This window comes from Faecalibacter bovis (genome assembly GCF_017948305.1).
GTDB lineage: Bacteria > Bacteroidota > Bacteroidia > Flavobacteriales > Weeksellaceae > Empedobacter > Empedobacter bovis.
Genome location: NZ_CP072842.1, coordinates 1,251,100 through 1,366,442, shown reverse-complemented (window position 1 = coordinate 1,366,442; position 115,343 = coordinate 1,251,100). Strand labels below are relative to the sequence as shown.

Annotated in this window: 114 protein-coding genes, 12 tRNA genes and 3 rRNA genes (2 of these 129 only partly in view); 52 read left to right on the top strand and 77 right to left on the bottom strand. The window is 31.5% G+C overall.

The window, feature by feature from the left end; all coding sequences use genetic code 11:
* Together pnuC and J9309_RS06595 are read right to left on the bottom strand one after the other, a co-directional pair.
* Nucleotides 1-133, bottom strand: the 5' end (the start) of a protein-coding gene (pnuC, locus tag J9309_RS06600; RefSeq protein ID WP_230477791.1) for a nicotinamide riboside transporter PnuC. 539 nt of this gene lie to the left of the window's left edge; only the first 133 of its 672 coding nucleotides appear in the window; the start codon lies at nt 131-133; its stop codon lies beyond the left edge, outside the window.
* Nucleotides 126-755, bottom strand: a complete 630-nt coding sequence (locus J9309_RS06595; protein ID WP_230477790.1) for a 4'-phosphopantetheinyl transferase family protein — start codon at nt 753-755, stop codon at nt 126-128. Before J9309_RS06595 ends, pnuC begins: the two co-directional genes overlap by 8 nt.
* 63 nt (nt 756-818) lie before the next feature.
* Here J9309_RS06595 and ahcY point away from each other — a divergent pair, with 63 nt between their 5' ends.
* Nucleotides 819-2,132, top strand: coding sequence for an adenosylhomocysteinase (gene ahcY / locus J9309_RS06590; RefSeq protein ID WP_230477789.1), 1,314 nt, complete (start codon nt 819-821; stop codon nt 2,130-2,132).
* A 124-nt stretch (nt 2,133-2,256) separates the two neighbouring features.
* Here the strand turns inward: ahcY and J9309_RS06585 are convergent, their stop codons facing one another.
* From J9309_RS06585 to J9309_RS06535, 11 genes are all read right to left on the bottom strand, one after another.
* Nucleotides 2,257-2,847 (bottom strand): hypothetical protein, encoded by a 591-nt coding sequence (locus J9309_RS06585; protein ID WP_230477788.1) that lies wholly within the window; start codon nt 2,845-2,847, stop codon nt 2,257-2,259.
* Nucleotides 2,837-3,268 (bottom strand): RNA polymerase sigma factor, encoded by a 432-nt coding sequence (locus J9309_RS06580; protein ID WP_230477850.1) that lies wholly within the window; start codon nt 3,266-3,268, stop codon nt 2,837-2,839. Before J9309_RS06580 ends, J9309_RS06585 begins: the two co-directional genes overlap by 11 nt.
* 207 nt (nt 3,269-3,475) lie before the next feature.
* Nucleotides 3,476-3,883: an NUDIX hydrolase gene (locus J9309_RS06575; protein ID WP_230477787.1), complete on the bottom strand. Its 408-nt coding sequence runs from the start codon at nt 3,881-3,883 to the stop codon at nt 3,476-3,478.
* A 68-nt stretch (nt 3,884-3,951) separates the two neighbouring features.
* A tRNA-Asp gene (locus tag J9309_RS06570) sits at nt 3,952-4,028 on the bottom strand.
* A 57-nt stretch (nt 4,029-4,085) separates the two neighbouring features.
* Nucleotides 4,086-4,159, bottom strand: a tRNA-Asp gene (locus tag J9309_RS06565).
* Nucleotides 4,160-4,205: 46 nt separating this feature from the next.
* Nucleotides 4,206-4,282 (bottom strand) — tRNA-Asp (locus tag J9309_RS06560).
* 49 nt (nt 4,283-4,331) lie between these two features.
* Nucleotides 4,332-4,408: transfer RNA gene (locus tag J9309_RS06555), tRNA-Asp, on the bottom strand.
* 126 nt (nt 4,409-4,534) lie between these two features.
* Entirely contained in the window at nt 4,535-4,852 is a 318-nt protein-coding gene (gene trxA / locus J9309_RS06550) for a thioredoxin (protein ID WP_230477786.1), read from the bottom strand.
* Nucleotides 4,853-4,961: 109 nt separating this feature from the next.
* Complete coding sequence (gene dnaE, locus J9309_RS06545) at nt 4,962-9,362, bottom strand: DNA polymerase III subunit alpha (RefSeq protein WP_230477785.1); 4,401 nt, start codon at nt 9,360-9,362, stop codon at nt 4,962-4,964.
* A 110-nt stretch (nt 9,363-9,472) separates the two neighbouring features.
* Complete coding sequence (locus J9309_RS06540) at nt 9,473-9,829, bottom strand: MerR family transcriptional regulator (RefSeq protein ID WP_230477784.1); 357 nt, start codon at nt 9,827-9,829, stop codon at nt 9,473-9,475.
* A gap of 109 nt (nt 9,830-9,938) precedes the next feature.
* Nucleotides 9,939-10,889, bottom strand: a complete 951-nt coding sequence (locus J9309_RS06535) for a M23 family metallopeptidase (RefSeq protein ID WP_230477783.1) — start codon at nt 10,887-10,889, stop codon at nt 9,939-9,941.
* Between the two features lie 97 nt (nt 10,890-10,986).
* On the opposite strand from J9309_RS06535, the gene alaS reads away from it, so the two are divergent.
* The 4 genes from alaS to J9309_RS06515 all read left to right on the top strand — a co-directional run bounded on the left by alaS (nt 10,987) and on the right by J9309_RS06515 (nt 15,743).
* Nucleotides 10,987-13,596, top strand: a complete 2,610-nt coding sequence (gene alaS / locus J9309_RS06530; RefSeq protein ID WP_230477782.1) for an alanine--tRNA ligase — start codon at nt 10,987-10,989, stop codon at nt 13,594-13,596.
* 83 nt (nt 13,597-13,679) lie between these two features.
* Complete coding sequence (locus tag J9309_RS06525) at nt 13,680-14,579, top strand: DMT family transporter (RefSeq protein ID WP_230477781.1); 900 nt, start codon at nt 13,680-13,682, stop codon at nt 14,577-14,579.
* 183 nt (nt 14,580-14,762) lie between these two features.
* Nucleotides 14,763-15,179: a nucleoside-diphosphate kinase gene (locus J9309_RS06520; RefSeq protein ID WP_038330990.1), complete on the top strand. Its 417-nt coding sequence runs from the start codon at nt 14,763-14,765 to the stop codon at nt 15,177-15,179.
* A 102-nt stretch (nt 15,180-15,281) separates the two neighbouring features.
* Complete coding sequence (locus tag J9309_RS06515; protein WP_230477780.1) at nt 15,282-15,743, top strand: copper resistance protein NlpE; 462 nt, start codon at nt 15,282-15,284, stop codon at nt 15,741-15,743.
* A 49-nt stretch (nt 15,744-15,792) separates the two neighbouring features.
* Here the strand turns inward: J9309_RS06515 and J9309_RS06510 are convergent, their stop codons facing one another.
* The 6 genes from J9309_RS06510 to J9309_RS06485 all read right to left on the bottom strand — a co-directional run bounded on the left by J9309_RS06510 (nt 15,793) and on the right by J9309_RS06485 (nt 20,139).
* Nucleotides 15,793-16,533, bottom strand: a complete 741-nt coding sequence (locus tag J9309_RS06510; protein ID WP_230477779.1) for an acyl-[acyl-carrier-protein] thioesterase — start codon at nt 16,531-16,533, stop codon at nt 15,793-15,795.
* Between the two features lie 131 nt (nt 16,534-16,664).
* Nucleotides 16,665-17,159 carry a 6,7-dimethyl-8-ribityllumazine synthase gene (ribH, locus tag J9309_RS06505; RefSeq protein WP_230477778.1) on the bottom strand — a complete coding sequence of 165 codons (495 nt, stop codon included), beginning with the start codon at nt 17,157-17,159 and terminating at the stop codon, nt 16,665-16,667.
* A 104-nt stretch (nt 17,160-17,263) separates the two neighbouring features.
* On the bottom strand, nt 17,264-17,965 hold the full coding sequence (locus tag J9309_RS06500) for a tetratricopeptide repeat protein (protein ID WP_230477777.1): 702 nt from the start codon (nt 17,963-17,965) through the stop codon (nt 17,264-17,266).
* A 74-nt stretch (nt 17,966-18,039) separates the two neighbouring features.
* Nucleotides 18,040-18,612, bottom strand: a complete 573-nt coding sequence (locus tag J9309_RS06495) for a porin family protein (RefSeq protein ID WP_230477776.1) — start codon at nt 18,610-18,612, stop codon at nt 18,040-18,042.
* Nucleotides 18,613-18,625: 13 nt separating this feature from the next.
* Nucleotides 18,626-19,393, bottom strand: coding sequence for an ABC transporter ATP-binding protein (locus J9309_RS06490; RefSeq protein WP_230477775.1), 768 nt, complete (start codon nt 19,391-19,393; stop codon nt 18,626-18,628).
* On the bottom strand, nt 19,393-20,139 hold the full coding sequence (locus J9309_RS06485; RefSeq protein ID WP_230477774.1) for an MlaE family ABC transporter permease: 747 nt from the start codon (nt 20,137-20,139) through the stop codon (nt 19,393-19,395). The genes J9309_RS06490 and J9309_RS06485 overlap by 1 nt, the downstream gene beginning before the upstream one ends.
* 53 nt (nt 20,140-20,192) lie before the next feature.
* Between J9309_RS06485 and J9309_RS06480 the strand changes: the two genes are divergently transcribed.
* Nucleotides 20,193-20,783: a SprT-like domain-containing protein gene (locus J9309_RS06480; protein WP_230477773.1), complete on the top strand. Its 591-nt coding sequence runs from the start codon at nt 20,193-20,195 to the stop codon at nt 20,781-20,783.
* Nucleotides 20,784-20,788: 5 nt separating this feature from the next.
* Nucleotides 20,789-21,856 (top strand): mannose-1-phosphate guanylyltransferase, encoded by a 1,068-nt coding sequence (locus J9309_RS06475; protein ID WP_230477772.1) that lies wholly within the window; start codon nt 20,789-20,791, stop codon nt 21,854-21,856.
* Between the two features lie 49 nt (nt 21,857-21,905).
* On the opposite strand, the gene J9309_RS06470 is transcribed toward J9309_RS06475, so the two are convergent.
* Together J9309_RS06470 and J9309_RS06465 are read right to left on the bottom strand one after the other, a co-directional pair.
* Nucleotides 21,906-22,868: a coiled-coil domain-containing protein gene (locus J9309_RS06470; RefSeq protein WP_230477771.1), complete on the bottom strand. Its 963-nt coding sequence runs from the start codon at nt 22,866-22,868 to the stop codon at nt 21,906-21,908.
* Nucleotides 22,869-22,986: 118 nt separating this feature from the next.
* Nucleotides 22,987-23,397 carry a hypothetical protein gene (locus J9309_RS06465; protein WP_230477770.1) on the bottom strand — a complete coding sequence of 137 codons (411 nt, stop codon included), beginning with the start codon at nt 23,395-23,397 and terminating at the stop codon, nt 22,987-22,989.
* Between the two features lie 82 nt (nt 23,398-23,479).
* Between J9309_RS06465 and J9309_RS06460 the strand changes: the two genes are divergently transcribed.
* The 4 genes from J9309_RS06460 (at nt 23,480) to J9309_RS06445 (ending at nt 29,131) form a co-directional block, all read left to right on the top strand.
* Nucleotides 23,480-24,376: a glycerophosphodiester phosphodiesterase family protein gene (locus tag J9309_RS06460; RefSeq protein ID WP_230477769.1), complete on the top strand. Its 897-nt coding sequence runs from the start codon at nt 23,480-23,482 to the stop codon at nt 24,374-24,376.
* Nucleotides 24,376-25,980 carry a bacillithiol biosynthesis cysteine-adding enzyme BshC gene (gene bshC, locus J9309_RS06455; protein WP_230477768.1) on the top strand — a complete coding sequence of 535 codons (1,605 nt, stop codon included), beginning with the start codon at nt 24,376-24,378 and terminating at the stop codon, nt 25,978-25,980. Before J9309_RS06460 ends, bshC begins: the two co-directional genes overlap by 1 nt.
* 39 nt (nt 25,981-26,019) lie before the next feature.
* Nucleotides 26,020-27,888, top strand: a complete 1,869-nt coding sequence (locus J9309_RS06450; RefSeq protein ID WP_230477767.1) for a LysM peptidoglycan-binding domain-containing protein — start codon at nt 26,020-26,022, stop codon at nt 27,886-27,888.
* A gap of 79 nt (nt 27,889-27,967) precedes the next feature.
* Entirely contained in the window at nt 27,968-29,131 is a 1,164-nt protein-coding gene (locus tag J9309_RS06445) for a dicarboxylate/amino acid:cation symporter (RefSeq protein ID WP_230477766.1), read from the top strand.
* An 88-nt stretch (nt 29,132-29,219) separates the two neighbouring features.
* On the opposite strand, the gene J9309_RS06440 is transcribed toward J9309_RS06445, so the two are convergent.
* A complete protein-coding gene (locus tag J9309_RS06440; RefSeq protein ID WP_230477765.1) occupies nt 29,220-31,568 on the bottom strand; it encodes a TonB dependent receptor in 2,349 nt (782 codons plus the stop codon).
* 263 nt (nt 31,569-31,831) lie between these two features.
* On the opposite strand from J9309_RS06440, the gene J9309_RS06435 reads away from it, so the two are divergent.
* The 5 genes from J9309_RS06435 (at nt 31,832) to J9309_RS06415 (ending at nt 34,827) form a co-directional block, all read left to right on the top strand.
* Nucleotides 31,832-32,596, top strand: a complete 765-nt coding sequence (locus J9309_RS06435; RefSeq protein ID WP_230477764.1) for a Rossmann-like and DUF2520 domain-containing protein — start codon at nt 31,832-31,834, stop codon at nt 32,594-32,596.
* Nucleotides 32,596-33,126, top strand: a complete 531-nt coding sequence (locus J9309_RS06430) for a KdsC family phosphatase (protein WP_230477763.1) — start codon at nt 32,596-32,598, stop codon at nt 33,124-33,126. The genes J9309_RS06435 and J9309_RS06430 overlap by 1 nt, the downstream gene beginning before the upstream one ends.
* Complete coding sequence (locus tag J9309_RS06425; protein WP_230477762.1) at nt 33,126-33,710, top strand: Maf family nucleotide pyrophosphatase; 585 nt, start codon at nt 33,126-33,128, stop codon at nt 33,708-33,710. The genes J9309_RS06430 and J9309_RS06425 overlap by 1 nt, the downstream gene beginning before the upstream one ends.
* 99 nt (nt 33,711-33,809) lie before the next feature.
* Nucleotides 33,810-34,376 (top strand): nicotinate (nicotinamide) nucleotide adenylyltransferase, encoded by a 567-nt coding sequence (gene nadD, locus J9309_RS06420; RefSeq protein ID WP_230477761.1) that lies wholly within the window; start codon nt 33,810-33,812, stop codon nt 34,374-34,376.
* 7 nt (nt 34,377-34,383) lie between these two features.
* The gene (locus J9309_RS06415; RefSeq protein ID WP_230477760.1) at nt 34,384-34,827 is read left to right on the top strand and encodes a GNAT family N-acetyltransferase; all 444 of its coding nucleotides are present in this window, start codon (nt 34,384-34,386) and stop codon (nt 34,825-34,827) included.
* Between the two features lie 36 nt (nt 34,828-34,863).
* Here J9309_RS06415 and J9309_RS06410 read toward each other — a convergent pair whose 3' ends face one another.
* The 4 genes from J9309_RS06410 to pth form a co-directional block, all read right to left on the bottom strand.
* Nucleotides 34,864-35,406, bottom strand: coding sequence for a hypothetical protein (locus tag J9309_RS06410; RefSeq protein WP_230477759.1), 543 nt, complete (start codon nt 35,404-35,406; stop codon nt 34,864-34,866).
* A 65-nt stretch (nt 35,407-35,471) separates the two neighbouring features.
* Nucleotides 35,472-35,702, bottom strand: coding sequence for a DUF3820 family protein (locus J9309_RS06405; RefSeq protein WP_230477758.1), 231 nt, complete (start codon nt 35,700-35,702; stop codon nt 35,472-35,474).
* Nucleotides 35,702-36,115: a rhodanese-like domain-containing protein gene (locus J9309_RS06400; protein WP_230477757.1), complete on the bottom strand. Its 414-nt coding sequence runs from the start codon at nt 36,113-36,115 to the stop codon at nt 35,702-35,704. Before J9309_RS06400 ends, J9309_RS06405 begins: the two co-directional genes overlap by 1 nt.
* A complete protein-coding gene (gene pth, locus J9309_RS06395) occupies nt 36,105-36,671 on the bottom strand; it encodes an aminoacyl-tRNA hydrolase (RefSeq protein ID WP_230477756.1) in 567 nt (188 codons plus the stop codon). Before pth ends, J9309_RS06400 begins: the two co-directional genes overlap by 11 nt.
* A 107-nt stretch (nt 36,672-36,778) precedes the next feature.
* Between pth and J9309_RS06390 the strand changes: the two genes are divergently transcribed.
* From J9309_RS06390 to J9309_RS06375, 4 genes are all read left to right on the top strand, one after another.
* The gene (locus J9309_RS06390) at nt 36,779-37,294 is read left to right on the top strand and encodes a TlpA family protein disulfide reductase (RefSeq protein ID WP_230477754.1); all 516 of its coding nucleotides are present in this window, start codon (nt 36,779-36,781) and stop codon (nt 37,292-37,294) included.
* 203 nt (nt 37,295-37,497) lie between these two features.
* Nucleotides 37,498-38,478 (top strand): glutathione synthase, encoded by a 981-nt coding sequence (gene gshB, locus J9309_RS06385; RefSeq protein ID WP_230477752.1) that lies wholly within the window; start codon nt 37,498-37,500, stop codon nt 38,476-38,478.
* On the top strand, nt 38,475-40,478 hold the full coding sequence (locus tag J9309_RS06380; protein ID WP_230477751.1) for a flavohemoglobin expression-modulating QEGLA motif protein: 2,004 nt from the start codon (nt 38,475-38,477) through the stop codon (nt 40,476-40,478). Before gshB ends, J9309_RS06380 begins: the two co-directional genes overlap by 4 nt.
* 84 nt (nt 40,479-40,562) lie before the next feature.
* Complete coding sequence (locus tag J9309_RS06375) at nt 40,563-40,811, top strand: hypothetical protein (RefSeq protein ID WP_230477749.1); 249 nt, start codon at nt 40,563-40,565, stop codon at nt 40,809-40,811.
* Here the strand turns inward: J9309_RS06375 and J9309_RS06370 are convergent.
* The 3 genes from J9309_RS06370 to J9309_RS06360 are packed head-to-tail and all read right to left on the bottom strand — an operon-like array spanning nt 40,806 to nt 43,122.
* Nucleotides 40,806-41,411 (bottom strand): aminotransferase class IV, encoded by a 606-nt coding sequence (locus J9309_RS06370; RefSeq protein ID WP_230477747.1) that lies wholly within the window; start codon nt 41,409-41,411, stop codon nt 40,806-40,808. The genes J9309_RS06375 and J9309_RS06370 overlap by 6 nt on opposite strands.
* On the bottom strand, nt 41,395-42,354 hold the full coding sequence (locus J9309_RS06365; RefSeq protein WP_230477745.1) for an aminodeoxychorismate synthase component I: 960 nt from the start codon (nt 42,352-42,354) through the stop codon (nt 41,395-41,397). Before J9309_RS06365 ends, J9309_RS06370 begins: the two co-directional genes overlap by 17 nt.
* 12 nt (nt 42,355-42,366) lie before the next feature.
* Nucleotides 42,367-43,122: a DUF2189 domain-containing protein gene (locus J9309_RS06360; protein ID WP_230477739.1), complete on the bottom strand. Its 756-nt coding sequence runs from the start codon at nt 43,120-43,122 to the stop codon at nt 42,367-42,369.
* Between the two features lie 77 nt (nt 43,123-43,199).
* Here J9309_RS06360 and J9309_RS06355 point away from each other — a divergent pair, with 77 nt between their 5' ends.
* The gene (locus tag J9309_RS06355) at nt 43,200-43,772 is read left to right on the top strand and encodes a nitroreductase family protein (RefSeq protein WP_230477737.1); all 573 of its coding nucleotides are present in this window, start codon (nt 43,200-43,202) and stop codon (nt 43,770-43,772) included.
* A gap of 67 nt (nt 43,773-43,839) precedes the next feature.
* Here the strand turns inward: J9309_RS06355 and J9309_RS06350 are convergent, their stop codons facing one another.
* Nucleotides 43,840-44,301: a DinB family protein gene (locus J9309_RS06350; RefSeq protein WP_230477735.1), complete on the bottom strand. Its 462-nt coding sequence runs from the start codon at nt 44,299-44,301 to the stop codon at nt 43,840-43,842.
* Nucleotides 44,302-44,437: 136 nt separating this feature from the next.
* Here J9309_RS06350 and J9309_RS06345 point away from each other — a divergent pair, with 136 nt between their 5' ends.
* The 3 genes from J9309_RS06345 (at nt 44,438) to J9309_RS06335 (ending at nt 46,732) form a co-directional block, all read left to right on the top strand.
* The gene (locus tag J9309_RS06345; RefSeq protein ID WP_230477733.1) at nt 44,438-45,541 is read left to right on the top strand and encodes an Mrp/NBP35 family ATP-binding protein; all 1,104 of its coding nucleotides are present in this window, start codon (nt 44,438-44,440) and stop codon (nt 45,539-45,541) included.
* 3 nt (nt 45,542-45,544) lie between these two features.
* Nucleotides 45,545-45,847, top strand: a complete 303-nt coding sequence (locus tag J9309_RS06340) for a NifU family protein (RefSeq protein ID WP_230477731.1) — start codon at nt 45,545-45,547, stop codon at nt 45,845-45,847.
* Nucleotides 45,848-45,967: 120 nt separating this feature from the next.
* Nucleotides 45,968-46,732 (top strand): DUF3108 domain-containing protein, encoded by a 765-nt coding sequence (locus J9309_RS06335; protein ID WP_230477726.1) that lies wholly within the window; start codon nt 45,968-45,970, stop codon nt 46,730-46,732.
* A gap of 38 nt (nt 46,733-46,770) precedes the next feature.
* On the opposite strand, the gene aat is transcribed toward J9309_RS06335, so the two are convergent.
* Both aat and J9309_RS06325 read right to left on the bottom strand, forming a co-directional pair.
* Nucleotides 46,771-47,409, bottom strand: coding sequence for a leucyl/phenylalanyl-tRNA--protein transferase (aat, locus tag J9309_RS06330; protein WP_230477723.1), 639 nt, complete (start codon nt 47,407-47,409; stop codon nt 46,771-46,773).
* A gap of 70 nt (nt 47,410-47,479) precedes the next feature.
* Complete coding sequence (locus tag J9309_RS06325) at nt 47,480-47,854, bottom strand: DUF3127 domain-containing protein (RefSeq protein WP_230477716.1); 375 nt, start codon at nt 47,852-47,854, stop codon at nt 47,480-47,482.
* 119 nt (nt 47,855-47,973) lie between these two features.
* Here J9309_RS06325 and J9309_RS06320 point away from each other — a divergent pair.
* Nucleotides 47,974-48,055 (top strand) — tRNA-Leu (locus tag J9309_RS06320).
* Nucleotides 48,056-48,143: 88 nt separating this feature from the next.
* Here the strand turns inward: J9309_RS06320 and J9309_RS06315 are convergent.
* A complete protein-coding gene (locus J9309_RS06315; RefSeq protein WP_230477714.1) occupies nt 48,144-48,662 on the bottom strand; it encodes a TMEM175 family protein in 519 nt (172 codons plus the stop codon).
* Nucleotides 48,663-49,100: 438 nt separating this feature from the next.
* Here J9309_RS06315 and J9309_RS06310 point away from each other — a divergent pair, with 438 nt between their 5' ends.
* Complete coding sequence (locus J9309_RS06310; protein ID WP_230477708.1) at nt 49,101-49,700, top strand: SOS response-associated peptidase; 600 nt, start codon at nt 49,101-49,103, stop codon at nt 49,698-49,700.
* Nucleotides 49,701-49,916: 216 nt separating this feature from the next.
* Here J9309_RS06310 and J9309_RS06305 read toward each other — a convergent pair whose 3' ends face one another.
* The 14 genes from J9309_RS06305 to nadA all read right to left on the bottom strand — a co-directional run bounded on the left by J9309_RS06305 (nt 49,917) and on the right by nadA (nt 64,210).
* A complete protein-coding gene (locus J9309_RS06305) occupies nt 49,917-51,032 on the bottom strand; it encodes a GNAT family N-acetyltransferase (protein WP_230477706.1) in 1,116 nt (371 codons plus the stop codon).
* Between the two features lie 46 nt (nt 51,033-51,078).
* Nucleotides 51,079-51,570 (bottom strand): DUF4833 domain-containing protein, encoded by a 492-nt coding sequence (locus J9309_RS06300; protein ID WP_230477705.1) that lies wholly within the window; start codon nt 51,568-51,570, stop codon nt 51,079-51,081.
* Nucleotides 51,571-51,600: 30 nt separating this feature from the next.
* The gene (locus J9309_RS06295) at nt 51,601-52,242 is read right to left on the bottom strand and encodes a VTT domain-containing protein (RefSeq protein ID WP_230477703.1); all 642 of its coding nucleotides are present in this window, start codon (nt 52,240-52,242) and stop codon (nt 51,601-51,603) included.
* A gap of 50 nt (nt 52,243-52,292) precedes the next feature.
* Nucleotides 52,293-52,952 (bottom strand): DedA family protein, encoded by a 660-nt coding sequence (locus tag J9309_RS06290; protein ID WP_230477701.1) that lies wholly within the window; start codon nt 52,950-52,952, stop codon nt 52,293-52,295.
* Between the two features lie 8 nt (nt 52,953-52,960).
* Entirely contained in the window at nt 52,961-53,326 is a 366-nt protein-coding gene (locus J9309_RS06285) for a YraN family protein (RefSeq protein ID WP_230477699.1), read from the bottom strand.
* An 18-nt stretch (nt 53,327-53,344) separates the two neighbouring features.
* Nucleotides 53,345-53,980 (bottom strand): uracil phosphoribosyltransferase, encoded by a 636-nt coding sequence (gene upp, locus J9309_RS06280; protein WP_230477697.1) that lies wholly within the window; start codon nt 53,978-53,980, stop codon nt 53,345-53,347.
* A 4-nt stretch (nt 53,981-53,984) separates the two neighbouring features.
* Nucleotides 53,985-54,923 carry a S66 peptidase family protein gene (locus J9309_RS06275; protein WP_230477696.1) on the bottom strand — a complete coding sequence of 313 codons (939 nt, stop codon included), beginning with the start codon at nt 54,921-54,923 and terminating at the stop codon, nt 53,985-53,987.
* A gap of 254 nt (nt 54,924-55,177) precedes the next feature.
* Nucleotides 55,178-57,601: a TonB-dependent receptor gene (locus J9309_RS06270; RefSeq protein ID WP_230477695.1), complete on the bottom strand. Its 2,424-nt coding sequence runs from the start codon at nt 57,599-57,601 to the stop codon at nt 55,178-55,180.
* Nucleotides 57,602-58,212: 611 nt separating this feature from the next.
* Nucleotides 58,213-59,061: an energy transducer TonB gene (locus tag J9309_RS06265; protein ID WP_230477694.1), complete on the bottom strand. Its 849-nt coding sequence runs from the start codon at nt 59,059-59,061 to the stop codon at nt 58,213-58,215.
* A 1-nt stretch (nt 59,062) separates the two neighbouring features.
* Nucleotides 59,063-59,848 carry a hypothetical protein gene (locus J9309_RS06260; RefSeq protein ID WP_230477693.1) on the bottom strand — a complete coding sequence of 262 codons (786 nt, stop codon included), beginning with the start codon at nt 59,846-59,848 and terminating at the stop codon, nt 59,063-59,065.
* Nucleotides 59,849-59,913: 65 nt separating this feature from the next.
* Nucleotides 59,914-60,774: a carboxylating nicotinate-nucleotide diphosphorylase gene (gene nadC / locus J9309_RS06255; RefSeq protein WP_230477692.1), complete on the bottom strand. Its 861-nt coding sequence runs from the start codon at nt 60,772-60,774 to the stop codon at nt 59,914-59,916.
* A gap of 1 nt (nt 60,775) precedes the next feature.
* Nucleotides 60,776-61,642, bottom strand: coding sequence for a hypothetical protein (locus tag J9309_RS06250; protein WP_230477691.1), 867 nt, complete (start codon nt 61,640-61,642; stop codon nt 60,776-60,778).
* 1 nt (nt 61,643) lies between these two features.
* Complete coding sequence (gene nadB, locus J9309_RS06245) at nt 61,644-63,206, bottom strand: L-aspartate oxidase (RefSeq protein ID WP_230477690.1); 1,563 nt, start codon at nt 63,204-63,206, stop codon at nt 61,644-61,646.
* Complete coding sequence (gene nadA / locus J9309_RS06240) at nt 63,206-64,210, bottom strand: quinolinate synthase NadA (RefSeq protein ID WP_230477689.1); 1,005 nt, start codon at nt 64,208-64,210, stop codon at nt 63,206-63,208. The genes nadB and nadA overlap by 1 nt, the downstream gene beginning before the upstream one ends.
* A 181-nt stretch (nt 64,211-64,391) precedes the next feature.
* Here nadA and J9309_RS06235 point away from each other — a divergent pair, with 181 nt between their 5' ends.
* A complete protein-coding gene (locus J9309_RS06235; protein WP_230477688.1) occupies nt 64,392-65,747 on the top strand; it encodes an orotate phosphoribosyltransferase in 1,356 nt (451 codons plus the stop codon).
* A 63-nt stretch (nt 65,748-65,810) separates the two neighbouring features.
* On the opposite strand, the gene J9309_RS06230 is transcribed toward J9309_RS06235, so the two are convergent.
* Together J9309_RS06230 and trmB are read right to left on the bottom strand one after the other, a co-directional pair.
* Nucleotides 65,811-67,271 carry a M20/M25/M40 family metallo-hydrolase gene (locus J9309_RS06230; RefSeq protein WP_230477687.1) on the bottom strand — a complete coding sequence of 487 codons (1,461 nt, stop codon included), beginning with the start codon at nt 67,269-67,271 and terminating at the stop codon, nt 65,811-65,813.
* 112 nt (nt 67,272-67,383) lie between these two features.
* Nucleotides 67,384-68,061, bottom strand: a complete 678-nt coding sequence (gene trmB, locus J9309_RS06225; protein ID WP_230477686.1) for a tRNA (guanosine(46)-N7)-methyltransferase TrmB — start codon at nt 68,059-68,061, stop codon at nt 67,384-67,386.
* A 147-nt stretch (nt 68,062-68,208) separates the two neighbouring features.
* On the opposite strand from trmB, the gene J9309_RS06220 reads away from it, so the two are divergent.
* Together J9309_RS06220 and J9309_RS06215 are read left to right on the top strand one after the other, a co-directional pair.
* Complete coding sequence (locus tag J9309_RS06220) at nt 68,209-68,631, top strand: hypothetical protein (protein WP_230477685.1); 423 nt, start codon at nt 68,209-68,211, stop codon at nt 68,629-68,631.
* Between the two features lie 181 nt (nt 68,632-68,812).
* Nucleotides 68,813-69,289, top strand: a complete 477-nt coding sequence (locus tag J9309_RS06215; protein WP_230477684.1) for a DUF6702 family protein — start codon at nt 68,813-68,815, stop codon at nt 69,287-69,289.
* 43 nt (nt 69,290-69,332) lie between these two features.
* On the opposite strand, the gene J9309_RS06210 is transcribed toward J9309_RS06215, so the two are convergent.
* Both J9309_RS06210 and J9309_RS06205 read right to left on the bottom strand, forming a co-directional pair.
* Complete coding sequence (locus J9309_RS06210; RefSeq protein WP_230477683.1) at nt 69,333-70,589, bottom strand: D-alanyl-D-alanine carboxypeptidase/D-alanyl-D-alanine-endopeptidase; 1,257 nt, start codon at nt 70,587-70,589, stop codon at nt 69,333-69,335.
* Nucleotides 70,589-71,488 (bottom strand): mechanosensitive ion channel family protein, encoded by a 900-nt coding sequence (locus tag J9309_RS06205; RefSeq protein WP_230477682.1) that lies wholly within the window; start codon nt 71,486-71,488, stop codon nt 70,589-70,591. The genes J9309_RS06210 and J9309_RS06205 overlap by 1 nt, the downstream gene beginning before the upstream one ends.
* A gap of 158 nt (nt 71,489-71,646) precedes the next feature.
* Between J9309_RS06205 and J9309_RS06200 the strand changes: the two genes are divergently transcribed.
* The 10 genes from J9309_RS06200 to J9309_RS06155 all read left to right on the top strand — a co-directional run bounded on the left by J9309_RS06200 (nt 71,647) and on the right by J9309_RS06155 (nt 80,641).
* The gene (locus tag J9309_RS06200) at nt 71,647-72,909 is read left to right on the top strand and encodes an OmpA family protein (RefSeq protein ID WP_230477681.1); all 1,263 of its coding nucleotides are present in this window, start codon (nt 71,647-71,649) and stop codon (nt 72,907-72,909) included.
* A gap of 134 nt (nt 72,910-73,043) precedes the next feature.
* A complete protein-coding gene (gene tgt / locus J9309_RS06195; protein ID WP_230477680.1) occupies nt 73,044-74,174 on the top strand; it encodes a tRNA guanosine(34) transglycosylase Tgt in 1,131 nt (376 codons plus the stop codon).
* Nucleotide 74,175: 1 nt separating this feature from the next.
* Nucleotides 74,176-75,270 carry an LptF/LptG family permease gene (locus J9309_RS06190; RefSeq protein ID WP_262897287.1) on the top strand — a complete coding sequence of 365 codons (1,095 nt, stop codon included), beginning with the start codon at nt 74,176-74,178 and terminating at the stop codon, nt 75,268-75,270.
* Nucleotides 75,271-75,488: 218 nt separating this feature from the next.
* Entirely contained in the window at nt 75,489-77,411 is a 1,923-nt protein-coding gene (thrS, locus tag J9309_RS06185; protein ID WP_230477678.1) for a threonine--tRNA ligase, read from the top strand.
* 59 nt (nt 77,412-77,470) lie between these two features.
* Complete coding sequence (gene infC, locus J9309_RS06180; protein ID WP_230477849.1) at nt 77,471-77,980, top strand: translation initiation factor IF-3; 510 nt, start codon at nt 77,471-77,473, stop codon at nt 77,978-77,980.
* A 57-nt stretch (nt 77,981-78,037) separates the two neighbouring features.
* Nucleotides 78,038-78,235, top strand: a complete 198-nt coding sequence (rpmI, locus tag J9309_RS06175; protein WP_230477677.1) for a 50S ribosomal protein L35 — start codon at nt 78,038-78,040, stop codon at nt 78,233-78,235.
* A 108-nt stretch (nt 78,236-78,343) separates the two neighbouring features.
* Entirely contained in the window at nt 78,344-78,688 is a 345-nt protein-coding gene (rplT, locus tag J9309_RS06170) for a 50S ribosomal protein L20 (protein ID WP_230477676.1), read from the top strand.
* 90 nt (nt 78,689-78,778) lie between these two features.
* Entirely contained in the window at nt 78,779-79,444 is a 666-nt protein-coding gene (locus tag J9309_RS06165; RefSeq protein ID WP_230477675.1) for a phosphatase PAP2 family protein, read from the top strand.
* Nucleotides 79,431-80,213 (top strand): nitrilase-related carbon-nitrogen hydrolase, encoded by a 783-nt coding sequence (locus tag J9309_RS06160; RefSeq protein ID WP_230477674.1) that lies wholly within the window; start codon nt 79,431-79,433, stop codon nt 80,211-80,213. The genes J9309_RS06165 and J9309_RS06160 overlap by 14 nt, the downstream gene beginning before the upstream one ends.
* A gap of 20 nt (nt 80,214-80,233) precedes the next feature.
* Nucleotides 80,234-80,641 (top strand): hypothetical protein, encoded by a 408-nt coding sequence (locus J9309_RS06155; protein ID WP_230477673.1) that lies wholly within the window; start codon nt 80,234-80,236, stop codon nt 80,639-80,641.
* A 38-nt stretch (nt 80,642-80,679) separates the two neighbouring features.
* On the opposite strand, the gene J9309_RS06150 is transcribed toward J9309_RS06155, so the two are convergent.
* The 10 genes from J9309_RS06150 to J9309_RS06105 form a co-directional block, all read right to left on the bottom strand.
* Nucleotides 80,680-82,293, bottom strand: a complete 1,614-nt coding sequence (locus tag J9309_RS06150; RefSeq protein ID WP_230477672.1) for an NAD(P)-binding protein — start codon at nt 82,291-82,293, stop codon at nt 80,680-80,682.
* The gene (locus J9309_RS06145) at nt 82,271-83,797 is read right to left on the bottom strand and encodes a polyamine aminopropyltransferase (protein ID WP_230477671.1); all 1,527 of its coding nucleotides are present in this window, start codon (nt 83,795-83,797) and stop codon (nt 82,271-82,273) included. Before J9309_RS06145 ends, J9309_RS06150 begins: the two co-directional genes overlap by 23 nt.
* On the bottom strand, nt 83,790-84,008 hold the full coding sequence (locus J9309_RS06140) for a DUF350 domain-containing protein (RefSeq protein WP_230477670.1): 219 nt from the start codon (nt 84,006-84,008) through the stop codon (nt 83,790-83,792). The genes J9309_RS06145 and J9309_RS06140 overlap by 8 nt, the downstream gene beginning before the upstream one ends.
* Before the next feature lie 12 nt (nt 84,009-84,020).
* A complete protein-coding gene (locus tag J9309_RS06135) occupies nt 84,021-85,430 on the bottom strand; it encodes a hypothetical protein (RefSeq protein WP_230477669.1) in 1,410 nt (469 codons plus the stop codon).
* A gap of 3 nt (nt 85,431-85,433) precedes the next feature.
* Nucleotides 85,434-85,793, bottom strand: coding sequence for an S-adenosylmethionine decarboxylase family protein (locus tag J9309_RS06130; RefSeq protein WP_230477668.1), 360 nt, complete (start codon nt 85,791-85,793; stop codon nt 85,434-85,436).
* A gap of 279 nt (nt 85,794-86,072) precedes the next feature.
* Nucleotides 86,073-86,180, bottom strand: a 5S ribosomal RNA gene (gene rrf, locus J9309_RS06125).
* Nucleotides 86,181-86,335: 155 nt separating this feature from the next.
* Nucleotides 86,336-89,115, bottom strand: a 23S ribosomal RNA gene (locus J9309_RS06120).
* Nucleotides 89,116-89,354: 239 nt separating this feature from the next.
* Nucleotides 89,355-89,431, bottom strand: a tRNA-Ala gene (locus J9309_RS06115).
* A gap of 16 nt (nt 89,432-89,447) precedes the next feature.
* Nucleotides 89,448-89,521, bottom strand: a tRNA-Ile gene (locus J9309_RS06110).
* Nucleotides 89,522-89,645: 124 nt separating this feature from the next.
* A 16S ribosomal RNA gene (locus tag J9309_RS06105) occupies nt 89,646-91,163 on the bottom strand.
* Together the 16S, 23S and 5S rRNA genes with 2 tRNA genes alongside form the textbook arrangement of a ribosomal RNA operon.
* Nucleotides 91,164-91,902: 739 nt before the next feature.
* On the opposite strand from J9309_RS06105, the gene J9309_RS06100 reads away from it, so the two are divergent.
* On the top strand, nt 91,903-92,826 hold the full coding sequence (locus tag J9309_RS06100; protein WP_230477667.1) for a glutaminase: 924 nt from the start codon (nt 91,903-91,905) through the stop codon (nt 92,824-92,826).
* Here the strand turns inward: J9309_RS06100 and cmk are convergent.
* Both cmk and porQ read right to left on the bottom strand, forming a co-directional pair.
* Nucleotides 92,816-93,502: a (d)CMP kinase gene (gene cmk / locus J9309_RS06095; RefSeq protein ID WP_230477666.1), complete on the bottom strand. Its 687-nt coding sequence runs from the start codon at nt 93,500-93,502 to the stop codon at nt 92,816-92,818. The genes J9309_RS06100 and cmk overlap by 11 nt on opposite strands.
* 53 nt (nt 93,503-93,555) lie before the next feature.
* Nucleotides 93,556-94,581, bottom strand: a complete 1,026-nt coding sequence (gene porQ, locus J9309_RS06090) for a type IX secretion system protein PorQ (RefSeq protein ID WP_230477665.1) — start codon at nt 94,579-94,581, stop codon at nt 93,556-93,558.
* A gap of 119 nt (nt 94,582-94,700) precedes the next feature.
* Between porQ and J9309_RS06085 the strand changes: the two genes are divergently transcribed.
* Entirely contained in the window at nt 94,701-96,977 is a 2,277-nt protein-coding gene (locus J9309_RS06085; RefSeq protein ID WP_230477664.1) for a DUF2339 domain-containing protein, read from the top strand.
* Nucleotides 96,978-96,997: 20 nt separating this feature from the next.
* Here J9309_RS06085 and J9309_RS06080 read toward each other — a convergent pair whose 3' ends face one another.
* Nucleotides 96,998-98,302: a mechanosensitive ion channel family protein gene (locus J9309_RS06080; protein ID WP_230477663.1), complete on the bottom strand. Its 1,305-nt coding sequence runs from the start codon at nt 98,300-98,302 to the stop codon at nt 96,998-97,000.
* Nucleotides 98,303-98,448: 146 nt separating this feature from the next.
* On the opposite strand from J9309_RS06080, the gene zupT reads away from it, so the two are divergent.
* The gene (zupT, locus tag J9309_RS06075; protein WP_230477662.1) at nt 98,449-99,249 is read left to right on the top strand and encodes a zinc transporter ZupT; all 801 of its coding nucleotides are present in this window, start codon (nt 98,449-98,451) and stop codon (nt 99,247-99,249) included.
* A 94-nt stretch (nt 99,250-99,343) separates the two neighbouring features.
* Here zupT and J9309_RS06070 read toward each other — a convergent pair.
* Both J9309_RS06070 and J9309_RS06065 read right to left on the bottom strand, forming a co-directional pair.
* Nucleotides 99,344-99,423: transfer RNA gene (locus tag J9309_RS06070), tRNA-Leu, on the bottom strand.
* 53 nt (nt 99,424-99,476) lie between these two features.
* Nucleotides 99,477-100,259, bottom strand: coding sequence for an MBL fold metallo-hydrolase (locus J9309_RS06065; RefSeq protein ID WP_230477661.1), 783 nt, complete (start codon nt 100,257-100,259; stop codon nt 99,477-99,479).
* A 39-nt stretch (nt 100,260-100,298) separates the two neighbouring features.
* Here J9309_RS06065 and J9309_RS06060 point away from each other — a divergent pair, with 39 nt between their 5' ends.
* Together J9309_RS06060 and J9309_RS06055 are read left to right on the top strand one after the other, a co-directional pair.
* Entirely contained in the window at nt 100,299-101,741 is a 1,443-nt protein-coding gene (locus tag J9309_RS06060) for a TonB-dependent receptor (RefSeq protein WP_230477660.1), read from the top strand.
* 1 nt (nt 101,742) lies between these two features.
* Nucleotides 101,743-102,000: a hypothetical protein gene (locus J9309_RS06055; protein ID WP_230477659.1), complete on the top strand. Its 258-nt coding sequence runs from the start codon at nt 101,743-101,745 to the stop codon at nt 101,998-102,000.
* 64 nt (nt 102,001-102,064) lie between these two features.
* Here J9309_RS06055 and recA read toward each other — a convergent pair whose 3' ends face one another.
* Entirely contained in the window at nt 102,065-103,114 is a 1,050-nt protein-coding gene (gene recA / locus J9309_RS06050; protein WP_230477658.1) for a recombinase RecA, read from the bottom strand.
* A 20-nt stretch (nt 103,115-103,134) separates the two neighbouring features.
* Nucleotides 103,135-103,584: a thioredoxin-dependent thiol peroxidase gene (bcp, locus tag J9309_RS06045; RefSeq protein ID WP_230477657.1), complete on the bottom strand. Its 450-nt coding sequence runs from the start codon at nt 103,582-103,584 to the stop codon at nt 103,135-103,137.
* 178 nt (nt 103,585-103,762) lie between these two features.
* Here bcp and J9309_RS06040 point away from each other — a divergent pair, with 178 nt between their 5' ends.
* From J9309_RS06040 to J9309_RS06030, 3 genes are read left to right on the top strand one after another with little or no spacing between them, the layout of a single operon-like run.
* Nucleotides 103,763-104,458, top strand: coding sequence for a DUF4919 domain-containing protein (locus J9309_RS06040; RefSeq protein ID WP_230477656.1), 696 nt, complete (start codon nt 103,763-103,765; stop codon nt 104,456-104,458).
* A 59-nt stretch (nt 104,459-104,517) separates the two neighbouring features.
* Entirely contained in the window at nt 104,518-105,153 is a 636-nt protein-coding gene (gene nth / locus J9309_RS06035; protein WP_230477848.1) for an endonuclease III, read from the top strand.
* Nucleotides 105,140-105,985 carry an alpha/beta hydrolase family protein gene (locus J9309_RS06030; protein ID WP_230477655.1) on the top strand — a complete coding sequence of 282 codons (846 nt, stop codon included), beginning with the start codon at nt 105,140-105,142 and terminating at the stop codon, nt 105,983-105,985. Before nth ends, J9309_RS06030 begins: the two co-directional genes overlap by 14 nt.
* A gap of 34 nt (nt 105,986-106,019) precedes the next feature.
* Here J9309_RS06030 and J9309_RS06025 read toward each other — a convergent pair whose 3' ends face one another.
* Complete coding sequence (locus J9309_RS06025) at nt 106,020-108,155, bottom strand: TonB-dependent receptor (RefSeq protein WP_230477654.1); 2,136 nt, start codon at nt 108,153-108,155, stop codon at nt 106,020-106,022.
* Between the two features lie 251 nt (nt 108,156-108,406).
* Between J9309_RS06025 and J9309_RS06020 the strand changes: the two genes are divergently transcribed.
* Nucleotides 108,407-108,721 (top strand): GNAT family N-acetyltransferase, encoded by a 315-nt coding sequence (locus J9309_RS06020; RefSeq protein ID WP_230477653.1) that lies wholly within the window; start codon nt 108,407-108,409, stop codon nt 108,719-108,721.
* A gap of 40 nt (nt 108,722-108,761) precedes the next feature.
* Here J9309_RS06020 and J9309_RS06015 read toward each other — a convergent pair whose 3' ends face one another.
* Entirely contained in the window at nt 108,762-109,664 is a 903-nt protein-coding gene (locus tag J9309_RS06015) for an endonuclease/exonuclease/phosphatase family protein (RefSeq protein ID WP_230477652.1), read from the bottom strand.
* Between the two features lie 99 nt (nt 109,665-109,763).
* Between J9309_RS06015 and J9309_RS06010 the strand changes: the two genes are divergently transcribed.
* From J9309_RS06010 to J9309_RS06000, 3 genes are read left to right on the top strand one after another with little or no spacing between them, the layout of a single operon-like run.
* Nucleotides 109,764-110,894 carry a 5-(carboxyamino)imidazole ribonucleotide synthase gene (locus J9309_RS06010; protein WP_230477651.1) on the top strand — a complete coding sequence of 377 codons (1,131 nt, stop codon included), beginning with the start codon at nt 109,764-109,766 and terminating at the stop codon, nt 110,892-110,894.
* 6 nt (nt 110,895-110,900) lie between these two features.
* Entirely contained in the window at nt 110,901-111,404 is a 504-nt protein-coding gene (gene purE, locus J9309_RS06005) for a 5-(carboxyamino)imidazole ribonucleotide mutase (protein WP_230477650.1), read from the top strand.
* A complete protein-coding gene (locus J9309_RS06000) occupies nt 111,394-111,714 on the top strand; it encodes a hypothetical protein (RefSeq protein WP_230477649.1) in 321 nt (106 codons plus the stop codon). Before purE ends, J9309_RS06000 begins: the two co-directional genes overlap by 11 nt.
* 148 nt (nt 111,715-111,862) lie before the next feature.
* Here J9309_RS06000 and J9309_RS05995 read toward each other — a convergent pair.
* The 5 genes from J9309_RS05995 to J9309_RS05975 all read right to left on the bottom strand — a co-directional run bounded on the left by J9309_RS05995 (nt 111,863) and on the right by J9309_RS05975 (nt 112,922).
* Nucleotides 111,863-111,934 (bottom strand) — tRNA-Glu (locus J9309_RS05995).
* Nucleotides 111,935-112,038: 104 nt separating this feature from the next.
* Nucleotides 112,039-112,110: transfer RNA gene (locus J9309_RS05990), tRNA-Glu, on the bottom strand.
* Between the two features lie 302 nt (nt 112,111-112,412).
* Nucleotides 112,413-112,484 (bottom strand) — tRNA-Glu (locus J9309_RS05985).
* Between the two features lie 13 nt (nt 112,485-112,497).
* Entirely contained in the window at nt 112,498-112,752 is a 255-nt protein-coding gene (gene rpsT / locus J9309_RS05980) for a 30S ribosomal protein S20 (protein WP_121934037.1), read from the bottom strand.
* Between the two features lie 98 nt (nt 112,753-112,850).
* Nucleotides 112,851-112,922: transfer RNA gene (locus J9309_RS05975), tRNA-Glu, on the bottom strand.
* A 224-nt stretch (nt 112,923-113,146) separates the two neighbouring features.
* Between J9309_RS05975 and J9309_RS05970 the strand changes: the two genes are divergently transcribed.
* A complete protein-coding gene (locus tag J9309_RS05970) occupies nt 113,147-113,779 on the top strand; it encodes a C40 family peptidase (RefSeq protein ID WP_230477648.1) in 633 nt (210 codons plus the stop codon).
* A gap of 100 nt (nt 113,780-113,879) precedes the next feature.
* Here the strand turns inward: J9309_RS05970 and J9309_RS05965 are convergent, their stop codons facing one another.
* Nucleotides 113,880-114,581: a rhomboid family intramembrane serine protease gene (locus tag J9309_RS05965; protein ID WP_230477647.1), complete on the bottom strand. Its 702-nt coding sequence runs from the start codon at nt 114,579-114,581 to the stop codon at nt 113,880-113,882.
* Nucleotide 114,582: 1 nt separating this feature from the next.
* Nucleotides 114,583-115,343: the 3' end of a DNA gyrase/topoisomerase IV subunit A gene (locus J9309_RS05960; protein WP_230477646.1), read on the bottom strand. It continues 1,801 nt past the right edge of the window; 761 of the gene's 2,562 nt are visible here — the last part of the coding sequence; its start codon lies beyond the right edge, outside the window — the gene reads right to left on this strand; it ends in the stop codon at nt 114,583-114,585.

Sequence of the window (115,343 nt, the reverse complement as noted above, 5' to 3'; positions counted from 1 at the left end):
TACCTGTGGGATAAACCAAAATATTTCTGTTCTTGGAAAATATAACAGAAATAATTCCGAACAAAGTAGCAATTATTTCTAACGCAATTTGCGTAGCTGTGTAGCTTTCGTAAGGATTAATAAAATCATTCATAATCCAATACCCAGATTAAGTAATGATCCTCGATCATCTTATAAAAAGCAGTAAATTTTTGACTTTTCTTATCATCCGAAATCCAACAAACTATCGGACTATTTTCTTTTAATTCGAAGTTTTCAACACGATAATGATGTAAGAAATTCCATAAGTTACCACCATTCAGTTTATACAAACCTTCTTTAATTCCCCAAATAATGTGCAAATACTCGTTTTCATCAATTTTAGGCAACCATTCTTGTTCATCAATTCTAACAAATTTATTTTTGATATTAGAAATTTTATGTGGTCGTGATAACTCGATATCAATTCCTATAGGAAATTCGCTTACCCCAACAGAAACTTTTCCGTAAGAATGTGTGATAGAAATTTCTGCATCAGTAGGTAAATATGGTTTACCTTTTTCATCATAATTCACATCATAATCAACACCTAATTCTTTCAGGCAAGCTCGCAAACCAAGATACTCTCTCGCTTGTTTTGGGCGAAGCGTTTTGTACTTCTCCGATCTATACTCGTTTAGCTGTAAATACGCCAACAGTTCTTCATTGGTTTCATTCACTTCCCAAGTAATGATTTTAACAAGGTTTGGTTTATTGATATAATCGATAATTGGCATTTTTAAAATCGTAATTTAGTTTGTAACTTTGCTTACTTTAATTTATGATAAATATATCATTTGATGGATACAAATACGCAATACATTCCTTACAAAGTTAAAGATATTTCTTTAGCTGAATGGGGAAGAAAGGAAATTACGTTGGCCGAGGCTGAGATGCCTGGGTTAATGGCTATCCGTGAAGAGTACAAAGCGGCTCAACCATTGAAAGGTGCTCGCATTGCGGGTTGTTTACACATGACAATCCAAACTGCAGTATTAATCGAGACGTTGGTTGCCTTAGGAGCTGATGTTACATGGTCTTCATGTAATATTTTCTCTACACAAGATCATGCTGCTGCTGCAATTGCTGCTGCTGGGATTCCTGTGTATGCTTGGAAAGGGATGAACGAAGAGGAATTCGACTGGTGTATCGAACAAACATTATTTTTCGGAGAAGATCGCCAACCATTAAACATGATATTGGATGATGGTGGAGATTTAACGAATATGGTGATTGACCGTTACCCAGAGTTAGTTGCTGAGATCAAAGGATTATCAGAAGAAACAACAACTGGAGTTCACCGTCTTTATGAAAGAATGGAGAAAGGTACTTTACCAATGCCTGCAATTAACGTAAACGATTCAGTTACTAAATCGAAATTCGATAACAAGTACGGATGTCGTGAGTCTGCTGTTGATGCGATTCGTCGTGGAACAGATTTAATGATTGCTGGTAAGCGTGTAGTAGTTTGTGGTTTTGGTGATGTTGGTAAAGGAACTGCGGAATCTTTCCGTGGAGCTGGAGCGATCGTTACTGTAACTGAAATTGATCCAATTTGTGCTTTACAAGCTGCAATGGAAGGTTTCGAAGTAAAACGTTTAGATACAGTTATTGAAACTGCAGATATCGTTATTACTACTACAGGAAACTTTGGAATTGTACGTGAAGAACATTTCATGAGAATGAAAGACAAAACTGTAGTTTGTAACATTGGTCACTTCGATAATGAAATCGATATGGCTTGGTTAAACAAAGCTTACGGTAATACTAAAGAAGAAATTAAACCACAAGTTGATAAGTACAACATCAACGGTAAAGATATTATTATCTTAGCTGAAGGTCGTTTAGTAAACTTAGGAATTGCAACTGGTCACCCTTCTTTCGTAATGTCGAACTCTTTCTCTAATCAAACTTTAGCTCAAATTGAATTATGGACTAATTCTGATGCTTACGAAAATAAAGTTTATACTTTACCTAAGCATTTAGATGAAAAAGTTGCAGAATTACATTTAGCTAAATTAGGAGTTGAATTAGAAAAGTTATCTGCTGAGCAAGCTGCTTACATCGGTGTGCAAGTAGATGGTCCTTTCAAACCTGAGTATTATAGATATTAATAATTTTTAAATTAGATTTTATTTGAATTAAAAAAATCATACACTTAACTATAGCCCACGCCCTGAACAAGCGTGGGCATTTTTTTTACAAAAAAAAGCGCATCTTACGACACGCTTCTAATATTTATTCTTCTAATTGATTTAAGATTTCTTTTAAATCTTCTAAAGGTTTTTTATATAATTTTTTAATCCACCATTTCATCACCCAAATACAAAATATAATATATAATATTAATGATATTATGATAATTGTAAATAACACTATAGGGTCTTCTACATTTAAAAACATTTCTCTTTCTATAAATATACTTCCCATAAATAAGATGCATAAAATACACACCGTATAAGTATATAAAGTAAAAATATTAACGGAAGATTTGAAATTATAGTAAAACCAATTTATATTCCTTAAAGAATTATATTCTAAGCGATAAGATGATTTATAAAATTTTATTAAATAATATAAAGGAACAGTCATTATAGCGAAAATACACGCTATCATCCACCAAATGATTGTTGAATGTATTTCAAAATAAAACGGATATAATAATAATAAAGGAAAAGATGTTAACTGAAAAAAGAAATCTTTTTTCATTACTTTTCGCACCTTATCAATTGTAGTATTCGCTTCCTTTTTAATTTCTATATCTGGATTAATCTGAACTTCTTCTGAAGATTGATTATCCCATTGTTTTTTTAATTCATCAAAATTCATAGCCATAGGTTTTTATGATGTTTTGCAATTTATCTTTAGTTCTGTTTAATTTAACACGCGCATTACCTTCTGTAATACCCAAATTTTGTCCAATTTCTTTGTGGCTTTGGCCTTCTAAAAAAAGAAATATTAACGCTTTTTCTACTTTATTCAGTTCGTGTACAGCTTTGTAAAATAATTCTAACTGCTGCTCTTTTTCGTTCGAATCAACTTCATCAACTTTATCTACATTTTCTAAAAAAGTAAATCTTTCTGATTTTTTCTTTTCCTTTTTAAAGTAAGTCAAGGCAGTATTTAAAGAAACACGATACATCCAAGTCGAAAATTGACTATTTCCTTCAAAACGTTCATAGGATTTCCAAAGCTGCATCACAATTTCTTGAACCAAATCATTTTGGTCTTCCGAATTGTCCATATACATTCTGGAGACTTTGTACAAAATCCCTTTATGTTTATCAATTAGCTTTAAAAATTCTTGTTGAGTTTTCAATTAATAAAATTCAGTTACAAATGTTAATTTAAATAGTAAGTATTTATAAATTCAATACGTTACAAAAAAACATAAAAAAAGATTTCAGAATGTATCTGAAATCTTTTATATCAATGATTTAAAATTAATCATTCTATTTTAAAATTCTAATTTTATCCAAATTGGCAAACTAAATTCTTCTAACAAATGTGCTAATTGATAATTTTGGTAATCTTCTTTCGTTATCCAAGCCATTTCCTCAATTTCTGAAGCTATTTTAAGCGTTTCTAACGAATTTAAATGCACATGAAAGACATTCGCATGAACTTGGGTCTTTTCTTCATTTACAGCCGTTGTAGTATGTTTTCCTAATAATGTAACGTGATGCAAATCGATGTCAATATTAATTTCTTCTAAAAATTCCCGACGCAAAGTTTCTAAAGGCTCCTCACCTTCATCAATTTTACCTCCGACCATTTGAAAGTATTTCGAATTTTTCTTACGAACGGCTAACATTCTACCTTCAGAATCCGTAACTAATGCATTGGCTAAATAAATATGATTCATACTAGAAATTTAAAATGAGGACAAAAAAAAAGCTTCACAAATGTGAAGCTTTAAAAAGATATTATAGTTGGCGATCCGGACGGGACTCGAACCCGCGACCACTTGCGTGACAGGCAAGTATTCTAACCAACTGAACTACCGGATCAGTCTTTAATTTTATTTATAATTCTTGATCGTTCTAAAATAGAAAAAGAAATAGATGCGATCCGGACGGGACTCGAACCCGCGACCACTTGCGTGACAGGCAAGTATTCTAACCAACTGAACTACCGGATCTAAAATTATAAATTAATTATAATATATTTTAAGGCAATAAAAAAATTGGCGATCCGGACGGGACTCGAACCCGCGACCACTTGCGTGACAGGCAAGTATTCTAACCAACTGAACTACCGGATCAGTATTATTTAAAATATATTATTTTTTGTTAAAGAACTACACTCTTTGTTGGCGATCCGGACGGGACTCGAACCCGCGACCACTTGCGTGACAGGCAAGTATTCTAACCAACTGAACTACCGGATCAGTGTTGTATTGTTTTCGGATTGCAAAGTTAGGCGCTTTTTTGAAGTTTCCAAATGTTTTTGCAAAAAAAATCTCAGTTTTTTACAAACCGAGATTTTACTATTTTATTATCAGCAATTTAATAAATTATAAAATTGCATTTAATTTTTCAATTAATTGTTCTTTTGGTACAACTCCAACAACTTTATCCACTTGTTTTCCATCTTTGAAGAATAAAATTGTAGGGATATTACGAATTCCATATTCAGCAGCTATCTCTTGATTTGTATCTACGTCAACTTTTCCTACAACAGCTTTACCTTGGAATTCTGCTGCGATTTCTTCAACAATTGGTCCTACCATACGACAAGGTCCACACCAAACTGCCCAAAAATCTACCATTGCTGGTTTCCCCGACTCGATAATATCTGATGCAAATGAAGAGTCTGTTATTTCTAATGCCATAATTTCTATTTTTTAATAATTCATTATTTAAGCAAAATTAAACAAAATAATTATGCTATAAAATTCCTTTTATACTTTCTATCAATTTTGAGATAGAATATTAACATAATTAGTTCAATTTAAACTTGATATCTGTATTTATCTCTAATTCATTTAATAATTCTCGGCAGATATTAACTCGTATTTTCTGAGCTGGTAAATCTATCTGTTGTTGTTCTTTACTATCAATAATTTTTATTCTTAATGATTTCTCTCCTTGGTATTTATAGAATATTTCTGATAATTTTTCTAATGTAGAATCATTAAATATTTCAACATCAATATTTAATGTAATTCGGTCCACTTGTGTTTCGATAATATTAGTTAATAACTGCATTTTATTGATCTTAGTAAAAATTCTACTGCCTGTTACATTTCCTTCTTTGTCTTTGTATTCGCGTTTAGTAATACTCATTCTAAGATTTAAGAACATATTTTCTTGCATAAAATGTTTATACATCAAATAATCTTCACCAAAAAGTACAATATCATAAGAGTCAGAATAATCACTAAATGTAAAACTACCAAATTCATTTCCATTTTTAGCAATTCGATGTGCAATATTACTCATCATACCAACCATAGAAATATCTCGACCTACTAAATTGTCTTCATTTCCTTTTAAATCGGCAATAGTCATATTGGAAACTAAACGCATTTCATGTTTAAAATCGTCTAATGGATGCGCTGAAATATAAATTCCGACCACTTCTTTCTCTTTGGCAAGTGTCTGAATCATGTTCCATTTTTCACAATCTTGTAACATTGGTATTACATCTTCAACTTCGCCATCATCACCACCAAAAGCTCCAAATAATGAAGTTTGCGCAGAATTTTTCTGTTCTTGGTAATTTCCTCCGTATTTAATTAACTTTTCTAAATTAGTTGTACCATTATCGATAAAGAAATAACGTCCTCGATGAAATTCGAACGAGTCAAATCCACCTGCTAAAACTAAGTTTTCTATTGTTTTTTTGTTTACTGTTCGTAACTCAACGCGTTTTACAAAATCATAAATATCTTTAAAACGTCCATTTTCAGTCCTTTCCTTAATGATTGCTTGTACAGCTGCTTGTCCAACACCTTTTACACCTCCCATTCCGAAACGAACTTCTCCTTGCTCATTTACATTGAATTTTGTAATCGATTCATTAATATCTGGACCTAAAACTGATAATCCCATACGCTTACACTCTTCCATAAAGAATGTAACTTGTTTAATATCATTCATGTTATTTGAAAGCACCGCAGCCATATATTCGGCAGGATAATGAGCTTTTAAATAAGCTGTTTGGTAAGCAATCCAAGCATAACAAGTAGAATGCGATTTATTGAAGGCATAGGATGCAAAGGCTTCCCAATCGGTCCAAATTTTTTCTAAAACTTTTGGATCGTGTCCTTTTTCAGCTGCTTGATTAATGAATTTAGGTTTCATTTTATCAAGAACTGCTTTTTGTTTTTTACCCATCGCTTTACGAAGGACATCGGCATCACCTTTCGAGAAATCAGCTAATTTCTGAGAAAGTAACATTACTTGCTCCTGATAAACTGTAATTCCATAAGTTTCTGCTAAATATTCTTCACAAGCGTCTAAATCATATGTAATAGGTTCTTCCCCATTTTTACGACGAACGAATGACGGAATATATTCTAACGGACCTGGACGATAAAGTGCATTCATGGCAATTAAATCGGCAAAGACTGTCGGTTTAAGATCGCGCATGTACTTTTGCATCCCAGGCGATTCGTACTGGAAAACCCCAATGGTTTCTCCACGTTGGAAAAGTTCGTACGTTTTAACATCATCAATCGGAATTGTATCAGGATCGATTTCAATTCCATGACGCATTTTAACTAATTTGACAGTATCCTTGATTAATGTTAAAGTCTTAAGTCCTAAGAAGTCCATTTTTAATAATCCGGCACTTTCTGCAACCGAGTTATCAAATTGGGTAACGTATAAATCTGAATCTTTTGCTGTTGTTACAGGTACATAATTCGTAATATCATCTGGCGTGATAATCACTCCACAGGCGTGAATACCCGTGTTACGAACCGAACCTTCTAAAATTTTTGCTTGTTGAATAGTTTCAGCAATTAAATCTGAACCATCCGAAAGTCTTTTTAGTTCGTTAACCGCTTCCAGCTCTTCTGAACGCAATGAATCTTTTAAAGCATTGTCATCTAACTTGAAGATTTTTGCCAACTTCATATTCGGAATTAATTTCGCAACACGTTCCGATTCATACAATGGTAAATCCAATACACGAGCCGTATCTTTAATAGAAGATTTAGCTGCCATTGTACCATAAGTAATAATCTGCGCAACTTGGCTAGCTCCGTATTTATCAATCACATAATCCATTACTAAAGATCGACCTTCATCATCAAAGTCTATATCAATATCCGGCATGGATACACGATCTGGATTTAAGAAACGCTCAAAAAGTAAATCATATTCGATTGGATCTAAATTGGTAATCCATAAACAATAAGCAACAGCAGAACCTGCAGCAGAACCACGACCTGGCCCAACTGAAACGCCCATTCTTCTTGCTGCTGCGATAAAATCTTGTACAATTAAGAAATAACCCGGATAACCTGTTTTCTCGATTGTTGCTAACTCGAAATCTAATCGCTCTCGAATATCATCTGTAATTTCTGGATAACGCTTTTTAGCACCTTCGTAAGTTAAATGACGTAAATAAGCATTTTCACCTCTTTTACCTCCATCAATTTCATCTTCTGGAGATTGAAATTCTTCAGGAATGTCGAATTTTGGAAGTAATACATCACGATAAAGTGTGTACTCTTCTATCTTATCAACTACTTCCTGAATATTTATAATCGAATCTGGAACATCTTGAAACAGTTGTTTCATTTGCTCTTGAGACTTGAAATAGTATTCTTGATTTGGTAAACCAAAACGGAATCCACGACCACGACCAATTGGCGTTGCCTGTTTTTCGGCATCACGAACACATAATAAAATATCGTGCGCATTTGAGTCGTCTTGACTAATGTAATAGGTATTATTTGTCGCTATTAATTTAATCTCGTGCTTACGAGCAAGGGAAATTAAAGTTTGATTGACACGATTTTCATCCTCTTGGTTATGACGCATCATTTCGATGTAAAAATCATCACCAAACTGATCCTTCCACCAAATCAAAGCATCTTCTGCTTGACGCTCACCAAGATTTAAAATTTTATTTGGAACTTCACCTTGTAAATTTCCAGATAAAACAATTATATCTTCTTTATATTTTTCAATTAACTTTTTATCGATACGTGGAACATAGTAAAACCCTTCTGTATAAGCAATAGAAGCAAGTTTTACTAAATTTTGATATCCATTTTTATTTTTTGCTAAAAGTACTATTTGATAACCATTATCTTTCTGAGATTTGTTGGTATGATCTTCACACACAAAAAATTCAGATCCAATAATTGGTTTAATTATCTGTTCAGTTGCTTCTTTACCTTCGGCAATTAATTCTTCATTTTTAGCTTTCGCTTCTTTGTTATGATTTTGTACTGCCGCATTGAAATGAAAAGCAGCCATCATATTTCCATGATCCGTTATAGCAACCGCAGGCATTTTATCTTTTGCAGCAGCAGCAACCAATGCACCAACAGAAATTGTAGATTGAAGAATTGAAAATTGCGAATGATTATGTAAATGCGAAAATTTTGCTTGAGCAAATTTAGTTTTAACCTCATCCGAAATTATAGGTTCTTCTACTTTCGGATCATTTTTAGCTTTTAGCTTCGCAATTTCTTCCGAAGCCTTCTTCAGATTGGTGTGATTAAGACCAACCGGTTGAATATTCGTTGGATTGGCTTCCGCAAAACGTACAAAATAGTCGTCCTCTACTTGTAACTCTTTTTTTGTAAAGATTTCTTTACGAATTAATTCAAAAAAACAACGCGTAGTTGCTTCTACATCGGCAGTGGCATTATGGGCTTCACCAAACGGAACTCCGAATAAATATTGATGTAATTCTGTTAAAGTTGGTAATTTATAACGACCTCCACGACCACCTGGTAATTTTAATAATTCGGCAGTAACTTCGGTACAGGTATCTAAAACAGGCATTTCAGCTAAATTATTCGCATAATTCATACGATAAAATTCGGCCCCCATAATCTTGATATCAAATCCAAGATTTTGTCCTACAATAAATTTAGCTTTTCCTAAAGCTTCATAAAATAAATCTAAGACTTGTTTTAAGGGAACACCTTTTTCAGTTGCTAAATCGGTAGAAATTCCGTGGATACGTTCCGAATCATAAGGAATGTCAAAACCATCAGGTTTTACTAAATAATCCTGATGTTCTACTAAATTTCCCATTTCATCGTGTAATTGCCAAGCTATTTGTATACAGCGTGGCCAATTATCTACATCGGTAATTGGAGCATTCCAATCTTTAGGTAAACCTGTTGTTTCGGTATCGAATATTAAATACATGGACGATTTTAGCTTCTAAATAAAATAATTTTCAAAGTTACGAATTCTAAAAACAAGATTTTGTTATCAAAAGTTAAGAAGAAAAATTTTAGATATCAAAAAAGGACAAACTATTGTTGTTCGTCCTTTTCTGTTATTTCATCAAAACTCATTTTTAAATTTATGAGTTCTTGTTTGATATTTTCTAATCGAGTAACAACATCAATTTCTTCTAATTTTGATGGTTTCTTAGTTAAAGATTGTTTGGCGCCTTCTAAGGTGTGACCCTTTATTTTAACTAAATAATAAATCGTTTTAAAAGATTCGATGTCTTTTGGTGTGAATAATCGATTTCCTTTTTTATTCTTTTTAGGTTGAATTATTTCAAATTCTTTTTCCCAAAAACGAATTAAGGATGCATTTACGTTAAACGCTTTTGCAACCTCTCCTATAGAGTAATAAAGTTTGTCTGGTAATTCGATATTCATGTTAATCAAAAATAGCAAAAAATAATTTCAGACCAAACAATACCAAGTACTTATAATAAAAAAATGCAAATAACACTGTTATTCGCATTTCTAACTTATTTAAACTTCTTTAATCTAAAGAAAGTGTACTTTTTTTCGCATTTTGATATATCTTGATGAAATCATCTGGATCTACATCATCATAAAAATACATGATTGGATCTACTGGTTTTCCATCTTTATGAATTTCGTAATGTAAATGTGGACCTGTTGATAAACCTGTTGAACCTACATATCCTATTACATCTCCACGCTTAATTGATTTTCCATTTCTTGTTTTAATACGACTCATGTGAGCATATAAAGTCTCGAAACCATTTCCGTGTCGAATAACAACTACGTTACCGTAACCTGAATTAAATCCAGCCATTTTAACCGTACCGTCACCTGTTGCATAAATTGGAGTTCCTGTTGATGCAGCAAAATCTAATCCATTGTGCATTTTTTTTACTTTAAGAATCGGGTGAAAACGAGATCCATAACCAGAAGCAACTCTGTTTAAATATTTATCAGCAACTGGCTTAATCACTGGTAAAGAAGTTAAATGCTTATCTTTTCCGCCTGCTTTACGCAAAACCTCATCTAAAGATTTTTTTTCTTCTTCAATTTTAGAAAGTAAATTATCAATATCCTCTGCAGAATATTCGTTTATAATTTTATTAATTGAGTCAATATCTTCATCAACCTTTAAATCATAAATGGTACGATATATATTTCTGTCTTTTTCTTCTAATTCTGTCAATGCAACCTCAACTTCTTTAAACTTTTCGTTCAATTCGCTATTTTCTTTCTGCGCTTTTTGAAGTTCGGCAAGCAATTTGCTTTCATTATTTTTAAATTTATTCGCTGTAAGAGCAAATTCAGAATCATTAAAATTGTAACCAATCATTCCAGCACTTACAGTTGCAATACATAAAAAAGCAAAACCATAATAAAATGTTTTAGGGATATTTTTCAATCTTTTCAGTGACCAATCCTTTAAAACACTAGATGATTTATACTTATAGTTATTATTTTCCATTCTAACCAAACCTTTTTATATCTTTGTAAACGTTTGCAAAGTAAAGAATATTGTACAAGCAAACGTGTTAATCAAAATATAAAAATAATATAAATAAATGAAATCCAAAGATATAAGAAAAGAATTTCTTGGTTTTTTTGAAAAAAACGGGCATTTAATCGTTGATTCTGCTCCGATTGTACTTAAAGATGACCCAACTTTAATGTTCAATAATTCAGGAATGGCCCAATTTAAAGAATTCTTTTTAGGTAATGGAATTCCTAAGAATAATCGTATTGCCGATACTCAAAAATGTCTTCGTGTTTCTGGTAAGCATAACGATTTAGATGATGTAGGAAAAGACACTTACCACCACACGATGTTTGAGATGTTAGGGAACTGGTCATTCGGAGATTACTTTAAAGAAGAAGCAATCGCCTGGGCTTGGGAACTTTTAACAGGAGTGTATGGGATTTCTAAAGATCAGATCTATGTTACGGTTTTCGAAGGAGACAAAGAAGACGGTACTGAATTAGATACAGAAGCTTTAGAACTTTGGAAAAAACATATTGCAGAGGATCGTATCTTATACGGAAATAAGAAAGATAATTTCTGGGAGATGGGTGATATCGGACCATGTGGACCATGTTCTGAAATTCACGTTGATATTCGTCCAGAAGCTGATCGTTTAGCTGTTGATGGTAAAACATTAGTAAATATGGATCACCCACAAGTGATCGAAATTTGGAATTTAGTATTTATGCAATTCCAACGTAAAGCTGATGGTTCATTAGAACAATTACCTGCAAAACACATCGATACCGGAATGGGATTTGAGCGTTTAGCAATGGTTTTACAAGGAAAATCATCTAACTACGATACAGATGTTTTCCAACCAACAATCAAAAAATTAGAAGAAATTTCTGGAGTAACTTACGGAGCTGCAGAAAAAACAGATATTGCAATTCGTGTTGTAGTTGACCACTTACGTGCTGTAGCTTTTGCTATTGCTGACGGACAGTTACCTTCTAACACAGGTGCAGGATATGTAATTCGTCGTATTTTACGTCGTGCTATTTCTTATGGTTACCGTTTCTTAGGATTAAACGAGCCATTCATTTTCCAATTATACCCAATCTTAAAAGCTGAAATGGGAGATTTCTTCCCAGAATTAGTGAAACAAGAAACAATTGTTACAGGTGTAATTCGCGAAGAAGAAGCTTCATTCTTAAGAACAATAGAGCAAGGATTAAATCGTTTAAACCAAATCATCGAGCAATTAGGAGATTCTAAAGTTGTTCCTGGTGATGTAGTTTTCGAATTATATGATACTTACGGTTTCCCAGCCGATTTATCTCGTATCGTTGCAGAAGACCACGGATTCACAATTGATGAAGCTGGATTCGAATCTGAAATGGCAAAGCAAAAAGAACGATCTAAAAAAGCAACAGCTTTAGTGACTGATGACTGGGTTGTTTTAGACGGATCTGGAAATGAAACATCTATTGCTTACGATAACACAGAAGCTGAAGTAAAAGTGACGCGTTACCGTAAAGTAAAAAATAAAAAAGGAGAATTCTATCAATTAGTTTTCAACCAAACACCTTTCTACGCTGAGTCGGGAGGACAAATTGGTGACCAAGGTGTGATTGTTTCTCCAAACGAAACAATTGAAGTAGTTGACACTAAAAAAGAGAATAACTTAATTATTCACTTCGTTGAAACTTTACCAGAAAACATTGAAGGAACTTTCCAAGCCAAAGTAAATGTTACAAAACGTAATGCAACTACTAAAAATCACACAGCTACGCATTTAATGCACGAAGCTTTACGTGAAGTTTTAGGAACGCATGTGGAACAAAAAGGTTCTTACGTTGGTGATGATTACTTACGTTTCGACTTCTCTCACTTTGCAAAAATGACGGAAGAAGAAATCGCAATCGTTGAGCAAAAAGTAAACGAAAAAATCGTTGAAGCTTTACCATTAATCGAGAAAAGAGAAGCTTCTATGGACGAAGCTTTAGCTGAAGGTGCAATGGCTTTATTCGGTGAGAAATATGGAGATAAAGTTCGTGTGATTCGTTTTGGTTCTTCAGTTGAATTATGTGGTGGTACACATGTAAACAATACGGCTGATATTCGTTTATTCAAAATTTTATCTGAATCTTCTACTGCTGCTGGAATTCGTCGTATCGAAGCAATTACTGCTGATACTGCAATCAACGCTTTAAAAGATGCAGAACAAAACTACAACGACGTTTTAGTTGCCTTAAAAACGAAAAACGATGCAGTTAAAGCAGTTCAATCTTTATTAGATGAAAACGCAGCATTAAAGAAACAAGTAGAAAAATTCGTTGCGCAACAAGCTGCTGCTGAAAAAGCAACTTGGAAAGCAGCCGTAAAAGAAATTAACGGAATTAATTTCTTAGCGATTAAAACGAATTTAGATACCAATGCAGCAAAACAAAATGCTATTGATTTAACAAACGAAATTGAAAATGCATTCATCGTTGTTGGTACAAATGATGCAGTAAAACCATCGATCACTATTTCTATTGCTAAAAACTTAGTTGCAGATAAAGGATTACACGCTGGTAACATCGTAAAAGAAATTGCGAAGCACATCAACGGTGGAGGAGGTGGACAACCTTTCTTAGCTACTGCAGGTGGTAAAGAAGTTGCTGGATTAGATGCAGCTTTAGTACAAGCGGAAGATTTTGTAAAGTAAATTATACTTCATTATATTAAAAAAAGCGACTCGTTACCGAGTCGCTTTTTTATGTTACATTTATAGCATTAAAACAATATATTTTGAAAGACATTAAACTGCTTCTTGCTATACTAGTAGTTGCAATAGTCTGGGGAACTACATTTTTGGGAATCAGAATTGCAGTTGAAACAATACCTGGTTGGTTTGTAGCTGGTATTAGACAATCCATTGCAGCATTAATCATGTTATCTATATTACTGTACAAAAAAGAATTAAAGTGGTTTGGATGGAAAAATCTTTCTTACCAAATCATTTTTTCTACTTTAATGTTAATTGGTGCAAATGGATTAACTACCGTTGCAGAAGAGTCAATCTCAAGCAGTTTGGCTTCTTTAATTTCGGCCACAACACCTATTTTAGTATTTATCGGAAGTTTGCTTATCGGGCTAGAAAAATTTAATATTAAAGGTTTACTTGGAGTATTAATGTGTTTTAGTGGAATATTATTTATTTTCTGGGACGGGTTACATGAATTTTCAAACCCAGCATTTAGTAATGGTATTATTCTACTTTTTTGTGCTATTACAGGTTGGGCGTTAGGAACTTTGTTTACAAAAAAATTAAATCTTAAAACAAGTAATATTTCCTTAAACCTATTTTATCAATTTCTATTTGCCGGAATTGTTCAAATTGGATTAGCATTTATTTTTAGTGAAAATCATAATTTTTCGAACTGGAGTTTGAGAAGCATTTCTTCTATGATTTATTTAGCAATTTTCGGATCTGTTATTGCATTTTATTCATTCCATTATGCACTAACAAAAATTTCACCGATACAAATTTCTATACTTTCTTACATCAATACAATTATTGCAATTCTTTTGGGTTGGTTAATTTTAGATGAAGAAATTTCATTGAAATTTATAATTGCAGCGTTTTTAATAATTATTGGCGTTTTTATAACCAATTATAAACCTGAAATGTTCAAGAAAAGTAAATAAAGCTTTTAGATTTAAATAATATATTTTTTTATTTCTATTTGAACGAGTTTAAATATTGACTTGTTTAGATAATTTAATAGTATTTTATTTGAATTAGAAATTTTTAAATCTTTATAGATTGATTCATATGATTTTTTGTAATTTTGCACTCTCATAATAAGTATAAAATAATACATCAATAAAATGGCAAACATTACATTCACAATGATCAAGCCTGATGCTGTTGCAAAAGGACACATCGGAGATATCTTAAAAGATATTACAGACGCAGGTTTCAAAATTAAAGCTGCTAAAATGACTCAATTAGCGAAACAAGATGCTGAAGCATTTTACGCTATCCACGCTGAGCGTCCTTTCTTCAAGGATTTAGTTGAGTTCATGACTTCTGGACCAATCGTTGCTGCAGTTTTAGAAAAAGATAACGCTGTTGCTGATTTCCGTACTTTAATCGGTGCTACTAACCCAGCTGAGGCTGCTGAAGGTACTATCCGTGCTAAATACGCTGAATCTATCGATGCTAACGCTGTTCACGGTTCTGATTCTGACGAAAACGCTGCAATCGAAGCTGCATTCCACTTCGCTGCAAAAGAAATTTTCTAATTAAAAGAAATTAATTTCTATATATTAAATCCTTTCAACTAAGCTGAAAGGATTTTTTTATACTCTGTATTTTTGTACCTTTAGTTGATAAAATATAGAATCATGAAAAAAATATCTATTTCCTTTTTACTTACCGGAGCATTTATTTTTATTGCTTGTGGAAACGATAAAGAATCTGTACAATCTACAACAATAAACGATTCTATTATTGTTGATACAATTGCGGATCATCATAACGCTAAAAATTCTTTGGACTACGAAGGAACATATGAAGGAATTTTACCATGTATAAATTCTGATTGTAAAGAAATAGAATTGTCTTTGAAATTAATGCCAGATAATATGTTTGTTTATAGCACAAAACGTGTAGGAATTGATAATGAAGAATTGATGACTACAGGAACATATCATTTCGAAGAAGATGGAAATACAATTGTCTTGGAACAAATAGCTAATGTTCCTAATTCATTTTTTGTATCTGAAGGAAAAATTTATCAATTAGATAAAAATCAAAAGAAAATTGAAGGCACTGATGCCGAAAAATATATTTTATTAAAGAAATAATAATGCTCTAAAAAAAGCCTTCTGAGAACATCAGAAGGCTTTTTAATTTTTATTTCAATTCCAGTTCGCATGCAAAGCAAACTTTATCTTCATTTAAAACTTTAAAAAGTATTTTTTTATCTAAAACAGCTTTTTCTACCATTACTTTATCACCCAAACTAACTTCTTTAATGAAGTTTAAATTAAGAGCTTTAATTTGGTTTGATAAAACAATTTCCGGATCAATATAATTTAAACACCATTCTAAATATCTCGTATTATTTACATGATAAAGAATATCAATATCAGAAAACTGTACAACATATTCGTGCTTTTCTGTAGATACTGGCGATAAATCTATTAATTGATGCGACAATTCTGTTGCGTGTAAATCTTTAAAACGTTCAATATGGGAAGTATCTATTTTTAATAAATCAGGACGACGAGTTTCTGTATTAAAAATTGCCCACAAAGTAGAAACTCCAACCAATTTTTTACCTTCTCTTTCGATTGTAAAATTTCGTATTGATTTTGCTCCTTTTAATTCTTCAACCCAAGTGTTTACCTCAATTTTATTTAACCAACTTGGTAATTCATCAATTTCTATGCGCATACGACTTAGCACCCAAGAATGATTATATTCTTGTAAATCTTTAAATCCTACACCACCTAAATTAGCATGTTCTGAAGCCGTAATTTGAAATAGATTAGCCATCTCATTCAGCTTTAAAAAAGTATTAGGATAACACATAGGGAAATAAACATCCCACTCTTTATAATGCTTTGATTTGAAATTTGGTGAAATTGGCATAAGTAAATTTTTACAATTGATTGACAAATGTAAAAAGGCCAAATGAAATAAATAGCATAATAAGTTTTAAATATTTGTCAAAAAAAATCGGATAGATTCTTCTACCCGATTTAATATTATATCATTTAATATTATGCTAGTTTTGATTTGAAATCAGCCATCATTACAGCAGCAACTCCAGCTTCAATTCCTTTGTTTCCGTGTTTACCACCAGAACGATCGATTGATTGTTGCTCATTTTCATCAGTTAATACACAGAAAATAATCGGCATTTCATGTTGAATGTTTAAATCTTTAATTCCTTGTGTAACGCCTTCGCAAACATAATCAAAATGAGCTGTTTCTCCTCTAATTACACAACCAATAACAATAATACCATCTAAATCAGGTTTTGCTTTTGCCACTTTATCAGCACCGTAAATCAATTCGAAACTTCCTGGAACTTGGTATAATTCAACATCATTAGGATTTGCACCTAAATCAATTAAAGTTTCCTTTGCTCCATCACGCATATTAAAAGTGATATGATTGTTCCATTCTGATGTGATAATCGCGAATTTCTTTCCTGCTACGCTTGGTAATTCGGCTTTGTTGTATTGAGATAAATTTTTATTTTCTGTTGCCATTTTTTGCTTTTTGCTTGTCGTAAAATTACGAAATCCTAAAGGAAATAAAAAAATCGAACCCCGAAGGATTCGATTCTATTTTATAAATAAAGTTTTAGAAACGATTAGTTTCCTACAACATATTTTAATCTTTCTGCAAATTTCTCTGCATTTCCATTATTTGCACCTGGATATTTATCCGCAATTGTTTGGAAATATTTTAAAGCTTCTTCGTTTTTCCCAACACTCATTGCAATTTCTCCTGCTTTTGTGTAGTACATAATTTGCAAAGCTTCTACTTCAACTGCTTCAGCTGCTTTTACGAAATATGGTAAAGCCTCTTCAACTTTGTTTGATTGAGTTAAAGCATTTCCGATCATTCCGTATTTTTGAGCCATCATTACTTCATCATCTGTATCAAATTCTTCTAATAATTTGACAGCAGTAGCATGATCACCTAATTTATAGTAAGAACTTGCTGCTTTAAAGCGCGCCAAGTTTCCTGCTTCTGTATTACCAAATTCGTCAACAACTTGTTGTAATCCTTGGTATGCTCCAGCACTTCCTTTTAAAGCTTGTGCTACAGAATCTTGGTCAAATAAACGTTCAGCCTGAACCATATTATTTAAAGCTTCTTCACTCTTAGGCTCTACAATAAATTTTGTATAAGCGAAATATCCTAAAGCCGCAACAACTAATGCTACTAAAATACCAACGATAATTTTAGCGTTATCTTCAACAAAAGTTTCTACGTCGAAAGCTGTTTTATCTAATTTTTCTACAAATTGCTCAGTTGCAAATTCTTCTTTCTTATTATTTTTTGCCATTTTGTTTTATTACGAGGTTGCAAAAATACATTTTGACACAAATATATCCAATTAATTTATTCTGAAACTATTTGTTAGAATAAATATGTTACAGATAAATTAATATTTTGTGGTGTATTTTCTGTTTGATATTTAGTTGAACCTTGTACAAACTCAGAAGTTAATTTTCCAAAACCTTTTTGGTATCTTAAATCAAACATCAAATTTTTAATTTGTACTCCTCCACCAATGTGAAAACCTAATCCAAATTGATCTTGACTTGCGTTAACGAAATTACCTACATCTAATTTATCTTCGAAATAGTACGAAAAAGTTGGTCCAATTTGAGCATGCGCGATACCTAAAAATCTTTTACCAACTCCAACTGGAATATCCATACTTTTCTTTTTAACTTTTCCTTTGTTGTACTCATTAGATGTTTGCGTATAAAGCAATTCTGGTTGAACGTAAAAACCTGCAAAACGAGCTCTTAATACAGCACCAACTTGAAAACCTGTTGATCCTTCTGCCTTAGATACGCCATCCATACCTTCCCAAAATCCATCATTTGCATTGAAAACAACACCTGCTTTTGCTCCAAAGTCTATCCCTTGTGCTGAAACGAATGATGAAACTACAACTAAAGCTGTAAATAATATTTTTTTCATGTGTGTGATATTTTTATTTCTCTTTAAGTAATGCTTCTCTTAATTTTTTGAATAAGTTAGATGAGTAGACAAAATCAATTACAGCAGGATTATCTGCAACTAAAATCTCGTCTTTATTTCCTTCCCATTCTAAATATCCATTCTTTAGGAAAACAATATGATCTCCGATTTCCATAACCGAGTTCATATCGTGTGTATTAATAATAGTTGTTGTGTTTAATTCTTTCGTAATATCGTAGATTAACTGATCGATAACCAAAGCTGTTTTAGGATCTAAACCTGAATTGGGTTCATCAGCAAATAAATATTTTGGATTATTAACAATAGCACGAGCAATTGCTACACGTTTTTGCATACCACCAGAAATTTCAGACGGAAACTTTTTAAGTGCAGTTCGAGCAATTTCAACACGATCCAAAACTTCACGTGCACGTTTGTCAATTTCTGAAACTGACATATCGGAAAACATTTCCAAAGGAAATTTCACATTCTCCAAAATATTCATTGTATCATACAAAGCACTACCTTGGAAAACAACTCCAATTTCGCTACGTAAACGTTGTTTTTCTTTATAATCATACTCAACCATATTTTCACCTTCATAAAGGATTTGTCCCGATGTTGGTGTTAATAATCCGATTAAGTTTTTTAAGAAAACGGTCTTACCAGAACCTGATTGCCCGATTATTAAGTTTACATTTCCTTTTTCGAATGTTAAAGAAAATCCTTTTAAAACTTCAATCGCATCAAATGACTTACGTATTTCTTTTACCTCGATCATTAGCTTAAAATTGTTTGTGTTAATATTAAGTTGATCACGATAATTGTTACAGAAGTCCAAACAACTGCAGTTGTTGATGAACGACCAACTTCTAGCGAACCACCTTTTACATTATAACCATAATAGGCAGGAATTGTAGCAATAACAAAACCAAAAACCATTGTTTTTATAAATGTATAAACATAAAGTTTGGTTGCCATTTGCATTTGAAGACCTGTTATAAAATCAGCCTCAGACCACATTTTAGTACTTATCCCAATCAAATGACCTCCTAATAAACCAAATCCAATACTAATCATTACCAGAATTGGATTAAAAAATACACAGGCAATAACTTTTGGTAAAATAAGTAAGTTAGGCGAATTAATTCCCATTACATCCAGGGCATCAATTTGTTCTGTCACACGCATTGTTCCAATACTTGAAGCAATGTATGATCCTACTTTTCCTACTAAAATTAAAGACATAATTGTAGGTGCAAATTCTAGTACCAATACAACTTTTGTTGCATAACCAATGTATGAGTCTGGCACAGGAATATCAGCTCCTTGGAAATTTTGAGCCATCTGTAAAGCAACTACTGCTCCCATGAAGGTAGAAATAAAGGTCATGATCCCGATAGAGTTCATCCCTAAATCCCAAATTTCACGAACAGTTAATTTCCAAAAAACTTTTATTTTTTGGGGCTTACTAAACACTTTAGATAAAAGTAGGAAGTAAGCTCCTATTTGTTCAAATATTTTCATTACGACAAAATTAAGATTTTTATTGAAATAGCTTTTTATTTATCTTGCACAATGTGAATTTAGAACAATTACAACCCTATCTTCCTAAAAATGCTTTAGTTTTTATTGAAAATTGGATCAAACCATATCCTTTAACATTAAAAATAACAAGAAGTAGACAAACAAAATTAGGAGATTATAGAAAATTACAACCTCAGCAAAGGCATCAAATTACTATAAATGGTGATTTGAACCCTGATGCATTCTTTTTTGTTTTCACTCACGAAATTGCTCACATGATGGTTTATGCCCAATATAAGCATGGCCAAGTTGCACCACACGGAAGAGAATGGAAAACCATATTTGGTAATCTTTTAGTTGAATCAATTGAAATTTACCCTGAACAATTACGTATTTATATTTTAAAACATGCACGTTCGCCTAAAGCTTCAGTCGGAGCCGATTCAAATATTGCTAAATTTTTAATTAATGATTCTGAAGAACATCAAGACTATTTAGAAGATTTAGAAATAGGTACACATTTTAAATTAGGTCAAAAAATTTTCAGGAAAGGTGAAAAAAGAAAATTAAGGTATATTTGTTGTGATATCAAGACTAACAAAAATTATTTAATAAACGCTACTGCCTTAGTAGAAAAAATGTAACCATTATGCAATCAAATCATTATGCAGTAATCTTAGCCAGCGGAACTGGTGTAAGATTATGGCCAATGAGCACTGTAAAAAAACCTAAACAGTTTTTAGATTTGTTAGGAATTGGTAAAACAATGATCCAACTTACTTTCAATCGTTTAAAAAAAGTTGTACCTGAAGAAAATATTTTTGTTATTACGACAGAAAATTACACTTCATTAGTCAAAGAACAAATCCCTAATATTTCTGATCAAAATATCATTTATGAACCTCGTGTCATGAATACTTCTGCTTGTAATTTATTAGCAGCTATGCATATTCATGAAATAAATTCTAATGCTAAAATAATTGTTGCTCCGTCTGATCATTTAATTTATGATGCGGATGATTTTGTTAAAAGCGTAGAACTTGCATTTGAATATGCGGATACAGATCATTTAATCACTTTAGGTGTAGAGCCTAATAGACCTGATGTTAATTTAAGTTACATACAAATTCTGGAAGAAGGATTACCTATAAAAAAAGTAAAAACATTTGTAGACAAACCAGATGAGGAATTTGCGAAATCTTTTATAGAAAGTGGTGACTTTTTATGGAATACTGGAATTTTAATTTGGTCAACAAAAGCTATTATTGAAGCATTCCAAACTTTCCGTCCAGGAATGGTTGAAACTTTAACCACTTATTTCAATCAACCAGAAAGAAGTGTGAAATTATTGAAAACTATTTACGGAACATTAGATATGATTTCTATTAATAAATCAATTTTAGAGAAGGCTAAAAATGTTTATGTAATTCCTACGAATATCGGTTGGAATGATATGGGAACTTGGAAATCAATTAGTGATCATACGCCAGTTGATGAATTTGAAAATACGATTCAAAATAAAAATTTCATCACCTATAATACTGAAAATACATTTATTTATTCAACTCAAGATAAAGCAATTGTTGTAGACGGTTTAAAAGATTTTGTAGTGATTGATTCTAAAAATGGATTAATAATTTGTCCAAAATCAAACGTTAAAGAAATAAGAAGCTATGTAAGCGATGTTCGACTGAACAAAGGCGAAAAATATTGTTAATAAAAAAGGGTTCTCGAAAACGAGAACCCTTTTTTATTTATACTTTAAATTATTTTAATGAAATTTTATTCTGTGCGATTTTAAAACCATTTTGATAAATATCGATTTTATATTCACCTTTTGGGAAATTATAATCTTTCCAATCAAAATTAATTTTATTTCCATTCTTTGGATCAAACTTAAAAACAACCCTATCAGAATAGTCTACCGTTTTACCTGAGCGTAAAGGAATATTTCCTGAATTTGCACCTTCAAAACGTCCTAATTCACCGTCTGGTTTATAAATAGCAATAAACAATTCTTTATTTTCTTGTACTGCGTTTTGGTTAGGATCCACTTCAAAAGTTACACGCAATTTGTTAATACGACTCGCTTTTTCAGTTTCAATTTCTTTACCAGAACTTTTAACTCGAAGACCAGTTAATGTGTAATTAGAAATTGCTAATGTTGAATTTACATTCGCACGTTGAGCTTCTTTTTCTTTAGTTACAGTTGATAAGTCTTCTTCGATGGCTTTATTTTTTTCAACAACTAATTCGTTTTGATTTGTAAGCTCTTCGTTTTTAGATTGTAAACGTTTATTTTGTTGTGTAAGAACTTCAATTTGTTTTCTATATTCACCAAGTTCAGTTTTTAGTGAAGCTATTAAACGTTTTGCTTTACGAATATCTTCTTTTGAAATTTCTTCGTTGTTTAAAATGTTCTGAATTTGCTTTTGTTTTTCAAAAATCTGACGATCTTTTTCCTGCATGTCTGCATCTTTATTTACAATAGCAACTTTTGCAGTATCATATTCTGCTCTTGCGATACGTAATTCTTGTTTCAAAACTTCTCGCGAACGTTCCAAATCATCAATCGTATCAGCGCCTGATCCTAATTCTCTATCATGTCTCTTTTTTTCATACAAAATGTATCCAATAGTACCTAATAGAGCAATAGAAAGCAAAAGAATTATTATATTTTTAGAGAAGGTAGGTTTGGTTTCTAAATTAGTATATTCTTTAGTCTTCATACATGCATATAAACTTCAATCAAAATCTGCAAAATAACAAGCAAAAATTAATCCATAAAAATAAAAACTGTTCATTTTTTAATAAAAATGAACAGTTTTTACTTTTATTTGTTAAAAATTACGGATTATTTTTATTCACTTCAGTTTTTACATCCTGTTTTACCTCTTCAATTTTTTCTTCTACGTTGTCAACAGTTTGTTCAATTTTATCCTTAGTGGTATTTAATTTTTCTTGTACAATGTCTCTTGTTTCATGCATTCTTTTTTCTGCAATTTCTTTTACATCATTATAATCTTCTTTCACTTTAGCTCTGATGTCTTTCGTTGCTTCGTTCGAAACTTCTTTAATATCATTTGCAGCTACTTTTAAATTATCAAATGTTTTCTTTGCAAATTCTTTAGTATCTTCTGCTATAACAGAACCAGTAGCAGATAATTTTTCTGATACTAATTCAAAACGATCTGCTTCTCTATCAGTAACTACTTCTGCTCTTCTTAAAATTTTCTTTATTAAACTTCTTAATCCCATTTTACTTTTTGCTTAAGTTGATAATTTCACTTTAAATTTACACTTTAATAAAGGTATAACTAAAAATAACATCTTCAAAAATATGTTTTTAAATAAGTTAAAATTTAAACATTTCTACACTTTATCTTTCATTTTATTGCTTTTTTGGAACTGTAATCCAAATAATGAAGCAAAAAATATAAAGCAAGTATCAAACCAAACTGAATTAAATTTTCGTTATAATCAAAAGCAAAAAAATTTAGTTAGTGCACATCGTGGAGGTAGCGGTATTGAAAATTATCCTGAAAATGCGATTGAAACAATGCAATTTCTATATGAAAAAGGAATTCAAATTTTCGAGATTGATGTAGCTAAAACGAAGGATAATCAACTAATATTGATGCACGACAATAGTTTACAGCGCACTTCTACAGGAAGACAAGATGTAAATCAAGTAACTTTAGCTCAAATTAAGGAATACTTTTTGGTTGATGATTTCAAGAACAAAACAACATTTAAAATTCCAACTTTTTCAGAAGCATTAAGCTGGGGAAAAGATAAACCTATCTATTTTATGGTTGATATTAAAAAAGATGTTGATTATAAAATGTTAATTGATGAAATTAGATCTAATTCTATGCAAAATCAAGTTGTTTTAGTTTCTTATTCAGTAGGACAAGCAAAAAAATTAAATCGTTTAGCTCCAGAAATGTTACTTTCAGTTTCTATGCGAAATGATCGTGAGTTTGAAGAAATGATGAACAGTGGAATACCAACTGATAAAATGATTGCTTTTACAGGTACTCGTCGTTCCCCGAAATCATTACACGATAAAATCCATGAACAAAATATTATGGTAATTTTCGGAACCTTAGGAAATATTGATAAAAGTGCTGAAGCAAGAGGAAATAACATATATCAAGAATTAGAATCGCAAGGAGTTGATATCTTTGCAACAGATAGAGCTATTGAGGTTTATCAAACTATAAATAAAAACTAATGGATACGAAAACTATAAGTTTAAAAGATTCGAATTATTTTTCTTCTTTGATGTTAAATTACATCGACGAAAAGGAAGATTTAAAACAATTTTATAATCGATTTCCATCTTTTGAAAACTATATTATACAAGCACAAGATAAACTAGAAACTTATCAACATCGTACAATATTAGTTCAACAATTAGATCAACAATTAAAAGATTTAAGTTTATCGAAAAAGCAAAAGAAAAACTTAGAACTTTTATCTCAAAATAATACAGTTACTATAACAACTGGTCATCAATTAAATCTTTTCACTGGACCAATTTTCTTTTTTTATAAAATTTTACAAGTCATTAAACAGTGTAAAGAATTAAATAAAAAGCAAGACAAAATTAATTTTGTACCTGTTTTTTGGATGGCAACTGAAGATCACGATTTTGAAGAAATTAATCATTTTCATTACAAAGATCGTATCATTCATTGGAACAAAGAACACGGTGGCCCTGTCGGACAATTATTAACAGAAGGGTTAGATGAAGTTTTTAATTCATACCTTAGTTTAATCCCAAACGGAAAGAAAAAAGAACAAATAAAACAAATAATTGAAGCTTCATATTTAACTTCTACAACATTAACAGAAGCAACAAGAAAATTAGTTCAAACTCTGTTTGGTGATTTAGGTTTAATCATGATTGATGGAGATGATAAAATTTTAAAGCAAACTATGATTCCTGTTTTTGAAAAAGAAATCATAGAAAATTTAGCTTTTCAGCACGTCATTCCACAAATTGAAAAATTAGCTAAATTAGATGTTCATGCACAAGTAAATCCGCGTGAAATTAATTTATTTTATATAGCTAATCCTTTATCAAGGGAAAGAATAGTTTTTGAAAATGGTAAATTTCATGTTTTAAACACTTCAATTTCTTTTACGAAAGCAGAAATTCTTGAAGAATTAAATACATACCCTGAAAAATTTAGTCCTAATGTAATTATTAGACCATTGTATCAAGAAACGATTTTACCAAATGTCGCTTACATTGGTGGTGGTGGCGAATTAGTTTATTGGTTAGAATTAAAAACAATGTTTGATGCTTATGAAGTTGATTTTCCATTGTTAGTTTTAAGAAATTCGATGTTAATTCGAACAAATAAACAAGTTGAAAAACAATTGGCTTTAAATTTGAAGGATGAAGATTTGTTTCGATCAGGACGCAACATCATAAAAGAAAACGTTGAACAAAATTCTAAATTAATTGAAGAACTTCCAGATTTAAAAAATCAATTAGAAGATTTATTCAAGAAATTAGAAAATTTATCGACTAAAACTGATGTTAGTTTTGCCAACATGGTTCAGGCTCAAAGAACAAAGCAAATTAAAGGCTTTGAAAAGCTTGAAAAAAGATTGGTAAAAGCTGAAATTAAGAAACAAGAAGAGTATCAAAATAGAATAGATCTATTATTAGAAGATTTAACACAAAACAATGGCTTACAAGAACGTGTGCGTCATTTTTCGGATTTCGATTATGTAGATATTAAACTTTTTATCGAATCGATCTATCAAAATATTAAACCATTTGAGTTTAACTTTATCATAAATACATTAGCCGAAGATATTTAAGTAAAGTTATTCTTATATTTATACCGTAAATTCATTTAAATGAAAAAAATAGTATCGTTATTGCTTTTTATTGGTTCAACAGTATTATTTGCTCAACAAAAAACACACAAAGTTGAACAAAAAGAAACTGTCTATGGAATCTCTAAAAAATATGGTGTAACCCAAGAAGAATTATATAAAGCTAATCCAACAATCGAGAAAAATGGATTACAGATTGGTGATTTAATCATTATTCCTGGCCCTGCATCATCTAAAAATAATGAACAAACTGCAACTCAGACTACAAATTACGAAGACGATCAATTCATCTATTTAACGATTCAGCCGAAAGAAAGTATCTATCAAATTACTCGTAAATATGATGTTACTGAAGCGACTTTAAAATCTTTAAATCCTAAACAACTTGAAAACGGATTAAAGGTTGGAGATGTAATTCGTATTCCTAAAAAAACAACTTCGATTCCAACAGTTACAACTCCATCTAAGCCAAAAGAAGTTGTAAATCCAGATAATGGATATGTTGTGGAAAAAGGAGAAACTTTATATAGTTTATCTAAAAAATTTAATGTTTCTGTAGACGATTTTTATGCTGAAAATCCTCAATTACAAACGGAAGGATTAAAAAATGGAATGGTTCTTAACATTCCAAAAAAATCTGGACGTGTAGTTATAGAAAATAACACGATTAATTATACAGTACAATCTGGCGATACAGCATACAACATCATCAAAAAGTACAACACTGATATTGATGAATTAATTGCCTTAAATCCAGAAGTTATCAATGGCTTAAAAACTGGTATGGTTCTTAAATTACCATTAGAAAACAATGCTAAAATTGTAAAATTTGCTGAAGCTGGAAAAGTAAAACGTGCCAACGATAACGAAATTAACATTGTTTTGATGTTACCTTTCAATGCGGATAATGCGGTGTCGTTAAAGAATAACCAAGCAATGCAATTTTTTACTGGAGCTAAAGTTGCGTTAAATCGTTTAACTAAAGCTGGTAAAAATATTAATGTTAAAGTAATTGATACCAAAGACGAAAATGATATCCAATCAATTTTAGCAGCGCAAGATTTATCTAAAACAGATGCGATTATCGGACCCATTAAATCAGGTGCCGTTATCGAAGTTGCAGATTTCTTAAAAGGTTCTGGTATCGGAATTGTTTCTCCGTACGCTACAAATGAAGAATTAAATAATTACGAGAATTTGTTAATTGCAAATCCTCGCGAAGAAGTTTTAGCTGATCAGATTATCGAAGAAGTTTCTAAGACTTTTGCTGGAGAACAAATCTATTTATTAACAGATTCAGATCATCAAGATTTATCAAATTACACAAAAAAATCACTTGAAAAATCTTTAAAAGCAAATGTTGTTATTGTAAACGATGCGTCTAAAATTGTACAACCAAACGATAAAGTTGGAGACGTAAATTATTTTACTCCTATTATTACAATTATGGTTGGTGATAACGATGCTTTAGGAAAACAATATTTGGATCGATTAAAAACATTTAACAAAGATTACATCAAAGCGTTTGGAATTAAATCGGTTGATGTATACGATATTTACGATACAAATAATGCGGCTAATATTGATGCTTTCCGCGAATTTGGGTTCGTTTATAGCACAAGTCACATCATGAATACTAGAAACGAAGAAACGAAAAGTATTCTGAAAGATTTTGCAGATGTATATTGTTATTTACCTAAACGTGCAGAGCAATTAGGTTTTGATACAGTTTTTGACATCGTAGATCGAATGAATTCTAAAGGAGATTTCTTAAATAATGTATCAGCAGAAAACACAAGATTAGCAACTAAATTTGCTTACAAACGCGTTGGTAATTCAAAAGCTTATGCAAATGATTCTGCGCGATTAATTAGATTACCAAAAAAATAATTTTCAAAATTTAAATAATCCAAGCGATATAGATTTTACTATATCGCTTTTTTTAATCAAAATATTTTTAAATTCGCTTATGAACAAACTCAAAAAAAACTTATTATTACAGGTTATTATTGCAATTATATTAGGAATTGTAATAGGTAATTTTATTCCAGAAAGTATTGGTAGAATCTTCCTTACTTTCAATGATTTATTTAGCGAATTATTAAACTTTTTAATTCCATTAATCATCGTAGGTCTTATTGTTCCGTCCATTGGAAAATTAGGACAAACAGCAGGAAAATTATTATTAACAACAGTGCTGATCGCTTACGGTTCTACAATTTTTTCTGGATTGTTAGGTTACACATCTGCAATGACAATTTTTCCTAGTTTATTAGAAAGCCAAACTGGACAAATAAGTTTAGGTGAAAATGCAAAAGAGTTAAAACCTTATTTTGAAATTGAATTTCCTCCGTTTTTTGACGTGATGCCTGCATTAGTATTTTCATTCCTTTTTGGAATTGGATTATCTAAACTTAAAAATTCAACTTTCGAGAAGTTCGCTGATGATTTTGAATCTATCATAACATTCTTAATTCAAACTGTTATCATTCCATTATTACCAATATTCATTTTCGGAATTTTCTTGAATATGACTTATTCTGGACAAGTAATGGTAATCTTAAATGTATTCTTAAAAATTATTGTCGTTATTTTCGTACTTCACGCAGTATTGCTTTTAATACAATTTATTGTAGCTGGTATTATTGCGAAAAAGAATCCAATCACTCTATTAAAAAATATGTTACCTGCTTATTTTACAGCTTTAGGAACACAATCTTCTGCCGCTACAATTCCTGTAACATTAGCACAAACTAAAAAAAATGGAGTTGATGATGATATTGCAAATTTTGCAATTCCTTTAAACGCAACAATTCATTTATCAGGATCTATGATAAAAATTGTAATGTGTTGTTTAGCTTTAATGTTAATCCAAGGAATGCCAATTGATTTTATGCAATTTTTAGGATTTATGTTGATGTTAGGTGTTGCTATGGTTGCTGCACCAGGTGTTCCTGGAGGCGCAATTATGGCTGCGATTGGAATTATTGCTTCAATGTTTGGATTCAGTCCAGAAAATCAAGCGTTAATGATTGCTTTATATATTGCAATGGATAGTTTTGGTACTGCAGGTAATGTTACTGGTGATGGTGCAATTGCTGTTGTCTTAAATCGATTTTTCGGAAAAAAATAAATATAATTTTATCCATATAAAAAAGGGTTCAGTATTTAAACTGGACCCTTTTTTCACATTAAAAAATTAGCTTGAGGGATGTTATATTTTATTGTGCACTAATTCCACCTCCTTGTTGAGTTTGGTTTTGTTGCACTTCTGCTCTTGTTTTTACTTTACCACCAAAATTGTAGTTAAATCCTAAATAGAATGTTTGCGATTCCCATTTGAAACGTGCTTCTCCATCAAAAGGATTATTCATATTAACTCTTGCACGCATTGTATTGAACACATCATTTACACGAGCAGATAAAGCTGCTTTTCCTTCCATAAACGTATAACGTAAACCAAGATTCATACTCCACATTTCTAACATTTCTCCTTGTAAGAATTTAGTACGACCTCTAAAGAATCCGAATTGTTGTAATGTCAAATTCTTTGTTAGGTTAAAATTATTGTTCATTCGTAAAGACAATACATTTGCTGTAATTTTTCCTACTGTAGAACTTCCTGTTGATGTTAAAGATTCTGTACTTACGTTTTGCATTTCAGACGATGTAAAATCTCCTGCCAAGAAAACACTCATCCATTTAGAAACTTTATAATTCACGCTAGCTTCTACTCCGAAATTATCTACTTTGTCATAATTCATATTGTATTGGATAATTCTGTTGTCCATTTCTGGATCAATTTCAAAACCTTGTACAATATTATCTGTTACTCTACGGTAAAACACGTTACCAGAAATAGATCCTTTTTCTAATTGTTTTAAATATCCTAACTCAAAAGAATTTGTATATTCTGGATTAAGATCTGGATTTCCTTGACTCGTCATCATCGCAGTTGTAAACTGTGGAACAGGCGTTAATTGAAATAATCCTGGTCGGTCGATACGACGGCTATAGTTAAACGAAAGCTGAGATTTTTCTGTTAAATCGTATGTTAAGAATGCTGAAGGAAATAAATCTGTATAATCTTTCTTTATTGCTCCACTGCTAATTGGCGAAACCCAAGTTCCGTTATCTTGTACATTTTCTAAACGTAATCCTACTTGCGCTCCAAATTTGTTAAACTTATGTTTGTAGTTTGTATAAGCTGAATAAAATTTACGATCAAATTCGAAGCTTACATTTGGATTAATTAATGTACCGTTATTATCAATTTCTTGTGTAGAAGTTAATCCATTGTTTGTGTTTTCATTTCTAAATTGGATTCCAGCTTCTATCTTACCTCCGTCTATAATTTGATTTGTATAATCTAAATTAATACGTGTATTTTTTGTATTATTATCTCTATACTCTGTGTAAAATTGGTCTTCTGGATAAGTGTTGATATAATCTCTATTGTCTTTCGGTTTATTTTCAGAATAAAAAGCATCTAAAACAATATTGTGATCATCTTTCCCGAAGTCTTTTTTATAATTTAAACTATAATCTGAACCTAAATTTTTAGAATAAATTTCATTAATATTTTTTCTTGTCCCATCAGCATCTATCACATTTGTATTAATGTTACTATCCCATTTTCCGTCCCATTGGTTCGTATAAATTGTTAATGCATTTTTATCATTAATAAACCAGTCGAATCCTAATTTGTAAGATAAATTTTTACCTCTATTTAAGATTTGAAATTCTTGATCAAATTCTTGATCAAAATTTTTCATTATTCCGTTTTGAATTGCTGGACGATCTGAATAATTTAAATTTCCGAAAAAGTTAAAATCTCCAACATTAATATTTGAATTAATAGACGAGTTAAAACGAGATTTTCTTCCTTGTTCGTATCCAGTTGTTAAACCAACATTGTAACCTTTCTTTTGTCCTTTAACTAAAATAATATTAATAATTCCTGATTTTCCGTCTGCTTCATATTTCGCTGATGGATTTGTGATAATCTCAATTCGCTGAATTTGATTTGAAGGAATTTGTTTTAATAAATCCGCAGCCGATTGTGTCGAAGGTTTTCCGTCCACAAAAACACGAACATTTTCGTTACCGCGTAAACTTAAAGCTCCGGATTGTTGATCTACATTAACTGAAGGAATATTATTAAGAACTGAAGCTGCATCTGTACCAGCAGACACTAAATCATTTCCTACTTCAACCACACGCTTATCAATTTCATTACGATATTGTGAAGTTTCTTTACGGATAAATACACCTTTTAACTCTACCGTTTGATCAGCTTTATTTTCTAATAACTGAATTGTTCCCATATTAACAACACCATCTACAACTTCAATCAATTGTTCGTGTTGCGAGTAACCAAATTCTGTAATTACAACTTTATATTTACCATCAGCTACATCTTCAAAATTAAAGTTACCTTCTTCATCCGTCGTTAAATCTACGACATAAGAATTGTCTTCAGCTCTATTTAAAGTAACTGATACAAATGCTAACTTTTCTTGTTTAGCATTTACAATCTGTCCTTTTACAGGTTGAACTTCTTGGGCCATACTAAAGACGGAACAAAAAGCGATAAAAATTGAAAGCGTATATTTTCTCATCCGTGTAATTTTATATTATTATTAGTTGTTTAATTTTAAACAAGGTACTTTGTTTTACATAATAGATGTCTACTATTAACCTCATTTTACCTATTAGACGTACAAAAAATAAAAACGTTACAAAACCAATGAAAAAAAAATCATTTTTTTTTTCACTTCATATAAATACCTTAATTTTATAACATCTCGAATCTAAATGATAAAAATCTAAGTTGAATTCAATTGTAATTTTAGGTGCTGGAAATGTTGCTTTCCACCTTACTCGTGCTTTAATAGAAAACACTTTTAATGTTAGACAAATTTTCAATCGTACACTAGAACATGCGAAAGAAATTGGTGAAGCAAATCGTGTATCTTACACTGATAAAATTTCAGAAATAGAAAAAGCTGATTTATACATCATTGCTTGTGCTGATAGTGGTATTGAAGAATTTTCTCATTACATTCCATTTGATGATGTATTGGTTGTGCATACTTCTGGTTCGTCACCTATTTCGGTTTTGAAAGGTGATTATAGAAAAGGAGTTTTATACCCATTGCAAACATTTACAAAAGCTAAAAAATTACGTTACGATGAAATTCCGTTTTTTGTAGAAGCTGAAAATCCTGAAGACACGCAAGCTTTAAAAGAATTTGCTTTAAGAATTTCAAATGATGTGTACGAATTAGATTTCGCAAGTCGTATGGAAATACAAATGTGTGGGGTTTGGGCAAGTAATTTTGTGAATCACATGTATAAAATTGCAGGTGATTTTTGTGAGAAAAACAATGTACCATTTGACGTTTTACTTCCATTAATTTCTGAAACTGCAAACAAAGTGGAAGAAATGAATCCGCATGATGCGCAAACAGGACCAGCTCGTAGAGGCGATGATGTAATTGTGAATAGACATTTAGATTTATTAAAAAATGATTCACGATTATTACAAATTTATCAAATATTAACAGACTCGATTAAAAGAGAATACAAAGACTAATGATTAGTTACAAGGAGAAATTGAATAACATAAAAACTGTTATTCTTGATGTAGATGGAGTTTTAACAGACGGAAATTTAATCCTATTACCAACAGGTGAAATGGTTAGAACAATGAATACTAGAGATGGTTACGCTATACAACTGGCCATCAAAAAAGGTATTCGTATTGCGGTAATTTCAGGCGGAAGAGATCAAGCTGTAATAGATCGATTAAAATATTTAGGTTTAACTGATATTTATATGGGAGCTCACGATAAGGTTGATGCTTTCCAAGACTTAATTTTTTCTTATGGATTAGATCCTGATGAAATTGCCTACATGGGTGATGATTATCCAGATTTAGCTGTAATGGGATTAGCTGGTTTACCAACTTGCCCTAATGATGCATGTATGGATGTTCGTAAAGCGGCAGAATATATTTCTCCTGAAAACGGTGGAAAAGGTTGTGTTCGAGATTTATTGGAACAAATCCTAAAAGTACAAGGATTGTGGTATGACGAAGATGCACAATATATCCCTTCTGTATAATGTTGTTACAAGATAAATTAAAAGATAAGCAAATAATTTTAGCTTCTCAATCTCCACGTAGACGCGAATTATTGGCAGGATTAGGTTTAGAATTTTCAACATTATCTTTAGATATTGACGAATCTTTTAACCGTGAAATTTATAAAGCGAACGAAATAACAGAATATTTATCAGCCAAAAAAGCAAATGCATATTCAGATTTAAAAGCAAACGAAATAATTATAACATCTGATACAACCGTTTGGGCAAATAACGAATCGCTAGAAAAACCTGAAAATCGTGAAGATGCTTATAGAATGATAAAAAATTTAAGTAATAATACACATTCTGTTTACACTTCAGTTACGATAAAGTCAGTTGATAAAGAAGTTACTTTTACAGCTGAAACTAAGGTAACATTCGCTAACTTATCTGATGAAGAAATTTATTTTTACATCGATCAATTCAAACCTTTCGACAAAGCTGGTGCTTACGGAATACAGGAATGGATTGGTTACATCGGAGTGAAGAAAATTGAAGGTAGTTATTTTAATGTAATAGGTTTACCCGTACATCAATTATATAAGGAATTACAAAAATTTTAATCAAAAAGGCTTTCATTCTGAAAGCCTTTTTGATTACTTTTTAATTCTGTTTTCGCTTTTATTGACAAAAGTTAATAAGTTTGTAAAAAATCTATCATTATGAAAATAGGATTATACTTTGGTTCATTCAATCCAATCCATATTGGTCATTTAATTATTGCAAATCATTTCCAAAATTTTACCGATTTGGATCAAATTTGGTTTGTAATTTCTCCTCAAAATCCATTCAAGAAAAAAGCTTCTTTGGCAAATGAATTTGACCGATTAGATATGGTAGAAATTGCGATTAAAGATTATCCTAATTTACGTGCATCTGATATTGAATTTAGATTACCTAAACCTTCTTATACAATCGATACATTAATTCATTTAGAAGAAAAATATCCAAATAACCAGTTTTGTTTGATTATGGGATCTGATAATCTTGAAGGACTTCATAAATGGAAAAATAGCGAAATTATTATCGAAAAATATCCAATTTATGTCTACCCAAGACCTGGATATGTACAAGATGAAAATTTAGATAATATAGAAATTGTTGAAGCGCCACTAATGGAAATTTCATCAACATTTATTCGATCAGCAATTAAAGAAAATAAAAACATAAAACCGATGTTACCTAATGGAGTTTGGGAACATTTGGATAAAATTGGACTTTACAAATAAGCTATTAATGATTATAACTGCCAACTTACAGCATCTTGATGAACTTGCTTTGCTATTTGACATGTATCGACAATTTTATGATAAACCTTCAGATGTACCTGCAGCTAAAGAATTTTTAACTGAACGAATTCAGAATAAAGAATCGGTTATCTATTGTGCTGTGAATGATAAAAACAAAATTACTGGATTTATACAATTGTATCCTTTATTTTCATCAACTCGATTAAAACGTTTTTGGATTTTAAATGATCTATTTGTTTATAGCGAACACCGAGGAAATGGCTTTTCAAAAGCGTTAATAGAACAAGCAAAAGAACTTTGTAAACAAACAAATGCTTGTGGAATGCTTCTAGAAACAAGTAAAACCAATAATATCGGAAATAATTTATATCCTAGTTCAGGTTTTGCACTTCGTGATGATGCTAATTTTTATGAGTGGGAAATTAAATAAAACAAAAAAGAGCTTCAATAGAAGCTCTTTTTTGTTTTATAATTTAAATTTTAATCCTGCATTAAAAATAGAAATTCCAATTCCTAACTCTGCAAACACAGCTGTATTTTCACCGTATGAAAATCCCAAAGGATTTACTTGAAAAGCAAAAATCACATCCGAATGATTATCTCCATCATATTTAGAAGATAAAAAGCTAACTCCTATCATTGCATTGCCGTACATTTTAAACTTATTCTTTTGTAAATAACGATAATCGATTCCTGGAAGTAATGTAAAAGCTGAACTTTTCAACTCATTTCCATGAGGATTTATTGTGCCATTATAATTATAATAACCAGCTTGAATTCCTATTTTCGACCTTTCCGATATAGGAAATCTATAATCAACAAATACATAAGGAAAAATCATACTTGTATCAACTCCTCCTGCATGACCAGTAAAAATATTCTCCATCGCGGAAAGAATTTCAAAAGTAATGGCATCTCCTATTCCGATTTTTAGTTCGGAGGTTTCTTGCGCTTTTACGTTAAAATGACATAAGGTAGTAAAGAGAAAAGCAAATAATAGTTTTCTCATCTGTAATTATATTAGTAACACCAAGTTACAAAAAAAGGATCACCAAATAGTAATCCTTTTATATTTTATTGATAATTTCTTTTTAGTTGATATATAATATCTTCTAAACCGTTTAATTTTATTTCATACACTGTAGAAAGTAACTGACCTAATTTACCAGGCGGAAAACCACCTTTCGCTACAAACCACTCTAAATAAGAAATTGGTAAATCACACAATAAACGATCTTGGTATTTGCCAAAAGGCATTTTTGTAGTAACAATCTTTTTTAAAAATTCAGGTCGTAAACCTTCCATTATTTTTCAGTTTCGCCTTTGTATGTTAGCATTCCGTCTTGAAAAGTATGCACTTTTTTCAAGTTGTTTTCTAACATAATTGCTTCAGCAGATTTTGCTCTAACACCAGATCTACAATAGATGTAGTAATTTTTAGTAGAATCTAATTCAGATACTTTCTTACCGAAATTATCGTCTTTTACATTTAAATTAATTGCACCAGGTACATGTCCTTCAGCAAATTCTTCTGGCGTACGCACATCAATTAAAACATTGTTCGGATCTGTTAAATCTACAAGATCAACATTATTCAAAGAAGAAATTATTTGTTGAATTTCTTCTGTAGTTGTTACTTTTTCTACTTGATTAGTTTGACAAGATGTAAATAAAAATCCTCCAACTAAAGCGATTGATAAAACAATTTTATTTCCCATTGTATTGATTCATTGTATTATTTAAACCTGCAAAAACAAACGATAACGCTGCGTCTGCAGAATGATTTAATCTTTCATTCATTATTTCTAATTCTTCGGCTGACCATTCTCCAAGTACATAATCAACTTGTTGCCCTTTCATGAATTCGTTTCCAACTCCAAATCTTAGTCTTGGATAAGCCTGAGATTGTAATTTATTCTGAAGGTCTTTTAAACCATTATGACCACCATCGCTTCCTTTTGAACGCATACGAATAGAGCCAAAAGGTAAATTAAGATCATCCGTAATTACAAAAATATTTTCTATCGCAATATTTTCTTTCTTCATCCAATATTTTACTGCATCTCCACTCAAATTCATGTAGGTATTTGGCTTTAATAACGTAACAGGACGACCTTTAAATTTGAATTGACAAACTTCTCCAAAATTTGAAGGAGTAAACTTTGCTCCTACTTTATCAGCTATACGCTCAACAACTTTAAATCCAATATTATGACGAGTATTTTCGTATTTCACACCGATGTTACCCAATCCAATGATTAAATATTTCTGCATATAACAAAGGTACAATTTTTAAAATTCAGATAGAAAAATTAAAATGAATTAATTAATTTCAGTTATTTTGGTACAGCTTTTGGATAAAAAGGAATGAGTTAAAGCAAATGAAAAAGATATTTAGCATTTTAAGTTTGATGGTAGGATTAGCCGTTTTTGGTCAAAAAATTCCTACTGTTTCTAAAACAGAATTTACACAAAAAGCTTTACAAGATAAAGTTGTAAATACAGAAAGAAGTTCATTAACATTAGAAAACGTAATCAACCAATACAAGGGTAATATTGTAGTGCTTGATTTGTGGGCAACTTGGTGCGGCGATTGTATTACAGCTATTCCTAAATTAAAGGAATTGAAAGCTGCAAATCCTGATGTTAAATTTGTTTACCTATCGATGGATAAAACTGAAGAAGCTTGGAAAAAAGGAATTGAAAAATATCAGATAGAAGGCGATCATTATTACATGGGAAATAATTGGAAAAATGATTTTGCTACATCAATTGATTTGAATTGGATTCCACGTTATTTGGTTTTAGATCAAGAAGGTAATATTGCAAAATATTATTCAGTAAAAGCTGAGGATCCTGAAGTTCAGAATACCATTAATAAATTAAGATTAAAATAAAAAAGTTTATAAGTTTACTACCTAAAAGGTGATTGTTTTCTTTAGAAATTAAAGAGCAATCACCTTTTTATTTTGGTCTATTACATCTGATTTCCTTATATTTATAATAATGTTTATAAATATTTTGCCAAATTTATTATCAGCAATTTTTTATATCAAACTTTTGTCTATTATTGCAACAAATTAAAATCCGTTTATATTATATGAAAATATGCTTCGTAATGTATCCTTGGGACAAAGTAGAACCAGGAAAAGATACCACTATGCGTCTAATAAAAGAATGCGTTAATCGTGGTTTTGAAGTATCTTATTTAACAACAAAAGACATTTCTATCAGCAAAGGAAAAGTTGTAGGGAAATGCAATAAATTAATTTTTATTGAAACGGAAGATTGCGTTGAGTTTTATCACACGATGCAATTTGAAACAGCTGTAAAAGATTTAACCTCTTTTGATATGATATTTATGCGAAGTGATCCACCTGTTGATCCACTTTTATTAAATATGTTAGAGATGATCGAAGATCAAGTTTTCTTTGTTAATAAACCTTCTGGTTTACGCAAAGCAAATAATAAAATTTATGCCGCATCTTTTGATGATGGTAAAGAAACTATCGTTCCACAAACTTTAATTACTCGTGATGTAGATTTAATACGTCAATTTGTGGAAGAAAATAATTTTGAACGATTTATCATTAAACCGTTAGATGGTATGGGTGGTAAAGGTGTTGTTCTTTTTGATAAAAATACAATCGGAAACTTAAATTCGATCGCCGATTTCTTTATCAATCATGACGGTAAACCTCAACCAATTATTTGTCAAAATTATATTGAAGGTGCAGAAAAAGGTGACGTTCGTGCAATTGTAATTAATGGAATTCCTATTGGTGCAATTATGCGTGTACCTGCCGAAGGAGATCACAGATCAAACATTTCTGCTGGAGGTTCCGCTGTAAAACACGATTTAACTGATCACGAAATTAATTTATGTAGCCTAATGGGTGAAAAATTAGTTAAAGATGGAATTTACTTTACAGGAATCGATTTAATCAACGGTAAAATGGTTGAATTAAATGTTGTAAGCCCTGGAGGAATTGTACCTCACAATAATGTAAACGGAAATCAAGATTTACAAAAACAAATTATCTCTATGCTTTTAGAGAAGTACGAAGAATTCAAAAAATGAAAATTTTAACAATACAACAAATCATCAAAAATATCGAAAATGAAGTCGTTTTTGAAGCTTATGCTGAAGACGAATCATTCAAGATAAAAATTGATGAATATATCCCGTATGTCTGCGCTGCCATCCACGATGGTGGACAAATGCGAGATGATGTGTTAGAAAAATGTAGTTTATCTACCTACGAACGTTGGTATGAAGAAGATCCTCATACCGCTGAGTTTGTTGGTAATTTTCCAATATTAATTCAAGGTTGTGATTCTCGTTTCGAATATGATTTAAATCGTTCGCCAGACACTGCAATTTACGAAGATGCTTGGGGAAAAAATGTATGGGAAACTCCATTAAGTGAATCTCAAAAACAAAGAAGTTTAGCTAAACACCATGCATTTTACGAAGTTGTAGAGGCTTTAATTCAGAAATTAGAATCAAAATTCAAAAAATGTGTCGTTTACGATATCCATTCCTATAACTGGAAACGTTGGGATCGTCCTGTACCTGTTTTTAACATTGGTGCTGAGAAAATTGACCAAGAAAAATTTGGAAATTACGTCGAGGATTGGAGAAATGAATTAAGTTTAATTGAGCTTGGTGATATTCATAATTACACAGCTGTAAATGATGTTTTTTATGGTCGTGGATATTTGTTAGGTTTCATTACAGAGAAATTTAAAAACACATTGGTTTTAGCGACTGAAGTTTCTAAAATTTATTGTGATGAATTAACTGGAGAATCTTTCCCTGAAGTTATCAATCAAATAAAAGAAGGTTTTAAAACTGCAATTTTAAATCACGCTTTCGAATTCATTAAAAATGAAACTTCCTATAAAGTTTCTAAACAAGTAAATATTTTACACAATGAATTAGAATCTGATTTAATCAAAATCGATAAACAACTTTATAGTTTGGTTAAAGATTTTGAATTATTAAGCGTGATCAATCCGATAAATCTTGAGTTTGAGAAGAAGAAATTCTTAGCTTCAAATTATAAATACGAACCTCAGTTTAAATACAATCCTTTAAACATCAATCCGTTCGAGTTTAAGAGAAAATTATCGAGTATTAATGTTGAAAAAATCAACGATATCAGTATTCAAAACATGTATGTCGACACGATAAATGCATATTTTGATAAGGTTGATTTATTAGCAAATCTTGGTACAAATAAATTCTTATACAATTCGTTACGTTATTTTGGTGAACCTTCAAAAAAGGATGTAGATAATGCGAATTTCGTTCTTTATTGTCCTGAATTCCGTATGGAAAGAGAAGGAGAATTTAATGAGAATGAGGTTGTTGAATTATTTAAAAACGCAACACAAGATTACGGATTTGAGTTTGATATTGAAGTTTCTGATCACATTGCATCCAAAGCTTTAGTTATCAATTCGAAGAAAAAAGTAATTATTAAAAAAGGCGTAAAATTCGATAAACGATTTACAAAAGGTTTAATTGAGCACGAAATTGGGGTACATATGGTTACAACAATGAATGCTTTAGAACAACCGCTGAAAATATTTTCGATTGGTTTACCTGTAAATACTTTAACGCAAGAAGGATTAGCTATTTTATCTGAATATTATTCAGATTCTATTAATCATGATCGCTTACGCGAATTAGGATTACGCGTTTTAGCTGTTAATATGTTGACAAGTGGAAAATCATTCAACGAAACTTTTTTAACGTTATTAGAGCAATATAAAATGCAACCAGAAAATGCATTTTATTTAACAACTCGTGTTTATCGTGGAGGTGGTTTTACAAAAGACGCATTATACCTAAAAGGTTTAAAAACGATTTTAACTTATGTAGATGAAGGTAAACAATTAGATAATCTTCTAATTGGTAAAACTTCTGTTGAATACGTGGATACAATTAATGAGTTGGTTGATCGTAAGATGATTAATCCGCCAAAGTATTACACAAAAATATTTAAACAACATTTAGAAAAACCGGAAATCAACCCGATTTTACAATATATTTTTAATGGTCTAAAAGACTAAATGTATCAATTAAAAAAGCCCTTCAAATGAAGGGCTTTTTGGTTTATATTGAACAATTATATAAATTTGAATTAATACTATTATATGAAAGACAATAACTATTTAAGACTTAAAATTTATATTTTAATCGTATTAATTTCTATTACTTCAGGAGCATCCTTTAATAAATCTAAACCAGTATTTCACATTGAAAATCAAGTCTTTTATGAAAATACTTTTAATTATGCTTTATTTATTTTTTGTTTGACGATTGGCTTTTTAATCACGCTTATTTATGATTGTTACATATTATTGAAAGAAAAAAAATATCGAAAGTCAATTAAAGATTTATAAAGTATCTAATAAAATTTGGATATCGAAAACTTGTGCTTCATCAAAATTCATCATCGCATTGATTCTTTTAAACGAATAGTAGTTTTTCAAATCTCTTGTTTTAATGTTTTTTTCAACAATTTTACCTTCGCGCAACAAACTTTCACGCATTGTTCCTTGCAATAAACTTGTAGTTGGAGTGTGCCATTCGATTCCATTAAAAAATATTAAATTAGAATAAATTGCGTCTGTAATGTAGTTTGCACGAACCAAAACTAAATCATCACAACCTGTTTCTTTGATATATTCATCAAAAAACCATCGATCGGCGTATTTGTATTCATAAGTAATTTCGTTCCCAATTTCATGTAATTGAATTGTTTCAATTTCTTTGATTTCGTATGGAATAAATTCGATAGATTCAATTTCTTTTCCATAAATCACTCGAACTTTATATTTACCATTATCCAAATCATGAGGAATCTCGATTGCTTCAATAAGACTCATAAATGGCGCATCTGGAAAAACCACTGAACGCGTTTTCTCAAATCGTTCTTGGTGTAAATCGATGTTTCTTAATTCACGATTAAGACAACAAATACTTTCAATAAATTGGAACATATACTTTCTGAATCATTTCATTATACTCGCTTTCGCATTCACTTTTTGCGGTAATTCCGCCACCGCTTTTAAAAATTAATTGATTATTTTCTGATTCGATAAATCGAATCATTACAGCAGAATCTACATTTGATCCATCAAAAACTCCGAAAACACCGGTATAAAAATTACGGTTATAGTTTTCTGCCTCAAGTATTATTTCAACCGTTTTCTTTTTTGGTGCACCACAAATTGATCCAGCTGGAAGTAATTGATCGAAAATTGTTCCGATTTGTGATAAATAATCATCATTTAAATCGCCCTCAATTTCAGAACTTACTTGTAACAACGTTTTATCATTCGTAATTAATTCGTCAATAAAGCGATAATTTTTTACGGTAACATTATTTGAAATTAAACTTAAATCATTTCGAATTAAATCGACAATTGTTGCATGTTCTGCCGCTTCTTTTTCATCGTTTAAGATGATTTGTTTCGCATTAGGAATCGAAGCGTCTATCGTGCCTTTCATTGGATAAGACGAAATTTTTCCCTCTGTAATTTTGACAAAAATCTCTGGAGAAAAACAAACAAATTGATTTTTATAATTCAATTTATATTTTGCTTTTGTAAACTTATAGATTTCCTCTAACGATAAATTTGTAGTAATTGGTGTAGCACACGTTAAATTAGTTAAATAAGAATTCCCAAATTTTAAATGGTTATGTACTAATTTGAACTGTTTTTGATATTCTTCTAATGATATTGGATATTTATCAAATGAAAAATTTTTGTTTGCAAATTCCTGCTTTTCAGCATGCATTGAAAATTGAATATCCTCAGGTAAATTCACTAAAGGAATTACCTCACCATGTTCTTTCAAAAAATCAATCATAAAAAAAAAGGGAACTTTTTCGGCTCCCAATTCATTCATTTGTTCAAAAATCGAATGCGTTGTTAACATTCTATAAAAATATTATAATTCTTGTGATTGCCCAATAGAATCTATTTCATTATTTCCATCGTTTAATAACATATCTTTTATCATCAAATAACCCATAATACACCCAATTGGCATTGAGGCTAAAATTCCGATAAAACAAGCATAAACTCCAATTTGAGAAAAAATTGAAACCAATAAGACGAACAGTAATAAGTACCAAAAATTCTTTTTTGCAATAGCGATTGATGTTTTTATACTATCTATTGCTCCCATATTTCCGTGATAAATTAAATAAGGTGTTAGATAAAATACAACTGCTAATACAAATGTTATAATCATAAATAGTGGAAAAATTATAAACATGGATAATCCAAAAATTGGTGCAGCAATATTATTTTCTTCCATTAACATGCCGAATCCTCCAAGTATTATAAAATAAGGAATCATAATAGATAATCCGATGGCAATCATTATTAAAAAAAATGTAATAAAATTTGTCCATTTTTTAAACCCTACAAAAAAGTCATTGAATTCGAAATTTTCTCCTTTTTGAATTTTATCCACAACATTTCCGTAACCCATTTGCAATGGATACATTACTAAATACGGACCAACAATTGTAATTATAGATAGCACATATATAAGTCCAGATACAAAAGCGAACAATGAAAATTCTTGCCAATGTTTCCCATAGATAGAAAATGATTGGTTTAAATAATCTCCTATTTTAATATCTACCTTTTCGGATTTAGCTTTTTCTAGTTTAAATTGATCAATTGTTCTTATCATCGTTTTTTATAAATAATTGGTTTTAAAAAATGTAAATTTGCATTATTAGTTGCATAAAAAATATAATTGTTACAAAAATGAATCCATCAGAATTATTAGATCTTATCCAATCAAGAAGATCAGTATTTCCTCCTCAATATAATCAAGAAGAAATTACGAAAGAAGAATTAAATCAAATCTTTGAAGCTGCAAATTGGGCACCATCTCATAAAAAAACAGAACCTTGGCGTTTTGTTGTTTTAGAAGGACCAGCAAAAGATCGTTTTCGTGAATATGTAAAACGTATTTATGTGCAAGGAACGCCGCCAGAAGATTTAAGCGATCGTAAAATCAATGCCTTAATTGAGAAATGTGATAAATCAAACAAAATCGTTTTAATCAATTTTGTAAATGATTATAAAAATCCTGAGTGGGAAGAATTGGCAGCTACTGCTATGGCTGTACAAAATATGTGGTTAATGGCTGCTGCTTTAAAAATTGGAGCATATTGGTCATCTCCATTAAATGTAATTGCAAACGTTGACGAATTTACGACGATGGAAGAAGGTGAAAAATGTGTTGGTGTTTTCTATATGGGAAAATATGATGTTGAATTACCTGCTGCTGTTCGTAAACCTGTCGAAGAAAAAGTACGATTCTTAGAATACTAAAAAAAATATACTTCAGGTAAATTTAAAAATAAAGAAAAGTCAAACCAATTGGTTTGACTTTTTTATTTTAAAATGGAATATTCTTTTTTAAACTTAATATATATCCCAAATGTATCGCTTCATGTATGTTGTTATACATTATTGCATCTTCAACACAAGTTAATTCAACTCCCATCGAAGTTTGATACGTTCGGTATCTCGCTAATTTTTCACCTTGATAATCTTTGAACAATTGCATTGGTGTACTTTCTAAAAGTTCCATCAATTCATTCACATCTTGTTCTGTAGCCGCACTATTCCCAAATGTTCCTTTTTTGTAAGTACGTATAAAATCCATGTCGACTAACATTTTATTTTCTGAAAGGTAATAATGAATTAGTTGTTGGGTAGCTAAAACATGTGCAGCGTTCCAGAAAATATTATTTTTATAACCAACTGGGATATACAATAACTGCTCTAAAGTATGCTGAGAGAGTTCGTCTATTATCTCTCTTCTTATTTTATTAAGATAAATAATATGCTCTTCCATAGTCTGATTTAAAGGTTAAATATACTATAAATTAGTTCTATTTATCAAAAAATAAGTCAAAACGATTAAAATCACAAGGATAGATTTCGATAAGTAATAGTTTGTTAGTAATTTTGCATGATTTAATATAACAAAAATGGCTTATACAAGAGATCAGATCTATCAAGTCTTAGAAGAATTAGGAATTCGTAACTGGATGCGTAATGCACAAGTTATGGGAAATGACATCCATTTAGATATCGTTTCTCCGTCTCCTGCTATGCATGAAAGAAAGCGTTTAGAAGTCGCTTTAAAGAATGCCTTCAAAGAAAACTTGCCAGAAGCAAATTTAAAATTAAACATTACGGTAGAAGCTGAACCAAAAGCGCAAGAAATTAAAGGTTCAGATTTACCAGGTGTAAAAAATATTATCGCGGTAGCATCAGGAAAAGGTGGTGTAGGAAAATCTACAGTATCATCAAACTTAGCAATCAGTTTATCTAAAATGGGATTCAAGGTTGGTTTATTAGATGCAGATATCTACGGACCTTCTATGCCAATTATGTTTGATTGTGAAGATGGTCGACCATATTCTGTTGAAGTAAACGGAAAAACAAAAATCAAACCTGTAGAATCTTACGGTATTAAAATATTATCTATCGGTTTCTTCGCAGATACTGACCAAGCTATTGTATGGCGTGGACCAATGGCTGCAAAAGCATTAAACCAAATGATTCGTGATGCACATTGGGGAGATTTAGATTTCTTAGTAATCGACTTACCTCCAGGAACTGGTGACATCCATTTATCTATCGTTCAACAAGTTCCAATTACGGGTGCAGTTGTAGTTTCTACTCCGCAAAACATTGCTTTAGCAGATGCGAAGAAAGGGGTTGGAATGTTCCAAATGGAAGCGATTAACGTTCCTGTATTAGGAATTGTAGAAAATATGGCTTATTTTACACCTGAAGAATTACCAAATAATAAATATTACATCTTTGGTCAAAACGGTGCTAAAAACTTAGCTGATCAAATTGGAGTTCCTTTCTTAGGTGAAATTCCAATTGTTCAATCTATTCGTGAAGCTGCTGACGTTGGACGTCCTGCTGCATTACAAGAAGATACTGTTGTGTCTGAAGTTTACATGAATATTGCTAGAAATGCTGTTGCTAGTTTAGTAGAACGTAACAATACATTACCTCCAACAGAGGCTGTGCGTATTACAACTATGGCAGGATGTTCGTCTAACAACAATAAATAAGAAATGACTGCAGAAGAAAAATATATAGAAGTTGAAAAAGCGTTAACAGAAATTCGCCCATTTTTAAATCAAGATGGTGGGGATATCGAGTTAGTATCAGTAGAAGATAATATCGTTAAGGTACGTCTTTCTGGTGCTTGTGTCGCTTGTTCAGTAAACCAGATGACTTTAAAATCTGGTGTTGAAATGACTATTAAAAAGTATGTCCCAGAAATTGTTCAAGTTATTAATGTTTCGTCTTTAGAAACTTCAACTGATGCAGACAACATTGAAAGTTTAGACCCTAGTGATATAGTTGAAAGATAATTATTTTTCAAAATAAAATTATAAAAAACTCGTTTTCAAGTCAAAAGTATTTGATTTTGGAAACGAGTTTTATTTTTGGCAATACTTTTGAATATTATTGAAAACAACAAAATATAAAAGATGAAAAAATACTTTTCTTTATTACTTGCAATTTTATTTTCATTTTCATTTGCCAATGCACAAAATTTTAAAACTGGCGAATTTTTAAAATTTAGAATTCATTATACAGGCTTAAATGCTGGATTCGCTACTTTAGAAGTAAAGGATGCAAATTATAACGGAAGCAATCATTTCCACATTGTAGGAAAAGGAAGTTCGAGTGGAGCTGTAAGAGCTTTTTATAAAGTTGAAGATAATTACGAATCTTACATCAATAAATCAAACATGAAACCTTCAAAATTTATTCGTGATATATATGAAGGTGGATATACAAGAGATCAAATATATTATTTTGATCATGCTCGTAAACAAGTAAAAGTTGACGATCGTAAACATAAGAAAGTAACATACGAAACTATTCCTACAGATGCGCAAGATTTATTATCTGCATTTTATAATATGCGAAATGTAGATCATGCCAAATTAAAAACTGGTGATTATATCAACGAAAATATTTTCTTAGGCGATGAAACTTATAAATTCCGCTTAAAAGTTTTAGGCCGTGAAGTAAAGAAGACTAAATTCGGAAAAGTTAATACAATCAAAATTAGACCTTATGTACAATCAGGTCGTGTATTTAAAGAGTCAGAATCAGTTACTATGTGGGTTACAGACGATGACAACTTGGTTCCTGTACACATTAAAGCTTCTTTGGTTGTAGGTTCTTTAAATGCTGAATTATACGATTACAAGAATTTAAAACATCCAATAAAATTTACAAAATAAACAAGTAAGCCACTCAAAAATGAGTGGCTTTTTATATTCTATTCTTCTGGTTCTAAATAATTCAGAAATATTTCTGCCGGAATTTCTATTGCTCCCAAAGAAGCTAAATGTTCAGTATAAACTTGGCAATCTATTAACTCATATTTTTTATGATACTTCGCAACAAACTGTATAAAACCTGCTTTTGAAGCATTACTCACTTTTGCAAACATACTTTCGCCACAAAAAATATGTCCCATATCTAACCCATAAAAACCACCAACTAATTGTTCATTTTCCCAAACTTCTATACTTTTTGCAATTCCCATTTCATGTAATTTGCAATAAGCTTCAATCATATCATTCGTAATCCACGTTCCATCCTGATCTTTTCTTGGCGCTTGTGAACAATTCATAATTACTTCACGAAAAGCTTTATTTTCTGTAAAAGTAAATTGCTTGGTTCTAAAAACTTTTTTCATGGATTTAGAAACATATAAATTTTCTGGAAATAAAACGAAGCGCTCTGGCGGAAACCACCACAAAATAGGATCGTCCTCATTAAACCATGGGAAAATTCCTTTCTTATACGCCAAAATAATGCGTTCTGGAGACAGATCGCCACCAATGGCTATAATTCCTTCACCTGAAGCTTCAGAATAGTCTGGAAATGTTAAATCTTGACCTAAAAAATACATCACTTAAAATTAAAAAACGTATTCTAAATTTAGAATACGTTTTAAATTATATTTCTTGAAAATTTACAAATTAGAATGGTAAATCGTCATCATCAGAAGAACCAAAAGTATCAACTGGAGGAGCTGGAGCGAAATTATCATAACCACCTTGTGCTGGTGCACCCATTGATTGTGCTAAATTTTCGATTCTCCATCCTTGAATTGTGTTGAAGTATTTAGCTACACCTTCTGGATTGATCCACTCACGTCCACGAATATTGATAGAAACTTTCACTTCATCACCAGGATTATAAGTGTTTAATAAGTCTGTTTTATCTTGTGTAAACTCAATTAAAATATCTTGTGGGTATTGTTCTTGCGTTGTTACAACAAATTCTCTCTTCTTGAAACTTGCGGTAATATTTTGAGTTTCAAACACTTTTTTGATTTTCCCTGTAATTTCCATTTTTATAAAAGCTTTGCTGCAAATTTAATTTTTAAAAAAAGATTAAAAAAATTTATTTGTAAATTTTGTTAAATAGAAATCTTGTGTATATTTGCAGTCCAAATCAATGAGATTTGCCTGCGGGCGTGGTGGAATTGGTAGACACGCTAGACTTAGGATCTAGTGCCGCAAGGTGTGGGAGTTCGAGTCTCCCCGCCCGTACAACTTCAAAAGGTAACTGAAATTCAGTTACCTTTTTTATTTAATGTATTTTCTATCCTTTTATCAGGTATAAACCACTATATAGCTATTAACAAATAAACAAAAGTTCAATCTCTGGTATTATAAAAGAAATTCCTATCCCTATTAAATATCCAAAATAAGAAATATATTCTTTACGCTTATTTTTAAAGGATTCACCAACCAAAGATTCTTTCCCTTCGTGTTTCATTGCTACGTATTCCAAAATCATAAACGAAATACAACACATTAATAATATAAATCCATAGATAGCAACAGGATAATTTGCATGAATATGTTCGTTAACCCAAGCTGTAGTAACAGGTAAAAGAGATAACCAAAACAGTAAATGCAGATTACACCATAAAATTTTCCCATTAATCTTTTCAATTACATTGAATAAGTGATGGTGGTTATTCCAATAAATTCCAACATAAATAAAGCTTAATATATAATTCGTTAAAGTTGGTAACTGAGGTTTTAAACTTAATAAATCTTCACCTAAGGGAATTTTTAATTCTAAAACCATAATGGTTAAAATCACAGCCATTACACCATCGCTAAATGCTTCTAATCTGCCTGTTTTCATAATCTATTATTTTGCTAGAAGTTAGCTAAATTCTAGCAAAATACTTATAGCTATTTTTTGTATTTTCCAATAGTCATGAAATAACTAAAAATGTATAATATGAGTTAGAACTTAAGTCTTCCGTTCAAACAATTTAAAATAATTGACCTACTTACAAGTGGTTACTTTTTTTTTATTTTCTATAAACAGATTAATTCAGACAAAAAAAAGCAATTCTAAAAATAGAATTGCTTTCATTTATTTCTAAAAAATATTCTCTTAGTTTTTTGGCTTGCGATTAAAAACATATAAAATGTAGATAAAAGCAATAACAATCATGATTAAAAATAAGATCAATAACGGCATAATTCTTCCTGTTTAATATTCAGCAATATTAATCAAATCTATTCACATTCTTTTAATTGTAAATTTGAAAATTATCTTAAATTCCCTTGACCTATGTGTTTTCATCAAAAAATAGATAAAAAACCTGAGCAAATTGAAAAGAAATTTAATGCTCAATTTAAATTCTTTCAGGATTATAAACCACAAAAAACTATTAATGGATTTGATTTCCCTTCAACTCCTGTAATTAAAAACACCGATAAGTTTACGATAGAAATGCTTCAATGGGGTTTAATTCCAAATTGGGCAACAGCAGATTGGAATAGAGCTTTTACGCTAAATGCACGCGTTGAAACTTTATCTGAGAAGCCTGCTTTCAGGAACATTACCCAAAATAGATGCTTAGTCATCACAAATGGATTTTATGAATGGCAGCATAATGGAAAAATAAAAACGAAATATGAAATTGGATTTGAAGATGAATTATTTGCTTTTGCTGGTATTTATGACGAGTTTGAAGGTAAAGAATCATATAGCATCGTAACGACGGAAGCTGAAGGAATTATGAGAGAAATTCATAACACAAAACTTAGGATGCCTATTGCTCTGAAAACGGAAGAAGATATGGAAAGTTGGTTAACTGGAGAAAGTGCGAAAATCAGATCAGATTTTTCAGCCATCAATTTAGATCCAATTCAGTTAAATTTATTTTAAACCCTAATTAACAATTAGTTATGTTTTGTTTAATAAATTTTATCGTTTAATTTATCTAAATTTATTAAAAATAATAGGTTAAACATTTTTGAAAATAAATTCGCGCAAAAAAATAAGTGAAAAAGAAATTGCAGTTGAGAGGTAAAATGAGGAGGAATTTTGATCCAATCTCTTTTTCATAAATTTAAAAGGTCCAAGTAAAACTTGGACCTTTTTTTATAGATTTTTTCTAAATGTTTTGCGTTGTTTATGCGTCACTGGATTAAAAGCTTTCCAAAGTTGTTGAGCTTTGGTATTCTCTTTTAAAATTGGATTAGTTTCGATAGTTTTAATTCCATGCTTTTGGTATTTTTCGTGTAATTGCTGAAAAATTAACGCATTAATTCCTTTACTTTGATATTCTGGATCAATACCAATTAAATAAAATTCAGCATGTGTACTATTTTTCATCACACGCATTAAATGCCACCATCCAAATGGTAATAAACTTCCTTTAGCCTTCTGAAAACCTTCTGAAAAAGATGGCATCGTAATCGCAAAAGCAATCATTTTACCTTCAGCATCTTTTACACATGATATAAAATCAGGGTGGATAAATTTTATATATTTTTGTTTATAATGTTCAATCTGAAACTTTTCAATCGGGACAAAACTTTGTAAATCTGAATATGTTTTGTTTAACAAAGCAAACATTTCATCAACATGAGGCAACAATTCTGCAGTTGATTTAAAATTATAATTTGATACATTATAACGCTTTGCTACAAGATCTGCCAAACGTTTCGATTTGTCAATATCTATATCAGAAAAGCTAAATTTATACTCAACCCATTCTGCTTCTGGAACAAAACCTAATTCTTGGACATGATTATAATAATATTCATAATTATAAATCCCAATCATCGTTGCTTTATAATCGAAACCTTCGGTTAACATTCCGGCTTTATCCATATTAGAAAATCCCATTGGACCTTCCATATATTCTAAATTATGTTTTCGACCTAAATTTTCTACTTCTTTAAGAAGAGCTTTTAAAATCTCAATATCATTGTCATAATCCAACCAACCGAATCTTACCTTAGATTTTTTTAAATCTCGAACTTCTGTCCAGTTTACGATAGCCACAATGCGACCAACAGGTTTATTGTCTTTAAATGCTAAAAGAAATTTTGCTTCTACCGTTTTAAAAATATCATTTGTAGGATGAAAACTTTGTAATTCGTTTTTCTTAATTGGTGGAACCCAAAAAGGATTATTCTTATATATTTGAAAAGGTAAATCGACAAATATTTTCCAATCTTTTGAAGATTTTACTTCTCTTACTTCAATCATCTTATTAACTATTTATAATAATTGCGTATGAAGTTAATGAAAATAATTAAAGTACAATTTTCTCTACGATAGATTTATTGTTTTGATTTTTGCCGTAAATCAAAATATAATCAGCTTTTACGTTGATTCCATTTGACTTAGATTGAAGTTGTATAAAAATATGATCAATTTTTATTTTTTGTTTCCCGATTGTGACTTCTACCCAATGCTTATCTCCAACAGATTTAAGATTTAGAATAATTTTCTTAGTTGCTGCTAAATAAAATTGCGATTTTGATGCATTCGTATAATTTACGCCGTAAGCAAATTTTCTTTGCACTGATGTTAATTCTTCCTTTTGTCCGTTATCTTCATAATTAATTCGAAATGCATTTATTGGAGCCGATTTACTTCCATTCCATTCATAAATAAACGTATTGTGATTGGAACTGTGTTGGATATAAAATAATAAATTCTCTGTTATTGTCGGTTTTGGATAACCTTCTTGAGCATTTAAAAATTGAAACGAAAAAAATAAAAGCAATAAAAATTTATACATTAAGATGAAGTCCGTTTGATTATATTAATATTATCGATGTTTTAATTTAGCGCTTATCCACTCAAATCCGATTGGTAATAAAGAAAAAATGATGATCACAAAAACCATAATTTCGAAGTTATCTTTCACTATTGGAATATTTCCTAAAAAATATCCTGCTAAAGTTAAACCGATAACCCATAACAACCCTCCGAATATATTAAACCTTATAAAAGTGGCATAATGCATCTTTGAAATTCCAGCAACAAAAGGAGCTAAAGTGCGTACAATAGGAACAAATCGGGCTATTACAATCGTTTTAGCACCATATTTATTAAAGAAACTTTCAGTCTTAGAGATGTCTTGATCTTTAATAATTCTCTTACCAAAAATTTCTTGCCGAATTAATTTTAAACCTAAAATTTTACCTATTGAATAATTGGTAGTATCACCCAAAACTGCTGCGATAAATAATAAAATTAAAACCAAATAAATATTAACATGATCAGGAAATGACGCAGCTAACATACCCGTTGCGAATAATAAAGAATCTCCGGGTAAAAATGGCATGACAACAACACCGGTTTCTATAAAAATTAAGCAAAATAAAATTACATAAAACCAATTTTGATAATTGATTAAAAAATACTCTAAATAAGTATCGATATGAAGGATATAATCTAAAAATTCCATTATTAAAGGTATAAAAAAACTCGGTTCATATTTTGAACCGAGTTTGTATATTAAGCTTCCTTTTTTGTGAATTTATCCTTAAAAACCTCATAGAATAAAGGAAATAAGGAAATAACAATAATTGCTAAAACTACTTTAGAGAAATTTTCTTGTACCCATTGTACGCTACCTAAGAAATATCCCGCAAGCGTTAAACTTACAATCCATATAATTCCACCAACTACATTATAAGTTAAAAATGTTTTATAAGACATTTTACCAATACCTGCTACGAATGGAGCTAAAGTTCTTACGATTGGAACAAAACGAGCGATAACGATTGTTTTTGCACCGTATTTCTCGTAGAATTCGTGTGTTTTATCTAAATGTTCTGGTAAAACAAATTGTTTCCCGAAGATTTTAATTTGAACAGCTTTGTAACCAATACTTCGGCCTATGCTGTAATTTAATGTATCACCAAGAATCGCTGCAATAATTAACAGCCCCATAATAATCCAAACATTCAAATCATTATCTGGTAACGCTGCAACCATACCAGCTGCAAATAATAAAGAATCACCAGGTAAAAAAGGCATTACAACAACACCAGTTTCTACAAAAATAATTAGGAATAATATAGCGTAAAGCCATAATCCGTAGTCGTTCGCAAATTGATTCAAATGTTGATCAATGTGCATTACAAAATCAAATAAGTTTAATAAAATTTCCATTATATGTTTTAAAGTTCGATAGGACTAAAAGCATCTTCGATGTGATTAATCAACCAAATGTTATCTTTCTTTTCGAGTGCTAAAATATCAAATCTTACATCAGCATTCACATTATTTATAGATATAAATTGATGCGCTGCCGAAATTATTAATTTTTTCTTTTTTTGATTCACAGATTCTTCGGGTAAGAGTAAAGGATTATATTTTCTGGCTTTAACTTCTACTACTATTAGCGTTTGATTCTTTTGAATAATTAAATCAATTTCTGCTTTTTGATAGATGTAATTTCGAACCAAAATTTCATATCCATTTTTCTCGAAATAATCTGCTGCAAAATTTTCAGCTTCTCTTCCAAAATCAAAAGACTTACTCATTTTGCTGTGATTCTTAAATTACTTCGTCCCGAATAAACGATCACCTGCATCTCCTAAACCAGGAACGATGTATCCGTTTTCGTTTAACTTTTCATCCATTGCTGCTAAATAAATCGGAACATCAGGATAGATACCTTGTACAGCCTCTACACCTTCTGGACATCCAACTAAACAAGCTAAACGTACAGATTTTGCTCCTTTTTCTTTTAAAATCTCAATGGCTTTAATAGCAGAACCACCTGTTGCTAACATAGGATCAACTAAAATCACATCACGAGATTCTAAATCAGTAGGGAGCTTACATAAATATTCAACAGGTTGTAATGTATCATGATCACGATATAAACCAATATGACCAATTTTTGCAGTCGGAATTAAGATATGAATACCTTTCACCATTCCTAAACCAGCACGTAAAATCGGAACGATTGCCATATCATTTCCTTTGATTTTATATCCAATTGCTTTAGTAATTGGTGTTTCAACTTCTATTTCCTCCACTTCCAAATCGCGTGTAATTTCGTAACACATTAATCCAGAAATTTCGTCTACTAATTCACCAAATTCTTTAGTTGTTGTGTTTTTATCACGCATTTGTGTGATTTTCGCCTTAACTAAAGGATGGTTAATTATGTGTAAATTATCTTGTTTCATTCTCTTAATAATTGAATTGCAAATTTACTGAATTTGTATCAACTTTTAAATGAACTTTTTCACCCATTTTCAAAGCTAAATTATGTCCTGTATGACCGGCTGGAAATCCGAAAGCAATAGGAATTTGATAATCTTTTACAATTTCTCTAATAACTTCATATGTTTTAGGATCATAGGGATGATTGTAATTTTCTTCATTTTCGTCCTCCGTATCCATATGTGTAAAACTACCTAAGATTAATCCTGAAATCTGATCAAAAATTCCATTTCGTTTCAAATTCATCAACATTCTATCCACTGCATACCAATTCTCGAACCAATCTTCTAAAAATAGAATTTTATTTTTCGGTTGTAAAGCAGACTGACTTCCTAACAAAGAATAAACTATTGATAAATTACCACCAACTAATTCGCCCTCAACTTCTCCACATTTATTATATTGGTTTGTGTTTGATATTGTATAATTAATATTTTCACCTGTTAAAGCACGAAATAAGCTTGGATACGAATCTGAGTGATACTCGACATCAACTAGTTTTTTTGCCGTAACGCCATGTATCGTTTGATAACCTAAAGAATTAATATGATTATGAAAAACTGTAATATCAGAATAACCTATAATCCATTTTGGATTTGTTTTAAAATATTCAAAGTCTAATCGGTCAATAATCTTTACGGAACCATAACCACCGCGAGCACACCAAATCGCTTTGATTTCGGGATTATCTAAAGCCCATTGAAAATCTTCAGCTCGTTGTTCATCAGTTCCAGCAAATGCATAGCCTAAATTATATGATTGGTAAATATTCTTTCCCAATACAGCTTCAAAACCCCAAGCATGTATTAGAGCTATAGCCTCGTCTAACTCGCCTTCTAACATGCGTTTTGCAGGTGCAACCAATGCAATTTTATCTCCTTTTTGTAAATAAGAAGGTTGTATCATTTAAAAATAATTTGAGTAAAGTTAATCACAAATAAATGATGAACATAAAATGATTTTCCTTTTATAAGATGATTTAATCACTTATTAGATGCATCAATTAAAAATCGTAATTCATTTTACCATTCTCAAAATAATTTAGGAATCACGATTGTTTTACTTCTTGTATTTTTCATTTAATTCAAATATTGATTAAAATAAAAAGGGCGAACTGTAATAGTTCGCCCTTAATGTATATTAAGAATTGATTTTTCTTATTAGAAGCTGTAAGTTACACCTGCAGTCCAAGTTCTACCAACTCCGTATCCGTAACCATTTCTATCGATTTTAGAAATGTATTGAGTATCAAATAAGTTTCTTACGTTACCTCTGAATTTAATCTTTTGAGATCCAATTTTAAAGTTATAAGAAATACCTGTGTTAGCTCTTACGAATGGGCTAATTTTTTCTGCTTGGTAAACTTTACCTTGCTCAGCCGCTGCAACTACGTCAGTAGGATCAACTTGTCCGTAGATAGCTCCATTGTACATGAAATCTACATCCCAGTATAAGTTTCTTGTGAAGTTAACTTTAGTTCCTAATCCGAAAGTTACTTGAGCAGCTTCTCCGATGTAAGATCCAGTTAAATCAACATTACCTTCCTCGAACATTGTGTTTTCGTCTGTGTACATAGACTCGTATGGTGTAGAACCATCGTATTTCCAATCACCTACAGATAAGAAACCGTACATTCCGAAAGCTTTAGAGATTTTAGCATCAAAATCAACCTCTACTCCTTTGTGAACTTGAGTTACATCAGTGTAAGAAGTATAGATAGGTCTTTCAACTTCGATTCCTTCGCTGTTTAATCCTGTTACAGAACCAGAAACACCTAAGAATCTGTTACCCCAAGTTGTGTGGTAAGCATTTACGTTAACTCTTAAGTTACGAGTTTCGTATTTGTAACCAACTTCAAAACCTGTAATTTCTTCGTTTTCAACCTCTGGTGTACGTAAAGCAACTGAGTTATATTCGAAAACGTTATCTAAGAATGGTTGACGAGAGTATTGTCCTGCATTAGCGAAAATTGTGTTTTCGTCATTAATTTGGAAAGCAGCACCTCCTTTAACATTCCATCCTGTTTTATTTACTTTCTCAGATGCAGCTTCTACACCACCGTAATTCCAAGTATCGAATTTTTGGTAGAATTGATTAGAAACAGCTCCTTGAGCGAAAACAGATAATCTTCCTGTAGAGTACTCAACTTGTCCAAAAACACCTTGGTAGTTTAAGTCCTCACGGTAATCTCTGTTTGTTCTTTGACTTTTATCTGCTGAATTGAATAATGCAGACCATGGGTTAGTACTGAAAGTTTCAGTTACGTTAACCATTGCACCGTCAGAGTTTCTTCTTTGATTCCAAGAAGATAATCCCATTAAGTCAGTCATTTGTTGGAAGTGGTATCCTTTGTACATACGGATATCAGCTCCTAAGTTAAATTGCCAACCAGTTTTAGTATCGTAGTTGAAGTTTGTTACACCTCCGTACCAGAAGTGGTTGTTTACAGATGATCTGATAGCAGAAGAATTTCCTGAACCACCAATTCCGTCAGCGATAGCTGCGTTATCTGCATATAATTTATCGAAATCTACTTCACCAAAAGATGTTAAGTTAGATGAAGACGTTGCACGTCCAACACCTGAAGTTCCACCTCCTGTACCTGTAGAAGCGTATAATACTGTAGATAAAGACGCGTTCTCATTGATCGACCAATCCCAGTTTAAGTTAGCTACTGGTTTGTGGTAGTAGTTAGTTCTTAAGTTTTTCCCCTCACCGTTTAAGTAACCGTAAGTTGAGTTATATTTTCTTCCTGCGTGCTCACCTCTAGCCCATTGAGACTCACTCTTTGTTGAGTAGTTTTGTCCGTGCTCTTGTGGTGCACCAAAAATCATGAAGTTAATTTGGTGACGATCGTTTGGTTTATATCCAACAGAAACGAAGTAAGATTGTCCTGATCCATTTGTACCTTTAGCATAACTTCTGTGTGCTTGCCAGTGGTTGAATAAAATAGACGCTCCCCATTTCCCTTTCATACCTGTATTGTAAGCAACTGTAGCTGACATATAGCTATCATTACCTACATTGTATCTTACATAACCACCTTGTTGTTTTTCAGTAGCTCTAGTAACCATATTAACAGTTCCACCAACAGATGAAATAGCTAATTTAGAAGATCCTAAACCACGTTGAACCTGAACTGCGTTAGCAATTTCAGCTACAGAAGACCAGTTAGACCAGTATAAGTTACCATCTTCCATACCATTGATTGGTTGTCCGTTTAATAAGTAAGCTGTATTTTGGCTGCTGAATCCACGTAAGAACATTTTAGAATCACCAAATCCTGATGATTGATCCGCTACGTAAACAGAAGGAGTTGTTGTGAAGATTTCTGGAAAATCAACATTTCCAGATGCTTTATCTTGAATAGTTTCTTTAGTAATTGTAGAAACCGCTACTGGAGTTTTACGATCTTCTACTAAATCGATTACTCCTTTACCAACGATTAATGTTTCTGTTAAAGTAACATTTTCTTCGTTATTAATTGATGTAGAATCAATTGGCTCAGTAACCTGACCAAAAGACATTGTTGCTGCTAAAGCAAAAGCTCCTACGAATAAAAGCTTAGTTGAGTTTAACCTCATCTCTTGAAATAGTTTTAAAAGTTTACATTGCAAATTTCTTAATTAATGATTATTAAATCCTCATTTTAAGGTTAAAAAATTGTAATGTTTAAAATGATATTTCACATATTTTCTTGATTATTAAAAAAATACGCTTTTTATTATCAATATCATAATTAATACTTCTAAATTAAAGATATAAAATAAGGATTTAACAACAAAATTGCTATTCTATTAACCTATTAAAATGGTGGAGTTTAATAATTTTAGAGGTTTATATGATGAATTATCACATTTTTTATAAATGTAATGAAGAAAATTCTGGATAAATTTTCTTATTTAGAATTAGTCTAAGCGAAAAACCTAAAAAAATATACTGTTAACAAAATCTTAGAATAGAAATACATTTTCTATATAGTAATTAAATTATGAATACTTTATAAGATTCAAAATATGCCTATTCAGAAAACAATTTCTAAACTAAAATTATATTAATCTCTAAAACTTGAGCTGATGTAAACTAAAATATAAACGGAGCAGAGAGCTCCAGAACTATTCAATGAATTATAAATTTAGCTTCTTTTTTGAAATAAACAAATCTTAAACTTAAATTTTATGATTTAATTTTCGATTTAATCTCTTACAATCCACTTGTAGTAAGGTGAATTTACAAAATCCTTAAGTGATGTGTACTTTCTTAACTGTTTAATTCTCTTTCTTTTGACTTCAGAAACAATGAAAAATGTATTGAATTCTGCTTGATGAAAAATATTTTTACTTTGTAATATTATTTTAACATCTTGAAAATCAGATTGAGCTAAAGTAACTAATTCATCCTTTTCCTGAATCAGATTTTTATAAGGTAATGTATTCTTTATTTCTTGTATAGAGTTGTATTTCCCTAAATAAAATGGTTTAATTCCACCTACTTCATAAATCTTGATATCATTTTTCGGAGTCAAAATAACTTCATAAGTTGTATTTCCGTCATTTAATATCGAAATCACTCGATTTTCAGTTTCTTCAAATTCATCATGCAATTTAAAATTCACAGGAAACGAAGATGTAACAGCCACTGGCAATCCGTCTTTTGTTGATTTTGATGGAATCAATTTTAGCTTTTTTTCATCCAATTCATTCACCATATCAATAAAAGCCAAAATTGTATATTCTTTATAAATTGAATTACTAGCATCTACTTGCTTCAACTCTAAACGCCCATCGGTATGGATTGTAAATTTTACATTTGCAGCTGCTTCACCAATATTTAGGTACTCGAACGAATCGATATATTTTTGTAAATGTCGCGTATAGTTAGAAGTTAAACCTTTTTGCAAACATGTAAACTGATCTTCTCTTTCTTTCATTTTTTCACAACCTGGAAAGATTGCAAGAGTAAATTCATTTGAATTTGAAGTAGACTGAGCTGATACCAAATTTAAAAAAAATAGAATTGAAAGAATTGAGAAGATTTGTTTCATCTTAGTAAATATATTTTGATTGTTCTGATTTAAGAAAATTTGATAATGAATCAAATTCTTTTACCAATTTATCATCTTCAAAGTACGAAATTTTTAAATCTGCTTCATAGTTTTTAAAAAGATTTTCAACTTCAAGTTTAATCATCTTTCCATTTTCCTTTTTTTCAACAATAAGATTCTTTGATTCTAATGTTAACGGCTTTAATACATCAACGAAATGAAACTCCATAATTGAATTTACCGTGCGCACCAATTCATTGTCTTTATTATATATATTAAACGTGAAATCTTGATCTAACCTTACGAAATATTCCCCGTTTTGTAACGTAAAAAGAATTGGTTTTTTGTTTATATCATTGATATAATCTTCATTATTAACGAATTTGAAAGGTATACTAAAAGCCAAAACAGCTGGCTTGCCGTCGCCTGTCCTTGCTGGTTCTATTTTTTTATTTAAGTAATTCTGCGTTCTATTAAAAACATAAAAAGCATCAGCAGCAATTTTATTCAGAAGAACTGAATTTTTATCTGAAGGTTTAAACTGATAATCACCCGCTGTTCCGATTCTAAAATTAACCGACTCTTGTAAGTTTTCTAATCTAAAATATGCATTTACATTACCATATAGATAAAAGAAAGACTGCAATAATTCTACAGTATATGAATTAAAACATTGAATTCGTTCAACCTTTTCTGTGAATTTCTCGCATCCTGGCGCAATTGGATATTGAATTTGTCCGAAAGCATAGGTGCTAAATATTGTAAGTAGTAGCGTAAGTTTTTTCATTTAATAAATTTCTAAAAATAAATAAAGGAGTTTCAATTGTATTCAAAACTCCTTGATGTAAAGTATTATTTTAACGCTTTCAGACTTAAATCAAAGTTAGAAGCTGAATGTATAATTGCACCAGAAGAAATAAAATCGACACCAGTTTCAGCTATTGCGCGAACTGAATCTTTTGTAATTCCGCCCGAAGCTTCTGTTTTAACTTTCCCTCCGATTAGATCTACGGCTTGTTTCATCGTTTCTAAATCGAAATTATCTAACATAATAAAATCGACATTCGCCGCTAAAGCCTCTTTAACCTCATCTAAATTACGTGTTTCAACTTCGATTTTTAAATCCAAATTATTTGCTTGTAAATAAGCTTTTGTCTGTTCAACAGCTTTTGTAATATTTCCGCAAAAATCAACATGATTATCTTTTAGCATCACCATATCGTATAACCCAAATCGATGATTTTCTGCGCCACCAATTTTAACTGCCCATTTTTCAATCATACGGAAATTAGGCGTTGTTTTACGCGTGTCTAAAATTTTTGCATTTGTTCCTTCTACCAATTTCATCATTTGATTGGCGTAAGTTGCAATACCAGACATGCGTTGCATACAATTTAAAGCCAAACGTTCGCATGTTAAAATTGACTGTGCTGAACCTTTAATTTTAAAAGCTACATCACCAAATTTTACCTCATCGCCATCGTTTATAAATTGCTCGACTTGTAAATCAGGATCAAAAGTGTCAAATATAATTTTCGCTAATTCAATTCCTGCAATGATACCGTTATCCTTAACTTTCAATTCAGCTTCCTGAATAGCATCATAAGGTACAGCCGATAAGGTTGAATGATCGCCATCGCCAACATCTTCTAAAAAAGCTTGACGAATAAATTGTTGTAATTTTTGTTCTGTTATATAATGTGGAAATTTCATGTTATCTATAAGTTAGTGTTGCAAATTTTGATTGATTAAATTCTTCTTTCGTTTTGTACGAATAATATTCAGCCCAAGTATCATTTTCTTCACGAATAACTTCAATCAAAACCTTGTCATCAGGTTTATTACTAAAGAAGTTTTTCATTTGAATTATATATTCTTTTCCGTCTAATTTTCCTTTTGTAATTAATGTATTTCCTGAGGTAAATGATTCATTAATTTTAGTTGCGTAAGGCTCTACTGTTGCTAATTCGAACAAATTATTATATTTCCCTAAATAGAAATTTCTATCGTTTTTATTAATCCCAATTGTACGAATCACATTGTCTTTATTCAATCTAATTTCGATGATTTCGTCTTCAAAATCTATCGTAAAAAGTACACGTTCGTAAGCAGGAAAAGAAGAATAGATAGTTTCATCATATTCCGAATCATAACGCACAGGAATTGTCATAAAAACATCCATCGGAATAGCCTTTTGATCCAAACCTGGTTGAATTTTAGCATCCAATTGATTTAATTTATTTTGAATCAGAACGATACTCGACCAAACAAAACTATTAAAAATAGGATTTGCTCCATCCACATTAATGTCTCCAAAATTTCCGTCTTTATCAATTTTGAATCTTAATTTTGAACTTGTATCACCTATATGTAAATAATCTGCAATGTTCGAAAAGAATTCGATTTCATTAGCTATTGCTTGGTTAAACGTTGCATTGAAACATTTTTTAACCTCATCATTGGTTTTGAATTGTTCACAACCTACAAAAACAGGCATCTTATCAACTTTTTTAACTTGTTGTGCATATACACCTGTAAAAGCTGTAAATAGAGCAATAAATGCCAATTTTTGTAATTTCATTTTATAAATCTTTGTTGTAAAAAGTTCCTTTATTCTCTTTTTGATCAATACTTTGTTGAATAATTAATTGCGCTACGTCAACTAAATTTCTAAGTTCTAATAATTTTGGTGAGATGATAGAGAAATTATAAATTTCTTTCACCATTTTTTCTATTTCGTTTACGCGAATTTGTGCAATTTGTAAACGTTCGTTACTACGAACAATTCCTACTAACTCGCTCATCATCGCTTGTAATTGTTTACGGAAATATGAAATTAAAACCAATTCTTCTTGGACTTTCATTCCATCTGCATTCCATTCAGGGAAATTAAAACTGTAAATAGAAAAATCGTTTTGATCTAATTTTTCAATTGCATTTAACGCCGCACGATGACCAAAAACCATTGCTTCTAACAACGAATTTGAAGCCAAACGATTTGCTCCGTGCAAACCAGTATTTGAACATTCGCCTACTGCATATAAATTTTCGATAGTTGTTTTCCCATTTAAATCGACATCAATACCACCACATAAATAATGTGAAGCAGGAACAACTGGAACCAATTCTTTGAACATATCGTAACCTTCGTATTTACATTTTTCGTAAATATTTGGAAAATGTTCTAAGAATTTCTCTTGATCTAAATGACGACAATCGATATAAACGAAATCGTCTCCTCTCAATTTCATTTCATTATCTATGGCACGAGCAACAATATCACGCGAAGCTAATTCTCCACGTTCATCATATTTATGCATAAACAATTCTCCATCCGAAGTTCTTAATTTTGCTCCGAAACCACGAACAGCTTCTGAAATTAAAAACAACTGCCCGTCCATTGGCGAATAAAAAGCCGTTGGATGAAATTGGATAAATTGCATACCTGAAACCTTTGCTTTAGCACGACGAGCTAAACCAATTCCGTCTCCAGTTGCAATTATTGGATTAGTTGTATTTTTATAAACATGACCAACACCGCCAGTTGCTAACAAAGTAACTTTTGAAAGATGACGGATTACTTTTTGTGATTCTAAATCTAAAATATAGGCCCCAAAACAAGTTGTTTCATCCGCAAATTTTCTGTTAAGATGATGTTCAGTTATTAAATCGACAACAAAATGATGAGTTAAAATTTCGATATTCGGATAATTTTTGATTGCTTCTAACATAGCGCGCTCAATTTCCCATCCTGTAATATCTTTATGATGAACAATTCTATTTTCAGTATGTCCACCTTCACGACCTAAATCGTAAATTCCTTCTTTATTTTTATCGAAACGAACACCCCAATCAACAATTTCTTTGATACGTTCTGGCGCTTCTTTTACAACAGCTTCTACTGCCGAAAGTTTACACATTCCGTCACCAGCAATTAATGTATCTTCTATATGCTTCTCGAAACTATCGTTAATAAAATCAGTAACAACTGCTACTCCACCTTGCGCGTATTTAGTATTAGTTTCTTCTTCGTTTGCTTTCGTTACAATTGTAATTTTTGCTTCTGGATGTTTAATTGCAATTTTTAAAGCATACGATAAACCTGCAATTCCAGAACCTATGACTAATACATCTTGAATAGCCATTATTTTATTTTTTCAGATAATTCTAACATGCGATTAATTGAAGATAAAGCTTTGATGCGTAATTCTTCTTCAATCTGAATTTCTGGCAATTCGTATTTCATACATAAATACAACTTTTCTAAAGTTGATAATTTCATATAAAAACATTCCGAACAATTACATGATTCATCTTGTACTAAGGCTGGAATTAATTTTTTATTCGGTGCTAATTTTTGCATTTCATGTAAAATTCCTTCTTCCGTAGCAACGATAAATTCTTCAGCTTCATTTTCTACAACATAATCTAACAAACGAGAAGTTGAACCAATGAAATGTGCAAATTTTAATAAGTCTTCTTGCGCTTCTGGATGTGCAATTAATTTAGCATTTGGATTTTCGGCCATTTGTTGTGCAATTCTTTCTAAAGAAAAAGCCTCGTGCACAATACACGCTCCGTCCCACAAAATCATTTTACGGTTACACACTTGATTTAAGTAACGACCTAAATTACGATCTGGCGCAAATATAATTTCTTGATCTGCTGGCAACGAATTTATAATTGCTTCTGCATTAGAAGAAGTCACAATAATATCAGATTCAGCTTTTACACCTGCATCACAATTGATGTAACTTACAACAATTGCATTTGGGTGTTTTTCTCTTAAACCACGTAAACCCTCTGCCGAACAAGAATCAGCTAAAGAACAACCGGCTTTTGTATCTGGTAAAACAACTTTTTTAGTTGGATTTAAAATTTTTGCTGCTTCTGCCATGAAATGCACTCCACAAAAAACAATCATATCTGCTTCTGTTTTAGCTGCAGCACGTGCTAATTGTAAAGAATCTCCTAAATAATCGGCTAAATCTTGGATTTCACCTGATTGATAATAGTGTGCAAGAATTACTGCATTTTTTTCTTTACGAAGTTTATTGATTTCTTCAACTAAATCAATTCCTTGTGGAATTTCTATGTTTAAATAACCTTTTTTATCTAAATTTTCAATCGCCTGATCTAAAGTAAGCATAGTTTAATATAGTATTATAGTAGTGATTTTTTTATCAAATTCATTTTATGTATCAAAAATAACGATTTTAATAAGAACAAGTATCGGTCATTAAACAGATATAAATAAAGATTATAAAAACTTTGCATATAAATTAGGTAATGAATCTTGTAGCTATTAACTTTGCTCAAACATTACACAAATGCAACAGCGCGAAGATTTCTTATTAAAAGCTTACGAGCTTGGAATTATAAAATTTGGAAACTTTACTTTAAAAAGCGGAATAGAATCTCCTTTCTACGTAGATTTAAGACCTTTAGCTTCTAGCCCTCAATTATTAAAAACATTAGCCAATAATTTATTGGATTTAGTTGATGATGTACAATACGATTTAATTTGTGGTGTACCTTACGCAGCTTTACCAATGGCTACAACAATGAGTTTAACGTCAAATATTCCTTTAATTATTAAACGTAAAGAGAATAAAGGCTACGGAACAAAACGTATGGTTGAAGGTGTTTTTGAAAATGGACAATCTTGTTTATTAGTAGAAGACGTAATTACTTCTGGACAATCTTTATTAGAAACGATTGACCAAGTAGAACGTGAAGGTTTAAAAGTAAAAGATCTTGTTGTTGTTTTAGATCGTGCCCAAGGTGGATCGGATAAATTAAAAGAGCAAGGTTATAATGTAAAAACATTATTTACAATTCATGAAGTAATCGATATTTTACACAAATACCACCGTTTAACTGACGATGAAGCAAAAAAAATCAAAGAATTTTTAGCTTTACCACCAGAAGCTGCACCAGCAAAACAACGTATTGCTTTAGAAGATAAAAAAATTGTACATCCTGTTGGGAAACGATTAGTTGAATTAGCATTAAAAAAGCAATCAAATTTAATTGCATCAGCAGATTTAATTACAACAGAAGAAATTATCGATTTTGCTAATAAAGTTGGAGAACACATTGTTGCTTTAAAATTACATTCAGATATTATTCAAGATTTCTCTGATAATTTAATTGTTGAGTTAAAGAAAGTTGCTCGCGAAAAAGAATTCTTATTATTCGAAGACCGTAAATTTGGTGATATTGGAAATACACAAGAATTACAATTCAAGAAATCGATTTATAAAATTTCTGATTGGGCAGATTTAGTAACTGTACATCCAATTGGTGGTTTAGAATCTTTAAAAGTTTTTGAAAATACTGGAGTTATTACGATTGTTGAAATGTCTTCAAAAGGAACTTTAACTGACGATTACTACTTTACAAAAGCAATTAATGTTTCGGAAGAATCAGGAAACGTATTAGGAGCAGTAGCACAACGCCAAATTCCTGATAATTTATTATTATTTACTCCTGGAGTTAATATTTCTTCAACAGGAGATAATAAAGGACAACAATATAATACACCAGAATTAGTATTTAAAAATTACCACACAGATTTTATGATTGTAGGTCGTGGAATTTATAAAGCTGCTGATGTAAAAACAGCTGCGAAAGAATACCAAACTTTAGGATGGATTTCTTACTTACAAAGTTTAAATGATTAATTGAAAGATTTAACTATAACAAAAAAGGAACTCTAAAGAGTTCCTTTTTTTATTTTATATCAATTATTTCAAAATGAATTTATGCGTTATTTTTTCACCTGAAGTTGTTTCTAATAAAAGAATATAAGCACCTATTGGTAACTGATTCAAATTGATTTTATCATTATTATTTAAACTTATCTTCGTTGCTACTTTTTGTCCTGCTACATTAATTACAGTTGCTGATTTTATTGTATGATTAGATGGAACTTCAAAACCAACTGATTTTTGATCTACATAGAACTTTGTTTTTTCTTGATTTACATTTCCTGTACCTAAAATTTCAGTTCTTTTAGCAGCTTCAACCAAAAATTCGATTGCTAATTTTGTAAACTTAGCAGAATGCGATGGAGTTTCTCCTAAATTTGTATATGTATCATTTGGAGTATGAATTAAATAATTCGATTCATTGAATGAAGCTTCAAAAGGAAAAGCAGCAGGATAGCTATTCATAGCCCAAGAATAATGATCAGAACAACCATAATTACATCTTGTAGTTCCGTAAGTAAATTGATGATTTCCTGTCGAATTATATTCTTCCATCAATTCTATCAAAAATAAATTTAATGTATTGTCAATAAAATAATCTGTTGCTAAATAAACATCTTCCGTCGAACCTTTGTAAGCAGTCATATCAAACTGAACATAACCAATTACATTTTTCCCTTCGTTTGCATAAGCAGTTGCTATTTCGTTAGAACCTACTAAGCCAATTTCTTCGGCAGCATAAGCCATAATTTCAACCGTGCGTTTTGGCTTAAAATTATTATTTAATAAAACACGAGCAGCTTCGGTTATTGTAGCAATTCCGGATGCATTATCATCTGCTCCTGGAGCAACAGCTTTATTAGAACCCGAAACAGTTGAATCTAAATGACCACCAATAATTACATATTCAGACGCTAATTCGTTTCCATTAATTGTTAAAACAACTGATTTCATTGGTGTATTTACATGATCAACAATTCGGACTGAAACATCATCTTGTCGACCTGATTGAGCAATTAAAGCTTCCCAACGATTTTTTAAATCTTGTGCAGCTACATTTGCCTCAGCTCTTGTATGAAAACGAGTTCCGTAGTTTTCTAATTCTAAAATTTGTTCTTCTATGTTGTTTTCATTAACATCATTCAATATCTGATTTACATACTCTTGTTCAGTTATGGTATAATCTAAAACTTGGCGAGAAGCGACAACTGCACGTTGAATTAATTTATTTGCATCAGCCAATGAAGCATGTTGCAAATAACCAGGTCCATGAGAAAGAATTTTCTGGTGCAATTCGTGTGCTACTTCTGGATGAATATAAACTGACGATAAATTGCTATTTGTTAATAAAATATCTATTTGGTCTGGATGAGCTTGTTTTAATTCTCTTGCATGTGAAGCTTCCATAGACGCATAAACAAATCCTGTTTTATCCTGCGCTTTAGATGATATAGAAACTAATAAACCTAGAGCAATTAAAGTAGATTTTAAATTCATATTAATGTTAATTATACGACTAAAATACTATTTATTAGTAAATTAACATGTTAATAAATAAAAAAAAGTCGCAACATAAATTGCGACTTTTTTTTATTTATAATTTGATTGATTAATCTTTAAACTTGAATTTGATGTAGGTAATTTTCTTCCCTTCCTCTAAATATTTCGATTCGTAATATGTTTGTACCTCTGTTGCAATCGCAGGAATATCCGAATGGTCTGGATGATAAACATCGTGTGTAGAACGAATCACTTCATGTCCCATTAAATGAATTACACCATGCGTGTAACCATGTAAAAATTCAGAATCCGTTTTTAAATTAACCGTTCCTTCTGGTTTTAAGATCTTATTGTAACGAGCTAAAAAATCAGGATTAGTCAAACGGTGAACAGTTCTTCTGTATTTAATTTGTGGATCTGGGAAAGTAATCCAAATTTCACTTACTTCATTTTCAGCAAAAACTTTGTCGATTAACTCAATTTGTGTTCGCATAAAACCAACGTTATCTAAACCTTCTTCTAACGCAGTTTTAGCACCTCTCCAGAAACGAGCACCTTTAATATCAATTCCTATAAAGTTACGATCAGCTTCACGACGAGCCATTGCAACTGTATATTCTCCTTTACCACAACCTAATTCTAAAACGATTGGGTTATCATTCTTGAAGAAATCTTTATTCCAATTTCCTTTTAACGGAAAGTTATTGACTACTTCATCACGTGTTGGTTGAACTACATTTTCAAAAGTTTTGTTTTCGTTAAATCTTCTGATTTTATCTTTTCCCATTTCGGATTAATTAATTTGAAGCGAAATTACAAGAAAATACTGAATACTAAAAACATCACTATTTTTATAATTTAAGACAATATGATAGATGTTTTATAATAATGTAAAAAGGTTTGCTATTTTTGTAATGAATATAAATTAGAAAAAATGGATTTTATTAAACAATTTCATAGTGGTTGGGCATATTTAACGATCTTAATGGGAGTTATTTTTGTTGTATCAACTTTAGTTTATGCAGTTTCTAAAAAAGATACTGATAACATAGTAAAGAAAATCGGATTAATTACGACTATTGCTTTTCACGTGCAATTATTAGTAGGTTTAGTTTACTACATCATGAAATTTATGCAATTCGATGAAAATGGAGATGGAAACATCATGAAAAGTGACGTATTACGTTTAACTTTCGTAGAACACCCAATGATGATGATTGCTTCTGTTGCTTTTATGACAGTTGCTAATGCAAAATTAAAAAGATCTACGACTGTACCTATGGCTGTAGTAATTTTCGCAGTGGTTTCTATGGTATGTTTATTATCTAGAATTCCTTGGGCAATTTGGTTAGGTTAAAAATTTAACTCAATAACATATTAAAAAAGAGTATTATTCGTTAATACTCTTTTATTTTTTTATTTAATTTTACAAAAACCATTTACAACCGAAAATTATACTGAAATAATTAGATAATCGGATTATATTCATTTTTGGCACTAGAATTGAAATGAATGTAAATGTAAAAATGATCGCTATTATGAAGATTTGGAATTTTATTTTTTTATTAGTTCTTGCTGTAACAGCAGTTAATGTTAATGCTCAGCATCAATTTCATACTTCAAATACAAATATTGATTATGAAATTGAAAGTGGAACTTTAAACATAACTGCCCGATTATATACAAATGGTATTGAGAAAGCTGTTGGTGAAAAGACTGGAAATAAATCATCTTTTGATGCTAAATTGAAAGGTTACATTAATAAAAATGTTGATATAAAAGTTAACGGTAAACCTGTTAATGTATCTTATTATGGTTTCCAAACAAATGATCAAACAACTCGTATCTATTTAAAAGCTGAAAAGATTAATGATATTTCATCTTTGGATATTAGGTTTGCGTTATTAATGGATGCTTTTGATGATCAACAAAACTTTATAAATGTTGATATCAAGAATAATAAGAAAAAGTTTATTATTAGAAAAGAAAGTGAAGTGATTAAAATTAACTTCTAACAAATAGAAACGCCTCAGTAAACTGAGGCGTTTTTTTTTATATTTAAAAATTATCGCGAACTAATCGTAACAATTTTTCATTTTCATTCCTAACCCAAGACGGATCTTTCACCACATTATTATTCATCATACTAAATATTAATGTTTTTCCGGTTTTAGTTTTTAAATAACCACTTAATGTAACTGTGTTAGACAATGTTCCGGTTTTAGCGAACACATAAGGCTGCAACGAATCTTTGTATCTATTTTTTATTGTTCCAGTTTTACCACCAACAGGGAAAATAGAAAACAATCTATCTTCAGAAAAATCTGTATATAATTTCTCTAGAACTTGCACCATGTTTTGAGGTGTAAAAAGATTATACCTCGATAAACCTGAACCATCATTCCAAATTGGTTTTTGTTTTAAGTCTGTTAAATATTTAGATGTAATCGTTTTAATTGTCTGAGCCGAACTTAATTTTCCGTTCATCGTACTTGATGATAATATCAATAAATGTTCAGCCAAAAAATTATCACTTTCCTCCATCATTTCCTTATATACCTTATCTGAAGAAGCACTATAAAACACCGCAGCTGGAAGTGGCAATGGCGCTTTTGTCATTTCTACTGGTTTACCAATAATTTCTGTAATCGCCTCTCTAATCACATCTTCTTTTACGATAAATGGAACTTTTACCGATGAAGATTTTTTACCAATATAAAATTGATTTTCATAAAAATCACGAGGTTCTTGAACTTCTTTTATGGCTGTTTTTTCTTTAAAAATTGAAGGAAAAGTATTCAAATAATTTCCATTTTTAGTAATTGTTACTAAATTTTCATTGATTGGAAACTGACTTCTTTCTGGCGAATAATTTTTTCTAAAATCATCCCATGTCCAACCTGGCAAAAAAGATTCTTCATCAAAATTATTCCAATGAAAAACGATTTTAGTTCCGTTATTTTTTAAAAATTGTAAAACCTTAGGATTTTTAAACTTCGGGTGCATAAAAGTTGGATCACCAGTTCCTTCGATATGCAATTCATCACCTTTCAAAACATATTTAAAAGCCGGAATAGAATCCGACAAAGTTTTCATTGCGGCATATAAAGTGAATATTTTTGTATTAGAAGCCGGTGTAAAATATTTATTTCCATTATGATTAAAAATTTCTTTTTTCTCTAAAGGATCGTATAAATAAAAACCCGTAAAATGCGTTTGATAAAAATCACCATCTAAGTGTTTTTGCAACAAATCTGTTTGAGCAAAAAGTAAATGTGAAATTAAAATAAATATAAAGCTACAAGCCTTCTTCATTATGATTTATTTAAGTTTGGCGTAGTAGACTCGTCAGAATTTCTAACAATCATTTCTGTATGAGGATACGGAATTGAGATGTGGTTATGATCTAATGCATATTTTATATTACGATGTAATTTCCAGTAAGCAGACCAATAATTTTCAGATTTTACCATACATCTAATCGCTAAATTTACACTACTATCTGCAAACTCTAATATTTCTACCGTTTTACTTTGGTCTTGTTCAACTAATTCTTCTTTATTAATCGCATCCATAATCACTTTCTGAGCTGTATCAAAATCATCGTCGTAAGAAATTCCAATATTTACGTCTAATCTTCTAAATTCATTTGTAGAGTAATTTACAATCGGGTTGTTAAAAAGATTTCCGTTTGGCAAAGTAATTACTTGACCTTTCGCCGTATTTAAAACCGTATTTAAAATACTAATTGATTTTACAGTTCCTTCATTTCCTTGAGAAACGATATAATCTCCCACTTTGAAAGGTTTAAAAATTAAGATTAAAATTCCAGCTGCAAAATTAGATAAGGAACCTTGTAAAGCTAAACCAACCGCTAAACCAATACCACCAATAGCTGCAATTAAACCTGAGGCGTTTAAACCAAGTCTATCTACAACAAACATGATAATCATTACTTTTAATACAATATTAATTATTGGAATCAAAAAAGTTCGGATTGAAGGATCCACATCCCTAACAATCATACGGTTATTAATGAGATTTTTTAATTTTGTAGATAACCAAAATCCGACTACAAGAGTTAATATTGCCGAAACTAAACTCCAACCAATTTCACTTCCTTTTGTAATTAAAAAATTGGTAATGTATTCAACTTCTTTTAGTGGAGTTGCTATTACATCCTCTAAGCTATCAATCTTTTCTTGTGTTGCCATAGTATTGTCTTTATTTAGTTTATGATGGTAAATGTAAAATTTTATAAAAAAATACGAATACTATTCTAATGATAATTTGTACTTATAAATTTGAATAGACTTTTGTGATTGGCACAATATTAGATACGTAACTAACTTATAACCAAAACTTTTACACTATGTCTATTAACATCATTGACTTGGCAAAACAGTACTTAACACCAAGCACAATCTCACAAGTATCTCAAGAAGTTGGAGAAAGCGAATCGACAGTAAGCAAAGCAATCAACGCATTTGTTCCAATTATCTTGGGCGGATTAGTTGAAAAAAACTCTAGCGCAGGTGGGTTATTACACTCACTAAAATCATTCGGAGCATCAAAAGGATTAAATTCATTATCCACAACAACCGAAACTTCTCCTGTATTAAATACAATTCTTAATACAATATTTGGTTCATCTAAATCAACAATTATTGATAAAGTAGCATCATTCGCTGGATTATCTTCAGATTCTTCTTCAAAGTTATTTAACGTAGCATCAGAAGCTGTTTTAGGATCAGTTGGTAAATATGCTAGCGACCATAATTTAGGTGAATCTGAATTTTCTAGTCTTTTAGATGTTGGAAAATCTTCTTTATTATCTTTAATTCCTGCTGGTTTAGGTTTAGGATCATTAGGATTAGGAAGTATTTTCGGTTCTGATCGAATTGAAACTCCGAAAGTAGAAGCTCCAAAAGTGGAAACATACACAAGAAAAGTTGAAACTGAAGAGAACATTAAACCGTACGTTACGCCAACATACGAAGAAGAAAACAAATCTAGTATTTGGAAATGGTTACTACCATTATTACTATTATTGTTAGGTGGATATTTGATTTGGCATTTCCTTAAAAAACCTAAAACTGAAGTAGAAACTACCAACACACAAGTTGAAAATGTAGATACAGTTACTACAACAGTTGTAACTCCAACAATTGGAGATATTAATCTTGATGGTGTAAATTTAAAAGGATATGTCGGAGGATTTGAAGAGCAATTAATTTCTTTTATCAAATCTCCTGAATATGCTAATGCAACGGAAGATCAATTAAAAGAAAAATGGTTTAATTTTGATAATGTAAACTTCGTTTTTGGTACTACTGATCAATTAGAAGAAGGTTCTCAAGTTCAATTAGAAAACTTATCTCAAATCTTAAAAAAATATCCTGATGCAAAAATAAAAATTGGTGCTTACACAGACAAAGTTGGTGACGATGCAAATAACAAAGCATTATCTCAGAAACGTTCTAATTTCATCAAAGCTGAATTAGAAAAATTAGGTGTTGGTGCACAAGTGATAGGTGCTGAAGGTTACGGTGAAGAATTTGCAGTTGTTGATGAAGGTGCTTCTGACGAAGAAAGAGCTTCAGATCGTAAAATGTCTGTTAGATTTTCAAAATAATTGATTAATCTTACGTTTAATTTAACTTGATAAATATAAATTAAGGAGTAATGCGATGCATTACTCCTATTTTTTTATTAAAATTTCACTTTGGTAAAGTATATGAACACAAACAATTAATATCTTTGCACACTATGAAATTTTCAATTGATAAAAAAGACAATTTTTCAAAGGCGAGAGCTGGAGTTTTAGAAACCGATCATGGTACTATACAAACTCCTATTTTTATGCCTGTTGGTACAGTTGGTACAGTAAAAGCTGTTCATCAACGCGAACTAGAAGAAGACATTAAAGCACAAATTATCTTAGGAAACACGTATCATTTATACTTACGTCCTGGTACAGATATTTTACATAGAGCTGGTGGATTACACAAATTCATGAACTGGTCTAAACCAATCTTAACAGATTCTGGTGGATTCCAAGTATTCTCTTTGGCTTCTAGCCGAAAGAAATCTGAAGAAGGTGTAAAATTTAAATCACACATTGATGGATCTTACCACATGTTTACTCCAGAAAAATCAATGGAAATCCAACGTTACATTGGTGCTGATATTTTTATGGCTTTTGATGAATTAACTGGAATTCCTGCAAAATACCACGACGCGAAACGTGCCATGCATGTAACACACCGTTGGTTAGAACGTTGTAAAACTTGGTTAGATAATAATCCTGAATATTACGGACACAAACAATCTTTATTCCCTATTGTTCAAGGAAACGATTTTAAAGATTTACGTCAAGAATCTGCAAAATACATCGCTGATTTTGGTGCTGATGGAAACGCGATTGGTGGTTTATCTGTTGGTGAGCCAGAACCGATTATGTACGAAATGACTGATATCGTTACTGAAATTTTACCTCAAGAAAAGCCTCGTTATTTAATGGGAGTTGGAACTCCTTGGAATATTATTGAATGTATTGCCTTAGGTGTGGATATGTTTGATTGTGTTATGCCAACACGTAACGCTCGTAATGCGATGTTATTTACTTGGAATGGTGTCATTAACATTAAAAATGCAAAATGGAAAGATTGTTATGAACCTTTAGACCCTTCAGGAACAAGTTATGTAGATAGCTATTACTCAAAAGCGTATGTACGTCACTTATTTAACGCACAAGAATCTTTAGGAAAACAAATTGCATCTATCCACAACTTAGCCTTCTATTTAGATTTGGTTAGAGTTGCAAGAGAACATATCTTAGCAGGAGATTTTGCACAATGGAAAGAACAAATTGTTCCTCAATTAAAACAACGACTATAGTTTGAAAATTCTTGATAAATACATAGCTCGAAACTTTATTGGTACATTTATTTTCATGGTACTGATTCTTGTTTCTATAGCAATAGTTATAGATTTAAGCCAGAAACTAGCACGTATCAATGACAGTGGTTCTACTGCTACAGAAGCAATTTTATACTTTTATCCTTTTTGGGGTATTTGGTTAGTCAATACATTTTTACCTGTAGCTGTATTTATTTCGGTAATATATTTTACATCTCGTTTAACAGATCAAACAGAAATAGTAAGTGTATTGGCTGGTGGTATCAGTTTTTATCGTTTTACATTGCCTTATATATGGGTCGCTTTATTTTTAGCAGGTTCAGCAATGTTAATGAATAATTTAGTTTTACCATGGGCTAATATCAAGAAAAACTCTTATCAATACGAGCATTTATTAAATTCTCGAGACAGAGAAGAATATTACAAAAGACAACGTGTAGGATCACAAATTTCTGCCAACGAATTTGTATTTATTGATAGTTATGATCGTATAGAAAAATTAGGAAATTCATTTACATATCAAAAATTTGATTCAGTCGTTTTAAAAGAGCAAATCATCGCATCTGCTTTTGATTGGAATGAAGAAGAGAAAGTTTATGATTTACGAAATGTATATATCAGAACAATTAATCCTGACCATACAGAAAAGTTACAATATTTACCAAATTTAAAAAGAAAACTTGCTGCAACACCTGACGAAATTTTACCCGAAGGCTATGTAGCGGAAACTATGAATACGGTGGAATTAAAAAACTTTATCGAAAGTCAGAAAATGAAAGGTTCTGCTAATGTTAATGGTTATCAAAACGAATTAAATGCGCGTATCGCTAATCCATTTTCAACATTTATTTTAACAATTTTAGCTTTATCGCTATCATCAACTAAAAGACGTGGTGGAATCGGAATTAACCTTGCGGTCGGAATTACATTAGCATTTATTTACATCTTCTTTACTCAGATTACATCTACATTTTCAGAGAAAGGCTATGTTTCACCATTTATCGCTGCTTGGATTCCAAACATCTGTTTTGGTTCATTAACCTTATATTTATATTTGAAAAGAGCTAGATCTTAGATATTTAGAAAAAATAAAACTCAATCCTGTTCAATATCGAACAGGATTTTTTTTAATTAATAATTTCAGAAATACAATTTATCAAGGGATAAAAAATTTAGTAAAAAAAACCTTCGTATTCTAATTCTGATAATTAGTATCAAATCAATTATTTAAAAATTTTTAATGCTTACATATAATTCGTAATTTTGCACTTTAATTAATCGTATATAGGACAAATGATAAATGTATCTCTTCCTGATGGAAGCGTAAGACAGTATGAGAGTGGCATTACTCCAATGGGAGTAGCACAAAGCATTAGCGAAGGATTAGCGCGTAATGTAATTTCGGCATTAGTAAATGATAAACAAGTTGAGGTAACAACCCCAATTACCGAAGATGCTACAATCAAATTATTAACCTGGAACGATGATTTAGGAAAACAAGCTTTTTGGCATTCATCTGCCCACTTATTAGCACAGGCAATTGTAGAATTCTACCCTAATGCAAAATTAACAATCGGACCGGCTATTGAAAACGGTTTCTATTATGATGTAGATTTCGGTGATGAGAAATTTACCGAAACTGATTTTGCGAAAGTAGAAAAAGCAATGTTGGAGAATGCTAAGAAGAAAGCTGAATTCAAATTATATCCAGTATCTAAAGCTGAAGCATTAGAAACATATAAAGACAACGAATACAAAACAGAATTAATTTCTAACTTAAATGACGGAGAAATTACATTTTGTACACATGATAACTTCACAGATTTATGTCGTGGAGGTCACATCCCACACACAGGAATTGTAAAAGCTGCAAAAATTTTAAATGTTGCTGGAGCATACTGGAGAGGTGATGAGAAAAACAAAATGTTAACTCGTGTTTATGGAATTACTTTCCCTAAACAAAAAGATTTAACTGATTATTTAACTTTATTAGAAGAAGCTAAAAAACGTGATCACCGTAAATTAGGTAAAGAATTAGGTTTATTTGCGTTCTCTGAGAAAGTTGGTCAAGGTTTACCTTTATGGTTACCAAAAGGTGCTGCTTTAAGAAGAAAATTAGAAAATTTCTTATTAAAAGAGCAAACAAAGATGGGTTATGAAATGGTTGTAACTCCACACATTGGTCAAAAAGAATTATACGTAACTTCAGGTCACTATGCAAAATATGGTGCGGATTCATTCCAACCAATTCATACACCAAACGAAGGCGAAGAATTCTTATTAAAACCAATGAACTGTCCACACCACTGTGAAATTTTTAAAACTTCACAATGGTCTTACCGCGATTTACCAAAACGTTATGCAGAATTCGGAACAGTTTACCGTTACGAACAATCTGGAGAATTACATGGTTTAACTCGTGTTCGTGGATTTACTCAAGATGATGCGCACTTATTCTGTACAGCAGATCAATTATTAGAAGAATTCAAAAAAGTAATTGATTTAGTATTATACGTTTTCAGAAACTTAGGATTTGATAACTATTCAGCTCAAATCTCATTACGTGATCCTGAAAACAAAGAAAAATACATTGGTACAGATGAAAACTGGGAAAAAGCTGAACAAGCAATTATCACAGCTGCATCAGAAAAAGGTTTACCAACTGTTGTTGAATACGGTGAAGCGGCATTCTACGGACCTAAATTAGATTTCATGGTTAAAGATGCTTTAGGACGTAAATGGCAATTAGGAACTATCCAAGTAGATTATAATTTACCAGAACGTTTCGATTTAACATACATTGGATCTGATAACGAAAAACACAGACCAGTAATGATTCACCGTGCTCCTTTCGGATCTATGGAACGTTTCATTGCTATCTTGTTAGAAAATACAGCAGGAAATTTACCATTATGGTTAACTCCAGATTTATACACGATTTTACCAATTAGTGAAAAATATGTGGAATATGGAGAAAAAGTATTAAATTTGCTGGCTGAAGAAGAAATTAACGGATTGATTGACAGTAGAAATGAGAAAACTGGAAAGAAAATTCGTGATGCTGAGATGAAGAAGATTCCATTCATGTTAGTTATCGGTGAAAAAGAAGCCGAAAACGGTACAATTTCTGTACGTAAACATGGAGAAGGTGATTTAGGTGAAATGACTGTAGAGCAGTTCATCAACTTTATCAAAGAAGAAACAAAATTAAAATAATTTAAAAACAGAATACTATCGCAATTAGAAGAAAAGGCGGCAGAGGACCAGCCAGAGTAATTAAGGAAGATCAACACAAGATCAATGATAAGATTGACGTTGCAGAAGTGCGCGTTGTCGGAGAAGGTATAGAGGCTGGTGTTTACCCAATCGCTAAAGCTTTAGAGTTAGCTCAAGAGCAGAATTTGGATTTGGTAATGATCAGTGAAAAAGCCATTCCACCTGTTTGTCGTATCGTAGAGTACAAAAAGTTCTTATACGAGCAAAAAAAGAAAGAGAAAGAGTTAAAAACTAAACAACAAAAAGTTGTCGTGAAAGAAATTCGTTTTGGTCCTCAGACTGATGATCATGATTACGAATTTAAAAAACGTCACGCAAAAGCTTTCTTAGAAGAAGGGTCTAAATTAAAAGCCTACGTTTTCTTTAAAGGTCGTTCGATTATCTTTAAAGATCAAGGAGAGATCTTATTATTACGTTTAGCTCAAGAACTTGAAGAAGTTGGAAAAGTTGAACAAATGCCTAAATTAGAAGGTAAAAGAATGATTATGATGATGGGACCTAAAAAATAATTTTAGGTTTCATCTCCAAAATATAAAACGTTTTAATTTTAAATACAATTTGTAATCATGCCAAAATTAAAAACAAAATCTGGAGCGAAAAAACGTTTCAAATTAACAGGAACTGGTAAAATTAAAAGAAAACACGCTTTTAAAAGCCACATCTTAACTAAAAAAGAGACTAAACAAAAACGTAACTTAACTCAAACAGGATTAGTTGATGCTGCTGATGTTAAGTCTGTAAAGTCTCAATTAGCTTTAAGATAATCCAATTTAGATAAGAGAAATCTTATCTGGTTTATTAATTCATTATTTAACCCTGTTGATGGGCCTTAAAGTAGAGTAATCTCGCCCACATCAAAAAAATTAAAAATTATGCCAAGATCAGTAAATGCTGTAGCGTCAAGAGCGCGTAGAAAAAGAGTTTTAAAACTTGCTAAAGGATATTTCGGAAGACGTAAAAACGTTTGGACTGTTGCTAAAAATGCAGTAGAAAAAGGTTTACAATACGCTTACCGTGATAGACGTCAAAAGAAAAGAAATTTCCGTGCGTTATGGATTCAAAGAATTAACGCAGGTGCAAGATTACACGGAATGTCTTATTCTCAATTCATGGGAGCTACTAAAAAGGCAGGTATCGAATTAAACCGTAAAGTATTAGCGGATTTAGCGATGAACCACCCAGAAGCTTTCAAAGCAATCGTAGAAAAAGTAAAATAATTTAACTTATATAATTAAAACGTTTTAAAACTTGGCTTTTGCCAAGTTTTTTTTTATTCATAATTTTGATAGCACACCAATTAAAATTACATGAATTCTAAGGATTTAATCCAAAACATTTGGCCATTCTTCATTGTCTTTTTCTGCTACAATTTTATAGCATTAGCTATGACACAATATTTTGGCCGAGATGATTTTCATTTAATCGTAAATCAATTTCATACTCCATTTTTAGACACTTTCTTTAAATTTTATACCGATTACGGTACAACAGGTTTCCTTTTTGTACTTATTACATACATCGCATATAAAAGCAATTGGATAACGTTAGGTTATGCATTAATAACTGAAGGTATTGCTTCTTTGATCAATACATTGGTAAAGAAAACGTATTTTAAACACGTACATCGACCATCATATTATTTCAATCAAAAACATATCGATTTATATTTAATTGAAGGTGATCGATTACAAATTCCTTACACATTTCCATCAGGACACACATTGTTGGCGGTTATAATTGCAATGACATTATGTACCATGATAAAAAATAGAGTCTTACAATTTATCATTGCACTGCATTTCCCTCTGATTGCATTCAGCCGAATTTACTTATCTAAACACTTTGCAATTGATACAATTGGTGGTGCTATGCTTGGTTTCTTCACTTTTATTTTAGTATATTATATCTTAAATAATTTAAATAAAGACTTTCTTTACAAACCCATAATTAAACGAAAAAATGCAGCAGGATAAAAAATTAAAAATAAGCCTAATTCAGTACGATGTAATTTGGGAAGATGCAAAAGCTAACCACGATTATTTAGATAAAATCTTAGAAAATCATCAAACAGATATAATTCTTTTACCAGAAATGTTTGCTTCAGGATTTTCGATGGCTGTAGATCAGATAGGTGAAAAACCTTTCGGACCAACATTTCAATGGATGGAACAAAAAGCGAAAGAGTTAAATTGTGCTGTTGCAGGAAGTGTATCTACGTTAGAAAATGATAAATATTTTAATCGTTTTTACTTCGTAACACCAAATAGTGGGATTTATATGTACGATAAAAAACACTTATTTTCTTATGGGAAAGAAGCCACAGTTTACTCTGCTGGAGATAAAATTGTAACGATTGAATACAAAGGTTGGAAAATTAGACCAATTGTTTGTTACGATCTACGTTTCCCAGTTTGGATTCGCAATACAGAAGAAAATCCGTACGATTTATTGCTGTGTAATGCAAGTTGGCCTAAAGCTCGTCGAGAAGCATGGATTACGCTTTTAAAAGCGCGTGCGATGGAAAACATGGCGTATGTAGCCGGAGTAAATAGAACGGGAATTGATGGCTATGATTTAGAATATAAAGGCGATTCTCATTTGTTTGATACCTTGGGAGAAGATTTAGAAGTCATAAATTCTCATCCCGAAATCTTACAATTCGAAATTGATAAAGAAAAACAAGATAAAACACGTAAACATTTTAATTTCTTAAATGATCGTGATTCCTTTTATTTTGGTTAAATAATAGCTCTTATTGTAATATGAAGATTATTAAATTTCTATCAAAATATTTTGTTTTTGTATGTCTAAGTTTTGTTGCATTATATATCTTCTTGAATAATTATTTTGATAATGCAACTCAAGAAAATTATAGATATAGTATTGCTACTTTGACTAAAACAACTAGTAAAGGTAAAGGTGGATGGGGAAATGAGTATAATTATATTTTCAAAAATTCTACTGAAAAAGGAAGAGATAATATTACAGAAGACAGTGTTGAATATTATAAATCAAAAATAGGTTCTACATTCTTAATTAAGATTCATTCAAATAAATGGGTTAATAGGTATTTTTTTACAAGTCGAATTTATATCAATAAACCTGCTCCAGACAATATAAAAGAAGCTCCATCAGAAGGGTGGAAAGAATTACCCAAATGGGCAAAATAATAGCTCAACTTTTGGTTGAGCTTTATATACATTTAAGATTATATATTTTTCATCACTTCATCCGCTGTATCCAACCCTTGATAAAACGCTTCTTCAAAAATCGATATTCCACTTAGATCTGAATGTGCAAAGAAAATTTGATTGTTGATGTTTTTCTTTAATTCTGATTTTTCTTTCGAGAATAAAAATCCTTTTGTTGGACTTATCATTCCGTGACCACGGCGAAAAATCTCAATTGATTCAATGTATTTATCAATAGTATAATGCGCTTTTGACAAATCTTCGATGATGATTTTTTTCCAATCTTCATCATTCATCTCATACATTTTACGTCTTAATTGATTCAAATCATCGCCTTCCAAACTATGAAAATAGGTAATTACAAAAGGACTTTTAAATTGTCCCAATGATTGATGCTGGGCATAAATATATCCTAAACCATTTCCGTCATGTATTACATTATCCCAAGCCAAAGGAACACCGTCAGCAATAGGAAAACGTTTTAAAACGATCGTCGCAATTATCCATGGTGCATAGTGGAAAGATTTTGTTGTTTCTTTACGATTTGGAAGCAAATATTGATTGACAAATTGTGGAGCGCAATTTATTACCTTTTTAGCTTTAATGATTTTTGATTGATTCGATTTCTCATCATAAACCAAACATTCAACGTGCGTATCTTTCGAATTAATTTGATAAACTAAATGCTGATTCAATGTTTTTTCTTTCGCATATTTGGATAGATGATTTACCAATCGTTGATTCCCTTCTTGCCACGTTAAAACTAAACCATCATAGGTTTTGAAATCGTGTTTACGAGCAGCGAAATAATGAATTCCAGCAAATGCAGAAGTTTGTTTAATTCCTGTTCCATAATCATCACGGCAACAATAATTCACATATATAAATAGATTTTTAGAAGTGAATTTTTCTTGAATCAACCATTCTTCCATCGATAAATTATCTAACTTAAAATATGAATGTTGTTTTGAAGAATTTCTCATCGGAATATCAAAAACATACAAATCATCTTCCCCTTTTAATAAAGTGAATTCATTCATTATTTTGAAAAATAAATCAAATTCATCTTTTTCTTTTTGATCTAATCCATAACGAGGAATCAAACCATCTTGCCAATAATTTTTAATAAATAATCGTTCGTGAGGTGCGTAGGTTAGTTGTTCTTCATCAAAAATAGGTTGATTATTTTCGTCAGAATTTCGAATAATTTTTTCCTCTGAAAGGAAATCTAAAATTTCCAGATTCGAAGCATTCGGAATTGGCAAATAATGCGCACCTAATGGATATTTAGAATATTCATTTTCTCCACCTGTTGAATTTCCACCTACTTTTTCTTCTAATTCTAATAATAAAAAATCATTAAATCCTTTTTGACTTAATCGGCGCGCAGCAGATAAACCTGCAATTCCACCACCTATTATTAAAATAGAAGTTTCGATTTCTGAAGTTGGTTTAGGGAAATTAGGAAATCTAAGTCGATGACCTAAAATATGATTCGTTCCGGTTAACTTCAAAAACAAATCATTTCCTTTCTTTTTACACGCATTTAGAAAAGTTAATCCAATGGTAAAAAGTGCAGATTGTTTAATAAAATCTCGTCTCGACCAATTAGATTTTACTCCATTCTTCATCAAAATAACGTACTAAAATTTGATTATCTAAACGATTAATTTCAACTTCACGAGGAGCAATATCATCAGGAAAATCTGTTAATTTTTTAAAATCGTAATCATAATATTTTAATCCTTCAACTTTATTCACCACTCGATTCAGATTGATCTTCATTTCAGGTGAAAACAACGTAAATCCCCATTCACCAAAAGAAGGAACATAGGTATGATAAGCTTGATTATTTGGGAAAATAGAACCAATTGTTTCATTGACACACCAAAAAGATTTTGGCGCAAAATAAGGAGAAGTCGTTTGCACAGCAACCACAGCTTGTGAATCTAAACTTTGCATTAAACTACGATAAAAAGTTGTTGTGTATAATTTTCCTAAACTGTAATTCGATGGATCCGGAAAATCGATAATAACAACGTCAAATTTCTTGGTATTGTTTTTTATCCAAATAAATGCATCTGTATTGATAACCGTTGTACGCGGATCGTTTAAAGTATTTTTATTATAATCGACTAATATTTCGTTGGTTTTGAAAAGATCTGTCATTCCTTCATCTAAATCGACCAAGGTAATTTCTTTTACTTGTGGATATTTATAAACTTCGCGTGCAGCCAATCCATCACCACCTCCCAAAATTAAAACACGTTCTGGATTTTTAGTTGCAGCCATCGCTGGATGTACTAAAACTTCGTGATAACGATATTCGTCTTTCGTATTGAATTGTAAATTATTGTTTAAAAATAATTGATAATCGCCTTTATTTTCGGTTAAAACGATGCGTTGATAGGTGGTAGAATGTTCGTAAATGATTCGATTCGCGTACAGTTGATTTTCAGAATATTTTAAAATATCATTAGAGTAAACTAATAAAATAATTAAAATTAATAAACTCGCGAAAGATTTTAATTTCAGTTGTTTTGGTTTAACCAATTCTTCTTTTAGATAGAAACACAAAACGATTCCGACCAAAGTATTTATTATTCCGAAAAATAAAGAGGTTCCCATCACACCTAATTTTGGTAATAATAAAATGGGAAATAATACTGAGGCGATTAAAGCACCAATATAATCGAAAGTGAAAACATTGGAAATTAATTCACGAAATTCTACTCGATCTTTTAAAATACTCATCAACAGAGGAATTTCCATACCAGCTAAACATCCTGTTAAAAAAACAAAGAAGTAAAGCAAAAACTGAAAATGTTCGACATGTTGAAATAATAAAAATAAAATAACCGCGCTTGAACCACCTATTATACCAATTAATAATTCGATTTCGATGAAACGATCAAAAATATTTTTCTTAATGAATTTAGCTAAATATGAGCCTACGCCCATGGAAAAAAGATAAATTCCTATGACAAACGAAAACTGACGAACTGAATCTCCTAATAAATAACTTGCCAATGCACCTGCTACTAATTCGTAAATTAGTCCACAAGTTGAAATAATAAACACGGCAACAAGAAGAAATATTTCGAAATGTTTTTGTTTCGTTATTTTTTTATCCATGAATCGCTGCCGCAATGATAATTGAGATTCCTAAAATCATAGATCCAAAAACAATTGCTAAAGCCATGTTTTTGTTTTCTACGATTTCTTTCCATGATTTTTCTGGCGTTAAACGTTCCATTATCCAATAAGCAACCAATAAAACAGCAACTCCGATAATTGAATAAACAATTGAAGCGATGATTCCTTTATAAAATAATTCTAATTCCATAGTTTTTAATTTTTATTTGTGTCCAGATCCGTCTGTACTATAACTCCTGTAATAATGCGTACGCGAACCTGTGTATGTATGATCTTCTAAATAATTAAGAGAAGTTGAAGTTGTACATTCTTCTAAATAATTGATGTAAATGTTATAAGCTGTAAATAAAATTAACCCTCCAATAATGATATATTTTAATTGATAAAGCTTCAAAATATCATCGTAGCTTACATGTGTTAAATTGCTATAAAATGGATTACCATCAATTAGAAATTTATTATTGTAAATTAAATAACCTATTAAAAATAGTATTCCAAGAGCTACAATAAGTGGTAAATAACGAATATCGCCATGCATTAAACGATAATCAATATTATAATCAATGGGTTGATTTAAGTTAGAACTTGTTTCAAAAACCATGTGATAAGTTCCTGCAGGAATTTTACAAAATTCTACGGTTACACCACTCGCGTAATTGATGTTATTATCATAATGAACTAACATTTTTGATTCCCTAACTTCATTGGTCGTTTCGTTTACCAATTTCACCCATAGATTCAAATCTTTATTATTTGTTTCAGAAATACCATCAAAGATTAATTTTTTAGTATTTCCTGTAAGTTTAAAACTTTGACCTATAAATTGATTTGAAGTTTCAGCAGATGTAAATTTTTCCTCAATATTCACTTTTTGCTTACGAAGATTATTAAGATTAATCAACATAAAAATGAAAACAAGAACAACAGCTAATAATCCAAATAATTTAAAAAATAATAACTGTGCATCTGTTCCTATATAACCGACAGATTTAGCATTTTTAAAATAATTTCGGAATTGATCAATAGACAAATAGGCACCAGAATAAAATTCTTTTTTTCCATCAATAAGCTCTTCTGAGATAAATTTATTTTCGTTAGAAGTATTGATATACGTGGAATTTGTCGTTGCTCCATTTAAATCTTCAAATACAAAACCGACTGCATTGATTACTTTACATTTATCAATGAAAGTCAGATTATATTTATGTCTAGATAATTTTACGGTCTCCTCGTCTATAAATTCTAAATCTTTTTCATCAATTACCTGTAACTGACTAAAATAATCATACGCATGAGAAAAATAAATATCATCATCATTAGCTGATAAACCCACATATTCGTAATGCACGATACCTGAATCATCTCTGCGCTCTATTATAGTAATTATATGGTAAGTTTTATTCTTTACCCGTATTTTTTCATTTAATTCAGTTACAACACTTTTAGAAAGTTCATCAAATTTTTTGTCATATTTGAATTCAGTTCCTAAGATAAGCCCTTTATAATCTGTTTTAAAATAACTGTGACACGAAGGACAAACATAACCTTTGTAATCCTTTACTTCTACAGCAAACGATTGATTATGCTCACATTTTGGACAAACAATATTCATAGCTTAACGATTGACCAAAGTTTCATTTAAAACATCTGCTTTAAAATATTGTTTAAATGCATCACCTATTTTAAGGACTTTTTCAGTGTTATCTTTTAGATAATTACATAAATATATATCCAGAGTTAATTGATTAAATTCTGGCCATGTATGGATACATATATGAGATTCCATCAAACAAATTGCTGCTGTAAATCCATCAGTGTCGAATTGATGCGAAGAAATTCCTACAATTTGTAATTCCTCACGTAAAATTAATTCTTTAGAATATTGAATAAAACTCTCTAATGAAGTTAATAGTTCTACATCACCAACTTTTAAAGTTAATAATTGATGTAAACCAGGAGAGTAATTGTGATTCATTATTTTTTTATAGTGATTAGTAGTCAAAAATAACAAATATATTATAAATGCAAAACGTTTGTGTAGCCCTAAGATATTCTACTTCAAACAATTTTGTTGATAGTTAATTATAAAATTAAATTAATTAGATTCGAAATAGAATTAACAGTATAAATATGATGAATAATTTAGACTAATATTTTGCTTGATGAATCATATATCATCTAAAGTGAAAGATTTACGTAAAGTATAAACACAAAAAATCCCCAACCAATTAAATGATTGAGGATTCTTTTTAAAAACTGGCGGCGACCTACTCTCCCGCAATAGCAGTACCATCGGCGCTGAAAGGCTTAACTTCTCTGTTCGGAATGGGAAGAGGTGAGCCCTTTCGCTATAACCACCCTAATTTCTTAGATATTTTTATTTAGGTTTGATTCCTAATATATTATCAACATTATTAGATACTTGAATACAAGTGTTTGTTTTATTTATTTTGATACAATCCAGTACACAATTCAAATAAGATTAACTAACCTTCTCTATGACGGTTAAATTAATATTTGAAAAAGTTTATGGGTAATTAGTACTACTCGACTATGACATCACTGCCTTTACATCTATAGCCTATCAACGTGGTAGTCTGCCACGACCCTTTAAAGAAGTCTAATCTTGCGGCGAGTTTCGCACTTATATGCTTTCAGTGCTTATCTCATCCAAACGTAGCTACTCAGCGGTGCACCTGGCGGCACAACTGATACACCAGAGGTTTGTTCAACACGGTCCTCTCGTACTAGAGTCAAGTCCGCTCAAACTTCTAACGATCACAACAGATAGAGACCGAACTGTCTCACGACGTTCTGAACCCAGCTCGCGTGCCACTTTAATGGGCGAACAGCCCAACCCTTGGGACCTTCTCCAGCCCCAGGATGTGACGAGCCGACATCGAGGTGCCGAACCTCCCCGTCGATGTGAGCTCTTGGGGGAGACTAGCCTGTTATCCCCGGAGTACCTTTTATCCTTTGAGCGATGGCCCTTCCATACGGAACCACCGGATCACTATGTCCTGCTTTCGCACCTGCTCGGCTTGTTGGCCTCACAGTCAAGCACCCTTATGCCATTACACTCTACGCACGGTTACCAAGCGTGCTGAGGGTACCTTTGAAAGCCTCCGTTACTCTTTTGGAGGCGACCACCCCAGTCAAACTACCCACCATGCACTGTCCTCCCGAAGGGAGTTAGGCTCCAAGTAAATAAAGGGTGGTATTTCAACAATGACTCCACAACACCTAGCGATGCTGCTTCATAGTCTCCCACCTATCCTACACATTATTTACCCGAAGTCAATACAAAGCTATAGTAAAGGTTCACAGGGTCTTTTCGTCCCGTTGCGATTAACCGGCATCTTCACCGATACTACAATTTCACCGAGCTCATGGTTGAGACAGTGCCCAGATCGTTACACCATTCGTGCAGGTCGGAACTTACCCGACAAGGAATTTCGCTACCTTAGGACCGTTATAGTTACGGCCGCCGTTTACTGGGGCTTCAGTTAAGAGCTTCGCCGAAGCTAACCCCCTTCCTTAACCTTCCAGCACCGGGCAGGTGTCAGACCCTATACGTCATCTTTCGATTTTGCAGAGTCCTGTGTTTTTGATAAACAGTCGCCTGGGCCTTTTTACTGCGGCTGACATTACTGCCAGCGTCTCTTCTCCCGAAGTTACGAGACTATTTTGCCTAATTCCTTAACCATGACTCACTCGAGCGCCTTAGGATACTCTCCTCGACCACCTGTGTCGGTTTACGGTACGGGCTGCTTCTCTCGCTATTTCTAGGGACAATGTTCAGTGGATTATCACGCCACCCGAAGGCTTTGTGTACTATCCTTAGTTTACCTAAGTTCAACGTACTATTCCGTCAGTACGCACCACCTACGATCATCCGTCACTTTTGTTGAGAGCAGGTACGGGAATATTAACCCGTTTGCCATCCACTACCCCCTTCGGGTTCGTGTTAGGTCCCGACTAACCCTAAGCTGATTAGCATAGCTTAGGAAACCTTAGTCTTACGGCGAATAAGTTTCTCACTTATTTTATCGTTACTCATGCCTACATTTTCTTTTCTATAAACTCCACCACCCATTACCAGGTGACTTCGACGTCGATAGAATGCTCCCCTACCAGTAGTACTAATGTACTAATCCATAGCTTCGGTAATATGCTTATGCCCGATTATTATCCATGCCGGATCGCTCGACTAGTGAGCTGTTACGCACTCGTTAAATGAATAGCTGCTTCCAAGCTAACATCCTAGCTGTCTATGCAATCCAACCGCGTTTTTTCAACTTAGCATATATTTGGGACCTTAGCTGATGGTCTGGGTTCTTTCCCTCTCGGACATGGACCTTAGCACCCATGCCCTCACTGCCTAGAAACATATATTAGCATTCGGAGTTTGTCAGGAATTGGTAGGCGGTGAAGCCCCCGCATCCAATCAGTAGCTCTACCTCTAATATACTTCACTAAACGCTGCACCTAAATGCATTTCGGGGAGTACGAGCTATTTCCCAGTTTGATTGGCCTTTCACCCCTACCCACAGGTCATCCGAAGACTTTTCAACGTCAACCGGTTCGGTCCTCCACTTTGTGTTACCAAAGCTTCAACCTGCCCATGGGTAGATCACAAGGTTTCGCGTCTAATACCACTGACTGCATCGCCCTATTCAGACTCGCTTTCGCTTCGGCTCCGTACCTGAAGTACTTAACCTTGCCAGTGACATTAACTCGTAGGCTCATTATGCAAAAGGCACGCCGTCACACTTTCGTGCTCCGACCGCTTGTAGGCGTACGGTTTCAGGTTCTATTTCAACTATCTATTCGATATGCTTTTCACCTTTCCTTCACAGTACTAGTTCACTATCGGTCTTTGAGGAGTATTTAGCCTTGGAAGATGGTCCTCCCATATTCGGACAGAATTTCTCGTGTTCCGCCTTACTCGTTATCAACTATATAACCTTTTCGCTTACAGGACTATCACCCTCTTCGGTTAACCTTTCCAGGTTATTCTGCTAAAATTATAAAGTCTTTAGGGCTAATCCGCGTTCGCTCGCCACTACTTACGGAATCTCAATTGATTTCTTTTCCTATTGGTACTTAGATGTTTCAGTTCCCAACGTTCGCTCTCACTTACGTGAGTGACATGTCTTCAACATGCCGGGTTGTCCCATTCGGAAATCTACGGATTAATGCGTATGTGCCGCTCCCCGTAGCTTATCGCAGCTTATCACGTCCTTCATCGCCTCTCAAAGCCTAGGCATCCGCCGTACGCCCTTAGTAACTTTTTTCATAATTTAACCGTCATATTAATGAGCGGTTATGTTAATCTTACTCGTTTTTTGTTTAATTGTATACCTTCAATGCCGAATTAAATCGTTTATTTATTTAATTCTATATTGCTTTGATTAATTTCTTAATCTCTGTTTGATTGTATGTCGTTAACAATTTTCTTGTTATCTTTTTCTAATAATGTCAATGAACTCTTCTGCTTTTCACGAAGTTCGAATTTCGAGTTTCGTTTATAGCTTGGTGGAGAATATCGGAGTCGAACCGATGACCTCTTGCGTGCAAGGCAAGCGCTCTAGCCAGCTGAGCTAATCCCCCTCTTTATTTCTATTAGTAGTCTCAGGCAGACTCGAACTGCCGACCTCTACATTATCAGTGTAGCGCTCTAACCAGCTGAGCTATGAGACTCTTTAATACTCTTAAAGAGTGGTCTTTTGTAATATATATCTTTGAAATCAAATCCGACAGTAAATAAAACCGAATAAAACAGTCAATCTTCTAATTTAATAGAAGAAAATTCGTCGTTCTCTAAAAATGAGATGTTCCAGCCGCACCTTCCGGTACGGCTACCTTGTTACGACTTAGCCCTAGTTACCAGTTTTACCCTAGGCAGCTCCTGTTACGGTCACCGACTTCAGGTACCCCCAGCTTCCATGGCTTGACGGGCGGTGTGTACAAGGCCCGGGAACGTATTCACCGCATCATGGCTGATATGCGATTACTAGCGATTCCAGCTTCATAGAGTCGAGTTGCAGACTCCAATCCGAACTGAGATAAGTTTTCGAGATTCGCATCTTGTTGCCAAGTAGCTGCCCTCTGTACTTACCATTGTAGCACGTGTGTAGCCCAAGACGTAAGGGCCGTGATGACTTGACGTCGTCCCCACCTTCCTCTCAACTTGCGTTGGCAGTCTCATTAGAGTCCCCGTCTTTAAACGCTGGCAACTAATGATAGGGGTTGCGCTCGTTGCAGGACTTAACCTAACACCTCACGGCACGAGCTGACGACAGCCATGCAGCACCTTGCATTCTGTCCGAAGAAATATCTGTTTCCAAATACGTCATTATGCATTTAAGCCTTGGTAAGGTTCCTCGCGTATCATCGAATTAAACCACATGCTCCACCGCTTGTGCGGGCCCCCGTCAATTCCTTTGAGTTTCATTCTTGCGAACGTACTCCCCAGGTGGGATACTTATAACTTTCGCTTAGCCACTGAATCCGAAAATCCAACAGCAAGTATCCATCGTTTACGGCGTGGACTACCAGGGTATCTAATCCTGTTCGCTCCCCACGCTTTCGTCCATCAGCGTCAGTTGAGGCTTAGTGACCTGCCTTCGCAATTGGTGTTCTGCGTAATATCTAAGCATTTCACCGCTACACTACACATTCCAGCCACTGCAACCTCACTCAAGACCAACAGTATCAATGGCAGTTCCATCGTTAAGCGATGGGCTTTCACCACTGACTTATTGGTCCGCCTACGGACCCTTTAAACCCAATAAATCCGGATAACGCTTGCACCCTCCGTATTACCGCGGCTGCTGGCACGGAGTTAGCCGGTGCTTATTCATATGGTACCTTCAGCTACTCACACGTAAGTAGGTTTATCCCCATATAAAAGAAGTTTACAACCCATAAGGCCGTCATCCTTCACGCGGGATGGCTGGATCAGGCTTCCACCCATTGTCCAATATTCCTCACTGCTGCCTCCCGTAGGAGTCTGGTCCGTGTCTCAGTACCAGTGTGGGGGTTCACCCTCTCAGGCCCCTAAAGATCGTTGACTTGGTGAGCCGTTACCTCACCAACTATCTAATCTTACGCATGCCTATCCTACTGCGATAAATCTTTCAAGTGTCTCTGATGCCAGAATCACTGTTATAAGGTATTAATCTTCTTTTCAAAAGGCTATCCCTTTCAGTAGGGCAAGTTGCATACGCGTTACGCACCCGTGCGCCGGTCTCTCAGTAGCAAGCTACTAATACCCCTCGGCTTGCATGTGTTAAGCCTCCCGCTAGCGTTCATCCTGAGCCAGGATCAAACTCTCCATTGTAAATAAATATTGTTTGAAGCTTAACGCTTCTATGTTTTACAACTTCGAATTTCCTTTAGCTCTATTATTCAAGGATTGACCGTTAATTTATATTCGGCTTTTATTTCTTCTGTCTATATTGTAATTTCAAATGAACTTCTCGTTTCATGCAAACTTCTTTCGTTGTTTGCGGTTGCAAAGGTAAGACTTATTTTTAAACTGCAAAATAAATTTTCATTTATTTTTTCTCGTTATTAACTTCGGTCATTCACCTCGCTATTTCAATTTTCAATACTACTCGTCTTTCGTATTGAGAGTGCAAATATAGGACAAGATATTTCAGCTTTCCAAATCGTTTTGTGAATTATTTTACATAAAAGTCTTAACTGACTGAACAGAAGCTAAATATTTTTTGAAATTAATTTAGATATGTGATTTGGTGTTTCGTTTTCTGTAGAATTAGGTAGTTTTCTATATTATATATAGTATGCTTTCATTTTTGTCTTGACACAAAAACGAAACAAAATTATATAAATATTAAGTATGATGCGATTCTGAAACGAGTTCAGAATGACGAAATGGAATATATATAAAGTAACAATGGAAGTGATAGCCGGAATTGATTATTTTGTAATGGATGCTTCACTAAAAAAGCAGACATTACGAAATACTTTGATGAACGGACTCGCGAAACTGAGTTGCGAAGCAAGGAAGGTTTAAAATCATTTATTAAAATGTATTTTTGAAAAAACATTACTATATGGAAGAATCCAACTATCAAGATATAATTAAGAGTATATATAATAGAATTAAAGAAGAGGGAAATCCTGGGGAAACTGCGAAATACATATCTGAATTAGCAAAGGTTGATGGGAATAAATTTGGTGTAGGACTGAAATTGTTAAATGGGCAACAATTTGGAGAAGGTGACTATCAAGAAAAATTTTCAATCCAAAGTATTTCTAAAGTATTGATTTTAGCTTTAGCGTATAGAACACTTGGTGAAGAAATTTGGAAACGTGTAGATGTAGAACCTTCTGGAAATCCTTTTAATTCGTTATACCAATTAGAAGCGGATAAGGGAATCCCAAGAAATCCATTTATTAATGCTGGTGCATTGGTCGTTTGTGATGTTTTGATCGACTTAAGTGATAATCCTAAAAAGTATTTTTTAGATTTTTTAAAAGAAGTATCAGGAATTAAGGATATTGATTTTTCGTATGATATTGCAAAAAGCGAGTTGGAAACTGCATTTAGAAATACTGCATTAACCAATTTTATTAAAGCTTTAGGAAATATTAAAAATTCGCCTGACGAAGTTCTTGATTTGTATTGCCATATCTGTTCTATAGAAATGACATGTGAAGAAGTTTGTGAAACTTTTTCTTTTTTAGCAAATCAAGGTGCGAATTCATCTAACAATAAAGTTATTATTAGCCCAAGTCAAACAAAACGTATCAATGCAATTATGCAAACTTGTGGGTTTTATGATGAATCTGGTGAATTTACCTTTAGAGTTGGATTACCAGGTAAAAGTGGTGTTGGTGGTGGAATTGTTGCTGTTATGCCCAAACAATATGTTGTAACAGTTTGGAGTCCAAAATTAAATCCGAAAGGTAACTCTTACCGAGGAATGAAATTTTTGGAAGATTTCACAACAGCAACCGAAAACTCTATTTTTTAGAAGATATAATTTTCATTACAGCTTCTACTGTTTGCTCTAAATTAAGGTTTGAATTATCCACTTCTATTGCATCTTCTGCTTTACGAAGTGGAGAATATTCTCTTGTAGAATCGATGTGATCTCTTTCAATAACATTTTTCAGAACCTCATCAAAAGAAATGGTTTTACCCTCACGTTCAAACTCTAAAAAACGACGCTTTGCTCGAATTTCTGCAGAAGCTGTAATGAAGATTTTAATATCGGCATTTGGAAAAACTGTTGTCCCAATGTCGCGACCATCCATTACAATTCGTTTATTTTCGCCCATTTTTTGTTGTAGCGCAACGCAATAATCTCTAACTTCTGGAATAACAGCAATTGGACTAACCATTGAGGAAACTTGTAATCCTCTGATTTCATCCTCAACGTTAACTCCATTTAAATAAGTTTCGTTAAGATTATTAGCTGTATTATATCTAAAATCGATAAAAATTTCTTCTAAGCGAGGAACTAATTGTTCAACTAATACTTTATTACCTTCGATTAAATCATTTTGATAAGCAAATAATGTAACAGCTCTATACATTGCACCACTATCGATGTGTGTATATCCCAGTTGTTTTGCTATTAATTTCGACAATGAACTTTTTCCTGTCGAAGAATGACCATCAATCGCTATAATTAAATCTTGTTTCATTTAAATTATGAATAGTTGACAAAGATACATAATTGTTAATAATATAAATTTAATTAGTACCAAGGATTACTTCTCCAGTAATTTCGCCCTTGTACGATACGATCTAAATTGATTATTAAACTAAAATGATTAGCACCTCCTGAAGTATGATAATTCCCGTGACCGAATTCGAATCTAAAGGCATTCATTCGGATTCCGAATCCATAAGTTAAACCAGAAAAAGAACGAATTCCGTCTACAGCTAATTCATTACCACGTTTAAAATTATAACCTAAACGAAGATTAAAATCACGCCCTGGAAATAATTCAGCTCCGACTGCTAAATGATCAATAGCTTTACGACCTCCTGAGACTTCTTGTCCAGTTTTATTATATGTCTGCGAAATATCGAATTTTTGTAAATCGTGCAGTGTTAAACTTAATTCTAACGGAACATATTCTAACTCGTGAGCGATACCAAAATTTACTTGAAAAGGTAAATCTTCTTTCAGCCCATTATAAGTTTCGGTTTGTTTACCGATGTTTCTGAAAGCTAAACCAATTTTAACTCGATCATCAAAATTATGATACGAAACACCTAAATCAGCAGCTATGGCTGAAGATTTATACATTTCTATTGTCGAATTAATGTATTTAAGATTTGCACCAACTGTCCAATAATCTGCAATTTCGCGAGCATAACCAATTGTAATTGCTGCATCTTTTGCTGTAAAATCACCGACAACAGTACCAATTTCGTTTGTACCAACCAAGTCACCATAATCTACCATCTGACCATGTAAAGAAACATAATCAAATTCTGAAATACGATAAACTCCTGAAAAAGACGCGTTTTTGATATCTGCAATATGCGAAACATAATTCACACCAAATTGCCCATGCATTTCTTTATTCATCAAGGCTGGATTGGCCAAAGCATTGTTTGGATCGGCGTCCCAAGAAGTGACATTATAACCTCCTAAAGCTGCATGTTTTGCTGAATTGGTAAGATTTAAAAATTCGTACACGCGAGTTCCATCTTGAGCATTGGCTGCAAAAGACATTCCTAATAACAATAAAGCGTATAGTTTTTTAAACATTCAGCAAATTTATACTTTTTGTAGATATAACGTAAAGTATTTTATTTTGGTATCAATACTTCAAAAATTAGGAGATACACTTTTATTAATTACTTATATTTACTTGTAAATCATAACCAATGGAAATAATAGCCATATTGATGGTGATTATTATATTTATTTTATTAAATCAGAAAATATCAGGTTTGAGAAATGAAATAGATTATTTAAACACTAAAATCAAACACTTAAGAGATGATTTAGAAAAGATAACTTCTAATGAATCTAAACCTCGTGAAACTAAAGTTGAGCAAACAATTGATGAAAAATCTAAAATTGTAACAAATTCTGAACCCGAACTCAAACCTCAACAAATTGTATATACAAGTAAAAAAGTTGAATTAGAAACTTTTAAACCTGTTGAATCCTTTCCTGAATACGAGCCACAAGAAACTTTTATTGATAAAACTATTGAATTTTTAAAAGAAAACTTTCTAACCGTTATTGGGATTATTACTCTTGTTCTTGGTATTGGATATTTTGTAAAATATGCGATTGACCAAAATTGGATCAATGAAACTTTCCGAGTAATTATTGGAATATTTATAGGTTTAGGAATTATTGGAATTGGCCATTACTTAAGAAAAAAATACGATGTTTTTTCATCGATTTTAGTTGGTGGCGGAATCTCGGTCTTGTATTTTACCATCACAATCGCGTTTAGAGAATATGCTTTATTCGATCAAAACTTTGCTTTTATCCTTTTAGCATTCGTTACCTTACTTTCAATCATTTTATCGTTTATCTATAATCAGCAAGTATTATTTATCTTCTCTATTTTAGGCGGATTTGCTGCTCCTTTAATGATCAGCACCGGCGAAAGTAACTACGTCTTTTTATTTACCTATTTGTTAATCCTAAACCTTGGCACACTATATATACTTTGGAGAAAGCAATGGTTTTATCCAGGCGCTATATCTTTTGCATTATCCATTATCTTTTTAGGTTCTTGGGTTACTGATCCTTCAAGCAAAATCATGTTCCTTTTCCTTGGAGTATTTTTTATTCTGTTTTTGGTTTACGCAATGCTACCGGTATTTACTAAAAGAAAAATGGATGTTTCGCATCAAATATTATATGTTTCTAATGTCATTGTATTTACTGTACTTGGAATATTTACATACACGCATTATTATGCAGATTTTCAATCTATAGTTCCAGTTATTTTGATGTTTATAAACCTTGGAATTTACTTTATTTACAAGGATAAAGACAAAATTTTGGCCGATACGTCACTTGCTTTAACAATAGCATTAATAACATTATCGATCGGAATTGAATTTGAAACAAGTGTAATTACAGCTCTTTGGGCAGTATTATCTAGTATCTTATTATTTTTATGGAAACAGTCAAAAAATTCAATTTTCAAAGCGTCATTTATCGCTTTAATTCCAATCTTCTTTATTTCGTTAATTATTAACTGGCTTCGATATGTGTTGGATTTAGAAGATTATCCAATACTTTTTAATCCAGTATTTATAACAAGTGGATTTGTATTTATTTGTTCTTTAATAAATATCTATTTGATAAAAGATTTTGATGAAAATGAAAAATTCTTAAGTTTTGAAATTCATAAAGCCAAGAATTTATTCTCTATCATTTCTATCCTATTTATTTATCTAGGATTTTTGTTCGAGATTATCTACCAAACAGAAAAACATTTCACACTAAATATCATCTGTGGAATTGCTTTCTTGTATTCTATCTATTTTATTTCGATCGTTTTATTAGTAAGCAAAGCGTTTAATATTAACACCATTACGAAATATTATGTCGGAATTATCAATTTCGTGTTGATGATACTTTATCCAATTATTATTTTGATTGCAGATGAAATTATCATTCATCAAAAACCTATCAGCTATTATTTGATATACATATTATACATCATTCCGTTTATATACTTTACCATTCGATTTTTAAATAAGAATGAGTTCAAGGATTTAAAACAATCTTTATTCAGTCAATGGTTTGTGTTTGTCGCAACGGTATTCATTATTAGTTTCGAAATTTACAATGCCTATATAATTGGATTTACTGGCGTAAAAGATTTTGAAGCTTTTAATAAACATATTGACATTTATTCGATGATAATTCTACCTATTGTTTGGGCAATTTTAGGTTGCATCGTAATTTACTTTGGATTTAAGAAGAATGAAAAAAATCTACCGATTATGGGATTTGCCTTATTCGGATTAATCATCTTAAAACTTTACGCTGTTGATGTATGGCAAATGAGTAATATTTTTAGAATAATATCATTCACTATTTTAGGAATTCTAATTTTGATCACTTCCTTTATTTATCAGAAACTGAAAAAAGTTATGATTGATTTATTTGATCAAAATGAAAAATAATAAACAAAAAAAGCTGATTCTTATGAATCAGCTTTTTCAATTTTTATAGAATGAATTAACTTTCGCACATCATCAGATGCTGGTAATTCGAAAATTTCTAATTTAAAGAATGGAACTACGGCAAACAAATGATCAAAAATATCACCCATTATCCCTTCATATTCTGCCCAAACAGTCGTATTCGTAAACATAAATAATTCTATTGGCACACCATGTTCAGTCGCTTGCATTTGACGCACGATGAAATGATAATCTTTATGAATATTAGGATTTCTATAAGTATATTCTTTTATATATTCTCTGAACAAGCCAATATTCGTCATTCTACGGCCATTTACTTTCACCGTTGGATCGATTATATTTTGTTCATTAAATTTTTTAATTTCTTCTGAACGTGCTTCGATATATGGTTTTAAAATCTGAATCTTTTTTAATTCTTCAATTTCTGAATCTTCTAAGAATCGAATCGATGACATTTTAATATTAACGCTACGTTTAATACGACGACCTCCCGAATTTTGCATTCCACGATAATTTTTAAATGAATCAGAAATTAATGCGTAAGTAGGAATTGTAGTAATCGTTTTATCAAAATTTTGAACTTTAACCGTACTCAAATTAATTTGAATTACATGTCCGTCAGCACCATATTTCGTCATTTCAATCCAATCTCCAACTCGAACCATATCATTAGATGAAACCTGTATACTTGCCACAAATCCTAAAATTGAATCTTTAAAAACTAACATCAAAATAGCCGATGCCGCTCCTAATGATACTAAAAATGATTTAGGCGATTCGCCTGTAACAATAGAATATATTAAAATACCACTGATGCTATATAAAATAATACTTGCTACTTGTACATAACTATCCAAAGGTTTATCTACAAATGCGGATTTGGAGTTTAATAAATCTCTAAATGCACGTAAAATATTTCGTATTAAAATACAAATGGTAAGAATTAACGCAACATCTGTCGCTTTTAAAGCAACATCAACCCATGTAGGAAATCCAGTAAAAATTAAGGGAATTGATCCTTTTGCTATAAAGATTGGAACAACATGTGTTAAATATTGTAATACTTTATTCTTTATCAATAAATCGTCTAATTGTGATTTACTTTTATTAATAAAATCTATAACAAGTAGCAATAATACTCTTCTTAACAGAAAATCTACCACATATAAAACCACAAATAAACCAATTGATAATAAAATAAAATTTACTAAATGGGTATTATAGTCAGATAATCCTATAGCAGAAACTATTTGTAAAGACCAATTGTATAAATCGCTTTGTAAGCTTTGATCAAATATCTCCATTTTCTCTTTCTAAACGAACAAAAATAATGATATCTCTAACAATTTGACTACGTTTAATAAAACTGTATGATATTTTTAATAATTTTAATATCAAATTTATTCTAATTCATATAATTCTAATAAATTTGTTATACAAATCTAACAAAATGGATAACCCGATATACTTTGCTTTTGGACTTACTTTACTAGCTGGACTATGTACAGGCATTGGGAGCATTATATGTTTGATGTACAAGAAGTTTAATTCAAAATTTCTTGGTTTTATGTTAGGATTATCAGCAGGTGTTATGCTTTATGTATCATTTGTTGAAATTTTATCTAAAGCTAAAATCTCGTTAGTCGAAGTTTACGGAAATCAATTAGGCGCTATTTATACAGTATTAGGTTTCTTTGCAGGAATTGTGGCAATAATTTTATTAAATCTGTTAATTCCTTCCCACGAGCACAAAACTGAAATTTCTTCAGATTTAGAATCAACAGAAAAAAATCATACTCAAAAATTATATCGACTTGGAGTCTTTTCAGCCTTGGCTTTAGCTATTCATAACTTTCCGGAAGGTCTTGCAACTTTTATGAGTGCTGTAAATGATCCTTCATACGGAATTTCTATTGCTTTTGCTGTCGCTGTACATAATATACCAGAAGGAATCGCTGTTGCTGTACCAATTTACTATGCCACAAAATCTCGTAAAAAAGCATTTTGGTATTCATTTTTATCAGGATTAGCAGAACCTATTGGTGCTCTGGTTGGATATTATATGCTACGAAACTTTTTTGATGATTCAATTTTTGGAATTATTTTCGCGTCTGTGGCTGGAATTATGGTTTATATTTCATTAAATGAATTGATCCCAACTGCAAAAGAATTTGCTGGTCAAAAAACTACAATGGCTGGAATTTTAGTCGGAATGCTAATTATTGCTGTAAGTCTATTGCTATTTCTATAAATTATTCAATCCTACAAATTCTAATTTCATCTGAACTGAAATTATAGAATTAAGTAAATAAAAAAGCTCGAAACATTGTTTCGAGCTTTTTTAGTACCTGGAGCGGGAATCGAACCCGCACTCCGAAGAACACGAGTTTGAGTCGTGCGCGTCTACCAATTCCGCCATCCAGGCGTCGGAGTTATGGTGCAAATATAACGTTGGATATATTACTTTACCAAATGTTTTTATAAATTAATTTCTAAAGTATCATAAGCCAACTCCATACCCAATGGAAGTTCTTTATTTACTTCCTCATGAAATCCCATGTAATGTGAAATATGAGTGAAATATGTTTTTCTGGCCCCAATAATCTTTGCATAATTTACTGCATCAGCTAATAAAATATGTGAAAAATGCTCAACTTCTTTTCTTAAAGCGCTAATTACTAACACTTCAACGCCTTTCAATAATTTTAAAGATTCTTCAGGAATTGTTTTTACATCAGTTAAATATGCAAATTTATTATCTATGATATAACCTAAAATTGGTAAGGTTCCATGATATAAATGTATAGGCTGAATCTCAAAATCATAAATTTTAAAAGGTTCACACTTTATAGGATTTTCAATAACCGTAGGAACACCAGGATATTTTATCTCCTGAAACATATAATTAAAACGTAAATGTAATTCGTTCAATACTCGTTCTAGTCCATAAACAGGCATATCTTTCCCGGATTTGAATACCAAAGGTCGAATATCATCTAATCCTAAAACATGATCCGTATGTTCGTGAGTAAATAAAATTCCGTCTAATCTTTGTGCATTAGCTCTTAACATTTGCTGTCTAAAATCCGGTCCACAATCGATCGTTAATACCTTATCGTCCTTCTCTAATAAGATTGAAGCACGAAGCCGTTTATCCTTCGGATTATCAGATAAACACACCGGATGATCACTTCCTATAATTGGAATACCTTGTGACGTTCCAGTCCCTAAAAAATGTATTTTTAATTTTGATTTAGCCATAATTCTTTGGTAAATTTACTGCAAACAATTAACATTTTTATGGCTTTACAACAAGTTCTTACTCCAAAACAAAAGGCTTTAGATATAAATCTTAATCCCAAAATATATGGTTCGTTTGCAGAGATTGGTGCAGGACAAGAAACTGTACGTTTCTTCTATCGTGCAGGTGCTGCTTCGGGTACTGTTGCAAAGGCAATGAGCGCATACGACAAAGAAATGTCTGACTCTATATATGGTATTGAAGAGAATAAAAGATACGTTACACAAGCGCGTTTGAAAAAGATGTTAGATCATGAAATTGATTTAATGAGAGAACGCTTAACACAAGATAATTACAAAGACAAAGCGTTTTTTACTTATGCTAATACTGTAACAACTATTGATTACGCCAAAAAAAATGAAGGTCATGGATGGGTTGGAATTCGTTTTAAATTAAACGTAGAAGACGAAAAAGCTAACGAAATTATTCTTCACGTTAAATTCAAAGAAAATTCGGCTCAATTACAACAAGAAACTTTAGGTGTTTTAGGAGTTAATTTAATTTATGGTGCTTACAACTATTTTGATAATCCGCGTCGATTAATTAATTCATTATACGACACGTTGGATAAAGATCAATTGGAAATTGATATGATCAACTTCCGTGGTCCACAGTTTAAATATGTTGATAACCGTTTGATGTCTTTACAATTGGTTAAAAATGGAATGACTGATGTTGTAGTTTTTAATCCAGAAGGAAAAAACATCTTACCTGCCGATTTACTTTATAAGAAAAATATATTTGCTATTCGTGGTTCTTTCCGTCCGTTTATGAATGTAAATATGGATATGTTTAAAGGTGGTTTAGAAATTTTTAAACAAGGCGAAGGAATTACAAAAGATAATACTGAAATTTTATTCGAGATTACACTTTCTAATTTAATGGCTTCCGGAAAAGAAGGACAATTAAACGAACGTGATTTCTTGGATCGTGCTGATATTATTGGAAAATTAGGTTATAATGTTATCATTTCTAATTTTTCTGAATATTATAAATTAACTGATTACTTTACGAAATTCACTCGTAACCAAACCAAAATTGGTTTGACAATGGGTGTAAATAATCTACTTGAAATCTTCAACGAACAGTATTACGAAAATCTACCAGGTGGAATTATGGAAGCTTTCGGAAAATTATTTAAAAAAGATGTAAAAATATATTTATATCCATATTTAGATAAAGAAAAAGATCTTCTTTTAACATCTAAAAACCTGAAAGTATCAGACAACTTACACGAGCTATATAAATTCTTCCTTTATAATGGCAGAATTGAAGATATTATGAATTATAATAAAGAATATTTGAATTCTTATTCTCGCAAAATTTTAGAGAAAATTGCACAGGCTGAATCGGGTTGGGAAACTGAATGTCCTGAAGGCGTAGCTGAAATGATTAAAGAACGTGGAATGTTCGGTTATCGATTAAAATATATTTTAGAGTAATATGCTTTTGAATCAAAAAATTATAATAAAATCTTTCTTAGGACTACAAAATAGTTCTGAAGATGATTTAAATGATAATGAAAATTATTGGAGATTAATTGGAGAAACAGGAACTATCATTGAAGAATCTAACGAATATTTTACAAATCGAGTTCTTATAATGTTTGATAAAAATCTTGATGATTTAAAACTTATTAATCATAATCCAATAAAAAATACGCTTTGGATTTTAATTAAAGATTTAGAAATTATAATATAAAAAAAGCCTCTCAATATTGAGAGGCTTTTTCAGTCATTATATAAAAATTCATTCAAAAAATAAATTAATCTTCTAATAAATCAGCTGGATCATCAACCGATGGCTCACCAATAACAGGCTCACCTTTAATTAAAGCAACAATTTTAGCTTCAATTTCTTCACATAATTCAGGATTATCTTTTAATAATTCTTTTACAGCATCACGACCTTGTCCTAATTTGCTATCATTGTAAGAATACCAAGAACCTGATTTGTTCACAATTCCTTTTTCAACACCCATATCCAGAACTTCACCTACTTTAGAGATTCCTTCTCCATACATAATGTCGAATTCTGCTTGACGGAAAGGTGGTGCAACTTTGTTCTTAACAACCTTCACTTTTGAATGGTTACCAATTACTTCGTCACCATTTTTAATTTGAGTTGAACGACGGATATCGATACGAACAGAAGCATAGAATTTTAAGGCGTTACCACCTGTTGTAGTTTCTGGATTTCCGAACATTACACCAATTTTTTCACGTAATTGGTTAATGAAAATCGCCGTACATTTCGTTTTATTAATTGTTCCTGTTAATTTACGTAACGCTTGAGACATTAAACGAGCTTGTAACCCCATACGAGAATCACCCATTTCTCCTTCAATCTCTGCTTTTGGCGTTAAAGCCGCAACCGAGTCAATTACGATAATATCTATAGCACCCGAACGAATTAAGTTATCCGCAATTTCTAATGCTTGTTCCCCATTATCTGGTTGAGAAATGATTAAATTTTCTACATCAACACCTAATTTAGCAGCATAAAAACGATCAAAAGCGTGCTCTGCATCAATAAAAGCAGCAATACCACCCGCTTTTTGTGCTTCTGCAATTGCGTGTAATGTTAAAGTTGTTTTACCAGATGATTCAGGTCCATAAATTTCGATTACACGACCTCTTGGATAACCACCTACACCTAATGCTAAATCTAAACCTAAAGATCCTGAAGGAATCACTTCGATTTTATCATCAACGGCAGAATCGCCCATACGCATTACAGTTCCTTTACCGTATGCTTTGTCCATCTTATCTAAGATAAGTTGAAGCGCTTTCTTTTTATTATCTAAATCGCTCATTATATTATTTTTTTATTTTTTTATTTTTCTAAAATTTGTTTTGCGTGTTCTTTTGTTTTTACTTTTTCGATCACATCCGAAATTGTTCCGTTCTCATCAATGATAAAAGTTGTACGATGAATCCCATCATATTCCTTTCCCATAAATTTCTTCGGTCCCCAAACGCCAAAAGTTTCAATTACGTCACGATTTTCATCAGCAATTAATGGAAAAGGTAATTCGTATTTTACAGCAAATTTCTTTTGTCGCTCTACCGAATCAGCACTTACACCTACAATTTCATAACCTTGCGCTTTCAATGCATTTTCGTTATCTCTTAAATCACAAGCTTCAGCTGTACAACCTGGTGTACTTGCTTTTGGATAAAAGAAAACAACTAATTTTTTTCCAGCATAATTTTGATACGAAACTGCATTTCCATCTTGATCAATACCCTGAAAATCTGGAACTTTATCTCCTACTTTTAACATCTAATTTTGTTTATGAACTTCTCGTAAAAATAAGGATTAAATCTTAAATCTATTATTCAATAAATGATTATTCCTTATTTGTAGTACAAAGATAAATTTAATAAACGCCAAAATGTGTCGCTAATTAATTAAGGCAATTAATTTTAAATAAATAAGTTATATTTAAATAAACTCAGTTATGATTAAATACTACACTTATTTACTACTATTTTTTGGATCTTTATTATTTGGTCAGAATAATGAATTTAAAAATGTTGATTATAAACAGATTGAAAAAGAAATAAAGAACAAAAAATCTGAATATTATTTTCCGTTATTAGAAGAACGCTTTCAAAAAATGGATACAACAATGACTGTTGAACATATGTATCATTTTTATTATGGTAAATCTTTACAAGAAAATTATGATGTATTCGAAGATTTAAATCCTACAGAAGAAGTCATTGCCATTGAAAATAAAAATGATAGACCTTCTGAAGAAGAAATTAAAATCTTAAAAGATTTCTACACTGATGTGTATATGAATAAGCCTTTTGCTGATTTAAAAAGCATTGAAGTATTAGCTATTATATATTCTTTTAATGACGATGTAAATATGATTAAAACCATTTTAAATCTTTATTATAAAATGATTGCAGCAATATTTTTAACAGGCGATGGAAAAAGTATAGAAACTGCCATTGATGTAATTAGTCCTCGACATGAATACAGTATTTTAAATGTATTAAGATTAGGTTCAAATCAACAATCTCTAATCAAAGAAAAAAATCGTTCATATGATTTATTAAAAACCGTAAATGAAGAAGGAAAAGAATTCGATATATATTTTGATGTTACTCGATCATTTGAATTGTACAATAAAAAATTTAAATAAATGTAATCCTTCTCTTCGAGAGGGATTTTCTATTTTTACGAAAAGATTTTAATCTTATGATGTTAAAGAAAGAACGCATACAATACGTTATCGACGAATTGGAAAAATTATATCCTGTCCCTCCTATTCCATTAGATCATCAAGACGCTTTTACGTTATTAATTGCTGTTTTATTATCGGCCCAAACAACTGATAAAAAGGTGAATGAAGTAACGCCAGAGCTATTCGCAAAAGCTGCTAATGCAAAAGCAATGGCAAGATTAGAAGTGGACGAAATCAAATATTATATTCGACAAATTGGATTATCGAATACTAAAGCCAAAAACATCAAAAAATTAGCTGAAATTTTAGTTGAAAAATATGATGGCGAAGTTCCTGAAAGTTTTGAGGAATTAGAAGAATTACCAGGCGTTGGTCATAAAACTGCTTCGGTAGTGATGTCGCAATGGTTTGGTCATCCAGCTTTTCCCGTCGATACACATATTTTCCGATTATTACGTTTATGGAAATTAAGCAACGGAAAAACAGTAGAATTGGTTGAAAAAGATGCGAAAAAAATCTTCCCGAAAGAATTATGGAACAAATTACACATCCAAATTATCTACTACGGAAGAGAATTTTCACCAGCCAGAGCATGGAGTTTAGAGAAAGATTTTATCACACGAAATATGTTTCAGAAAAATGATTCAAAGTAAAAATAATATATACCAAGGAAGTCGTGAACGAAAATCAGTTTATGATGTTTTCTATGAAGATAATGGAATCAAAAAGCCAGTAATTATCTTTTCTCACGGTTTTAAAGGTTTTAAAGATCACGGTTGTTTTGATTTAATGGCAAAATATTGGGCCGAAAAGAACTTTGCATTTATCAAATTTAACTTTTCATACAATGGAGGAACGATTGAAGAACCTATCGATTTCCCTGATTTAAATGCGTTTGGAGAGAATAATTACACGACCGAATTAGATGATTTAGATATTATCATTTCTAAAACCATTAACGGAGAATTAATTCCTTTAGACGAAATTGATGCAGACGAAATTTATTTAATGGGTCATTCTCGCGGTGGTGGAATTACAATTATCAAAGGATTAGAAGATAATCGTGTAAAGAAATTTGTTTCGCTTGGAGCAATTTGCGATTTAAACCGTTTCAAATATCCACAACCGGCTTTGGATCATTGGAAAAACGAAGGTGTTCATTATTTTGAAAATACACGAACGAAACAAATGATGCCGTTATTCTATCAATTTTACCAAAATTATATCGACAACGAAGAGCGATTAAGCATCGAAAAAAATATTAAAAAACTGGATAAACCCTATTTATGCATTCACGGTTCTGCCGATGAAACGGTTAAAATGAATGAAGCTTTATTGATTAAAAATTGGAATGAAGATGTAGAATTATATTTGATTGAGAATGCAAATCATTCCTTTGGTTCTGCACATCCTTGGAATCAAGAAGAAATGCCTGAAGATTTCCAAGTTGCTATGGATAATGCGTTAGCTTTTTTAAGAAAATAAAAAAACGGTCTCAAAATTTGAGACCGTTAATATTTTATAATCGAATTGTGATTCCTCCTAAAAAATTGATTCCTGCTTGCGGAAAATAATATGGTCCATCATAATAATATCCGTTAGCTTCATATTCTACATCAAAAATATTATTGATTAATAATGTAAATTCTAATTTTTTAAGATTCCACCAATTCGGCGCATATCTTATCAATAAATCTGAAACAAAGTAATCTTCTAATTTCCCATCCGATGGTTCTGTATTCGATAAATATTGTTCGCCAACATATTTATTTGTCAGATTAATTAATAAATTTTTCGTTGGATAAGCCTCAAATCCAAAAGAAGAAATTACATCTGGCGATAAAGCAATAGAAGTCTTCCCATAATTAATTAATCCTCCATTTACCCAATCTTCTTCTGTAAAATTTTTATTTTTATTTTGGCTTAACGTAAGATTTCCAAAAACATTCAATTTCGTTGGAATTAATTGATATGACGCGTCAAATTCAATTCCTCTACGATAACTTTCTCCTGAATTTTCACGGATTGGAGTTCCAACATCATTCACACGACCAGTAGGAACCAATTGATTGCGATAATTCATATAATATAAATTCGCACTCATAGAAAAACGACCACTTTTTCTGTAACCTAATTCATAATCTTGCAAAAATTCAGCTTTTGGTTCATTTCCAATATTTTCATAATCTGCACGCAAAGGTTCTCTTTGTGAAATACCGTACGATGCATAAAAAATATTTTTCGGTTTTAATTTGAAATTCAAACCAGCTTTTGGATTCACGAAATTATAATTCGCTGAAAATGGTCTAAAATCATCATCTAAATTTTCGCCATTTGGTAAATATTTCGCGTCGTAATTCACGTGACGATATTGTAAATCACCAAAAAATTCGAACTTATTTAATTCGTATAACACTTTCGCATAAGCAGATAATTGCTTTTTAATTGAACGATTATTATAATATTTGAACGACGAATCTTGCCAATCATAATCTTTCATCCATATTACATGACCAAAATGATCTCCATCATATTCATTTGCAGCTAAACCAAAAAACACTTTAAAATCGTTTAACTTTTGGTTTTCAACTTCCAAATTAAAACCATAAAAATCGTTGTTTAACCATTTCTGACGCACTAAATCTGTTTTAGAAAATGGTAAATGAAAAATATTATACTTAGACAAACGATCATCTTGCTTATAATCTTCGTAAAAACCTTTTCCTTTGGTGTAGTGCATCGTCAAATTAGATTTCCAATCCTTTCCAAAATCCTGCATCCACGATAAAAAATAATGATTTTGTTGATAATCATCTACCTGATTATCATAATAGCTAACAACTTCCGACCAATCAGAATTATAAATTGCACCAGCAGAATTAAATCGTCGATTACGTTTCATCGTTTCAGCATCAATTCCGTTCCATGCTTGGTAAGTTGTTTCTTTACCATACATATTTTGGAAACGAAACTTGGTTTTTTCACTTAATTCATAATGCGCAGTAAAATCATAAGAAATTAAATCTGAAAAAGCTCTTTCAATATATCCGTCAGAATTAATTTTGGAAAATCGTCCATCAATCGACAATTTATCATTCAAAATTTTACCCGTTCCGGCCTGAATTGTATATTTCTGCGAATTAAAACTACCAAAAGATAGATTTGCTTCTGTATATGGATCTTTGGACGGATTTTGAGTTTCAATATTTACACTAGCTCCGAAAGACGCCATCCCGTTGGATGAAGTTCCTACTCCACGCTGAATCAAAATAGAACTTGCTGAAGATGCTAAATCGGGCAGATTTACCCAAAACACACCTTGAGATTCTGCATTATTTAAAGGAATTCCGTTTAGTGTTACATTAATTGAAGATTCATTTAAACCACGAACACGAATTGTTGAATATCCAATTCCTGAGCCTGTATCTGAAGACATAACAACTGATGTAGCAGAATTTAATAACGTTGGAATATCGTTTCCAAGATTTTTTTTCTGGAGAATTTTACCTGAAATTTTTTCAACCGTTATGGGTAGTTTTTCGGTGATAGAAACTTCTTGTAAAGAAATTTCATTTTGATTCGGTATCGAATCATTCGTTTGTGCATTCAAAATTGAAGCACCAAATAAAGACAATAAAATAATCGACCTTTTCATAAAATTGTATAAAATAATATGAAAGGAGCCATCTTACACTTTTAAAATTTAACGCGCGAATGTAATTTGGTGAAGACCATTTCCCTTAGCAGCATTACCCGCCCAGGTTCATTGGGTATAATCTCAGCCTTATAAAATAAAGCACCCCTTTCGATTTGAAATTCAAAGTTATAATTATTTTTTTGATTTTCGAGCTAGATTATATTTTCTATTTATTTTTTTTAATTAACTTAAAGCATAAACTAAAAGTTATGGAAATAATATACACGCAAACAGTAAATGATGGGCAATTCACAATTTATGAAGGTGATGAAATTGTAGGTTATATTAAGTACGAATGGGCTAAAAATGGGAATATTAATGCCACTGGAACTTTTATTGATGAAAAATACAGAGGTCAAGGTTTGGGAGAAAACTTGATGGAGGAATTGATTGAATTAGCTGAACAAAATGATGTACAGATTTATCCGATTTGTCCATACGTAATTCACTATTTTGAAAAACATCCTGAATTTGAGTATTTATTAGATGAAAAATATTTAGAATCTTTGAAAGATGAAGAATAAAATAAAAAATGCTTCTCGTAAAACGAGAAGCGTTTTTTATTTAAATTTTTAATTCAGCTACAATCGGAAAGTGATCTGACTGAATATCTTTTCCTCTATAAAAATTAGTAACTTTTATATTCTTTGAAACCCAACACTGGTCGATATTTGTACGAAGAATCGGAATAAATGCGTTCCAAGAATTTTGTAATCCAAAACCAGTACGCGCATCTTTTAATTTGTCTGATTGTAATAATTTAAAATTTGGCGAATACACTGTGGAATTAAAATCTCCAATAAAAACGATATTCTCATTAGTCATTGCATCAATTTCCTTTTTCATCAATTTATATTGTTTGTTTCTTCGCTCAAATCTCGCTTGATTTGGCAATGGCGGAACCGGATGCGTCATCAAAATAGATACAGGTTTTCCATCAACTTTTAATTCGCCTAACAAAGAAGGATGCATTTCATCGATATAATTTTTTGTAATTACTGTATCAAATGGAATCTTTGAATAAACAGCGATTCCGAAATTATTACTTCTTGGTTCTTCTTTATAATAAGGATACTCTTTTCGGATAAACTCTACATGTTTTTGCCAAGAAGGTGTCAATTCTTGTAGCACAATTACATCAGCAGTTTCATCTTTCAAATAGTTTTGTAAATGCTGAAATTCTTCATTCTGAGAAAATATATTGATAGAAATAATCTTAAAATTCTCCTTCTCACCCTTTGCATTTTCACCCAAATAGAAATAACTCATTTCGTTATAAACAACATAAGGAATTATAAAAATTGGCAATAAGTACAATAATGATTTATTTTTTTGCTTCCTGATTAAAAAATTATAAAAAATTAAAACAAAAAATGCTATGATTAATGCGTAGTTTGAATAATGCACCAACATATCAAATACAAAATATTGATAAAAACTTTTGCTTGTTAAGTAAATTCCTATCATAAAAAGGAATATATATTTGGTACACTTTGTTAACATCTCGTCAATATATTTTTTTCTGAGTGTAAAAGTAAAGATTATAATATTCATTAACTTCGCGATATGATAAAAATCGGAATTTTAGGAGGAGGTCAATTAGGATACATGTTTTTGCAAAATGCACTACAATATCCATGTGAAATAAGCATCTTGGATCCAGCTGTTGATGCGCCATGTGCACCACATGCACATCATTTTGTACAAGGAGATTTTAAAGATTACGATACAGTTGTGAAATTCGGAAAGAATCTGGACGCCATCGGAATCGAAATTGAACACGTAAATGTTGAAGCTTTACGTTATTTAAAATCCATCGGTAAAAAAGTAGTTCCAGATCCAGAAGCGTTAGCAATTATCCAAGATAAAGGCGTTCAAAAAGCTTTTTATACCCAAAATAACATCCCGACAGCTCCATATTTCGAATTAGATAATTGGGAAGATTTTAAATCTAAATCTGATGTAAATTATCCTATTTTTCAGAAATCGAAAAAAGATGGTTACGATGGTAAAGGTGTTCAGTTTATAAAATCTGAAGCTGATTTTAATAAATTGTTACAATCTCCATCAATTTTTGAAACGCCAGCCGATCTTGATCGTGAAATTGCTGTCGTTACAGTTGCCGACCATTTAGGAAATATCGTTACATATCCAACAGTTGAATTCGTTATTAATGAGGAATACAATTTGTTGGATTATTTATTAATACCAAGTTCATTATCAAAAGATGTTACAGATCGTGCCGAAGAAATTGCTCGCGACGTTGTAAAAGCACTAAATTCTCCGGGAGTTTTTGCTGTAGAAATGTTCTTGAACAAAGATCAATCAATTTGGGTGAATGAAACAGCCTCTCGTGTTCATAACTCTGGTCATTCAACAATTGAAGGAGCGTATTCTTCACAATTCGACCAAATGTTACGTACCTTGATGGAATTACCTTTAGGTTCAACAAAATTATTTACAACATCTGCTATGGTTAATTTAATCGGAGCAGAAGGTGAAACTGGACCAGCGGAAATTGAGAATGTAGATACGCTATTGCAAATTCCAGGAACATTTTTACATTGGTATGCTAAAGCCATTACAAAACCTGGTCGTAAGATGGGACATGTTACATTGGTAAATGATGATATCGAACAATTAAAACAAAACATAAAACAAGTCAACGAAACGATTCGTGTCGTTGCCAAAAAGTAAACAACTATGGTAGGAATTATAATGGGAAGTGATAGCGATTTGCCTATCATGAAGCAAGCTGCTGATGTATTAACTGAATTAAACATTCCTTTCGAATTAACAATCGTTTCTGCTCATCGTACGCCTGAACGTATGTTTGATTATGCCAAAACTGCTCACGAACGTGGAATCAACGTTATAATAGCTGGTGCTGGTGGTGCTGCACATTTACCAGGAATGGTTGCATCGATTACACCTTTACCTATAATTGGTGTACCAATTAAATCATCTAATTCTATTGATGGTTGGGATTCTATTTTATCAATTTTACAGATGCCAAACGGAATTCCAGTTGCAACAGTGGCTGTAAATGCTGCAAAGAATGCTGGAATCTTAGCTGCACGTATTTTAGGATCTACAAATCATGAAATTCAGCAACGTATGATTCAATATCAACAAGATTTACAAAAAGCAGTTGAAGCAAAGATTGAAATAGTAAAACAAGAATATCCAAACGGATTTGATCAATAATAATTCTATTTATAGGAAAACTGGAGGTGGATTTATTGGATCATTAAGATTTACCTATCCTTTAATTGAACTTATAGTTGAAGAAAATTTAATTCGTCTAAAACCTATTATAGGAAATAGTTGGAAATTTTCTCCTGAAGATGTTGTTTCTATTGAACCTTATAGTGATTTATGGTATAAAGGTATACAGATAAAGCACATCAAAAAAAGAAATCCAGACCTTATTGTTTTTCGTACGACTAGCATAAAAGAAGTCATTGAAGAAATTGAAAAAATTGGATTTATACCAAAAGCAAAGCCACTCGATTGAGTGGCTTTATTTATTTCTTAAAATGTAAATAGCTAAAACAAAAAAAGCGTTTGAAAATTACTCTTCAAACGCTTCAATTAAGATAACTCTTAATAAACTAAACTATTTCAAAATAAAAAAAGCATCCATTACTGAATGCTTATTTTTGTAGTCCCTAGGGGAATCGAACCCCTCTTTCTAGAATGAAAATCTAGTGTCCTAACCGATAGACGAAGGGACCGCCTTACTGTTATTTTTTATTGCAGTGCAAAGATAAACATCTTTTTTAATTATGCAAAAAAAAATAAATATTTTTTAAATATTTTTAGTCGCTTATAAAATTTGTAGTCCCTAGGGGAATCGAACCCCTCTTTCTAGAATGAAAATCTAGTGTCCTAACCGATAGACGAAGGGACCATTTTCAAATTTTTATAATTTATGACTTTAAATATTATTAAAGAACGTCTTTTTATTAGATTTAATAGTATTCTTCGTGGGATTTAGAGAAAAGTCGATGTATAATTCTAATAATATGAACCAAGTGAATTATACAGCGACATTTTCATTTCCCGATTAAACATCAACAAAGTGTTTAACCTTTACAAACAAAACACAAAAAACAATTTCCTTTACACAGTATTTAAACTGGTTGTTGTAATCAACAACTATGAACAAGGAAAAAAAAGATTGCATATTTCAGCAATCTATCTATTAATTTGTAGTCCCTAGGGGAATCGAACCCCTCTTTCTAGAATGAAAATCTAGTGTCCTAACCGATAGACGAAGGGACCACTTGTATGATTATTAAGCTAATCCCGCGATGTGTTTAGCTAACTTAGATTTTAAGTTTGAAGCTTTATTCTTGTGAATAATGTTTCTTTTAGCTAATTTATCAATCATTGAAGATACTTTAGGGAAAACTGTTTCCGCTTCATTTTTATCTTCAGTTCCTCTTAAAGCTTTAATAGCTGTACGAGCTGATTTGTGGTAATATTTATTACGATCGCGTCTAACCGCTGATTGTCTAATTCTTTTTAATGCTGACTTATGATTTGCCATAACCTTTAATCTCTTTCTATTTTAGTTCGGCAAAGATAAAAACAAATATTTTATCTAGCCAAAATAATTTTAGTTAATATTTCAAAAAATATCTTGAGTAGCCCATAGGAGAATCGAACTCCTGCTTCCAGAATGAAAATCTGATGTCCTAACCACTAGACGAATGGGCCATTCCGGTGCATTTGATGTTGTTATCAAAAGCGAGTGCAAATTTAGACGTTATTTTTTAAATTCCAAATTATTTTAAGATTTTTTTGAGTTAATTTTAGTGTTAAAATTTGTTAAAGAAGTTAATATAATCCCAAAAGAGCTCATTTATATTAAATTTTAATATTTAATCTAATATATTTGAGCTACTTGAATAAAAGATATAACGAAAAATAAAAATATTATCATGAAAACATCGCTATTAGGTATGGCTACAATAATTTGTACGATGTTCATAACTTCATGTTCTTCTTTAACCTCGGTTTCTGAAGTTAAAGAGTACTCTTCTAGAAGTTTTGTTCCACAAACAAGACTAATGGAAACTCAAACTAAATTAATCAACAAACGTGCCAACTTAGAAGTTGAGCCTGTTAATACGAAAGAAGAAAATTCTTCTATGATTGTGTTAAACAGCGTTTTAGATGAAACAAACAATTTATTCACTGAATTCTTATTAAAAGAAGCTGAAACTTATATTGGAACTCCTTACCGATACGGAGGCACAACAAGAAATGGAATTGATTGTTCTGCTTTTGTGAGAAGTGTTTTTGAAACTTTCAATATGAATTTGCCTCGTGTTTCTGCTGATCAGGCTAAAGAAGGTCAAAGAATTTCTACTGACGAAGCAAGAGAAGGAGATTTAGTTTTCTTCGCCACGAGAGGTGGAGGTCGAGTTTCGCATGTTGGAATTGTTCACGGAAGAAATGAAAACGGAGTTTTAACGTTTATTCATTCATCAACTTCTCAAGGAGTAATTATCACTCCATTAAACGATAGTTACTGGGGAAAAAGATTTTTATACGCAAAAAGAGTATTATAATATAATAAGAAAAGGGCTTTATTTTTAAAGCCCTTTTTTATTTCTTCTTATTAAGAAACAAAAAGCCCGAAGATATCATCGGGCTTTTTGTTTTATTTGATTATTTATTCTTTATCATCAAGTAACCTAATGCTCCAAGAGGAATAATCATTCCTATTATATAAAGTAAATTATACTGTAATAATTCTGGGAAATAAATAATTGTTGCGACAAGACCTACTATTGCACCACCTAAATGGGCTGAATGACCAATGTTACCTACATTATTCTTCATTCCGTAAACTGAATATCCTAAATATAGGATTCCAAAAATCCAAGCAGGAATAGGAATTGCAAAGAAAATTCTTAATTCTAATTCAGGAAAAGCTGCGATCGCTGCAAATAAAATTCCTGAAACACCTCCAGATGCACCAACTGCCGAATAAAATGATTCCTTCTTATGCATAAATAATGAAAGTACATTTCCTCCAATAACAGAAGTAAGATATACTAACAAGAACATTCCATACCCAAGATTCATGTTAATCATAGAAGTATCGCCATAGAACATCGCTTTTGGACTTGCATAAAATTGTATGATAAAATCTGCAAAGAAGTACAATGTTAACATATTGAACAGCAAATGCATCATATCAACATGCAAGAATCCTGAACTTAAAATTCTGTAATGTTCTTTACGATTTAAAATTGGACCAACTTGAAATTTATACTTATCAAAAAAAGCTAAATCGTTGAATCCTTTCCAGCTAATAAGAACATTAAGTCCTATTAAAACTAGAACAATGAATGAAATTCCTCCCATATTATTCTTCTACATTATTATCAACATCATCCATTACTTCATCAAACAAAGTTGGTTGCTGTTCTTCATCATCTAAAATTTCCTCTTCAGGCTCTTCGTACGGTAACGGTTCTAGTGTTACAATATTCTTTAATTTATAAGTTGTTAGTTGATTTCCTTGCGCTTTTATTCCTTTAACGGCAATAAATTGCTCAAGATTTACAACTTCTTCTTCACGTTCAACTCCTTTAATTTTAGAAAATTGTAATTCAACCATTGGAAAATAATCAGTCGAAATGAATTTAATTTCTGACTTTTCATCTTCATTTGTAAAGAAAACCTGCGTATTTAATGTATCTTCTAAAACAAATCGTTTTACAAAATATTTATCTTTTGTTCCATCATAATAGATACAAGTAATTGGTTTTTCTGGTTTCCATTTCTCTATAATCGTCATTTCATCATCAAAACGATTCCCTAAATCAAAAGAAACTAATTTTGCTTCACCTGTATTATTAATTGTTAAGATTTTGTCATCTCCTTTGAATGAACCTAATAAATCACCACGTTCATCAGCATTAAGACGACGAACAATAGGATCGTACCAAATTTGGCGAGGTGCTAATGTTGAAATACCTTCTTCCTTAAGTTCAATCTTTTTGATTGGATATTTAGTAACTAAATTTCCTTTACTTACACGACCTTTTACAGCTAAATCAGCAAAATCTAAATCAAATTTCAATTTCTTGATTCTTTGATGTGTTTTTAAAATTACTGATACAA

Coding starts and splice junctions, on each gene's coding strand:
- J9309_RS06595 (WP_230477790.1), bottom strand. CDS start 755: ATGCCAATTATCGATTATATCAATAAACCAAACCTTGTTAAAATCATT.
- ahcY (WP_230477789.1), top strand. CDS start 819: ATGGATACAAATACGCAATACATTCCTTACAAAGTTAAAGATATTTCT.
- J9309_RS06585 (WP_230477788.1), bottom strand. CDS start 2,847: ATGAATTTTGATGAATTAAAAAAACAATGGGATAATCAATCTTCAGAA.
- J9309_RS06580 (WP_230477850.1), bottom strand. CDS start 3,268: ATGTATATGGACAATTCGGAAGACCAAAATGATTTGGTTCAAGAAATT.
- J9309_RS06575 (WP_230477787.1), bottom strand. CDS start 3,883: ATGAATCATATTTATTTAGCCAATGCATTAGTTACGGATTCTGAAGGT.
- trxA (WP_230477786.1), bottom strand. CDS start 4,852: ATGGCATTAGAAATAACAGACTCTTCATTTGCATCAGATATTATCGAG.
- dnaE (WP_230477785.1), bottom strand. CDS start 9,362: ATGTATTTAATATTCGATACCGAAACAACAGGTTTACCTAAAGATTGG.
- J9309_RS06540 (WP_230477784.1), bottom strand. CDS start 9,829: ATGAATATCGAATTACCAGACAAACTTTATTACTCTATAGGAGAGGTT.
- J9309_RS06535 (WP_230477783.1), bottom strand. CDS start 10,889: ATGGAAAATAATAACTATAAGTATAAATCATCTAGTGTTTTAAAGGAT.
- alaS (WP_230477782.1), top strand. CDS start 10,987: ATGAAATCCAAAGATATAAGAAAAGAATTTCTTGGTTTTTTTGAAAAA.
- J9309_RS06520 (WP_038330990.1), top strand. CDS start 14,763: ATGGCAAACATTACATTCACAATGATCAAGCCTGATGCTGTTGCAAAA.
- J9309_RS06515 (WP_230477780.1), top strand. CDS start 15,282: ATGAAAAAAATATCTATTTCCTTTTTACTTACCGGAGCATTTATTTTT.
- J9309_RS06510 (WP_230477779.1), bottom strand. CDS start 16,533: ATGCCAATTTCACCAAATTTCAAATCAAAGCATTATAAAGAGTGGGAT.
- ribH (WP_230477778.1), bottom strand. CDS start 17,159: ATGGCAACAGAAAATAAAAATTTATCTCAATACAACAAAGCCGAATTA.
- J9309_RS06500 (WP_230477777.1), bottom strand. CDS start 17,965: ATGGCAAAAAATAATAAGAAAGAAGAATTTGCAACTGAGCAATTTGTA.
- J9309_RS06495 (WP_230477776.1), bottom strand. CDS start 18,612: ATGAAAAAAATATTATTTACAGCTTTAGTTGTAGTTTCATCATTCGTT.
- J9309_RS06490 (WP_230477775.1), bottom strand. CDS start 19,393: ATGATCGAGGTAAAAGAAATACGTAAGTCATTTGATGCGATTGAAGTT.
- J9309_RS06485 (WP_230477774.1), bottom strand. CDS start 20,139: ATGAAAATATTTGAACAAATAGGAGCTTACTTCCTACTTTTATCTAAA.
- J9309_RS06475 (WP_230477772.1), top strand. CDS start 20,789: ATGCAATCAAATCATTATGCAGTAATCTTAGCCAGCGGAACTGGTGTA.
- J9309_RS06470 (WP_230477771.1), bottom strand. CDS start 22,868: ATGAAGACTAAAGAATATACTAATTTAGAAACCAAACCTACCTTCTCT.
- J9309_RS06465 (WP_230477770.1), bottom strand. CDS start 23,397: ATGGGATTAAGAAGTTTAATAAAGAAAATTTTAAGAAGAGCAGAAGTA.
- J9309_RS06460 (WP_230477769.1), top strand. CDS start 23,480: ATGTTTTTAAATAAGTTAAAATTTAAACATTTCTACACTTTATCTTTC.
- bshC (WP_230477768.1), top strand. CDS start 24,376: ATGGATACGAAAACTATAAGTTTAAAAGATTCGAATTATTTTTCTTCT.
- J9309_RS06450 (WP_230477767.1), top strand. CDS start 26,020: ATGAAAAAAATAGTATCGTTATTGCTTTTTATTGGTTCAACAGTATTA.
- J9309_RS06445 (WP_230477766.1), top strand. CDS start 27,968: ATGAACAAACTCAAAAAAAACTTATTATTACAGGTTATTATTGCAATT.
- J9309_RS06440 (WP_230477765.1), bottom strand. CDS start 31,568: ATGGCCCAAGAAGTTCAACCTGTAAAAGGACAGATTGTAAATGCTAAA.
- J9309_RS06430 (WP_230477763.1), top strand. CDS start 32,596: ATGATTAGTTACAAGGAGAAATTGAATAACATAAAAACTGTTATTCTT.
- J9309_RS06425 (WP_230477762.1), top strand. CDS start 33,126: ATGTTGTTACAAGATAAATTAAAAGATAAGCAAATAATTTTAGCTTCT.
- nadD (WP_230477761.1), top strand. CDS start 33,810: ATGAAAATAGGATTATACTTTGGTTCATTCAATCCAATCCATATTGGT.
- J9309_RS06415 (WP_230477760.1), top strand. CDS start 34,384: ATGATTATAACTGCCAACTTACAGCATCTTGATGAACTTGCTTTGCTA.
- J9309_RS06410 (WP_230477759.1), bottom strand. CDS start 35,406: ATGAGAAAACTATTATTTGCTTTTCTCTTTACTACCTTATGTCATTTT.
- J9309_RS06405 (WP_230477758.1), bottom strand. CDS start 35,702: ATGGAAGGTTTACGACCTGAATTTTTAAAAAAGATTGTTACTACAAAA.
- J9309_RS06400 (WP_230477757.1), bottom strand. CDS start 36,115: ATGGGAAATAAAATTGTTTTATCAATCGCTTTAGTTGGAGGATTTTTA.
- pth (WP_230477756.1), bottom strand. CDS start 36,671: ATGCAGAAATATTTAATCATTGGATTGGGTAACATCGGTGTGAAATAC.
- J9309_RS06390 (WP_230477754.1), top strand. CDS start 36,779: ATGAAAAAGATATTTAGCATTTTAAGTTTGATGGTAGGATTAGCCGTT.
- gshB (WP_230477752.1), top strand. CDS start 37,498: ATGAAAATATGCTTCGTAATGTATCCTTGGGACAAAGTAGAACCAGGA.
- J9309_RS06380 (WP_230477751.1), top strand. CDS start 38,475: ATGAAAATTTTAACAATACAACAAATCATCAAAAATATCGAAAATGAA.
- J9309_RS06375 (WP_230477749.1), top strand. CDS start 40,563: ATGAAAGACAATAACTATTTAAGACTTAAAATTTATATTTTAATCGTA.
- J9309_RS06370 (WP_230477747.1), bottom strand. CDS start 41,411: ATGTTCCAATTTATTGAAAGTATTTGTTGTCTTAATCGTGAATTAAGA.
- J9309_RS06365 (WP_230477745.1), bottom strand. CDS start 42,354: ATGTTAACAACGCATTCGATTTTTGAACAAATGAATGAATTGGGAGCC.
- J9309_RS06360 (WP_230477739.1), bottom strand. CDS start 43,122: ATGATAAGAACAATTGATCAATTTAAACTAGAAAAAGCTAAATCCGAA.
- J9309_RS06355 (WP_230477737.1), top strand. CDS start 43,200: ATGAATCCATCAGAATTATTAGATCTTATCCAATCAAGAAGATCAGTA.
- J9309_RS06350 (WP_230477735.1), bottom strand. CDS start 44,301: ATGGAAGAGCATATTATTTATCTTAATAAAATAAGAAGAGAGATAATA.
- J9309_RS06345 (WP_230477733.1), top strand. CDS start 44,438: ATGGCTTATACAAGAGATCAGATCTATCAAGTCTTAGAAGAATTAGGA.
- J9309_RS06340 (WP_230477731.1), top strand. CDS start 45,545: ATGACTGCAGAAGAAAAATATATAGAAGTTGAAAAAGCGTTAACAGAA.
- J9309_RS06335 (WP_230477726.1), top strand. CDS start 45,968: ATGAAAAAATACTTTTCTTTATTACTTGCAATTTTATTTTCATTTTCA.
- aat (WP_230477723.1), bottom strand. CDS start 47,409: ATGTATTTTTTAGGTCAAGATTTAACATTTCCAGACTATTCTGAAGCT.
- J9309_RS06325 (WP_230477716.1), bottom strand. CDS start 47,854: ATGGAAATTACAGGGAAAATCAAAAAAGTGTTTGAAACTCAAAATATT.
- J9309_RS06315 (WP_230477714.1), bottom strand. CDS start 48,662: ATGAAAACAGGCAGATTAGAAGCATTTAGCGATGGTGTAATGGCTGTG.
- J9309_RS06310 (WP_230477708.1), top strand. CDS start 49,101: ATGTGTTTTCATCAAAAAATAGATAAAAAACCTGAGCAAATTGAAAAG.
- J9309_RS06305 (WP_230477706.1), bottom strand. CDS start 51,032: ATGATTGAAGTAAGAGAAGTAAAATCTTCAAAAGATTGGAAAATATTT.
- J9309_RS06300 (WP_230477705.1), bottom strand. CDS start 51,570: ATGTATAAATTTTTATTGCTTTTATTTTTTTCGTTTCAATTTTTAAAT.
- J9309_RS06295 (WP_230477703.1), bottom strand. CDS start 52,242: ATGGAATTTTTAGATTATATCCTTCATATCGATACTTATTTAGAGTAT.
- J9309_RS06290 (WP_230477701.1), bottom strand. CDS start 52,952: ATGGAAATTTTATTAAACTTATTTGATTTTGTAATGCACATTGATCAA.
- J9309_RS06285 (WP_230477699.1), bottom strand. CDS start 53,326: ATGAGTAAGTCTTTTGATTTTGGAAGAGAAGCTGAAAATTTTGCAGCA.
- upp (WP_230477697.1), bottom strand. CDS start 53,980: ATGAAACAAGATAATTTACACATAATTAACCATCCTTTAGTTAAGGCG.
- J9309_RS06275 (WP_230477696.1), bottom strand. CDS start 54,923: ATGATACAACCTTCTTATTTACAAAAAGGAGATAAAATTGCATTGGTT.
- J9309_RS06270 (WP_230477695.1), bottom strand. CDS start 57,601: ATGAGGTTAAACTCAACTAAGCTTTTATTCGTAGGAGCTTTTGCTTTA.
- J9309_RS06265 (WP_230477694.1), bottom strand. CDS start 59,061: ATGAAACAAATCTTCTCAATTCTTTCAATTCTATTTTTTTTAAATTTG.
- J9309_RS06260 (WP_230477693.1), bottom strand. CDS start 59,848: ATGAAAAAACTTACGCTACTACTTACAATATTTAGCACCTATGCTTTC.
- nadC (WP_230477692.1), bottom strand. CDS start 60,774: ATGAAATTTCCACATTATATAACAGAACAAAAATTACAACAATTTATT.
- J9309_RS06250 (WP_230477691.1), bottom strand. CDS start 61,642: ATGAAATTACAAAAATTGGCATTTATTGCTCTATTTACAGCTTTTACA.
- nadB (WP_230477690.1), bottom strand. CDS start 63,206: ATGGCTATTCAAGATGTATTAGTCATAGGTTCTGGAATTGCAGGTTTA.
- nadA (WP_230477689.1), bottom strand. CDS start 64,210: ATGCTTACTTTAGATCAGGCGATTGAAAATTTAGATAAAAAAGGTTAT.
- J9309_RS06235 (WP_230477688.1), top strand. CDS start 64,392: ATGCAACAGCGCGAAGATTTCTTATTAAAAGCTTACGAGCTTGGAATT.
- J9309_RS06230 (WP_230477687.1), bottom strand. CDS start 67,271: ATGAATTTAAAATCTACTTTAATTGCTCTAGGTTTATTAGTTTCTATA.
- trmB (WP_230477686.1), bottom strand. CDS start 68,061: ATGGGAAAAGATAAAATCAGAAGATTTAACGAAAACAAAACTTTTGAA.
- J9309_RS06220 (WP_230477685.1), top strand. CDS start 68,209: ATGGATTTTATTAAACAATTTCATAGTGGTTGGGCATATTTAACGATC.
- J9309_RS06215 (WP_230477684.1), top strand. CDS start 68,813: ATGAAGATTTGGAATTTTATTTTTTTATTAGTTCTTGCTGTAACAGCA.
- J9309_RS06210 (WP_230477683.1), bottom strand. CDS start 70,589: ATGAAGAAGGCTTGTAGCTTTATATTTATTTTAATTTCACATTTACTT.
- J9309_RS06205 (WP_230477682.1), bottom strand. CDS start 71,488: ATGGCAACACAAGAAAAGATTGATAGCTTAGAGGATGTAATAGCAACT.
- J9309_RS06200 (WP_230477681.1), top strand. CDS start 71,647: ATGTCTATTAACATCATTGACTTGGCAAAACAGTACTTAACACCAAGC.
- tgt (WP_230477680.1), top strand. CDS start 73,044: ATGAAATTTTCAATTGATAAAAAAGACAATTTTTCAAAGGCGAGAGCT.
- thrS (WP_230477678.1), top strand. CDS start 75,489: ATGATAAATGTATCTCTTCCTGATGGAAGCGTAAGACAGTATGAGAGT.
- rpmI (WP_230477677.1), top strand. CDS start 78,038: ATGCCAAAATTAAAAACAAAATCTGGAGCGAAAAAACGTTTCAAATTA.
- rplT (WP_230477676.1), top strand. CDS start 78,344: ATGCCAAGATCAGTAAATGCTGTAGCGTCAAGAGCGCGTAGAAAAAGA.
- J9309_RS06165 (WP_230477675.1), top strand. CDS start 78,779: ATGAATTCTAAGGATTTAATCCAAAACATTTGGCCATTCTTCATTGTC.
- J9309_RS06160 (WP_230477674.1), top strand. CDS start 79,431: ATGCAGCAGGATAAAAAATTAAAAATAAGCCTAATTCAGTACGATGTA.
- J9309_RS06155 (WP_230477673.1), top strand. CDS start 80,234: ATGAAGATTATTAAATTTCTATCAAAATATTTTGTTTTTGTATGTCTA.
- J9309_RS06150 (WP_230477672.1), bottom strand. CDS start 82,293: ATGAAGAATGGAGTAAAATCTAATTGGTCGAGACGAGATTTTATTAAA.
- J9309_RS06145 (WP_230477671.1), bottom strand. CDS start 83,797: ATGGATAAAAAAATAACGAAACAAAAACATTTCGAAATATTTCTTCTT.
- J9309_RS06140 (WP_230477670.1), bottom strand. CDS start 84,008: ATGGAATTAGAATTATTTTATAAAGGAATCATCGCTTCAATTGTTTAT.
- J9309_RS06135 (WP_230477669.1), bottom strand. CDS start 85,430: ATGAATATTGTTTGTCCAAAATGTGAGCATAATCAATCGTTTGCTGTA.
- J9309_RS06130 (WP_230477668.1), bottom strand. CDS start 85,793: ATGAATCACAATTACTCTCCTGGTTTACATCAATTATTAACTTTAAAA.
- J9309_RS06100 (WP_230477667.1), top strand. CDS start 91,903: ATGGAAGAATCCAACTATCAAGATATAATTAAGAGTATATATAATAGA.
- cmk (WP_230477666.1), bottom strand. CDS start 93,502: ATGAAACAAGATTTAATTATAGCGATTGATGGTCATTCTTCGACAGGA.
- porQ (WP_230477665.1), bottom strand. CDS start 94,581: ATGTTTAAAAAACTATACGCTTTATTGTTATTAGGAATGTCTTTTGCA.
- J9309_RS06085 (WP_230477664.1), top strand. CDS start 94,701: ATGGAAATAATAGCCATATTGATGGTGATTATTATATTTATTTTATTA.
- J9309_RS06080 (WP_230477663.1), bottom strand. CDS start 98,302: ATGGAGATATTTGATCAAAGCTTACAAAGCGATTTATACAATTGGTCT.
- zupT (WP_230477662.1), top strand. CDS start 98,449: ATGGATAACCCGATATACTTTGCTTTTGGACTTACTTTACTAGCTGGA.
- J9309_RS06065 (WP_230477661.1), bottom strand. CDS start 100,259: ATGGCTAAATCAAAATTAAAAATACATTTTTTAGGGACTGGAACGTCA.
- J9309_RS06060 (WP_230477660.1), top strand. CDS start 100,299: ATGGCTTTACAACAAGTTCTTACTCCAAAACAAAAGGCTTTAGATATA.
- J9309_RS06055 (WP_230477659.1), top strand. CDS start 101,743: ATGCTTTTGAATCAAAAAATTATAATAAAATCTTTCTTAGGACTACAA.
- recA (WP_230477658.1), bottom strand. CDS start 103,114: ATGAGCGATTTAGATAATAAAAAGAAAGCGCTTCAACTTATCTTAGAT.
- bcp (WP_230477657.1), bottom strand. CDS start 103,584: ATGTTAAAAGTAGGAGATAAAGTTCCAGATTTTCAGGGTATTGATCAA.
- J9309_RS06040 (WP_230477656.1), top strand. CDS start 103,763: ATGATTAAATACTACACTTATTTACTACTATTTTTTGGATCTTTATTA.
- nth (WP_230477848.1), top strand. CDS start 104,518: ATGTTAAAGAAAGAACGCATACAATACGTTATCGACGAATTGGAAAAA.
- J9309_RS06030 (WP_230477655.1), top strand. CDS start 105,140: ATGATTCAAAGTAAAAATAATATATACCAAGGAAGTCGTGAACGAAAA.
- J9309_RS06025 (WP_230477654.1), bottom strand. CDS start 108,155: ATGAAAAGGTCGATTATTTTATTGTCTTTATTTGGTGCTTCAATTTTG.
- J9309_RS06020 (WP_230477653.1), top strand. CDS start 108,407: ATGGAAATAATATACACGCAAACAGTAAATGATGGGCAATTCACAATT.
- J9309_RS06015 (WP_230477652.1), bottom strand. CDS start 109,664: ATGATAGGAATTTACTTAACAAGCAAAAGTTTTTATCAATATTTTGTA.
- J9309_RS06010 (WP_230477651.1), top strand. CDS start 109,764: ATGATAAAAATCGGAATTTTAGGAGGAGGTCAATTAGGATACATGTTT.
- purE (WP_230477650.1), top strand. CDS start 110,901: ATGGTAGGAATTATAATGGGAAGTGATAGCGATTTGCCTATCATGAAG.
- rpsT (WP_121934037.1), bottom strand. CDS start 112,752: ATGGCAAATCATAAGTCAGCATTAAAAAGAATTAGACAATCAGCGGTT.
- J9309_RS05970 (WP_230477648.1), top strand. CDS start 113,147: ATGAAAACATCGCTATTAGGTATGGCTACAATAATTTGTACGATGTTC.
- J9309_RS05965 (WP_230477647.1), bottom strand. CDS start 114,581: ATGGGAGGAATTTCATTCATTGTTCTAGTTTTAATAGGACTTAATGTT.